At 72.3% G+C, this 112,105-nt stretch carries 107 protein-coding genes and 2 pseudogenes (2 of these 109 only partly in view); 56 read left to right on the top strand and 53 right to left on the bottom strand.

All coding sequences use genetic code 11. The features are described 5' to 3' along the window. Nucleotides 1–232: the beginning of a D-inositol-3-phosphate glycosyltransferase gene (gene mshA / locus ABGB11_RS24110; protein ID WP_347636201.1), read on the bottom strand. The gene continues 1,091 nt to the left of window position 1, outside the view; 232 of the gene's 1,323 nt are visible here — the first part of the coding sequence; it begins with the start codon at nt 230–232; its stop codon lies beyond the left edge, outside the window. Between the two features lie 134 nt (nt 233–366). Here mshA and ABGB11_RS24105 point away from each other — a divergent pair, with 134 nt between their 5' ends. After that, nucleotides 367–1,125: an SDR family NAD(P)-dependent oxidoreductase gene (locus ABGB11_RS24105; protein ID WP_347636199.1), complete on the top strand. Its 759-nt coding sequence runs from the start codon at nt 367–369 to the stop codon at nt 1,123–1,125. On the opposite strand, the gene ABGB11_RS24100 is transcribed toward ABGB11_RS24105, so the two are convergent. After that, the gene (locus ABGB11_RS24100; protein WP_347636198.1) at nt 1,113–1,934 is read right to left on the bottom strand and encodes a class I SAM-dependent methyltransferase; all 822 of its coding nucleotides are present in this window, start codon (nt 1,932–1,934) and stop codon (nt 1,113–1,115) included. The two genes, ABGB11_RS24105 and ABGB11_RS24100, sit on opposite strands and share 13 nt — an antisense overlap. A 169-nt stretch (nt 1,935–2,103) precedes the next feature. Here ABGB11_RS24100 and ABGB11_RS24095 point away from each other — a divergent pair, with 169 nt between their 5' ends. Together ABGB11_RS24095 and ABGB11_RS24090 are read left to right on the top strand one after the other, a co-directional pair. Then, complete coding sequence (locus tag ABGB11_RS24095; protein ID WP_347636197.1) at nt 2,104–3,702, top strand: AMP-binding protein; 1,599 nt, start codon at nt 2,104–2,106, stop codon at nt 3,700–3,702. 55 nt (nt 3,703–3,757) lie between these two features. Next, nucleotides 3,758–4,582, top strand: a complete 825-nt coding sequence (locus ABGB11_RS24090) for a TIGR03084 family metal-binding protein (protein ID WP_347636195.1) — start codon at nt 3,758–3,760, stop codon at nt 4,580–4,582. Here ABGB11_RS24090 and ABGB11_RS24085 read toward each other — a convergent pair. Next, complete coding sequence (locus ABGB11_RS24085) at nt 4,533–5,045, bottom strand: O-acetyl-ADP-ribose deacetylase (protein WP_347636194.1); 513 nt, start codon at nt 5,043–5,045, stop codon at nt 4,533–4,535. The two genes, ABGB11_RS24090 and ABGB11_RS24085, sit on opposite strands and share 50 nt — an antisense overlap. A gap of 251 nt (nt 5,046–5,296) precedes the next feature. Here ABGB11_RS24085 and ABGB11_RS24080 point away from each other — a divergent pair, with 251 nt between their 5' ends. Continuing rightward, nucleotides 5,297–6,151: an NAD(P)-dependent oxidoreductase gene (locus ABGB11_RS24080; RefSeq protein WP_347636192.1), complete on the top strand. Its 855-nt coding sequence runs from the start codon at nt 5,297–5,299 to the stop codon at nt 6,149–6,151. Between the two features lie 36 nt (nt 6,152–6,187). Here the strand turns inward: ABGB11_RS24080 and ABGB11_RS24075 are convergent, their stop codons facing one another. Continuing rightward, nucleotides 6,188–6,949 (bottom strand): class III extradiol ring-cleavage dioxygenase, encoded by a 762-nt coding sequence (locus ABGB11_RS24075; protein ID WP_347636191.1) that lies wholly within the window; start codon nt 6,947–6,949, stop codon nt 6,188–6,190. Nucleotides 6,950–7,041: 92 nt separating this feature from the next. On the opposite strand from ABGB11_RS24075, the gene ABGB11_RS24070 reads away from it, so the two are divergent. Next, the gene (locus tag ABGB11_RS24070; RefSeq protein WP_347636189.1) at nt 7,042–7,530 is read left to right on the top strand and encodes a MarR family transcriptional regulator; all 489 of its coding nucleotides are present in this window, start codon (nt 7,042–7,044) and stop codon (nt 7,528–7,530) included. 2 nt (nt 7,531–7,532) lie between these two features. Here the strand turns inward: ABGB11_RS24070 and ABGB11_RS24065 are convergent, their stop codons facing one another. Both ABGB11_RS24065 and ABGB11_RS24060 read right to left on the bottom strand, forming a co-directional pair. Beyond that, nucleotides 7,533–8,633, bottom strand: coding sequence for a winged helix DNA-binding domain-containing protein (locus ABGB11_RS24065; RefSeq protein ID WP_347636188.1), 1,101 nt, complete (start codon nt 8,631–8,633; stop codon nt 7,533–7,535). After that, entirely contained in the window at nt 8,623–9,261 is a 639-nt protein-coding gene (locus ABGB11_RS24060) for a TetR/AcrR family transcriptional regulator (RefSeq protein ID WP_347636186.1), read from the bottom strand. The genes ABGB11_RS24065 and ABGB11_RS24060 overlap by 11 nt, the downstream gene beginning before the upstream one ends. Before the next feature lie 163 nt (nt 9,262–9,424). Here ABGB11_RS24060 and ABGB11_RS24055 point away from each other — a divergent pair, with 163 nt between their 5' ends. The 3 genes from ABGB11_RS24055 to ABGB11_RS24045 are packed head-to-tail and all read left to right on the top strand — an operon-like array spanning nt 9,425 to nt 11,788. Next, nucleotides 9,425–10,234 (top strand): methyltransferase domain-containing protein, encoded by an 810-nt coding sequence (locus ABGB11_RS24055; RefSeq protein ID WP_347636185.1) that lies wholly within the window; start codon nt 9,425–9,427, stop codon nt 10,232–10,234. Then, entirely contained in the window at nt 10,231–11,154 is a 924-nt protein-coding gene (locus ABGB11_RS24050; RefSeq protein ID WP_347636183.1) for a saccharopine dehydrogenase NADP-binding domain-containing protein, read from the top strand. Before ABGB11_RS24055 ends, ABGB11_RS24050 begins: the two co-directional genes overlap by 4 nt. Beyond that, a complete protein-coding gene (locus ABGB11_RS24045; RefSeq protein ID WP_347636181.1) occupies nt 11,144–11,788 on the top strand; it encodes a helix-turn-helix domain-containing protein in 645 nt (214 codons plus the stop codon). The genes ABGB11_RS24050 and ABGB11_RS24045 overlap by 11 nt, the downstream gene beginning before the upstream one ends. Here the strand turns inward: ABGB11_RS24045 and trpS are convergent. Then, entirely contained in the window at nt 11,785–12,834 is a 1,050-nt protein-coding gene (trpS, locus tag ABGB11_RS24040) for a tryptophan--tRNA ligase (protein ID WP_347636180.1), read from the bottom strand. The two genes, ABGB11_RS24045 and trpS, sit on opposite strands and share 4 nt — an antisense overlap. A gap of 228 nt (nt 12,835–13,062) precedes the next feature. On the opposite strand from trpS, the gene ABGB11_RS24035 reads away from it, so the two are divergent. From ABGB11_RS24035 to ABGB11_RS24025, 3 genes are all read left to right on the top strand, one after another. Next, entirely contained in the window at nt 13,063–13,551 is a 489-nt protein-coding gene (locus ABGB11_RS24035; protein ID WP_347636179.1) for a MarR family winged helix-turn-helix transcriptional regulator, read from the top strand. A gap of 72 nt (nt 13,552–13,623) precedes the next feature. Next, nucleotides 13,624–15,069, top strand: a complete 1,446-nt coding sequence (locus ABGB11_RS24030) for an MFS transporter (RefSeq protein ID WP_347636177.1) — start codon at nt 13,624–13,626, stop codon at nt 15,067–15,069. Between the two features lie 19 nt (nt 15,070–15,088). Continuing rightward, nucleotides 15,089–15,565, top strand: coding sequence for a TIGR03618 family F420-dependent PPOX class oxidoreductase (locus ABGB11_RS24025; protein ID WP_347636176.1), 477 nt, complete (start codon nt 15,089–15,091; stop codon nt 15,563–15,565). A 4-nt stretch (nt 15,566–15,569) separates the two neighbouring features. Here ABGB11_RS24025 and ABGB11_RS24020 read toward each other — a convergent pair whose 3' ends face one another. From ABGB11_RS24020 to ABGB11_RS24005, 4 genes are read right to left on the bottom strand one after another with little or no spacing between them, the layout of a single operon-like run. Beyond that, the gene (locus ABGB11_RS24020; RefSeq protein WP_347636175.1) at nt 15,570–16,478 is read right to left on the bottom strand and encodes a M56 family metallopeptidase; all 909 of its coding nucleotides are present in this window, start codon (nt 16,476–16,478) and stop codon (nt 15,570–15,572) included. After that, nucleotides 16,475–16,858 (bottom strand): BlaI/MecI/CopY family transcriptional regulator, encoded by a 384-nt coding sequence (locus tag ABGB11_RS24015; protein ID WP_347636173.1) that lies wholly within the window; start codon nt 16,856–16,858, stop codon nt 16,475–16,477. Before ABGB11_RS24015 ends, ABGB11_RS24020 begins: the two co-directional genes overlap by 4 nt. 38 nt (nt 16,859–16,896) lie before the next feature. Beyond that, the gene (locus ABGB11_RS24010; RefSeq protein ID WP_347636172.1) at nt 16,897–17,568 is read right to left on the bottom strand and encodes a response regulator transcription factor; all 672 of its coding nucleotides are present in this window, start codon (nt 17,566–17,568) and stop codon (nt 16,897–16,899) included. Beyond that, nucleotides 17,565–18,686: a histidine kinase gene (locus tag ABGB11_RS24005; RefSeq protein ID WP_347636170.1), complete on the bottom strand. Its 1,122-nt coding sequence runs from the start codon at nt 18,684–18,686 to the stop codon at nt 17,565–17,567. Before ABGB11_RS24005 ends, ABGB11_RS24010 begins: the two co-directional genes overlap by 4 nt. Before the next feature lie 24 nt (nt 18,687–18,710). On the opposite strand from ABGB11_RS24005, the gene ABGB11_RS24000 reads away from it, so the two are divergent. Next, nucleotides 18,711–19,832, top strand: coding sequence for a glycosyltransferase 87 family protein (locus tag ABGB11_RS24000; RefSeq protein WP_347636169.1), 1,122 nt, complete (start codon nt 18,711–18,713; stop codon nt 19,830–19,832). A 16-nt stretch (nt 19,833–19,848) separates the two neighbouring features. On the opposite strand, the pseudogene ABGB11_RS23995 reads toward ABGB11_RS24000, so the two are convergent. Then, nucleotides 19,849–20,061 (bottom strand): annotated as a pseudogene (locus ABGB11_RS23995) (nitroreductase family protein); the annotation flags it as partial. 54 nt (nt 20,062–20,115) lie between these two features. Continuing rightward, a complete protein-coding gene (locus ABGB11_RS23990) occupies nt 20,116–21,405 on the bottom strand; it encodes a hypothetical protein (RefSeq protein WP_347636167.1) in 1,290 nt (429 codons plus the stop codon). A 204-nt stretch (nt 21,406–21,609) separates the two neighbouring features. Here ABGB11_RS23990 and ABGB11_RS23985 point away from each other — a divergent pair, with 204 nt between their 5' ends. Beyond that, the gene (locus ABGB11_RS23985) at nt 21,610–21,765 is read left to right on the top strand and encodes a hypothetical protein (protein ID WP_347636166.1); all 156 of its coding nucleotides are present in this window, start codon (nt 21,610–21,612) and stop codon (nt 21,763–21,765) included. 45 nt (nt 21,766–21,810) lie between these two features. Here ABGB11_RS23985 and ABGB11_RS23980 read toward each other — a convergent pair whose 3' ends face one another. Further along, nucleotides 21,811–22,251 carry a VOC family protein gene (locus tag ABGB11_RS23980; RefSeq protein WP_347636165.1) on the bottom strand — a complete coding sequence of 147 codons (441 nt, stop codon included), beginning with the start codon at nt 22,249–22,251 and terminating at the stop codon, nt 21,811–21,813. A 341-nt stretch (nt 22,252–22,592) separates the two neighbouring features. On the opposite strand from ABGB11_RS23980, the gene ABGB11_RS23975 reads away from it, so the two are divergent. Next, the gene (locus tag ABGB11_RS23975; RefSeq protein ID WP_347636164.1) at nt 22,593–23,162 is read left to right on the top strand and encodes a hypothetical protein; all 570 of its coding nucleotides are present in this window, start codon (nt 22,593–22,595) and stop codon (nt 23,160–23,162) included. A gap of 276 nt (nt 23,163–23,438) precedes the next feature. Here ABGB11_RS23975 and ABGB11_RS23970 read toward each other — a convergent pair whose 3' ends face one another. Next, the gene (locus tag ABGB11_RS23970; protein WP_347636162.1) at nt 23,439–23,867 is read right to left on the bottom strand and encodes an organic hydroperoxide resistance protein; all 429 of its coding nucleotides are present in this window, start codon (nt 23,865–23,867) and stop codon (nt 23,439–23,441) included. A gap of 93 nt (nt 23,868–23,960) precedes the next feature. On the opposite strand from ABGB11_RS23970, the gene ABGB11_RS23965 reads away from it, so the two are divergent. From ABGB11_RS23965 to ABGB11_RS23945, 5 genes are all read left to right on the top strand, one after another. Then, nucleotides 23,961–24,887 (top strand): LLM class flavin-dependent oxidoreductase, encoded by a 927-nt coding sequence (locus tag ABGB11_RS23965; protein ID WP_347636161.1) that lies wholly within the window; start codon nt 23,961–23,963, stop codon nt 24,885–24,887. Further along, complete coding sequence (locus tag ABGB11_RS23960; protein WP_347636160.1) at nt 24,884–25,573, top strand: alpha/beta hydrolase; 690 nt, start codon at nt 24,884–24,886, stop codon at nt 25,571–25,573. The genes ABGB11_RS23965 and ABGB11_RS23960 overlap by 4 nt, the downstream gene beginning before the upstream one ends. A gap of 4 nt (nt 25,574–25,577) precedes the next feature. Continuing rightward, entirely contained in the window at nt 25,578–26,255 is a 678-nt protein-coding gene (locus ABGB11_RS23955) for a winged helix-turn-helix transcriptional regulator (protein ID WP_347636159.1), read from the top strand. 306 nt (nt 26,256–26,561) lie between these two features. After that, a complete protein-coding gene (locus tag ABGB11_RS23950) occupies nt 26,562–26,801 on the top strand; it encodes a ribbon-helix-helix domain-containing protein (RefSeq protein ID WP_347636158.1) in 240 nt (79 codons plus the stop codon). Then, on the top strand, nt 26,798–27,187 hold the full coding sequence (locus ABGB11_RS23945; RefSeq protein ID WP_347636157.1) for a hypothetical protein: 390 nt from the start codon (nt 26,798–26,800) through the stop codon (nt 27,185–27,187). Before ABGB11_RS23950 ends, ABGB11_RS23945 begins: the two co-directional genes overlap by 4 nt. 21 nt (nt 27,188–27,208) lie before the next feature. Here the strand turns inward: ABGB11_RS23945 and pcrA are convergent, their stop codons facing one another. Continuing rightward, nucleotides 27,209–29,491: a DNA helicase PcrA gene (gene pcrA, locus ABGB11_RS23940; RefSeq protein ID WP_347636156.1), complete on the bottom strand. Its 2,283-nt coding sequence runs from the start codon at nt 29,489–29,491 to the stop codon at nt 27,209–27,211. A gap of 291 nt (nt 29,492–29,782) precedes the next feature. On the opposite strand from pcrA, the gene ABGB11_RS23935 reads away from it, so the two are divergent. Beyond that, nucleotides 29,783–31,234: a hypothetical protein gene (locus tag ABGB11_RS23935; RefSeq protein ID WP_347636155.1), complete on the top strand. Its 1,452-nt coding sequence runs from the start codon at nt 29,783–29,785 to the stop codon at nt 31,232–31,234. Nucleotides 31,235–31,282: 48 nt separating this feature from the next. Here the strand turns inward: ABGB11_RS23935 and ABGB11_RS23930 are convergent, their stop codons facing one another. From ABGB11_RS23930 to dhaK, 3 genes are read right to left on the bottom strand one after another with little or no spacing between them, the layout of a single operon-like run. Further along, entirely contained in the window at nt 31,283–31,669 is a 387-nt protein-coding gene (locus ABGB11_RS23930) for a phosphoenolpyruvate--protein phosphotransferase (RefSeq protein ID WP_347636154.1), read from the bottom strand. Between the two features lies 1 nt (nt 31,670). Continuing rightward, nucleotides 31,671–32,297 carry a dihydroxyacetone kinase subunit DhaL gene (gene dhaL / locus ABGB11_RS23925; RefSeq protein WP_347636153.1) on the bottom strand — a complete coding sequence of 209 codons (627 nt, stop codon included), beginning with the start codon at nt 32,295–32,297 and terminating at the stop codon, nt 31,671–31,673. Then, complete coding sequence (gene dhaK / locus ABGB11_RS23920) at nt 32,294–33,289, bottom strand: dihydroxyacetone kinase subunit DhaK (RefSeq protein WP_347636152.1); 996 nt, start codon at nt 33,287–33,289, stop codon at nt 32,294–32,296. Before dhaK ends, dhaL begins: the two co-directional genes overlap by 4 nt. A 100-nt stretch (nt 33,290–33,389) precedes the next feature. Between dhaK and ABGB11_RS23915 the strand changes: the two genes are divergently transcribed. The 4 genes from ABGB11_RS23915 (at nt 33,390) to ABGB11_RS23900 (ending at nt 36,674) form a co-directional block, all read left to right on the top strand. Further along, nucleotides 33,390–34,355 carry a nucleoside hydrolase gene (locus ABGB11_RS23915; protein ID WP_347636150.1) on the top strand — a complete coding sequence of 322 codons (966 nt, stop codon included), beginning with the start codon at nt 33,390–33,392 and terminating at the stop codon, nt 34,353–34,355. Between the two features lie 94 nt (nt 34,356–34,449). Next, nucleotides 34,450–35,133, top strand: coding sequence for a PIG-L deacetylase family protein (locus ABGB11_RS23910; RefSeq protein ID WP_347636236.1), 684 nt, complete (start codon nt 34,450–34,452; stop codon nt 35,131–35,133). 113 nt (nt 35,134–35,246) lie between these two features. Next, complete coding sequence (locus ABGB11_RS23905) at nt 35,247–35,702, top strand: SRPBCC family protein (RefSeq protein ID WP_347636149.1); 456 nt, start codon at nt 35,247–35,249, stop codon at nt 35,700–35,702. Between the two features lie 51 nt (nt 35,703–35,753). Then, nucleotides 35,754–36,674 (top strand): serine hydrolase, encoded by a 921-nt coding sequence (locus ABGB11_RS23900; RefSeq protein ID WP_347636148.1) that lies wholly within the window; start codon nt 35,754–35,756, stop codon nt 36,672–36,674. A 67-nt stretch (nt 36,675–36,741) separates the two neighbouring features. Here the strand turns inward: ABGB11_RS23900 and ABGB11_RS23895 are convergent, their stop codons facing one another. The 3 genes from ABGB11_RS23895 to ABGB11_RS23885 all read right to left on the bottom strand — a co-directional run bounded on the left by ABGB11_RS23895 (nt 36,742) and on the right by ABGB11_RS23885 (nt 39,466). Next, a complete protein-coding gene (locus ABGB11_RS23895) occupies nt 36,742–37,497 on the bottom strand; it encodes a DUF4190 domain-containing protein (RefSeq protein WP_347636146.1) in 756 nt (251 codons plus the stop codon). Nucleotides 37,498–37,640: 143 nt separating this feature from the next. Next, complete coding sequence (locus ABGB11_RS23890) at nt 37,641–38,282, bottom strand: response regulator transcription factor (RefSeq protein WP_347636145.1); 642 nt, start codon at nt 38,280–38,282, stop codon at nt 37,641–37,643. Then, nucleotides 38,279–39,466, bottom strand: a complete 1,188-nt coding sequence (locus ABGB11_RS23885) for a PspC domain-containing protein (RefSeq protein ID WP_347636144.1) — start codon at nt 39,464–39,466, stop codon at nt 38,279–38,281. Before ABGB11_RS23885 ends, ABGB11_RS23890 begins: the two co-directional genes overlap by 4 nt. A gap of 150 nt (nt 39,467–39,616) precedes the next feature. Here ABGB11_RS23885 and ABGB11_RS23880 point away from each other — a divergent pair, with 150 nt between their 5' ends. The 5 genes from ABGB11_RS23880 to ABGB11_RS23860 all read left to right on the top strand — a co-directional run bounded on the left by ABGB11_RS23880 (nt 39,617) and on the right by ABGB11_RS23860 (nt 44,432). Beyond that, nucleotides 39,617–40,894, top strand: a complete 1,278-nt coding sequence (locus ABGB11_RS23880) for a PspC domain-containing protein (protein ID WP_347636142.1) — start codon at nt 39,617–39,619, stop codon at nt 40,892–40,894. Continuing rightward, nucleotides 40,887–41,111 carry a hypothetical protein gene (locus tag ABGB11_RS23875; RefSeq protein ID WP_347636141.1) on the top strand — a complete coding sequence of 75 codons (225 nt, stop codon included), beginning with the start codon at nt 40,887–40,889 and terminating at the stop codon, nt 41,109–41,111. Before ABGB11_RS23880 ends, ABGB11_RS23875 begins: the two co-directional genes overlap by 8 nt. A 101-nt stretch (nt 41,112–41,212) precedes the next feature. Further along, on the top strand, nt 41,213–41,908 hold the full coding sequence (locus ABGB11_RS23870) for a TetR/AcrR family transcriptional regulator (RefSeq protein ID WP_347636139.1): 696 nt from the start codon (nt 41,213–41,215) through the stop codon (nt 41,906–41,908). A gap of 168 nt (nt 41,909–42,076) precedes the next feature. After that, nucleotides 42,077–43,951, top strand: a complete 1,875-nt coding sequence (locus tag ABGB11_RS23865) for a hypothetical protein (protein ID WP_347636138.1) — start codon at nt 42,077–42,079, stop codon at nt 43,949–43,951. A gap of 67 nt (nt 43,952–44,018) precedes the next feature. Then, nucleotides 44,019–44,432: a hypothetical protein gene (locus ABGB11_RS23860; RefSeq protein ID WP_347636137.1), complete on the top strand. Its 414-nt coding sequence runs from the start codon at nt 44,019–44,021 to the stop codon at nt 44,430–44,432. Here the strand turns inward: ABGB11_RS23860 and ABGB11_RS23855 are convergent. Beyond that, nucleotides 44,383–44,817: a cysteine dioxygenase gene (locus tag ABGB11_RS23855; RefSeq protein WP_347636136.1), complete on the bottom strand. Its 435-nt coding sequence runs from the start codon at nt 44,815–44,817 to the stop codon at nt 44,383–44,385. The two genes, ABGB11_RS23860 and ABGB11_RS23855, sit on opposite strands and share 50 nt — an antisense overlap. A 292-nt stretch (nt 44,818–45,109) precedes the next feature. Here ABGB11_RS23855 and ABGB11_RS23850 point away from each other — a divergent pair. The 9 genes and pseudogenes from ABGB11_RS23850 to ABGB11_RS23810 all read left to right on the top strand — a co-directional run. Then, a pseudogene (locus ABGB11_RS23850) lies at nt 45,110–45,229 on the top strand (alkaline phosphatase D family protein); the annotation flags it as partial. 45 nt (nt 45,230–45,274) lie between these two features. Next, nucleotides 45,275–45,421 (top strand): hypothetical protein, encoded by a 147-nt coding sequence (locus tag ABGB11_RS23845; RefSeq protein ID WP_347636134.1) that lies wholly within the window; start codon nt 45,275–45,277, stop codon nt 45,419–45,421. A gap of 348 nt (nt 45,422–45,769) precedes the next feature. After that, nucleotides 45,770–45,895 (top strand): hypothetical protein, encoded by a 126-nt coding sequence (locus tag ABGB11_RS23840; protein WP_347636133.1) that lies wholly within the window; start codon nt 45,770–45,772, stop codon nt 45,893–45,895. After that, complete coding sequence (locus ABGB11_RS23835) at nt 45,892–46,599, top strand: peptidoglycan-binding protein (RefSeq protein WP_347636131.1); 708 nt, start codon at nt 45,892–45,894, stop codon at nt 46,597–46,599. Before ABGB11_RS23840 ends, ABGB11_RS23835 begins: the two co-directional genes overlap by 4 nt. Nucleotides 46,600–46,784: 185 nt before the next feature. After that, nucleotides 46,785–47,276: a (2Fe-2S)-binding protein gene (locus ABGB11_RS23830; protein ID WP_347636130.1), complete on the top strand. Its 492-nt coding sequence runs from the start codon at nt 46,785–46,787 to the stop codon at nt 47,274–47,276. Next, nucleotides 47,273–49,672 (top strand): xanthine dehydrogenase family protein molybdopterin-binding subunit, encoded by a 2,400-nt coding sequence (locus ABGB11_RS23825; RefSeq protein ID WP_347636128.1) that lies wholly within the window; start codon nt 47,273–47,275, stop codon nt 49,670–49,672. Before ABGB11_RS23830 ends, ABGB11_RS23825 begins: the two co-directional genes overlap by 4 nt. Further along, on the top strand, nt 49,669–50,523 hold the full coding sequence (locus ABGB11_RS23820; protein WP_347636127.1) for a xanthine dehydrogenase family protein subunit M: 855 nt from the start codon (nt 49,669–49,671) through the stop codon (nt 50,521–50,523). The genes ABGB11_RS23825 and ABGB11_RS23820 overlap by 4 nt, the downstream gene beginning before the upstream one ends. Before the next feature lie 165 nt (nt 50,524–50,688). Beyond that, a complete protein-coding gene (locus ABGB11_RS23815; protein ID WP_347636125.1) occupies nt 50,689–51,489 on the top strand; it encodes an SRPBCC family protein in 801 nt (266 codons plus the stop codon). A 111-nt stretch (nt 51,490–51,600) separates the two neighbouring features. Next, entirely contained in the window at nt 51,601–52,302 is a 702-nt protein-coding gene (locus ABGB11_RS23810) for a class I SAM-dependent methyltransferase (RefSeq protein WP_347636124.1), read from the top strand. Nucleotides 52,303–52,327: 25 nt separating this feature from the next. Here ABGB11_RS23810 and ABGB11_RS23805 read toward each other — a convergent pair whose 3' ends face one another. The 3 genes from ABGB11_RS23805 to ABGB11_RS23795 all read right to left on the bottom strand — a co-directional run bounded on the left by ABGB11_RS23805 (nt 52,328) and on the right by ABGB11_RS23795 (nt 60,966). Continuing rightward, on the bottom strand, nt 52,328–55,864 hold the full coding sequence (locus ABGB11_RS23805; RefSeq protein ID WP_347636123.1) for a CDP-glycerol glycerophosphotransferase family protein: 3,537 nt from the start codon (nt 55,862–55,864) through the stop codon (nt 52,328–52,330). 40 nt (nt 55,865–55,904) lie between these two features. Continuing rightward, nucleotides 55,905–59,345, bottom strand: a complete 3,441-nt coding sequence (locus ABGB11_RS23800; protein ID WP_347636121.1) for a CDP-glycerol glycerophosphotransferase family protein — start codon at nt 59,343–59,345, stop codon at nt 55,905–55,907. A 148-nt stretch (nt 59,346–59,493) separates the two neighbouring features. Then, nucleotides 59,494–60,966, bottom strand: a complete 1,473-nt coding sequence (locus ABGB11_RS23795; protein WP_347636119.1) for a carotenoid oxygenase family protein — start codon at nt 60,964–60,966, stop codon at nt 59,494–59,496. 71 nt (nt 60,967–61,037) lie between these two features. Between ABGB11_RS23795 and ABGB11_RS23790 the strand changes: the two genes are divergently transcribed. Further along, nucleotides 61,038–61,679, top strand: coding sequence for a TetR family transcriptional regulator (locus ABGB11_RS23790; RefSeq protein WP_347636118.1), 642 nt, complete (start codon nt 61,038–61,040; stop codon nt 61,677–61,679). A 5-nt stretch (nt 61,680–61,684) separates the two neighbouring features. Here ABGB11_RS23790 and ABGB11_RS23785 read toward each other — a convergent pair whose 3' ends face one another. Next, a complete protein-coding gene (locus ABGB11_RS23785) occupies nt 61,685–62,188 on the bottom strand; it encodes a hypothetical protein (protein ID WP_347636117.1) in 504 nt (167 codons plus the stop codon). A gap of 138 nt (nt 62,189–62,326) precedes the next feature. Beyond that, a complete protein-coding gene (gene guaA / locus ABGB11_RS23780; protein WP_347636116.1) occupies nt 62,327–63,940 on the bottom strand; it encodes a glutamine-hydrolyzing GMP synthase in 1,614 nt (537 codons plus the stop codon). A 225-nt stretch (nt 63,941–64,165) separates the two neighbouring features. Here guaA and ABGB11_RS23775 point away from each other — a divergent pair, with 225 nt between their 5' ends. Further along, complete coding sequence (locus ABGB11_RS23775) at nt 64,166–65,119, top strand: zinc metalloprotease (protein ID WP_347636114.1); 954 nt, start codon at nt 64,166–64,168, stop codon at nt 65,117–65,119. Here the strand turns inward: ABGB11_RS23775 and ABGB11_RS23770 are convergent. Continuing rightward, nucleotides 65,107–65,835 carry a DNA alkylation repair protein gene (locus ABGB11_RS23770; protein WP_347636113.1) on the bottom strand — a complete coding sequence of 243 codons (729 nt, stop codon included), beginning with the start codon at nt 65,833–65,835 and terminating at the stop codon, nt 65,107–65,109. The genes ABGB11_RS23775 and ABGB11_RS23770 overlap by 13 nt on opposite strands. Before the next feature lie 170 nt (nt 65,836–66,005). Here ABGB11_RS23770 and ABGB11_RS23765 point away from each other — a divergent pair, with 170 nt between their 5' ends. Beyond that, nucleotides 66,006–66,899: a zinc metalloprotease gene (locus ABGB11_RS23765; RefSeq protein WP_347636112.1), complete on the top strand. Its 894-nt coding sequence runs from the start codon at nt 66,006–66,008 to the stop codon at nt 66,897–66,899. A 52-nt stretch (nt 66,900–66,951) separates the two neighbouring features. Here ABGB11_RS23765 and ABGB11_RS23760 read toward each other — a convergent pair whose 3' ends face one another. Genes ABGB11_RS23760 through ABGB11_RS23750 form a run of 3 tightly spaced genes read right to left on the bottom strand, consistent with a single transcriptional unit; the run spans nt 66,952 to nt 70,631 of the window. Continuing rightward, a complete protein-coding gene (locus tag ABGB11_RS23760; RefSeq protein WP_347636110.1) occupies nt 66,952–67,236 on the bottom strand; it encodes a hypothetical protein in 285 nt (94 codons plus the stop codon). A 53-nt stretch (nt 67,237–67,289) separates the two neighbouring features. After that, a complete protein-coding gene (locus ABGB11_RS23755) occupies nt 67,290–69,041 on the bottom strand; it encodes a GMC family oxidoreductase (RefSeq protein ID WP_347636109.1) in 1,752 nt (583 codons plus the stop codon). Between the two features lie 9 nt (nt 69,042–69,050). After that, the gene (locus ABGB11_RS23750; RefSeq protein ID WP_347636107.1) at nt 69,051–70,631 is read right to left on the bottom strand and encodes a succinic semialdehyde dehydrogenase; all 1,581 of its coding nucleotides are present in this window, start codon (nt 70,629–70,631) and stop codon (nt 69,051–69,053) included. A gap of 252 nt (nt 70,632–70,883) precedes the next feature. Between ABGB11_RS23750 and ABGB11_RS23745 the strand changes: the two genes are divergently transcribed. Beyond that, nucleotides 70,884–71,513, top strand: a complete 630-nt coding sequence (locus tag ABGB11_RS23745; protein ID WP_347636106.1) for a helix-turn-helix domain-containing protein — start codon at nt 70,884–70,886, stop codon at nt 71,511–71,513. Between the two features lie 299 nt (nt 71,514–71,812). Here the strand turns inward: ABGB11_RS23745 and ABGB11_RS23740 are convergent, their stop codons facing one another. Beyond that, nucleotides 71,813–72,427, bottom strand: coding sequence for a TetR/AcrR family transcriptional regulator (locus ABGB11_RS23740; RefSeq protein WP_347636105.1), 615 nt, complete (start codon nt 72,425–72,427; stop codon nt 71,813–71,815). A gap of 63 nt (nt 72,428–72,490) precedes the next feature. Between ABGB11_RS23740 and ABGB11_RS23735 the strand changes: the two genes are divergently transcribed. Both ABGB11_RS23735 and ABGB11_RS23730 read left to right on the top strand, forming a co-directional pair. Next, nucleotides 72,491–73,483, top strand: a complete 993-nt coding sequence (locus tag ABGB11_RS23735) for an ATP-binding cassette domain-containing protein (RefSeq protein ID WP_347636104.1) — start codon at nt 72,491–72,493, stop codon at nt 73,481–73,483. Next, entirely contained in the window at nt 73,480–74,301 is an 822-nt protein-coding gene (locus ABGB11_RS23730) for an ABC transporter permease (RefSeq protein WP_347636103.1), read from the top strand. Before ABGB11_RS23735 ends, ABGB11_RS23730 begins: the two co-directional genes overlap by 4 nt. A gap of 10 nt (nt 74,302–74,311) precedes the next feature. Here ABGB11_RS23730 and ABGB11_RS23725 read toward each other — a convergent pair whose 3' ends face one another. From ABGB11_RS23725 to guaB, 3 genes are all read right to left on the bottom strand, one after another. Next, a complete protein-coding gene (locus ABGB11_RS23725; RefSeq protein WP_347636102.1) occupies nt 74,312–76,051 on the bottom strand; it encodes a glycerol-3-phosphate dehydrogenase/oxidase in 1,740 nt (579 codons plus the stop codon). 98 nt (nt 76,052–76,149) lie between these two features. Beyond that, entirely contained in the window at nt 76,150–77,265 is a 1,116-nt protein-coding gene (locus ABGB11_RS23720) for a GuaB3 family IMP dehydrogenase-related protein (RefSeq protein WP_347636235.1), read from the bottom strand. Between the two features lie 257 nt (nt 77,266–77,522). Further along, entirely contained in the window at nt 77,523–79,013 is a 1,491-nt protein-coding gene (gene guaB, locus ABGB11_RS23715) for an IMP dehydrogenase (RefSeq protein WP_347636101.1), read from the bottom strand. Nucleotides 79,014–79,255: 242 nt separating this feature from the next. On the opposite strand from guaB, the gene ABGB11_RS23710 reads away from it, so the two are divergent. Further along, nucleotides 79,256–79,645, top strand: a complete 390-nt coding sequence (locus ABGB11_RS23710) for a DUF5319 domain-containing protein (RefSeq protein ID WP_347636100.1) — start codon at nt 79,256–79,258, stop codon at nt 79,643–79,645. 63 nt (nt 79,646–79,708) lie between these two features. Here ABGB11_RS23710 and ABGB11_RS23705 read toward each other — a convergent pair whose 3' ends face one another. From ABGB11_RS23705 to groES, 4 genes are all read right to left on the bottom strand, one after another. After that, nucleotides 79,709–80,536 carry a hypothetical protein gene (locus ABGB11_RS23705; protein ID WP_347636099.1) on the bottom strand — a complete coding sequence of 276 codons (828 nt, stop codon included), beginning with the start codon at nt 80,534–80,536 and terminating at the stop codon, nt 79,709–79,711. Continuing rightward, nucleotides 80,533–81,216: a sigma-70 family RNA polymerase sigma factor gene (locus ABGB11_RS23700; RefSeq protein ID WP_347636098.1), complete on the bottom strand. Its 684-nt coding sequence runs from the start codon at nt 81,214–81,216 to the stop codon at nt 80,533–80,535. Before ABGB11_RS23700 ends, ABGB11_RS23705 begins: the two co-directional genes overlap by 4 nt. A 224-nt stretch (nt 81,217–81,440) precedes the next feature. After that, complete coding sequence (gene groL, locus ABGB11_RS23695; RefSeq protein ID WP_347636097.1) at nt 81,441–83,069, bottom strand: chaperonin GroEL; 1,629 nt, start codon at nt 83,067–83,069, stop codon at nt 81,441–81,443. 84 nt (nt 83,070–83,153) lie between these two features. Then, nucleotides 83,154–83,465, bottom strand: a complete 312-nt coding sequence (gene groES / locus ABGB11_RS23690; protein WP_200871711.1) for a co-chaperone GroES — start codon at nt 83,463–83,465, stop codon at nt 83,154–83,156. A gap of 233 nt (nt 83,466–83,698) precedes the next feature. Between groES and ABGB11_RS23685 the strand changes: the two genes are divergently transcribed. The 3 genes from ABGB11_RS23685 (at nt 83,699) to ABGB11_RS23675 (ending at nt 88,412) form a co-directional block, all read left to right on the top strand. Further along, nucleotides 83,699–84,919, top strand: a complete 1,221-nt coding sequence (locus ABGB11_RS23685; protein WP_347636095.1) for an SAM-dependent methyltransferase — start codon at nt 83,699–83,701, stop codon at nt 84,917–84,919. Nucleotides 84,920–85,588: 669 nt separating this feature from the next. Further along, nucleotides 85,589–87,238 carry a hypothetical protein gene (locus tag ABGB11_RS23680; RefSeq protein ID WP_347636094.1) on the top strand — a complete coding sequence of 550 codons (1,650 nt, stop codon included), beginning with the start codon at nt 85,589–85,591 and terminating at the stop codon, nt 87,236–87,238. Between the two features lie 241 nt (nt 87,239–87,479). Beyond that, nucleotides 87,480–88,412: an aminoglycoside phosphotransferase family protein gene (locus tag ABGB11_RS23675; protein WP_347636093.1), complete on the top strand. Its 933-nt coding sequence runs from the start codon at nt 87,480–87,482 to the stop codon at nt 88,410–88,412. A gap of 19 nt (nt 88,413–88,431) precedes the next feature. Here ABGB11_RS23675 and tsaD read toward each other — a convergent pair whose 3' ends face one another. The 8 genes from tsaD to ABGB11_RS23635 all read right to left on the bottom strand — a co-directional run bounded on the left by tsaD (nt 88,432) and on the right by ABGB11_RS23635 (nt 95,761). After that, entirely contained in the window at nt 88,432–89,466 is a 1,035-nt protein-coding gene (tsaD, locus tag ABGB11_RS23670; RefSeq protein WP_347636091.1) for a tRNA (adenosine(37)-N6)-threonylcarbamoyltransferase complex transferase subunit TsaD, read from the bottom strand. Between the two features lie 43 nt (nt 89,467–89,509). Continuing rightward, nucleotides 89,510–89,977, bottom strand: a complete 468-nt coding sequence (gene rimI, locus ABGB11_RS23665) for a ribosomal protein S18-alanine N-acetyltransferase (RefSeq protein ID WP_347636233.1) — start codon at nt 89,975–89,977, stop codon at nt 89,510–89,512. 20 nt (nt 89,978–89,997) lie between these two features. After that, the gene (gene tsaB, locus ABGB11_RS23660) at nt 89,998–90,678 is read right to left on the bottom strand and encodes a tRNA (adenosine(37)-N6)-threonylcarbamoyltransferase complex dimerization subunit type 1 TsaB (RefSeq protein WP_347636090.1); all 681 of its coding nucleotides are present in this window, start codon (nt 90,676–90,678) and stop codon (nt 89,998–90,000) included. Between the two features lie 35 nt (nt 90,679–90,713). Next, a complete protein-coding gene (locus ABGB11_RS23655; RefSeq protein ID WP_347636088.1) occupies nt 90,714–91,409 on the bottom strand; it encodes a hypothetical protein in 696 nt (231 codons plus the stop codon). Between the two features lie 498 nt (nt 91,410–91,907). Next, on the bottom strand, nt 91,908–92,339 hold the full coding sequence (tsaE, locus tag ABGB11_RS23650; RefSeq protein WP_347636232.1) for a tRNA (adenosine(37)-N6)-threonylcarbamoyltransferase complex ATPase subunit type 1 TsaE: 432 nt from the start codon (nt 92,337–92,339) through the stop codon (nt 91,908–91,910). A 35-nt stretch (nt 92,340–92,374) separates the two neighbouring features. Then, on the bottom strand, nt 92,375–93,451 hold the full coding sequence (locus ABGB11_RS23645) for an alpha/beta hydrolase (RefSeq protein ID WP_347636087.1): 1,077 nt from the start codon (nt 93,449–93,451) through the stop codon (nt 92,375–92,377). Between the two features lie 11 nt (nt 93,452–93,462). Next, nucleotides 93,463–94,587: an alanine racemase gene (gene alr, locus ABGB11_RS23640; protein ID WP_347636086.1), complete on the bottom strand. Its 1,125-nt coding sequence runs from the start codon at nt 94,585–94,587 to the stop codon at nt 93,463–93,465. Between the two features lie 145 nt (nt 94,588–94,732). Next, nucleotides 94,733–95,761, bottom strand: coding sequence for a zinc-dependent alcohol dehydrogenase family protein (locus ABGB11_RS23635; RefSeq protein WP_347636085.1), 1,029 nt, complete (start codon nt 95,759–95,761; stop codon nt 94,733–94,735). A 150-nt stretch (nt 95,762–95,911) separates the two neighbouring features. Here ABGB11_RS23635 and ABGB11_RS23630 point away from each other — a divergent pair, with 150 nt between their 5' ends. Further along, a complete protein-coding gene (locus ABGB11_RS23630; RefSeq protein ID WP_347636084.1) occupies nt 95,912–96,787 on the top strand; it encodes a helix-turn-helix transcriptional regulator in 876 nt (291 codons plus the stop codon). Nucleotides 96,788–96,828: 41 nt separating this feature from the next. Here ABGB11_RS23630 and ABGB11_RS23625 read toward each other — a convergent pair whose 3' ends face one another. Then, the gene (locus ABGB11_RS23625; RefSeq protein WP_347636083.1) at nt 96,829–98,337 is read right to left on the bottom strand and encodes an NAD(P)H-hydrate dehydratase; all 1,509 of its coding nucleotides are present in this window, start codon (nt 98,335–98,337) and stop codon (nt 96,829–96,831) included. Nucleotides 98,338–98,563: 226 nt separating this feature from the next. Here ABGB11_RS23625 and ABGB11_RS23620 point away from each other — a divergent pair, with 226 nt between their 5' ends. The 3 genes from ABGB11_RS23620 to ABGB11_RS23610 all read left to right on the top strand — a co-directional run bounded on the left by ABGB11_RS23620 (nt 98,564) and on the right by ABGB11_RS23610 (nt 100,153). Beyond that, nucleotides 98,564–99,424: a helix-turn-helix transcriptional regulator gene (locus ABGB11_RS23620; protein ID WP_250360023.1), complete on the top strand. Its 861-nt coding sequence runs from the start codon at nt 98,564–98,566 to the stop codon at nt 99,422–99,424. Beyond that, nucleotides 99,315–99,686: a DUF397 domain-containing protein gene (locus ABGB11_RS23615; RefSeq protein WP_347636081.1), complete on the top strand. Its 372-nt coding sequence runs from the start codon at nt 99,315–99,317 to the stop codon at nt 99,684–99,686. Before ABGB11_RS23620 ends, ABGB11_RS23615 begins: the two co-directional genes overlap by 110 nt. Nucleotides 99,687–99,946: 260 nt before the next feature. After that, the gene (locus tag ABGB11_RS23610) at nt 99,947–100,153 is read left to right on the top strand and encodes a DUF397 domain-containing protein (RefSeq protein WP_347636080.1); all 207 of its coding nucleotides are present in this window, start codon (nt 99,947–99,949) and stop codon (nt 100,151–100,153) included. Between the two features lie 160 nt (nt 100,154–100,313). On the opposite strand, the gene ABGB11_RS23605 is transcribed toward ABGB11_RS23610, so the two are convergent. From ABGB11_RS23605 to glmS, 3 genes are all read right to left on the bottom strand, one after another. Further along, nucleotides 100,314–101,282 (bottom strand): hypothetical protein, encoded by a 969-nt coding sequence (locus ABGB11_RS23605; RefSeq protein WP_347636078.1) that lies wholly within the window; start codon nt 101,280–101,282, stop codon nt 100,314–100,316. Nucleotides 101,283–101,287: 5 nt separating this feature from the next. Then, a complete protein-coding gene (locus tag ABGB11_RS23600; protein ID WP_347636077.1) occupies nt 101,288–102,232 on the bottom strand; it encodes an ABC transporter ATP-binding protein in 945 nt (314 codons plus the stop codon). Nucleotides 102,233–102,356: 124 nt separating this feature from the next. Then, on the bottom strand, nt 102,357–104,201 hold the full coding sequence (gene glmS / locus ABGB11_RS23595) for a glutamine--fructose-6-phosphate transaminase (isomerizing) (RefSeq protein WP_347636076.1): 1,845 nt from the start codon (nt 104,199–104,201) through the stop codon (nt 102,357–102,359). A 124-nt stretch (nt 104,202–104,325) separates the two neighbouring features. On the opposite strand from glmS, the gene coaA reads away from it, so the two are divergent. Continuing rightward, nucleotides 104,326–105,267, top strand: a complete 942-nt coding sequence (gene coaA / locus ABGB11_RS23590; protein ID WP_347636074.1) for a type I pantothenate kinase — start codon at nt 104,326–104,328, stop codon at nt 105,265–105,267. Between the two features lie 16 nt (nt 105,268–105,283). On the opposite strand, the gene ABGB11_RS23585 is transcribed toward coaA, so the two are convergent. Next, a complete protein-coding gene (locus tag ABGB11_RS23585) occupies nt 105,284–106,654 on the bottom strand; it encodes an alkaline phosphatase PhoX (RefSeq protein ID WP_347636073.1) in 1,371 nt (456 codons plus the stop codon). Nucleotides 106,655–106,845: 191 nt separating this feature from the next. Between ABGB11_RS23585 and ABGB11_RS23580 the strand changes: the two genes are divergently transcribed. The 3 genes from ABGB11_RS23580 to ABGB11_RS23570 form a co-directional block, all read left to right on the top strand. After that, entirely contained in the window at nt 106,846–109,050 is a 2,205-nt protein-coding gene (locus ABGB11_RS23580) for a DUF4132 domain-containing protein (RefSeq protein WP_347636072.1), read from the top strand. Nucleotides 109,051–109,139: 89 nt separating this feature from the next. Then, nucleotides 109,140–111,296: an MMPL family transporter gene (locus ABGB11_RS23575; RefSeq protein WP_347636070.1), complete on the top strand. Its 2,157-nt coding sequence runs from the start codon at nt 109,140–109,142 to the stop codon at nt 111,294–111,296. Nucleotides 111,297–111,301: 5 nt separating this feature from the next. Then, nucleotides 111,302–112,105: the 5' portion of a sensor histidine kinase gene (locus tag ABGB11_RS23570; protein ID WP_347636069.1), read on the top strand. Its footprint extends 372 nt past the window's final position; 804 of the gene's 1,176 nt are visible here — the first part of the coding sequence; its start codon is at nt 111,302–111,304; the stop codon falls past the right edge of the window.

Raw genomic sequence — 112,105 nt, 5'->3', positions numbered from 1 at the left:
ACGGCCCGGCGACGACGTTGCGGACGAGGACGCCGGGGGCGAGCTCGACGACGGGGGGCAGGGCCCGGGACGTGGCCCGGGTGAAGATGTCGACCTCGATACCGCGCGCGGCGAGCCGTTTGGCCACCTCGACGATGTAGACGTTCATGCCACCCGCATCACCGGTTCCTGGCTGGTCGAGGGGGGAAGTATGAACACTGACCGTCGCAACCCGGTTGATACGACGCGACACCGGACACCACCTCCGGTAGTGCAACCTATCCACCGCGTGGGGTGTTCCCTCCGCATGGGGGCCAACCGTGACCGGCCGCCGGAGTGACCGACCTCACCGCTCACGGGCGCGCCGGGACCTGGGAGGCTTGGCGCATGCGTAAGACCGCGATAGTGACCGGAGCAAGCAGCGGGATCGGGGCCGCCACGGCCCGGCGGCTGGCGGCGGAGGGGTTCAACGTCGTGCTCGCCGCGCGGCGCCGGGACCGCCTCGACGCCCTCGCCAAGGAGATCACCGAGACCGTGCCCGGGGCGGGCGCGGTGGCACCGGTGACGCTGGACGTGACGTCGCAGGAGTCGGTGGACGCGCTCGCGGCGGCGGTCGGCACGTGCCACGTCCTGGTCAACAACGCCGGCGGAGCGCTCGGCATGGACACCGTCGCGACGGCCGACCTGGCCGAGTGGCAGGCGATGTACGACACGAACGTCCTCGGCCTCGTGCGGGTGACCAAGGCGATCCTGCCGAAGCTGATCGAGAGCGGCGCGGGGCACGTCGTCAACATCACCTCGATCGCGGCGCACATCCCCTACGAGGGGGGCGGCGGGTACAACGCGGCCAAGCACGCCGCCTACGCGGTCAACGACGTGATGCGGCTCGAACTGGTCGCCGAGCCCGTCCGGATCACCGAGGTGTCGCCGGGGCTGGTGAAGACGGAGGAGTTCTCGCTGGTCCGGTTCCACGGCGACGAGGAGAAGGCCGCCAAGCCGTACGAGGGCGTGCCCGAGCCGCTGGTCGCCGGCGACATCGCGGACTGCGTCGCGTGGGCCGTCACCCGTCCGCCGCACGTGAACATCGACCGGATCGACGTCCAGCCGCGCGTGCAGGCCGCCCCGTACAAGCTTCACCGGGAGTGAGGCGCGACCGCCTCCCACGGAAGCGTGACCTCACCCAGGCGCCATCGGTTCCGGCCACCGTACGGAGGGCGCGCCAGGACGGGATGGGTCCGCGCCAGCAGTGACACAGCCTCGACCCAGCGCGCGCGGGGGCCGAACGCGGAATGCGGCGCGGCGGTCGCCCAGCACCGGTCGAACACGGTCAGGAACTCGTGGACGGGCTCGCCCGGCACGTTGCGGTGGATCAGCGTCTTCGGCAGCCGCTCGGCCAGGACCGACGGGCGGTCGAGGGTGGGCAGGTGGGCGGCGAACGTGACCGTCCGCGGGCCGTCCCCGGTCAGCGTCACCCAGACCGCGCGGCGCCCGATCTCGTCGCACGTCCCCTCGACCAGGACGCCGGACGGGGCCAGCCGCGCACGCAGGTCGTCCCATGCCTGCCAGGCCGCCGGCTCGTCGTACTGGCGGAGGACGTTGAAAGCCCTGACCAGGACGGGCGGGCGCGGCACCGGCAGCTCGAAACCGCCGCGGGTGAACGACAGCCCGTCGCGCGGCCCGGCCTGCGCGAGGAAGGCCACCCCGGCGGCGACCCGCGCGGGCTCGATCTCGATGCCGACGACCTCCAGGCGCGGCGCGACCGCGCGGAGCCGCGCGTGCAGTTCGAGGGTGGTGACGGGGGACGCGCCGTAGCCGAGGTCGACGGCCAGCGGGCGGGCGTCCGACCGCAGGGCGCGGGCCTGGGTGGCGGCGATCCAGCGGTCGATCCGGCGCAGCCGGTTGGGGGCGGTGGTGCCGCGGGTCACCTCCCCCCGCGGCCTGGGGACTGGGGGCACGCGGCAATTGTGTCCTGTCCAGGCTTATGCCTTGGACGCCTCCGCTGTGCGCGCTTCCGACCCCTGTCCGCCGACCCCCGCTGAACATGATTCGGTAATCCGTCGGTTACGGTGCTGCGCAGCCGCCCCCCGACGCCGCCCACCCGACGCCGTCCCCCGAGGAGTGCCGATGCTCGATCTGGCGACCCTGCACGAGGCCATCGCCGCCGCGATCCCCGACCGCGAGTGCCTGGTGTGGCGCGACCGCCGGATGACCTGGCGCGAGGTCGCCGACCGGACGCGCCGGCTGGCGAGCGTCCTGCACGCCCGCGGCCTCGGGCTGACCGGCACCGCGTCCGGCCCGTCGGAATCACCCCACGACCACCTCGCCCTCTACCTGCACAACGGGCCCGAATACCTGGAGGGGCTGGTCGGCGCGCACAGGGCCCGCGTCGCCCCGTTCAACGTCAATTACCGGTACGTCGACGACGAGCTCGCCCACCTGTTCGCCGACGCTCGCCCGGCCGCCGTGCTCTACCACGCGCGGTTCGCGGACGCCATCGGCCGGGTGGTCGGGCGGCTCGGCGTCCGGCCGCTGCTCCTCCAGGTGGCGGACGGGTCCGGCGCCGCCCTCCTGCCCGGCGCGCTCGACTACGAGGAGGCCCTGGCCAAGGCGACGCCCGACCCGCTCCCGGTGCGGCCCGGCGCCGACGACCTGCACATCCTCTACACCGGCGGCACGACCGGGATGCCGAAGGGCGTGCTGTGGCGCATCGGCGACCTGATGCTCGGGCCGCTCGGCCTGCGGCGCCGCGACGGGGGCCCGCTCACCGATCTCGGCGAGGCCGTCGAGCGGGCCGTCCGGAGCGACGTCCGGGTGCTGGTCGGACCGCCGCTCATGCACGGCGCGGGCACCTGGTCGGCGCTCGGCGGCTGGTGCGGCGGCGCGTGCGTGGTGCTCCCCGACCGGGTGGACGGCCTGGACGCGGCAGACCTGATGGCCACGGCCGAGCGCGAGCGGGCCACCCGGATGCCGCTGGTCGGCGACGCGTTCGCCCGCCCGATCGCCGCGGCCCTGGAGGCCCGCCCGCACGACCTGCGCGCGCTGCGGACGTTCGTCAACTCGGCCGCCGCCATCAGCCCCGCCGTGAAGGAGCGCATCCTGGAGCTCCTGCCGCAGGCGCGCATCGTGGACGTCCTCGGCTCGTCCGAGAGCGGCTTCCAGGTCACCCGCAGCGGCGCGTCCGCGCGGACGTTCGCGATGGCGGCGGGCACGGCCGTGCTCAGCGCCGACCGGTCCCGGCGGCTCGCGCCCGGCGAGGACGAGCTGGGCTGGCTGGCCAAGGGCGGCTCCATCCCGCTCGGCTACCTCGGCGACCCGGAGAAGACCGCCGCCACCTTCCTGACCGTGGACGGCGAGCGCCTCGTCGTGCCGGGCGACCGGGCGCGCCTCCTCGCGGACGGCACCGTCGAGGTGCGCGGGCGGGAGGCCACGACGATCAACACCGGCGGGGAGAAGGTGTTCGCCGAGGAGGTCGAGGGCGTCCTGCGCGGCCTGCCCGGCGTCGCGGACGCCCTGGTCCTCGGCCGGTTCAGCGAGCGCTGGGGCGCCGAGATCGTCGCGGTGCTCTCCCCTGCCGGCGCCCCGCCGGACGAGGAGCTGCGCGCGGGCTGCGCCGCGCACCTCGCCCGCTACAAGATTCCGAAGGCGTTCGTGCGGACCGACGCCGGCCTGCGCCTGCCCAACGGCAAGGCCGACTACGCCGCCGCGCGGGCGCTCCTCGACTGAACCGGATTCTGCCGGGCCCTGTACGCGGCGGTCCGCGGTGGTGGATCCTGGCGTGATGCCGGACCTGCACAGCCTGCTCGCCGACCTCGCCGCCGAGGGCGACTCGCTCGACGCCCTGGTCTCGCCGCTGCCCGCCGCGCGCTGGGCCGATCCGACCCCGGCCGAGGGCTGGACGATCGCGCACCAGATCGCGCACCTCGCCTGGACCGACAACCAGGCCCTCGTCGCGGCCGCCGAGCCCGAGGCGTTCCCCAAGATCATCGAGGAGGCCCTCGCGAACCCGGAGGGCTTCGTCGAGGACGGCGCCCGCGAAGGCGCCGCCCATCCCCCGGAGGATCTCCTCGCCCGCTGGCGCGACGGGCGCCGCCGCATGGTGGACGCCCTCGCCGCCCTCCCGCCGGGCACGCGGCTGCCCTGGTTCGGCCCGCCGATGGGCGTCGCGTCCATGGCCACCGCTCGGCTCATGGAGACCTGGGCGCACGGCGAGGACGTCGCCGACGCGCTCGGCGTGCGCCGCGAGCCCACGCACCGCCTGCGGCACGTCGCGCACATCGGCGTCCGCACCCGCGACTTCTCGTTCCGCAACCGCGGCATGGAGCCGCCCGCCGAGGAGTTCCGCGTCGTCCTGCGCGGACCGGACGGCGAGGAGTGGACGTGGGGCCCGCCGGACGCCCGCCAGTCCGTCACCGGTCCGGCGCTCGACTTCTGCCACGCCGTCACCCAGCGCCGCCACCGCGACGACCTCGACCTCGACGTCACCGGACCGGACGCCGACCGCTGGCTGGACGTCGCGCAGGCCTTCGCCGGCCCGCCGGGAACCGGCCGCGCGCCTACGGCTCTCCCACGGCTCGCTCGAACGCCTCGTACGCGTCCGCGGTGAACAGGACGAAGCGGGCGTCGGTCACCTTGGTCGGCGTGGTCCGGACGGTGCCGACCGCGATCCGGGCGGCGTCGGCCACCGGCCACCCGTAGATGCCCGCCGACACGGCCGGGAACGCGATCGACTCCACGCCCAGCTCGTCGGCGACGCGCAGGGACTCGCGGTAGCAGGAGACGAGCTGGTGAGAGCGGTCCTCGGTGGAGGAGTAGACGGGGCCGACGGTGTGGATGACCCAGTCGGCCGGGAGACGTCCCGCCGTCGTCGCGACGGCCTGGCCGGTCGGCAGCCCGCCGCCGTACTGCGACGCCCGGAGCCTGCGGCACTCGTCCAGGATCTCGGGACCCCCCATGCGGTGGATCGCACCGTCCACCCCGCCGCCCCCCAGCAGCGACGAGTTGGCCGCGTTCACCACCGCGCCGACCTCCTGCTCGGTGATGTCGCCCCGGACGAGAGTGATCTTCATCTGCGCCGTTCCTCCAGAGTGGCCGAACCCCATCAGAAGAGAAGAATTCTCTCCCGGGGAGGACGCGAAACGCGTTCGGGCGCTTCCCGGCGGTACGCTCATGGCGGACGAGACTCCGGGGTGGGTCGGCTCGTCCGATGTCGTCCGGCCGGACGCAGGGGGGTGTCCATGCGGAACGCCGGGCGTGACCAGTGCATACAGACACCAGAGCAGACGATGCGCGAGGGCGCGACAGTCGCGGAGGTACCCCCTTGAAGATTCTCCTCGCCGGAGCGACCGGAGTCGTCGGTCGCCGGCTGATCCCGCTGCTCGTCCAGGCGGGCCATGAGGTCGCAGGGACGACGCGCCGGTCCGAACGCGCCGGCATGCTGCGCGATCTCGGCGCGTCGCCGGTCGTCCTGGACGTTCTGAACACCGCCGACGTGCGCGCCGCCGTGGCGGCCATCGACCCGGACGCGGTGATCCACCAGCTCACCGACCTCGCCGACGAGGATTTCGAGGCCAACTCGCATCTGCGGATCGCGGGCACCCGGAACCTCGTCGACGCCGCCAAGGCCGCGGGCGTCGAGACGATGGTCGCGCAGAGCATCGCCTGGCTGTACGTCCCGGGCGACGCGCCCGCCGTGGAGACCGACCCGCTCGACGCGAGCCTGCCCCCGTACGAGGGCATCGCGGCGCTGGAGGGCGCGGTCGCGCAGATGCCGCGCGGCGTCGTGCTGCGCTACGGCGCGCTCTACGGCCCGGGCACCTGGTACGCGCCTGACGGGGCGATCGCCGAGCGCGTGCGCGCGGGCAGCCTGCGCCTCGCGCCGTCCTGGACGTCGTTCGTGCACGCCGACGACGCGGCCTCGGCCGCGCTCGCGGCGCTCGACTGGCCCGCCGGAGCCGTCAACGTCGTCGACGACGAGCCGGCGACCACGGCGGACTGGCTGCCCGTCTACAGCGCGGCGCTCGGCGCGCCGACGCCGGGCAACGCGGGGCGGCACGCGGCGGCGACGGGCCGCGCGGTCTCCAACGCCAGGGCGCTGAGCCTCGGGTGGAAGCCGCGGGTCGCGTCGTGGCGCACCGGTTTCGCGCAGATGGACTCGGCGGTCCGGGCCGACTGACCGCCCGGCCGCGGGGGAACGTTCCGGCCGGTCCGGTCAGCCGAACTGGAACGAGCGCTTGGACAGGCCGAGCCAGTAGCCGTCGATGACCGACCGCCGCTCCGACGGCGTGTCCGCGTCGGCGCCGAGCGCCATGAACAGCGGCGCGAAGTGCTCGGTCCGCGGGTGCGCGAGGCGCGCCGCGGGGGCCTTGGCGCGGAAGTCGAGCAGGGCGTCGACGTCGCCGCCCGTCACGGCCCGCTCCGCCCACTCGTCGAACTCCGCCGACCACGCCGGAGGCTCGGCGTCGAAGTCCGGCCGCATCTCGCGCAGGTTGTGCGTGGTGAACCCGCTCCCGATGATCAGTACGCCCCGATCGCGCAGCGGCGCGAGGCCGCGCCCGATCTCGAAGAGGCGCTCCGGGTCCAGCGTGGGCATCGACATCTGAAGCACGGGGACGTCGGCGTCGGGATACATCTCCACGAGCGGGACGTACGCGCCGTGGTCCAGCCCGCGCTCCTCGTCCTGGTGCACGCCGGGCAGGAGCCTGCGGACGTCCTCGGCCAGGCCCGGGGCGCCGGGCGCGTCGTACCGGACGGTGTAGTACCGCTCCGGGAAGCCCCAGAAGTCGTACACGAGCGGCATCTGCCGGGTCGCGCCGACGCTGAGCGGCGCCTCCTCCCAGTGCGCCGACACCATGAGGACCGCCTCCGGCCTCGGCAGGCCGGCCGACCAGCGGGACAGCTCGCCGGGCCACCGCGGGTCGTCGGCGAGCGGCGGCGCGCCGTGGCTGAGGTACAGGACCGGCATCCGGGCCATCGCGATCACCCCTTGTACTTGAGTTCTCAACTATATCCGATATGGTTGAAACTTCAAGTCTTGAGGATTCAAGCGTTGGGTAGACTGGCGGCATGACGGAGACGACCGGGACACGGTGGCTCGACGATGACGAGCAGGAGACCTGGCGCGCCTTCCTGTGGACGTCCAGGCTGCTGAACGAGGCCCTGGACCGCCAGCTCCAGCGCGACTCGGGCCTGCCGCACACCTACTACATGATCTTGGCGATGCTGTCGGAGGCACCCGGGCGCGCGCTGACGATGACCGATCTGGCGGAGGTCGTCTACTCGTCGCCGAGCCGCCTGTCCCACGCCGTCAACCGGCTGGAGGAGGCGGGCTGGGTCGAGCGGTGCAAGCACGACTCCGACCGCCGCACCACGATCTGCCGGCTGACCGACGCGGGCTTCGCCGTGCTCGCCGAGGCGGCGCCGGGCCATGTCGCCGAGGTCAGGCGGCACCTGTTCGACCCGCTGAGCCGCGAGCAGATGCTCCAGTTCCGCGAGGCGCTGCGCGCCCTGCTGGCCTCCCTCGATCCGGACCGCGAGGCGCCCTGCGCCCGCTAGGTCTACGACGGGGCGGCGAACTCGACGCGGTGCGCCTTCGCCTCCGGGTGCGCGGCGGTGAGGAGGCGCATACCCTCCTCTTCCAGGGCGGTGCGGTCCCGCTTCGGGATCGGGGCGAACGGGTCGATGCGCACCCTCGCCTCGCCGCGCTTCTTCTCCATCGTCCACTTGCCGTGGACGAAACCGTCGACCAGGAACGTCGCGCGGATGATGCCGTTGACGGTGAAGACGCGCCTGCGCTGCTCCTCGGTGATGATCCGCGCCCGGTCGGCGTGCGACAGCAGCAGGTTGTCGAAGTCGGGGACGAGCCGCACGGGCGCCGGCGTCTCCGGATCCGGACGCGGTGCCTCGGGCAGGTCGTACAGCGTCCGCCCCTCCTCGTCCTGGAACGTGACGAGCTTGGGCAGCAGCCGCTCCACCACCTCACCGAGGCGGGTCAGGCCCGACCAGTGCTGGACGTCCCGGACGCTCGCCGGCCCGAACACCCCCAGGTAGCGCAGCACGAGGTCGTCCACGGACGGGACGGGGGCCGCCGGCCCCAGCCATGCCTCCAGCGTCGTGTGCCGGGCGACCCCGGTGGCGCCCCAGATGCCGCGCGGCGGTACCTGCACCAGCGGCAGGCTGCATCGGACGGCCCAGGCGAGCAGTGCCGCGTCGGCGTCCGGCCACCGTTCGGCGAGCAGGGTGCGCAGTTCCTTGTCGGTGCGCGGCTCCTCCTCCAGCCGCTCGCGGGCCCAGGCCACGACGGCGTCGAGGTCGACGTCGCCGAGGTCGGCCCGGCGGTTCTTCAGATGATTGTCGAGGATCACCTGGGTGAGCGGCCGAAGGGCCAGGGCGTCGCGGGCACTGACGAGGTGGAGCGTGCCGCGCATCAGCACGATCCGCAGCGCCCGGCGGTCGCTCATCAGCGGCGTGACCTCGTCGAACGCGTAGTCGGCGAGCCTGCTCCACAACCCGATGTGCGGCGGGTTGGGGGCCTGCGACTGGAGGCCCACGAGGTGCTCGATGGCGTCCAGGGCGGGCATGGCGTGCCGTTCGAGCAGCAGTTGCCTGGCCAGCAGCGCCCGGTTCAGCGCTCTGCGTCCGAGCGTTTCAGCCGCCATAACGACCCCGCAGCTCCTGCCAGGTGGGGGCCGGGCCCGGGAGTTCCTGCCGGTCCGTCAGGTACAGGGCGTCCAGCATGAGGGCCAGGTAGCGGTGCTGGAGCCGGTTCATCCGCTCGTCGTCGCCGATCCGGATGCCGTGCAGGTACTCCAGCATGACCGAGATGTCGCCGACCTCGATCTCGGGCCGCAGCGCGCCCGCCTCCTTCGTGCGCTCCAGCAGGCGCGTCGTGGCGAGATGGATCTCCTGGCCCTTGCGGCTCATGGCCTCGGTGACGGGGAACGAGCCCGCGAGCCGCATGGTGAGGGAGCCGGCGCCGATGTCCAGGCAGCGGCGCATGAAGCCGGCGAACGCCTCCCACGGGTCGCCGTCGTCGTCGAGGGCCCGCTCCACCTCGGCGAGGTAGCGGTCCATCCCGTCGTCGGCGAGCTTCTGGAGGAGGTCCTCCTTGCTCTTGTACCGGCGGTAGAGGGCGCTGATCCCCACCCCGGCGTGCTCGGCCACCGCGGAGATCGGCGCGCCCGGGTCGGCGGTGAACACCGCCCGGGCCGCCTCCCGGATCAGCTCGTCGTTGCGTGCCGCCTGCGCCTTGCGCCCGCTCATCGGCGCCCGTGCCGTGCTCTCCATGCCCTCATAGTAAGGGAACGAACAATTCCGTTCTATATCGGCCGGGTCGTGGGCTTACCGCGTCCTTCGTCGCCGCGCTGACCTGACCCTTCTTGACAAACGGCCCGCGTTCCACGCAGTATGAACGCATGTTCATGAACGTGCGTTCATATAGGAGTGGGGCATGAAGGTCGTCAACACGCACCAGGCCGAGGCGTGGAACGGGTACGAGGGCGAGCACTGGGCCGACCGGTACGACCGGTACGACGCCATGAACGGCGGGTTCAACGGGCACCTGCTGGACGCCGCCGCGATCGGGGCGCGCGACCGCGTGCTCGACCTCGGCTGCGGGAACGGGCAGGTCACCCGGCTCGCCGCGAACCGCGCCCGGCTGGGCGGCGCGACGGGCGTCGACCTGTCCGGGCCGATGCTCGACCGCGCCCGCTCCCTCGCCGCGAAGGAGGGCGTCGCGAACGTGGCGTTCGAGCAGGGCGACGCGCAGGTGTACCCGTTCGCCGACGCCGCGTTCGACGTCGCGATCAGCCGGTTCGGCGTCATGTTCTTCGCCGACCCGGTCGCCGCGTTCGGCAACGTCCGGCGGGCGCTGCGCGAGGGCGGGCGGCTGGCGTTCCTGGTGATGTCGCCGCTCGGCGAGACCGACCTCGCGTCGGTCTTCGCCGCGCTGCCCGCCCGCGACGAGCCCGCCGTCGGGCACGACGGGCCGCTGTCGCTGTCGGACCCCGCCCGCGTCCGCGAGGTCCTGGAGGGCGCCGGGTTCACGGGCGTGACCACGCGGAAGGTGGAGGCCGAGCAGGTCTGGGGGCGGGACGCGCAGGACGCGGCGGAGTTCTTCGCCGGCTGGGGCCCGATCCGCTACAACTACGGCGCGGGCGAGGAGATCCGCACGGCGGTCGCGGAGGCCATGCGCCCGTTCGAGCGCGACGGCGCCGTCCGGCTGCGCAGCACCGCCTGGCTCGTGACGGCCCGCCGATGAGACGCGTCGTCGTCCTCGGCGGGTACGGGGCCGTCGGCCGGGAGGTCGTGGCGGGCCTGCGCGGGCACGTGCCGGAGATCGTCGTCGCCGGGCGCGACCGCGCCAAGGCGCGCACGGTGGACGGCGCGATCCCCATGCGCTTCGACCTGCGCGCCGACGACCCCGGCGGCATCGACGCCGACGCGGTCGTCATGTGCGCGGAGACGGGCAACGTGCGGGTCGCCGAGGCGTGCCTGGCGCGCGGCGTCCACTACGTCGACGTCTCCGCGTCGCACTGGATACTCGCCGGGATCGAGACGCTGGACGACCTCGCGGCCGAGCGGAACGCTACCGCGGTGCTGAGCGTGGGGCTCGCGCCCGGCGTCACGAACCTGCTGGCCAGCGAGTTCTGCGCCGCGGACGTCGACATCGGCGTGCTGATCGGATCCGGGGAGCGGCACGGGCCGTCCGCCGTCGAATGGACGCTCGGCTCGCTCGGCGAGCTGGGCGAGTCGTGGCGGATGCGGTTTCCCGCACCCTACGGCGTCCGGACGGTGCACCGCTTCCCGTTCTCCGACCAGTACACGCTGCCGGGCCGCGTCCGGACGGGTCTCGCCCTGGACTCCCGCGTCCTGACCGCCGCCCTCCCCCGGCTCGCCCGGTTCCGTGACCTGCGTCTAGTGCGGGCGGCGTTCAGCCGGGTCCACGTCGGCGGGGACGGGTTCGCGGTGGCGGCCGCGTCCGGCGGGACCGTCCGGGCGTTCGCGGGACGGCGGCAGAGCCGGGCGACGGGCCTGGCGACCGCGCTGGTCGTCCGGCGGCTGGAGGGGATGCCGCCCGGCGTCCGGCACATCGAGGACGCCGTCGGCGAGGACTTCCTGCCCGAGCTGGCCGCGCACGGGTTCGAGCTGACTCAATACGATGCGGGTGATGTCACCTAGAAAAGCGGCGGCGCTGGGCGGCGGCAGGTCCCTGCGCGAGCACCTGATCGCCACGGCCCGGCGGATGATGGCCGAGCGCGGGGCGGCGGGGCTGACCGTCCGCGCGATCGCCCGCGAGGCGGGCGTCGCCGACGGCGTCCTGTACAACCACTTCTCCGACAAGGAGGAGCTCCTCGCGCACGCGCTGCGGGCGCACGCGGAGGCGGTCGAGGGGCCGCTGCCTCCGCTGCCCGAGCCCGGCACCGGGACGGTCGAGGAGAACCTGCGCGCGTACGTCGAGCACGGGCTCCTCCTGCACGACGGGCTGCTGCCCGTGCTGGCCGGGCTGGTCGCCCAGCCGGACGTGCTCGCCCGGTTCGCGGAGCTGAGCGGCGGCAGCGGCGAGTGGAACCGGCGGCTGGCCGCCTACCTGCGCGCCGAGCGCGACCTCGGCCGCCTCGCCCCGGACGCCCGGGTGGAGGCGGCCACCTCGATGATCGTCGGCGCGTGTCACGAGCCGGTGCTGTCGGTCCTGTTCCGGGGCCGGGGGATCGTCCGGCCGGTGTCCCTGGACACCGTGGACGATCTCGTCGCGACCGTGCTGCGCGGCCTGGCCACGCGCCAGGACGCCCCGCACCAGGACGCCCCGCTCTAGGAGGACATGGCGGCCCGGACCTCCTCCAGCGTGCGGTCCGCGATCTCGTTGGCGCGCTCGTCGCCCGCCGCGAGGACGCCGCGCAGGTAGGCCCGGTCGGCGGCGAACTCGGCGCGGCGGGCGCGCATCGGGCGCAGGAACTCGTTCACCGAGTCGGTCACGACCTTCTTCAGCGCCGCCGCCCCGCCGCCGCCGATCTCCTCGGCCACCCGGTGCGGGTCGCGGTCCTGGCACAGCGCGGCGAGCAGCACGAGGTTGGACACCTGCGGCCGGGTCTCCGGCTCGTAGGTGATGTTCCGGTCGTCGTCGGTCACGGCCCTCCTGATCAGCCGGGCGGTCTCGTCCTCGCCGGCCGAGAGGGCGATGGCGTTGCCCCGGCTCTTGCTCATCTTCTGGCCGTCCATGCCGAGCAGGCCCGGCGCGGCCGACAGCAGCGCGTCCGGCACCGGGAAGACCGGGCCGTAGCGCTCGTTGAACCGGCGCGCGATGGTGCGGGTGATCTCCTGGTGCGGCAGCTGGTCCTTGCCGACCGGGACGAGGTTCGCCTTGCAGGACAGGATGTCGGCGGCCTGGTGGACGGGATAGGTGAGCATCAGCCCGCTGACCGACGCCTGCCGGGACGCCGCGATCTCGTCCTTCACCGTCGGGTTGCGGCTCAGTTCCGAGACCGACACCAGCGACAGGAACGGCAGCATGAGCTGGTTCAGCGCGGGGACGGCGCTGTGCCTGAACATCGTGCCGGTGGACGGGTCGAACCCGGCGGCCAGATGGTCGGCGACCAGGCCCTCGATGTACTCCGACAGGTGCTCGGCGACGTCCCGGTCGGTGAGCACCTGGTAGTCGGGGACGAGCACGATCAGCTCCACGCCGGCGCGCTGGAGCCGCACGCGGTTGGCGAGGGTGCCGAAGTAGTGGCCGAGATGCAGCGGGCCGGTGGGCCGGTCGCCGGTCAGGATGCGGAACGATCCGGGGTCGTCCGCGATGCGTTCTTCCAGCTCGCGGCTCCGCGCTTCGGCGATGCGCAGGCTGTCGGGGATGGTCTCCATGGGGTCTCTCCTCGTCGGTTCCGGCCGTCTCACCGGGCCGGCCCGCGGCTTCGAGGAAAGAGAAAGGGCCGTCCGGCGGACGGCCCGTGGCGTGCGTGGATGTCGGCCGTCCTACTAGGACGGCCACCAGCCCAGACACACGGTGCGGTTCATGGGAGAAGCATAGCCCACCTGATACGACTGCCTCTAGATAATCTGGAACGAAACCATCGTGGGTAGGCTGGGCGCATGACGTCGATGGCCCCCGCGCGCTCGCAGACGGACCTGTCCTTCCTCCTCGACCACACCAGCCACGTCCTGCGCACCCGGATGACGGCGGCGCTCGCCGAGATCGGGCTGACGCCGCGCATGCACTGCGTCCTGGTGCACGCGCTGGAGGAGGAGCGCACCCAGATCCAGCTCGCCGAGATCGGCGACATGGACAAGACGACGATGGTCGTCACGGTGGACGCCCTGGAGAAGGCGGGCCTCGCCGAGCGCCGGCCGTCGTCCACGGACCGGAGGGCCCGCGTCATCGCGGTCACCGAGGAGGGCGCCCGGGTGGCGGCCCGCAGCCAGGAGATCGTCGACGGCGTCCACGAGGCCGCCCTCGGCTCGCTGCCCGAGGACCAGCGCGACGCCCTCGTCCGGGCGCTGACCTCCCTGGCCGGCGGGCATCTCGCGACGCCGTCGGAGGGCCCCGCGGCGGTGCGCCGGGCACGCGAGCGGACGAAGTAAATCCGTCAGAGATAGTCCGCAACGAAACTATCTGCTACGGTCTCTCCTGTGTCCCTGAGACAGGAGATGACCATGTCCGCACCGCTTCGCTCCCGGTGGGCCGCGCTCGGCGTGCTGTCCGCCACCATGCTGATGACGATCCTGGACGGCAGCATCGTCACGGTGGCGACCCCCGCCATCCAGGAGGACCTCGGCTTCTCCCCCGCCGAGCTCAGCTGGATCATGAACGCCTACCTGATCCCGCTCGGCGGCCTGCTGCTCCTCGCCGGGCGGCTCGGCGACCTCGCCGGCCGCCGCACGCTGTTCCTCGCCGGGAACGCGGTGTTCACCGCGGCGTCCGTGCTGGCGGGCGCGGCCACGACGTCCGGCCTGCTGATCGCCGCCCGGTTCCTGCAGGGGGTCGGCAGCGCCCTGGCCTCCGCGGTCGTGCTCGGCATCATCGTGACGCTGTTCACCGACCCCCGGGAGCGGGCCAAGGCCATCGGGATCTTCAGCTTCACCGGCGCCGCCGGCGCGTCCATCGGGCAGGTGCTCGGCGGCGTGCTCACCGACGCGCTGAGCTGGCACTGGATCTTCCTGATCAACCTGCCGATCGGCGTCGCCACGATCCTGCTGGCCCTGCCGGCCCTGCCCCGCGACCGCGGCATCGGCCTGAAGGCGGGCGCGGACGTGTGGGGCGCGCTGCTCGTCACGTCCGGGCTGATGCTCGGCATCTACACGGTCGTCAAGGTCGAGCGGTCCGGCTGGATCTCCGCCCACACGCTGGGCCTCGGCGCGGTGTCGCTGCTCCTGCTCGCCGGTTTCGCCGTCCGGCAGTCCCGCGCCGCGACCCCTCTGATGCCGCTGCGCATCCTGCGCTCCCGCAACGTCTCCGGCGCGTACGCCGTGCAGCTTCTCACCCTGTCGGCGATGTTCTCGTTCCAGGTGATCGTCGCCCTGTACATGCAGCGGGTCCTCGGCTACAGCGCGCTCGACACCGGCCTCGCGATGCTGCCCGCGGCGGTCATGATCGGGGCGGTGTCGCTGTTCGTCTCCGCGCGGCTGGCGAACCGGTTCGGCGACCGGGCCGTGCTGGTGGCAGGGCTGGTCCTGCTGATCGGCGCGATGGCGTGGCTGACGACCGTCCCGGTGGACGCGGACTACGTGACCGATCTCCTGCCGGTGTTCCTGCTGGTCGCCGGGGCCGGGCTCGTCCTGCCGTCGCTGACCTCGCTCGGCATGTCCAGCGCCCGCCCCGATGACGCGGGGATCGCGTCCGGGCTGTTCAACACCGTCCAGCAGGTCGGGATGGCGGTCGGCGTCGCCGTGCTGACCACGCTCGCCGCGTCCCGCATCGAGGCCCTCCGCCTGGACGGGCGGGACGATGCCGCCGCGCTCACCGGCGGCTACCACCTGGCGTTCGGCATCTCGGCGGGCCTGCTGGCCGCCGCGCTCGCCGTCGCCCTGCTCGTCCTGCGCACCCCGAAGCCCCCGGTGGCCGCCACGGCGCCTGCCGAGAACGTTCCCACCAGCGCCTGACACCCGAAGGAGCCTCACGATGACCGAGACGAAGAAGTACGGCCCCGGCCAGGGGCCCGGCCCGAAGCCCATCACCGAGGACGACCTGGTCCGCCTGCTCGGCGAGCAGCAGTTCGCCGTCCTGGCCACCACCAAGAGGAACGGCCACCCGCACCTGTCGACCGTCGTCTACACGTGGGACCCGGACGAGCGCGTCGCCCGGATCTCCACGACGGCGGAGCGGGCGAAGGTCAAGCAGCTCCGCAACGACCCGCGCGCCGCGCTGCACGCGTCGAGCGCCGACCATATGGCGTTCGCCGTCGCCGAAGGCACCGCCGAGCTGTCCGGCGTGAGCGAGACGCCCGGTGACGCGGCCGGGCGCGAGCTGCTCGCGATGACGCCCGGGTTCGGCGACCCGGCCGACGAACAGGCGTTCCTGGAGCAGATGGTGAAGGACCGCCGGCTGGTGATCCGCCTCCGCGCCTCCCGCCTCTACGGGACGGTCATCGGGGACTGACCCATCAGTGGGGCAGGACGAGCAGGACGAGAGGGAGGCCGGCGATGACCGGGACGGCGACGGTGGCGGCGACGCGGGTCCGGCGGGACAGCGGCTGCGGCTCCAGCAGCCGGTTCACCCGCGCCATCACCGGGATGTCGCTGCGGGACGCGACGCCGAGCGTGCCGGACGGGGCGTTCGCCGGGCGGGCGGCGGCGAACCGCAGCAGCGCGGTCGCCAGCTCGCGCGGCGGGCGGCCGTGCCGGGCCCGGTCGTCGGCGGCCATCTCGATCAGCAGCTCCACCGCGTCCAGGCACCGCCCGACCAGCCGGAACTGCGGGAACACCTGCCGCAGCGACGCGAACGGCAGCAGCACCAGGTCGTGCCGCTCGCGGGCGTGGGCGCGCTCGTGCGCGAGGACCGCGGCCAGCTCGCCGTCGTCCAGCAGCTCCAGCGTCCCGGCGCTGACGACGACCTTGGAGGAGCGGACCCCCGGCACGCAGTACGCGGCGGCGCCGGGGTGGTCGAGGACGAGGGTGCCGGGGACGGACGAGTCGCGGCGCGACACGAGGGCGAGCAGCGCCCGGTGCCGCCGCCGGGCCCGCATGACCCGGGCCACCGCGAACATCAGCATGACCAGCAGCACGCCGGTGAGGCTGATCGCGCTGAGCAGCGCCGCGACCTGCACGGCGTTGAGCCGGGCGGCCTGGTCGTCGTACAGGCCGGGCAGCCCGCCGAGCACGCCCTTGCCGTACGGGAGCAGGGCGAGACCGAGCAGCGCGCCGATCGTGGCGACGCCCCAGCACAGCCCGAGGGCCTGCCAGAGCGCGATCCCGATGCGCGGTGTCCGCCACGTCCACCGGGCCCGGGACAGCAGGTGCGCCCCGCCGACGGTCCCCAGTGAGATCAATGCGAGCAGGGCGGTGCCGGTCATGCCGGATGTTCCTTGCGCGTGAGGCCCGCGAGGGTCTCCCGGATGACGTCGATCTCGTCCCGCGAGACCGACCGGACGAAGTGGGCGAGCGCGGCGTCCCGGTCGCCGGTCTCGTTGAGGGCGCCCAGCATCAGCTCGGTGACGTACATCTCCCGGCTGGCGACCGGGCGGTAGCGCCAGGCGCGGCCGTCGCGCTCCCGTTCCAGGAAGCCCTTCTTGGCGAGCCGGTCCAGGACGGTCATGACGGTGGTGTGCGCGAGGTCGCGGTCGCCGGCGAGCGCACGGCTGACGTCACGGGCGGTCGCCGCCTCGTGGCCGGCGTCCTCACGCGCCCAGAGGACCTCCATGACCGTGCGTTCGAGCTCTCCCAGACCCTTCACGCATTCCAGATTATCCGACCCTCCCGGCACCGACCACGTCAGGTAGTACTACCGCCCGTAGGCGGCCTGACCAGGCCCAGTTCGTAGGCGGCGATGACGAGCTGGACGCGGTCGCGGGCGCCGAGCTTGGCCAGCAGCCGCGCGACGTGCGCCTTCGCGGTCGCCACGCTGATGTACAGCTCCTCGGCGATCTCCGCGTTGGACATGCCGCGCCCGACGAGCGTCAGGACCTCGCGTTCCCGGTCGGTGACGCCGTCGGCCCGCCTCGGCTCCGGGGCCGGTTCCGATCTCGGCTCGGGGCGGGCGGCGAACTCCGCGATCAGCCTCCGGGTGACGCTCGGCGCGATCAGCGCGTCCCCGTTCGCGACGACGCGGATCGCCGCGAGGATCTCCTCCAGTGCCATGTCCTTGACGAGGAAGCCGGCGGCGCCCGCGCGCAGCGAGCCGTAGACGTACTCGTCGTCGTCGAACGTGGTCAGCATCAGGACGTGGGCGGTGGTGATCCTGCGGGTGGCCTCGATGCCGTCCATGCCGGGCATGCGGATGTCCATCACGACGACGTCCGGCGCCGCCCGCTCGGCGAGCGCGACCGCCTCGGCGCCCGTCCCGGCCTCGCCCACGATCTCCATGTCCGGGGTGTCGGCGACCAGGACGCGCAGGCCGGCCCGGATCAGCGGCTGGTCGTCGGCCAGCACGACGCGGATCGTCATGCCGCCGCCGGGGCGGGGATGACCGCCGCGACCCGGAAGCCGCCCTCCGGGCGCGGTCCGGCGCTGAACTCGCCGCGCAGCAGGGCGGCCCGCTCGCGCATCCCGGTGATGCCGTACCCGGTGCCGACCACGCCGCCGTCCCCGTCGTCCTCGACCTCGATCGCGAGTTCTCCCTCCCGGTAGCCGATCGTCACCCGGCAGCGGTCGGTGCCCGCGTGCCGGACGACGTTCGTCACCGCCTCCTGGACGATCCGGTACGCCGACAGGTCGACGTCCGGCGGGAGCGGCCTCGGCTCGCCCTCGGTCCGGAGGTCGAGGGTGACGCCGGCGTCGCTCGCGGCCTCGGCCAGCCGGGCGAGGTCGCCGAGGCCGGGGGCCGGGCCGAGCGGTGCCGCCCCGGGATCGTCCCTGCGGAGCGCGGTGAGCATCCGCCGCAGCCCGGACAGGGTGTCGCGACTGGTGGCCTCGATGGCGTTGAGCGCGTTGCGGGCCTCGGCGGGCTGGGTGTCGATGACCCGCCCGCCCACGCCCGCCTGGATCGCGATGATGCCGATGCTGTGCGCGACCATGTCGTGCAGCTCCCGCGCGATCCGCAGCCGCTCGGCGGCGACCGCCTGCGCGGTGGCCTGCTCGTGCAGGGTCAGGGCGTGGGCGCGCCGCACGCCGGCCATGGTCCCCGTCAGCCAGGTGACGGCCATCCCGAGGACGACGGCGATGAGGAGGACGTCGGTGATCGACACGAACGCGGACAGGGACAGGACCTGCACGGTGAGGGTCACTACCGCCACGCCGATGGACACCCACTGCGAGCGGGTCGCCGCGATGTAGCAGACCGCCAGGTCTGTGAGCAGGATCTGCAGGCCGGCGACGCCCCCGTTCTGCACCTCCAGCAGGCCGAGGGTCCAGGTGCACAGCAGGATCGCGTGGGCCGGCAGCGGATGCAGCGTCAGCAGTTTCGCCGGCAGGAAGGTGAGCGTGACACAGACGAGGATCTCCGGGTAGCCCTGCGATCCGCTCCCCAGCACCACATAGACGACGCCCGGGTACAGGACGGCCCCGGACCACAGCAGCACCGTCCACGCGACGTGGCGCACCCGGCTCAGCGGAAGGGCGGACATGCGCCGATCGTAATCCTGGGAATCGTGGTCTTCTCCGCCGCCTACGACTCGCTGGATTTCCGTATCTACTGGCTGGGCGGGGAGGCCGTGACGGACGGCACGCGCCTGTACCGTGAGCAGCTCGCCGACCATTGGTTCACCAACACGCCTTTCATGGCCGCATTGTTCACTCCCCTTGCCGGGCTGCCGCTCCTTTTCGCGCGAATGCTGTGGCAACTGGCAGCCCTGGCGGCGTTCGTACGGGCGTGCGCGGTGACGGGGAAACTGGCCGGCCGCCGAGTGTCTCTCACGCTCGCGGCCGCCGCCGGGCTGCTGCTCGAACCGGTGTGGCACTCGTTCTTCCTCGGGCAGGTGAATCTGTTCCTGCTCGCTCTCGTCCTCGCGGACATGCATCGCGTCGCCCTTGGCCGCCCCGCCGGGATCGGCATCGGTATCGCGACCGCCGTGAAGCTGACACCGGCCGTCTTCGTCGTCCTTCTCCTGCTGACACGACGCACGAAGGACGCCGTCACGGCCACCGCGACCTTCGCCGTCTGCACCTTGCTCGCCTACGCCATCGCACCCGAGGCGTCCCGCCTCTATTGGCTGCACACCTTCTACGACACGTCCCGCGTGGGCGTCCCTTACATCAGCAACCAATCCCCTTATGGCGCGCTGACCCGCATATTGCGAGGGACGGCCGAGGTCGGCGACTGGTACACGGCCGTCCCGCTGACGATCGGCGTCCTCGGGCTGCTGCTCGCGGCCGCGTGGGCCCGGCGGGGCGACTGGCTGAGCGCCACGGCGGTGACGGGCGTGACCGGCCTTCTGGTCTCCCCCATCTCGTGGGCGCACCATTGGGTCTGGGTCGTCCCCGCGCTGGCCGTACTCCTCCGCGACAATGGCCGCAGGGCCGCCATCTGCGGTTACGTCCTCTTCGTGCTCTCACCGCTCTGGTGGACGCCTCACAACGGCGACCCACGCCAATACGGTCTCCATTTCCTGACCCCGGTCGCCAACTGCTACCTGCTGGCCGGTGTGGTGTTCCTGGCTCACATGGCCGTCCGGCTCCGGGGCACCAGCGGTCATGGTGAACGGCCGCGTCCAGGGGACGCCGGTGACGCCAGCCGTGCCGTTCGAGATCCGGGGTGGGTTCGAGATGGGTGACCGGGCCGGCGCACAGCCACGCGACCGGGCGGATGCCCTCAGGGATGCCGAGCAGGCGGCGGAGGAACGGCTCCCGGTAGAAGGAGACCCAGCCGACGCCGAGCCCTTCGGCGGTGGCGGCGAGCCAGAGGTTCTGGATGGCCAGGCAGACCGAGTACAGCCCGGCATCGGCGATGGCGTGCCTGCCGAGGACCGCCGGGCCGCCGCGTTCCGGGTCGTAGGTGACCACGATCGACAGGCCGGCCTCCAGCACCCCGTCGGTCTTACCGGGGGCGACCGCTCCTCAGAAGGCGACCACCTTGGGGTAGTGACGGATGAAGTCCGCCCGGGTGATGTCCGCCTCGGACGCGTCGATCGCGATGGCGATGTAGCCGCGGCTCGCGTGCAGGGACCAGTCATCGCCCGCGTCGCGATAGGCGCTGAAGGCGGCGGCGAACTCCTCCGCCGTCCCGATGACGGCGTCGGACAGGTACGCGGCCGAGCCCTCGGCGGAGAGCGGTGAGGCGCCCAGCCTGCCGACCGATCCGAGCACGCCCGTCTCCGCGGCGGCCGAGAAGAAGCCCGCGAGTTCGTCGGCGCTCGCGGCGTCGGGGGCGATGAGGTGCACCCCGGACGCCCTGTTCGGCTCGTCGTCCTTGTCCCGCGACCAGAGCGCGTAGTACACGCTCAGCATGTACAGGACGGCGATCCTGTCCCGGCCCGCCAGGTGCCGGATGAGCATGGTCCTGCCGTCCGACAGCGCGAATCCGGCGGCGACCTGCTTGTCGCCGACCTCCAGGTCGAAGACCCTCCGCATCGCCTCGGCGGCCAGGCTGAACGCTTCGACCTGCTGGTCGGAGTGCTTGCGCGGCTTGAGCTTCTGCTCCTGCGGCGCGTACGAGACGGAGACCAGCGGTGCCTGCGCGAGCGCCACCCCACCGACCGCCATCAGGTCCATCAGCCGCTCGACCAAGAACGCCCTGCTGACGTCGAAGAGCGTGGTGACTCCGACCATGAGGCTTCCCCAGTCGTGCGTCACCCTGGCGATCTCGTGCTCGATGGGGACGTCGCGCCACGCGTGCATGACCGCGCCCTCGTGCCGGACGTCGACGCTCACGCGGTCCCCGTCGATCGACGCCGACAGGGCCGGAAGCGGAGGGAGCGGCCTCGACGGGAACTCCAGCTCGAACCCGAGCCGCACGAACGGCTCCAGGTTCGCGACCCGCCACCCGCCGTCGTCGCGCAGGAGGGCGTACTCGTACGAGGGGTTGACCAGGAAGAGGGGCAGCTCGCCGGGCGGCAGCCGGAAACAGCCCGCCCGCCACGTGACGTGGGGCCGCCCAGAGACCTGGAGTTCGGCGACCTGGAGTCCGTCCTCGACCCATCCAGGCTGGCGGCACCGCGGGTGGTGCAGCGACGCCGCCGCGAAAACGTCCTCCGACCGGACCTCCAGCGCGGGCTTCCCCCAGCGCCCGAGAGGCCGCCCGCACGTCTGGCAGTCGACCGGACGAAGGTTCACATCCAGCTCGGCCAGCGCGCGCGGGCCGAGCCGTTCCCGGGTCACCGGGTCGATCCGCATTCGGGGAGTCGCCATCGTTCAGCCTCGTCCGTGTCGGGGGCACCACTGACAGTGCTCAACGATCACAGGATTCGCCGTGGTTCACCACCCCTCGACGACCGCCATGCTCGCGGGCGCTACGGTTCGCCGCGCGGAGGCGAAGATCAGGACAGGATCTGGCCGCTACGCTGCCTAGCGTGGTCGTTGGCCGATGGAACGACGACCACAGAGGCGGAACATATGGAGCTCACCGGGGAGCGGGCCGATCTGCTCGCGATGCTGGCCAAGTACCGGCACTTCCTGCGGTTCACCACGCGTGACCTCGGCGACGAGCAGGCCGGGCTGCGGACGACGGCCAGCGAGCTGTGCCTGGGCGGCCTCATGAGCATGGGCTGAGCCACCGCGCGGCCGGCTCCCCCTCGCGGAGCCGGCCGTGGGGCTTCAGCCGAGTTCCTCGGCCAGCCCGACGACGATGTTCTCGGGGCCGCGGACGTAGCAGAGCAGGTAGACGTCCTCGTACCGCACGACCTCGCCGACGAGTTCGGCGCCGTGCGTCTTCAGGCGGGCGACCGTGTCCTCGATGTCGTCGACGGCGAACATGATGCGGCGAATGCCCAGCGTGTTCGCCGGAGCGTTCCCCGGCTCCGGCCTTATCGCCGCGGGCCGGTGGAAACGTGCCAGCTCGACGCGGCCGCGGCCGTCCGGGGTCCGGAGCATGGCGACGTCCTGCTCGACGTCTTCGAGGCCGATGACCCGTTCCGCCCAGCGCCCTTCGAGCGGCCCCTTCCCCTCGAGTTCCATGCCAAGCTCCGTGAAGAACGCGATGACGGCATCGAGGTCGTCCACGACGATGAGCACGTTGTCCATCCTCTTGAGCGCCATGCCCCGAGCCTACGGAGGCCCGCCGACAATTTCACGGCGGTCGAAGGGATCAGGTGGAAAGGCGGCGGGCCACGGCCGGGATCGAGGCCGGTCCCGGCGAGCCGACCCGCCGCGGCGACGGTCGCGGTCGCCGCGGAGGCGACGGCCGCGGCGGTCAGGCCGCTGACGATCAGCGGCTTACCCGACGGCTTTCGACACCACCACAGAAAGGATCTGGAGAAGGTGCCCGCACCACCCCCAACGCGGCGGGCGCCGGGTGGCAGCGCCATCGACTCTCTGCTTTGCTTTGATCACTTGTCGTTGAGCCGGACGCACGGGCTCACCGGGAACGGAGAAGAGCGGTGCGACGCTTCCAGCTGGCTCTGGGAATCTGCTTGCTCGTGGCGAGCGTGGTCGCCGCCGTGTTCAGCCTGAACAACGCCTACACGGCGGACAGCGCGGTGGACACCAGCGAACCCACGTGCGGGCATGAGGTCCAGGCTCCGGGCCAGGAATGCGTGACCTCCTACGGAGGAAGACCCGCTACCGGCGGCGGCGTCACCTATGAGGAAGCCAAGAAGAGCAAAGAAGACACTGCGATCTCCGGGGCATGGCTCTTCGGTGTCGAACTACTCGGCACGATCAGCATCGCCCTGTTCGCCGGGGCCACCGTGTGCATGGCGAGTGCGATCTGGTCCCGCGGGCTTCGCCTTCCGCTGCTCCTGGCAGGAGTGCTCATCCCAGCAGTCGCATACGGATTCGCGTTCTGGCCCGCCCAGCAACGCGTGCAAGAGGTCTCTCCCGTGTCGCCGGGCGCTCTCGGCTTCCTGCACTTCCCCTACCTCCCCATCGTCTTCGCCGTCGCCGCCGCGTTCATCACGGTCCAGGCCTGGCGCTTGACGGACGAGGTCATGACGGACGAGGTCATCTAGCAGCCCGCAGGCGGTTCGGCCGCGCCGAGAATCCCATGGCGCTCGCTGCGATCATGCGCCTGCCCCGGCGCCGGTGCCCGGCTGGCGGAGGGTTCTCGGGCACGTGCTCATGGCGCTCTGCATCGCGTCCTTCGTGGCGTTCTTCGTCTGGGCGTGTGATCTGGACCCCGGCGAAACAGATGCCCGGCACCGGGTCTGGCGACTGCCTGCCGTACGACTGAGTCCCAAGGGCGGGCGGGTCGCGGAGGGGCCGACCGCCCTTGGGGGCCGGGCGGGTTACAGGTCGATGCCGTTCACCTGGAGGGCGACGTCGATGTTCCCGCGGGTGGCGTTGGAGTAGGGGCAGGCCTGGTGTGCGGCCTTCACCAGGTCTGCGGCCTGCTCGGCGGTGACCGACGGGAGCGAGATCCGCAACCGGGCGCCCAGCTTGAACCGGCCGCCGCCGGCCGGGATGAGGGAGACGGACGCGTCGATCCGCGCGTCGTCGGCCTTGAGGTTCTCGCGCTGGCCGACCATCGCGAGGACCGTGCCGAAGCAGGCCGCGTAGCCGACCGCGAAGAGCTGCTCGGGGTTGGCGCCCTCGCCGTCCCCTCCGAGCTCCTTCGGCAGGCGCAGGTCGAGGTCGAGGCGCCCGTCGGACGTCCGGCCGCGACCGTTCCTGCCCCCGGTGACCTGCGCCTCGGCCGTGTAGATCGGTGCGGTCATCTGACCCTCCATCCTTTTGGTCCCTGAATCTCGCACTTCAAAAACAAGAAGTCAACGGTTATGGTCGTGGAACCACGATCATCCGGAGGCGAGATGGCGAGGCTGGAGATCGGCTACCTGCTGCCGACGAGAGAGCAAGACCTGCTGGGCGACCACGATTCCGGGCGGCTCGTCGCCCAGGCACGGAGGGCCGAGCAATCGGGGCTGGACTCGGTCTGGGCGGGCGACAGCCCCGTGACCAGGCCGCGCGCCGACCCGCTGATGCTGCTGGCGGCCGTGGCGCAGGCCACCGAGCGGATCACGCTCGGGACGGCGGTGCTGCTGCCGGCGCTCCGGCACCCGATCCTGCTGGCCCACCAGCTCGCCACGCTCGACCGCCTGTCGGGCGGGCGGGTGATCGCCGGTATGGGAGCCGGGTTCCCGATACCTGTCACCGAGGCCCAGTTCGCGGCGATCGGAGTCGGGTTCCGCGGCCGCGTCGGCCGGATGGAGGAGTCGATCGAGGCGATGCGGCGGCTCTGGACCGGGGACGCGGTCTCCTACCAGGGCCGGCACTTCGCGTTCTCGGACGTGCGGATCGTGCCGCCGCCGGTGCGTCCCGGAGGGCCGCCAATATGGCTGGCCGGGAGCGGCCCCTCGCTGCCGCGCGTGGCGCGCCTCGCCGACGGGTGGCTGCCCTACCCACCCGAGGCGGCCACGTACGCGAAGGAACGCGAACTGATCGGGCGCGCGACCCCGGCGCTCTACGCGACGCTCTGCCTGGACGACGACCCGGAGAAGGCCCGGCACCGGCTGCGGACGAGCATCGAGCGCTACTACGACGCGCCGCTGGAGTTCGTCGCGTCCATCCAGGCCTTGTTCGCCGGGACGGCCCGCCAGGCCGCCGACTGGCTGAGCGGCTACGTCGAGGCGGGCGCCCGCCACCTGGTGATCCGGCTGGCGACCGACGACCACGACACGGACCTGGAGCGGCTCGGCGACGAGGTCCTCCCCCTGCTGCGCGAGGAGGCGCACCGATGACCACGTTCGTTCTCGTTCATGGCGCGTGGCACGGTCCCTGGGCCTGGGAGCGGGTCGTCCCGCTGCTGCACGCCGCAGGGGCGCGCACGCTCACCCCCGTCCTCGAGGCCGGCGACGACCACGGCCTCCACGACCACGCCGAGGCCGTCGTCGCCGCGCTCGACACCGTCCACGACGAGGTCGTGCTGGTCGGGCACAGCTACGCGGGCCTGGTCGTGCGGGAGGCGGCCGACGCGCGCCCCGGCACGGTCGGCCACGTGGTCATGGTGGACGGGTGGGCGGGGCCCGACGGCGCCGGCATGTTCGACCTGGCCCCGGACACGTTCGTCGAGCTGGCCCGGACGGCGGCCGAGAAGCTCGGCGACGGGCGGCGGATCCCCGCCCCGCCGCCGGCCGCGTTCGGCATCACGGACCCCGGCGCGGCCGACCGGCTGGCCGCCCGCCTCCTCCCCCAGCCGCTCCGGTCGTTCACCGAGCGCACCCGCCTCAGCGGCGCCGTCGACCGGATCCCCGGGACGGCCGTCTACTGCAGGCCGCTGACCTACCCCTTCGACCATTTCGGCAAGGAGGTCGGATACCGGACGATCGCGCTGGACGGCCCCCACAACGTGATGATGACCGACCCGGAGCCGCTCACCCGCCTCCTCCTGAAGGTTCAGGAAGGGGAAGCGCGAAGTCTAGAGTGATGAAGTGGAACAGCGAACGTACAACCAGTACTGCGCGACCGCGCGCACTCTCGACATCGTCGGCGAGCGCTGGACGCTGCTGCTGGTCCGCGAGCTGCTGACCGGGCCGAAGCGGTTCGGCGACCTCGGGGCCAGCATGCGCGGCCTCGGCACCGGACTGCTGGCCGCCCGGCTCAAGCACCTGGAGCGCGAGGGCCTGGTGCGCAAGATCACGCTGCCGCCGCCCGCCCGCACCCCCGCGTACGCGCTCACCGAGGCCGGCGAGGACCTCGGCCCCGCCGTCATGGCGCTGGCCAGGTGGGGGATGACGTGGGCGATGGGCGAGCGGCGCGAGACCGAGACGTTCCACCCGGGCTGGACGGTGCTCGGCCTGCGCGCCTGCTTCGAGCCCGAGGGCGCCGCCGGGCTCCGCGCCGTGTACGAGTTCCGCGTCGGCGACGAGGTCTTCCACGCCCGGATCGACGACGGGACGATCGAGGCGCTGCACGGCCCCGCCCAGCACCCGGACGCCACGATCACGATCAGCGAGGAGGCGCTCGTCGCCCTGACCGGCACCTGCGGCACGTTCGCCGAGGCGATCCGGGACGGTTCGGCGTCGGCGTCCGGCGACCCCGAGGCCCTGCGGCGGCTCGCGGGGCTGTTCCGCCTGCCGGCCCCGGGCTCCCGCAAGCCCGCCGGCTGACCACCCCGGCCCGTCACGGCCGGCCCGCGCCCGGCACGTCGACCTGGACGGCGAGGATCCGGCCGCTGCCGGGTCGAAGCCGATGGTGTTGACGTAGACGTTGCCGCGCTCGTCGGCGACCTCGACCGGCCCCCGGCCGGTCAGCAGCGTCCGTACGGCCTCCATCGTCGTCCACCGTTCCTTCTCCGCCGGCGGTGTCCCACCCTCTGCACGAACGGCCACCGCCCGGATCGACACGCGCCGGGGAGAGATTTCCACCTCTCCGAGTACACACTGGAGGGCATCCGAGTGTGTATTCTGTGCCCCATGGCGAGAGTCAACATCACGCTCCCCGACGAGCTTGCCGCCACGTTGCAGGGGCTCGCCGAGGAGAAGAAGATCCCCTCGGTGTCCGGGTTCCTCGCGGACGGGGCGCGCCTCAAGCTGGCCTATCTGCGCGACGCCTCCACCATCGACGACCTCTTCGGCCCGCCCACCCCGGACGAGCAGGCCATGGTCGACCGTCTCGTCGAGGACGGCGCGCCGTCCCGCCGGGACGTCGCGTGATCACCGGTCACGTCTTCGACGCGACCGCCCTCCTGGACCTCGCGACCGGCAAGACCATCTACGTCCGCGCCCGGCTCCGCGCGTCCATCGCCCAGCACGCCACGATCGTCATCCCCGCGACCGCGCTCGCGCGGGCGTGGCAGCTCGTCCCCGACCACGGCCGCGCCGTCCTCGAACGGCTGCCCGGCATGCAGGTCGTCCACGTCGACGACCTCGACGACGTGATCGCCCAGCAGACCGGGCTGCTCGTCACCACGATCCCGAACCTCGGCATGGACGCCGCCCAGGCCGCGTGGTCGGCCCGCTGGCGCCGCTGGCCGCTGATCACCGCCGAGCCGGACGTCTACAAGTCCGTCCCCGGCGTTCGCGTGGAGCAGATCCCCTAGCGAGACGGGCCGCGCGGGACGTCAGAGCTTCTCGATGGTGGCGAACCGCAGGACGAGCGTCCGGACGCCGTACTCGCCGCCGAAGTCGACGCTGGCCTTCTCGCCCCGGTCGTAGACGGACACGACCGTGCCGAGGCCGAAGGCGTCGTGCGTGACCTTGTCGCCCGGGGCCAGCGACGGGACCGGACGGTTCCCCGGGGAGCGCGTCCCCGGGCGGGACGCCATCCGCTCCATCGCCGAACCGGACGTCGAGGACGCCTCGCGCTCCCACTCGACCAGCGTCTTCGGGATCTCGCCGAGGAAGCGGGACGGCGGGTTCACCTGCGGCGCGCCCCACGAGCTGCGCATCGTCGCCCGCGACAGGTAGAGGCGCTGCCGGGCGCGGGTGATGCCGACGTAGGCGAGCCGCCGCTCCTCTTCGAGCTCCTTGGGATTGCTCATGGCGCGCAGGTGCGGGAACACCCCGTCCTCCATGCCGGTGAGGAAGACCACCGGGAACTCGAGGCCCTTCGCGGTGTGCAGGGTCATCAGGGTGACGACGCCGTGGTCGGTCTCCTCCGGCTGCTCGCCCGGCGGGACGGGCCCGCCCTTCGCGCCGCCGGGGATGGAGTCGGCGTCGGCGACCAGGGCGACCTGCTCCAGGAACTCGGGCAGGCGGCCCTCGGCGGACTCGCCGTCGAGGCGCTCCTCGAACTCGCGGGCGACGGCCTCCAGCTCCTGGAGGTTCTCGACGCGGGTCTCGTCCTGCGGGTCCTTGGAGGCCTGGAGCTCGGCGAGGTAGCCGCTGGCCTTGAGGACCTCGGCGACCAGGTCGGCGGGGGTGAGGGTCTCGGCGGCGGCGCGCAGCTCGTCGAGCAGGGCGACGAACTCGCGGACGGCGTTGATCGAGCGGGTCGCCATGCCGGGGACGTCCTCGGGCACGCGCAGCGCCTGCCAGAACGAGATCCGCTCCCGGGACGCGTACGCCTCGACGCACGCCTCGGCCCGGTCGCCGATGCCGCGTTTCGGGACGTTCAGGATGCGGCGCAGGGAGACGGTGTCCTCGGGGTTGGCGAGGCAGCGCAGGTAGGCCAGCGCGTCGCGGATCTCCTTGCGCTCGTAGAACCGGACGCCGCCGACGACCTTGTACGGCAGCCCGACCCGGATGAACACTTCCTCGAAGACACGGGACTGCGCGTTGGTGCGGTAGAAGACGGCGACGTCGCCGGGGCGCGCGTCGCCCTCGTCGGTGAGCCGGTCGACCTCCCGGGCGACGAACGCGGCCTCGTCGTGCTCGTTGTCGGCCACATAGCCGGTGATCTTGTGGCCCTCGCCCTGGTCGGACCAGAGCTTCTTCGGCTTGCGGTCGGCGTTGCGCTCGATGACCGCGTTGGCCGCGGACAGGATCGTCTGCGTGGAGCGGTAGTTCTGCTCCAGCAGGATCGTCGTCGCATCCGGGTAGTCGCGCTCGAACTCCAGGATGTTGCGGATCGTGGCGCCGCGGAACGCGTAGATCGACTGGTCGGCGTCGCCGACCACGCACAGCTCGGCCGCGCCCGGCCCCTCGCCGTCGCCGCCCGCCGGGCCGCCCGAGATCGGGGCGGTCAGCTCCCGGACGAGCTCGTACTGCGCGTGGTTGGTGTCCTGGTACTCGTCGACCAGGACGTGCCGGAAGCGCCGCCGGTAGTGCTCGGCGGCCTCCGGGAACACCTGCAGCAGGTTGACCGTCATCATGATCAGGTCGTCGAAGTCCATGGCGCCGGCCTGCTGGAGCCGCGCCTGGTACATCTCGTACGCCTCGCCGAGCGTCTGCTCCATGTGCGTGGACGCGCGGTTCTTGAACGTCTCGTAGTCGATCAGCTCGTTCTTCAGGTTGGACACCTGGGCGCTGAACGACTTCGGCGGGTACCGCTTGGGGTCGAGGTCGAGCTCGCGGCAGACGAGCGCCATCAGCCGGTTGGCGTCGGCCTGGTCGTAGATCGAGAAGCTCGTGGGGAAGCCGAGGCGCTTGGCCTCGCGGCGCAGGATCCGGACGCACGCCGAGTGGAACGTCATCACCCACATCGCCCGCGACCGGGGCCCGACGAGCGCGTCGACGCGCTCCTTCATCTCGGCCGCGGCCTTGTTGGTGAAGGTGATCGCGAGGATCTGGCCGGGGTGCACGTCCCGCTCGCCGAGCAGGTGGGCGATGCGGTGGGTGAGCACCCGGGTCTTGCCCGAGCCGGCGCCCGCGACGATCAGCAGGGGGCCGCCGGAGTGCACGACGGCGTCGCGCTGCTGCGGGTTGAGGCCATCGAGCAAGGGGTGAGCTTCGGTCTTCGACATCACGTGCGAGTCTACGGCTCGGCGAAGACGTTTTCGGCGCGTCCGCCGACCCGGGGCGCCCGCCGGCCCGCGCGGCAGCATGTGGACAGACGGCAGTCCTTTTCGGGGCGTCCGGTTGACTCGATCTCCTGACCGGCGCAACTTGACGAGTACGGAGCGGGCACACCCCGCCGGACCGGCCCGGCCGGTCCGTGACCGGGACGCGAGGCCCCGTGTCGCGTCCCGGCATGCCCGCCCGCAGATGCGCGGTGTCAACAGGGACGCGCGCACCGTGAGGGGGAAGTGGCATCGATGACGATCCACCAGCATGACGTCCAGGGGCGGCGGGACGGCGGGACGGTCGCGGTCCCCGCGCAGTGGCCGGGCGCGACGGCGCAGCTCGCGCAGGGGGCGGCGGCCCCGCCCGTGCCGCGGCCGGTGCCGGTCCCGGTGCCGGCGCGCAGCGGGCACCGGTTCCTCGTCTACAAGCAGGACCCGTCGGTCACCGAGCTCGGCGCCCGGCCGGTGTTCGTCCCGACCGTGGTCCTGATCGGCCCGGCGGACGCCCGCGTCCGGACCGAGATGCCGGGCGTCACGCCGGTCGCGCGCAACGCCGGCGGCGACTTCGTGTTCGCCGCCGGCACTCCGCAGTTCGACTGCGCGCACACGTTCGCCGTCGTCCGGCGGACGATGGCGATGTACGAGCGGCACAACGGCGGCACCCCGCTCCCGTTCGCGTGGAACGTCGGCGGCAACACCGACCGCCTCACCGTGTTCCCCCACGCCGGCGAGGGCGCGAACGCGTTCTACAGCCGGACGGCGAAGGCGCTCAAGTTCCTGTCCTTCACTCCGGAGGGCCGGCAGCCGTCGGAGGTCGTCCACACGTGCCGGTCGCTCGACATCGTCGCGCACGAGACCGGCCACGCGATCCTGGACGGCCTCAAGCCGGGCTGGCTGTCGGCGGACAACCCGCCCCAGACGGGCGGGTTGCACGAGGCCTTCGGCGACATCACGGCGATCTTCCTGGCGCTGGCGGAGCCGGACCAGGCCGAGGCTCTCGTCGCGCTCACCAAGGCGAACCTGCACGACACGTCGTTCCTGCCGGAGCTGGCGGAGGAGTTCGGCCGGGCGCTCGGCAGGCCGTCCGGGCTCCGCGACGCCGACAACGACCTGAAGCTCAGCGAGGTCGGCAACGAGGTGCACGCCATCTCGCAGGTGTTCACCGGCGCGGTCTACGACGTGCTCGCCGACCTGTACACCTTCGAGTTGAGCCGGCAGCGGCGCACCAAGGACCCGGCGATCGTGCTGATCGAGACGGCGTCCGCGCTGTGCCGGCTGGTTTTCGAGGCGTTCGTCGCCGCGCCCGGCACCGGCGCCCGGTACGTCGACGTCGCGAACACCATGCTGCGGATATCGGCGAACCGCGGCGATCCGGCGATCTACCGGACGTTCATCCGCAACCGGTTCGCCGTCCGGGAGATCACGACGGCGGTGACGCCGCTGCGCGACCTGATGAGCGGGCGGGTGCCGATGACCGAGGCCGGCTACACCGGGGACGGGCAGGACGTCACGGAGGTCGAGCCGCACGACGAGCACTCGGCGAGCCTGCGGGCCGGCCAGGACCGGTCGCGCTGCTGCGGCACCATGCAGATGCCCGAGTACCAGGTCATCGCGGCGGAGAAGCTGGCCAGGCGCGGCTCCCTGACGGACGAGGACATCCTCCGGGAGGAGCTCGACGAGCTGCGCCGGGTGTTCGGCACGTAGCCGGACCGCCGTGGCGGGCCGACCCCTGCGGCCCGCCACGGCCGCCGCTCAGCCGGTCTTGCGGTGGTCGCGGGCGGCCTCGGCGGCCATGTGCACGGCGACGAGGTCCGCGCCCGTCGCGGCCATGGACGCGGCGGCGACCGCCCCCTCGACGAGCGGGGCGTCCGCGAGGAGCACGTCATCGCGGTCGGCGTCCTCGATGAACATCGTGGCGGTCAGCACGGAGCTGCCGAGGTCGGGGATCAGCACGACGCCGTCACCGCCGTCCGCGGCGCCGACGGCGTGCTCGACGAGGTCGATGCTGGTGCCGAGGCGCCCCTCGGTGTCGCCGCCGGCGGGCTCCACGACGGCCTTGCCGATGCCCATCGCCCGCGCCACCTCGACGGCGCCCTCCGCGAGCGTCGGGCTGTGGGAGACGATCACGATCCCGACCACGTCACTCCTCCCCGGCCACGTCGGCCAGCGCGCGGAGCAGCAGGGCCGTGGAGGACGCGCCGGGGTCGAGGTGCCCCTCGCTGCGCGCGCCCAGATAGCTGGCGCGGCCCTTGCGGGCCCGCATCGGAACCGTGCCGTCCGCGCCCTTGGCCGCGGCGTCCGCGGCGGCGCGCACGCAGGCGGCCAGGCCGGAGCCCTCGGCGAGCGCGGCGTCGTAGGCCGCGACGGCGGGCGCGAGCGCGTCCACCATCGTCTTGTCGCCCTCGACGGCCTTGCCGAGGTCCTGGACGCCCTCCAGCGCGGCCTGCAGCGCGGTGCCCAGCGCGGCGGCGTCGACCTCCTCGGCGGCGCCCAGCACCTTCCCCGCGCGGCGCAGCGCCGTCCCGTACAGCGGACCGGACGCGCCGCCGGTCTTCGACACGATGGCGCGCCCGGCCGCGATCAGCACCTTGGCCGGCGTGGTGGGGTCGTCCGGCAGCGCCTCGACGGCGGCGCGGAAGCCGCGGTCCAGGTTGTGGCCGTGGTCGCCGTCGCCGATGGCGGCGTCCAGCCGGGTCAGCCGGTCGGCGTCGGCGGACACCAGCTCGGCCGCGTGCCTTACCCAGGTGGCGATCTCCTCGGCGTTCACCGGCCCCACCGCAGCCCGGGGGTCTCGACCGGGGCGTCCCAGAGCCGGACCAGATCCGGCGTCACCCGGCACACGCTGATCATGCAGCCGGCCATCTCCAGGCTGGTGACGTACGGCCCGACCAGGCGGCGGACGACCGTCGCGCCGTGCCCCTCCAGCCACTCGGCGGCGGCGGCGTAGGCCACGTACTGCTCGATCAGCGGGGTGCCGCCCATCCCGTTCACCAGCACGAGCACCTCGGACCCGGACAGCGGCATGTCGGCGTCGATCGCGCTCAGCGACGCGTCCACGATCTCGGTGGCCGTGCCGACCCTGGCGCGCTCGCGGCCGGGCTCGCCGTGGATGCCGATGCCGAGCTCCATCTCGTCCTCGCCCAGCTCGAACGTGGGCGACCCGGCGGCCGGGACGGTGCACGACGACAGCGCGACGCCGAACGACCGGCTCCGCTCGTCGACCTCCCGCGCGACCGCCGCGACGTCCGCGAGCGCGCCGCCCTCCTCGGCGCGCGCGCCGGCGATCTTCTCGGCGAAGAGGGTGGCGCCGGTGCCGCGCCGCCCGGCGGTGAACGTGCTGTCCTCGACCGCGACGTCGTCGTCGACGATGACGGAGGTGACCTCGATGTCCTCGTCCTCGGCCAGCTCGGCGGCCATCTGGAAGTTCATGACGTCGCCGGTGTAGTTCTTCACCAGGTGCAGCACCCCGGCGCCGCCGCTCACCGCCATCGTCGCCGCGATGATCTGGTCGGGCACCGGCGAGGTGAACACCTCGCCGCAGCACGCGGCGTCCAGCATCCCGTACCCGACGAAGCCGGCGTGCAGCGGCTCGTGGCCGGAGCCGCCGCCCGACACCAGAGCGACCTTGCCCGTGCGGGGCGCGTCCCCCCGCACGACGGTGCCGTTCCCCGGATCGACCGTCAGCTCGGGATGCGCTGCGGCCAGGCCGCGCAGCGCGTCGGAGACCACGTCCGCCGGAGCGTTGATGAGTTTGCGCATGTCTCTGCTCTACCCCGGTGGGACGCCGCATCCCAGGCCCAATCGTCGATCTTGCGTATATCGGATGGCCGGGCGCTTCCCCGCGGCATAGGTTTCACCCGTGAACAGAGCACCACGAATCCTCTACGACTGCGACACCGGCATCGACGACGCGATGACGCTGCTGTACCTGGCCTCGCTGGTCCGGGCGGGCGAGGCGGAGCTGGCGGGGGTCGGAACGGTCCACGGCAACATCGACCCGCTGACCGGCGCGCTGAACACGCTGCGGGTCCTGGAGGCCGCGGGCGTCAAGGCGGGCGAGCAGGGCGTGCCGGTCGCGGTGGGCGCCGCCCGGCCGATGGCGCAGGACGTCCACTACGCGCTGGACTGGCACGGCACCGACGGCCTCGGCGACACGCACCTGCCCGCGCCGGCCGGGCGCCCGGTCGCCGAGCCGGCCGCGGCGCAGATCGTCCGGATGGCGCGCGAGGCGCCGGGCGAGCTGACGCTGCTGGCGACCGGCCCGCTGACCAACCTCGGCGCCGCGCTGCTGCTGGACGACGCACTCCCGTCGCTGATCCGCGAGGTGGTGGTCATGGGCGGCGCGTTCGACCACCCGGGCAACATCACCACGCACGCCGAGGCGAACATCTGGCACGACCCGGAGGCCGCCGACCTGGTGTTCGCGGCGGACTGGCCGGTCGTGCTGGTGCCGCTGGACGCGACCCACCCGACCGCCGTCCACGACGACTGGCTGGACCGGCTCGCCGCCCACGGCACCTCCGTCACCCGCTTCGCCGCGAGCATCCTGGAGTTCTACGCCGAGGCCTACACGCCGACCCTCAGGCGGCGCGGCGCGGTCATCCACGACGCGCTCGCCGCGATGCTGGTCGTCGACCCGGACCTCGGCGAGTACGCGCACCGCCCCGTCCGGGTGGAGCTGCGGGGCGAGCTGACCCGCGGCACGACGGTGTGGGACGCGCGCTCCGTGCCCGCCGAGGACGCCCGCCGCCCGGTCAAGATCGCGGTCGGCGGCGACGTGGAGGCGTTCAAGGAGAGACTCCTGGCCGCGCTGACCTCCTTCTGATCATCAGGGTTGCCGGGAAACCGTTCGCCGACCTTATTGTTGAAAGGTGACCAGCGTTCTGGACGACGGCGAAGTAGAGCGGATCCTGGCCGTGATGGCGCATCCCGACGACGTCGACTTCGGCGTCGCCGGGACGGTCGCCGGCTGGACCGACCGGGGCATCGAGGTCGTGTACCTCATGGTCACCGACGGCGACGCCGGCGGCTTCGACGACGGGATCACCCGCGCGGAGATGGCCGCGCTGCGCCGCGAGGAGCAGCGCGCGGCGGCCAAGTGCGTCGGGGTCGGCGACGTCCGGTTCCTCGGCCACCCGGACGGGCGGGTCGAGGCGACGCTGGACCTGCGCCGCGACATCGCCCGGGTGATCAGGCAGGTGCGGCCGGACCGGGTGGTGATGCCGAGCCCGGAGCGCAACTACGAGCGGATCTACCCGAGCCACCCCGACCACCGGGCGGTCGGCTCCGCCGCGCTGGACGCCGTCTACCCCGACGCCCGCAACCCGTACGCGTTCCCGGAGCTGCTCGCCGACGAGGGGCTGGAGGCGTGGACGGTCCGCGAGGTGTGGATGAGCGGCGGTCCCGTCGTGAACCACTACGTCGACATCACCCCCCGGTTCGAGCGGAAGCTGAACGCGCTGCGGGCGCATGCCAGCCAGACGGCGCACATGGGCGACGGGCTGGCGGAGATGCTGCGCGGCTGGCTGGGCGCCAACGCCGCGGCGGCGGGCCTTCCCGAGGGCGCCCTGGCGGAGTCCTTCCATGTCATCGACACCGCATGACGGAGCCCTGCACACTCCTAAATACGGTCACGCATCAAATATGACTCTTTACAGGCCGTAATTAGCCCCAGATCGGGCATGTACCCCCATGTGTCACAACACGGGGGGTCATCATGCCGCAGGAGATCGAGGCCACCGCCACTTCCTCCGCAGCACCGGAAGTGATCTTCAAGCATCTGTGCGTGGCCGAGGCGTGGGACGACTGGGGCGGGTTCTGGACGCGCGTGCGGCGGGAGTCCGCCGGCGCGGAGCACCCGAACGGGCTCGGTGCCGTCCGGTACGTCCGGTCCTGGCGCGAGGAGGTCGTGGCCTGGGATCCGCCGCGGCACTACGGGTACATCGCGCAGGCCGGGCCGCCGCCCCGCCGCCTGCGCGCCGACATCACGCTGGAGCCGCACGTCGGGGGGACGCTGATCCGCTGGCGCGGCGAGGTCGACGGGTTCCCGGGCACCCGGCCGTTCACCCGCGCCGTCCTGCGCCGCCGGCTGGACGCCTACGCGCGCCGGGTGGCGCGGCACGCCGAGCGCTGCGAGCCGGGCTGCGCCGCCCGCCTGCCCGGCGCCATCTGACGCACCGGTTCATCCGGTCACACGGAATGTCGCACGCATTCGGGGGGATCGATGCGACGTCACCTCATCGCGCTCGCCCTGGCGGCGGCGGGCGCCACCGGAGCGGGGGCCGCCACCTACCTGGCCGTGACGGACGGGCAGAGCCGCAGGAGCGGTGTCACCGTCAACGCGTCCGAGTCCATCAAGAAGAGGCCCGCCGGTGAACGGACCACCGCGGCGAAGGTGACGACACGCCCGTTCAACGCGGCGGCGCTGCGCCGGGCGGTCCGCGCCTACTTCGAGAAGCGCCCCGGCGAGGCCGGGATCATGGCGACGGACCTGCGGACCGGCCTGTCCTTCGGCGAGAACGAGAAGCAGCGCTTCGTCTCGGCCAGCGTCATGAAGGTCGACATCCTGGCGAGCCTCCTCCTGCAGCGGCAGCGCGCCCGGGGCAGGCTGTCGGACGGCCAGCGCCATCTGGCCGAGCGGATGATCCGGGAGAGCGACAACGCCGCCGCGGACGCCCTGTACTCCGCGGCCGGCGGCGGGGCCGGCGTCAGGAAGGCGAACGCGGCGTTCGGCCTGAAGCACACCAAGCCGTTCCCCGGCGCGGGGTCGTGGGGGTCGTCCTGGACGAGCCCCGCCGACCAGGTGCGGCTGCTCGGGCACCTGGCGTCGGACCGGAGCGCGCTGAAGGCGTCCGGACGCCGGTACATCCTGGGCCTGATGGGCTCGGTGATGGAGGAGCAGGCGTGGGGCGTCAGCGCCGCGGCCCGTCCGGGCGAGAAGGTGGCGCTCAAGAACGGCTGGACGCCCGTGCACCGCCAGGGGCACGGGTGGGCGGTCAACAGCGTCGGGCGGATCACCGGGGCCGACCACGACTTCCTCATCGCGGTGTGCAGCGGCGGCAGCCCGACCATGGGGTCGGGCGTGTCGACGGTCGAGCACGTCGCCGGCATGGTCGTCGACACGATGCGGGCGTCGCACGCGTGAGACCGGCGCCCGGCGGCGGATCCCCAGACCGGGCGGCGGGCCGGCCGCCCAGCACGTGCCGGGATCGTCAGCGGGCCAGTGGCCGGGTGAGCTTCTTGCCCTCGGCGGCTGCCACGGCGACGCAGGTGACGGTCCGGTCGCCCGACTTCCAGGAGTCCGCGGTCGGGTAGTAGTAGGAGTTCGCGAGGCTTCCCGCGGCGGGGTCGCGGCGGAGCCGCGCCTGCGTGCGCGCCTTGCAGCCGGTGGAGGCGAGCTGCTGGAGCTGCGACTCCGGCGGCATCGTGAAGCCCTTGAGGCGGAACACCGCCGTCACCTCGCCGTCGTGCGGCTGGGTGCACGGGACGATCTTGACGCTCTCCACCTCGACCGGCTCGCTGGTCGCGCTGCCGGTGGTCGCGCCAGCGTCGTCGTTGATGCAGTTGCCGACCCGCATCTTCTGGGCGTCGACCTTCTCGGGCTTGGTCTGGGTGACCTTGGGAGAGGCTCCGCCCGTGTCGTCACCGGAGCCGCCGCTGCCGCGCAGCACGAACCCGGCGATGCCGGCGACGATCCACAGGGAGGACAGGATGATGCCGGCGATCGCGAGCCCCCGGCCCTTGCCGCCGTTCTTGCCGATCTGGTTGAGCGAGATGACCCCGAGGATGATGCCGAGCACGCCGAGGCAGCCGAGAAGCCCCGTGACGAACGCGGCGATCGCCATGCCGTTGGTCTTGTCGGCCTTGGAGCCGTAAGGGGAGCCGTAGCCGGGTTCCACCGGCATGGGCGGGGGCGGATAGGGAGCGTCGGGGCCCGGCTGCCCGGGCCCGGGGGGAGGGTAGGTCATGGGGAGCGACTGTCCCATATCGGACGGTATCGATGATCAGCCTGGGGCGGTTTCCGGCGTTACGATTTGCTCACAGTTAAGGTGAAAACGTTTACCTCTGACCATGGCGTGGGCAAAGGTATTCGCCCCGCGCGCTCCGCCGGCTAGACGAGGCGGCGCGCGGCGGCCCAGCGGGACAGCTCGTGCCGGTTCGACAGCTGGAGCTTCCGCAGGACGCTGCTCACGTGCGTCTCCACCGTCTTGACGGAGATGAACAGCTCCTTGGCGATCTCCTTGTAGGCGTAGCCGCGGGCGATCAGCCGCAGCACGTCCCGCTCCCGCTGGGTGATCTGGTCGAGCTCGGGATCCACCGCGGGGACGTCCGTGGCGGCGAACGCGTCCAGCACGAACCCGGCGAGGCGCGGCGAGAACACCGCGTCGCCCTCGGCCACCCGGCCGATCGCGTCCGTCAGCTCCGGCCCGGAGATCGTCTTGGTGACGTAGCCGCGCGCCCCGCCCCGCACGACGCCGATCACGTCCTCCGCCGCGTCCGACACCGACAGCGCGAGGAACTTGGAGCCGACGGCGCCGTGCAGCCGCCGCAGCACCTCGATGCCCCCGCCGCCCGGCAGGTGGACGTCCAGCAGCACCACGTCCGGCTGCGTCGCACGGATCACCGAGACCGCCTCGTCGACGTCGCCGGCCTCGCCCACGATCTCGACGCCGCCGCCCAGCTCCGCCTTCACGCCGGTCCGGAACATCTGGTGGTCGTCGACCAGCACGACCCTCTTCAGCACGTCGCTCATGCTCTCCTAATCTCCAACCGCACTTCAGTGCCCTCACCAGGGGAGGTACGGACGGTCGCCTTGCCGCCGTTGCGCTCCATACGTCCGATGATGGACCCCCGGACGCCCATCCGGTCCTCCGGGACCTGGTCGAGGTCGAAGCCCTTGCCCCGGTCGCGGACGAAGATGGCGATCTCGTCGCCCTCGACCTCCGCGTACACCGACACCGACGACGCCTCGGCGTACTTGGCCGCGTTCACCATCGCCTCCCGGGCGGCCTGCAGCGCGGCGCCGAGCCGCTCGTCCAGCGCCGTGTCGCCCACGCAGACGACCTCGATCGGCACGCCGTGGTCGTCCTCGACCTCGCCCGCCGTCTCCCGGATCGCGGCGGCGAACGTCCGGTCGGGGTCGGCGCGCGGCTGGTAGAGCCACGTCCGCAGCGTGCGCTCCTGGGAGCGGGCGAGCCGCTGCACCTCGCGGGTGTCGTGCGCGTTCCGCTGGATGAGCGTCAGGGTGTGCAGCACCGAGTCGTGGATGTGCGCGGCGAGCTCGGCGCGCTCCTGGGACCGGATGCGCTCGTGCCGCTCGGCGTCCAGATCCTGCCAGAGCCGCACCACCCACGGCGTCACGATCACCGCGACCCCGGTGAGGATGATCAGCATGGCGATGACGACCGACCGCGCCTGGTCGGCGTCCACGTTCTGCGCCACGAACCCGCCGATGCCGCCGACGACGAGCAGCAGCCCGAGCAGGCTGCGCAGCCACCGCTCGCGCAGCGGGAGCGTCCAGCGCTGCCGCTGGTCGCGGTCGGCCTGCTGCCACAGGATCGCGGCACCGACCCCGCCGACGACGAACGGCCACAGCGCCCACCGGGCGACCGCGGCGCCCCACGGCAGCGCGGCGAGGCCGAGCGCGACCGCCGTGTAGGCGAGCAGCTGGCCCCAGTCGCGGCCCCGCCGCCCGGCCGGCCGCTCCGCCCCCTCCGCGGCCGGCACCAGGATCCAGAACGCGGCGTACGCGGCGACGCCGAGACCGCTCGCCATCGTCAGCAGCACGAACGCGGCCCGGACGAGGAACACGTCCACGCCGAGGTGCGCGGCCAGGCCGCGGCACACCCCGGCCACCAGCCGGCCCTCCGCGGCCCGCTCCAGCCGGGGCGGCGCGACCGGCGTCGCGCCCGGCCGCTCGGCCGTCTCTTGGCTCACCGCCGTCCTCCCCTGGGGTTCTCCCACGTCATCGATCGTCACACGCCCCGGCGCGAACCGCATCAGGGGACCACCCCGGACCCGTCTCAGGGTCCGAATCAGGGACGTCCCCGATACCCCCGGGCGGGCGGGGCGCGCGACCATGGCGGCATGGGCGAGGAAGAGACGGTCCAGAGCGAAGCGGTCCAGCAGAAGGCGGACGCGGGCTACCGGCGGCTGACGCGCGACACCGACCGGCGGCTGCTGGCCGGCGTGTGCAGCGGCCTCGGCCGCTACACCGGCATCGACCCCGTCGTGTTCCGGGTGGGGTTCGCGATCCTCGCCCTCGCGCACGGGCAGGGCGTCTTCCTCTACATCGCGGCGGCGCTGCTGATGCCGGCGAGCCCGCAGGAGTCGTCGCTCGCCGAGCAGCTCCTCAAGCGCTGGTTCGACGCGCAGGGCGTCCTGTCGATCCTCGGGGGCCTGCTCGGCGTCGGCGTCGTGCTCAGCCTGACCAGCGGCGTCTCCACCGACTCGATCGCGATGCTGGTCGTGTTCGGGCTGGTGCTGCTCGTCGCGCGCTCGCGGGGCGTGGACCTCGTCTCCGCGGCGCGGGCCGTCCCGGAGCGGGTCACCGGGCACACGCCGGAGCCGTCCGCGTCCTGGGTGCGGCAGGGCGGCGCGGGCGTCTCCCTCGGCAAGGACGAGCCGCGTCCCGCCGAGGCGGGCGGGCTGCCGGAGGGCATGATCGACCTCGCCGCGTACTCGGCCGCGTGGGAGGAGCCCGAGCCGGTCCGGCCCGCGGCGCCGGCGCGGGAGCGGGAGCGGGACTGCGGCGGGCGCTCGCCGGTCGCGACGATCACGCTGCTGGCCGCGATGGCCGCGGGCGCGGCGATGATCCCGGTCGCGCAGGCGTACACGGCGCCCGACTCGTGGCTGATCGTCATGGCGCCCGCGCTGGCCGTCATCGGCTGCGGCCTCGTCCTCGGCGGCTGGTTCCGGACCCGCGGCCTCGCGGCGGCCGGCACCGTGCTGACCCTCGCCATGCTGACCACGGCGGTGGCGGGCGACGCCCCGCGCAACGCCGAGTACGGGGACGTCCAGTGGCGCCCCACCGACCCCGCCCAGACGAACCAGGTCTACAAGGTCGGCGTCGGCCAGGGCGATCTCGACCTGACCGCCCTCCCGCTCGCCGCCGGGCAGCGGGTCGAGATCGAGGCGCGGATCGGGGTCGGCGGGCTGACCGTCACGCTTCCGCCCGCGGCCCGCGTCCTGCTGGACGCGAAGATCGCGGTCGGCGACCTGAGCGTCGGCCGGCGGACGACGAGCGGGCCCAACGCCAGGGACGTCCGGACCCTCGAACCGGAGAGCGGGTCGAGCGGGAACCCGCCGGTGATCGTGCTGCGGATCCGCGGCAAGTTCGGAGATGTGGACGTGAACCGTGGCTGAGCGCGACGTGGCGAAGAAGAAGAGGTTCCGGTTCGATCCGGCGGGGCCCGTGACGGGGCTGTTCTTCCTCCTGCTCGCCGCACTGTTCCTCGTGGACGGCCTGTCGGACGAGGACGTCCTGCCCGCGACGACGCTGATCCCCGTGGTGCTGATCGGCCTCGGGCTCGTCGGGACCGTCCGGGTGCTGACCCGGTCGCGCCGCCGCGACCTGCGCTGACGCGCGGGCGCCCGGCCCGTCCCGCCCGCCGGTGGCCCTTTCCCGGACGCCGGGGACGCCGAGTAGTGTGATCTCGACGGCAGGTGACGGAACGAGGTCGGATGTCGGGGGAGGCCGGGAACCCGGAGGGGTGCGCGGACGTGCTGCCCGGATCCCGCTCCGCGCTCGACCCCGGCCGCGCCATCAAGCCCGGGCGGCACGGCCTGTCCCCCGAGACCGTCGCCGGCATCCAGCGCGAGCGCCTGATCGACGCGTTCGTCCAGGTCGTGTCCGAGCGCGGGTACGCCCACACCACGATCAGCAGCGTGACCGAGGGCGCGGGCGTCACCAAGAAGACGTTCTACGCGCACTTCACCGACCTGGACGACTGCTTCCTGGCCGCCTACCAGCGCGGCATGGACATCCTGCTCGGCCGCATGACGGAGGCCCACCGGTCCGCGCCGTCCTGGCCGGACGGGATCCACGCGGCCCTGCGCACGCTGCTCGCCGTCCTCGCCCGCGAGCCGCGGTTCGCGCGGGCGTCGCTGGTGGAGGTGAATGCGGCCGGCCCGCAGGTCCGGCGGGCGCGCATCGACAACCTCGCACGGTTCCGCGCCTTCTTCACCGATCCGTCGCTGCCGCCCGTCCCGGTCGAGGTGGTGGACGCGGTCGTCGGCGGCGTGTACAGCGCGATCCACGTCCGGATGGAGACGGGCGAGACGGAGGAGCTGCCGGCGCTGCTGGCGCCGCTCACCTACTTCGCGCTGCTCCCCTTCGCCGGCCGCGAGACCGCGTCCGCATATCTCGACTCGGCCTGACCGGCGCCTCCGGGCGCCGGGACCCCCGCCGCGGCCCGCCGGTTGACGTCCTGACCGGGAACGGCCCGAGATCATCCGGCGTCTTGACGTGAAAAACCTACGGGTTTCTAGTGACGGTGGAGTGTGTCTCGGACTCGGGGTTCCACGGTTCCCAAGGAGGCGATGGCGATGCGCCATCGACGCAGGAAAGCCATCTCCCTCGCCGCTGCGCTGGCGCTCGCCGCGGGCGCCCTGACCGCCGTCCCCGGCGTCGCCGCCGCCGCGGGCCCGGTCGCGCAGATCGCCCTTCCCGTCCCGGACGTCGTGCCGTCCGGCCTCGCCGCCGGCCCCGGCGGGACCGTCTGGTACGCCGCCAACAGCGGCGGCATCGGACGCGTCGACGCCGCCGGCAAGGTCACCGAGTACGCCGTCGGGGCCAACTCCAGGGACCTGCTCGGCATCCCCGACGCGATGGCCGCCGCCCCGGACGGGTCGCTCTGGTTCACCGACCTGTCCGCCAGCGTCCCGCGGGTCGGCCGCGTCGACCCGGCCACCGGCGCGTCCACCCTCTACGAGCTGCCCACCACCGGCACCGTCGGCTTCCGGAACGCCCAGGTCACCGGCATCACCGCCGGACCGGACGGCGCCATGTGGTTCACCGGCCGCTCCTCCGGCTCCATCGGGCGCATCGAGGCGTCCGGCACCGTCACCGCCTACGCCACGGGACTCGTCCCCGTCGAGATCACCACCGGCCCCGACCGGGCCCTCTGGTTCACCACCAACGGCGGCACGATCGGCCGCCTCGACCCCGCCACCGGCGAGGTCGCGTCCTACCCGACGCCGAACGGCCGCAACGGCAGCCCCGTCATGGGCGGCATCGTCACCGGACCCGACGGCGACCTCTGGTTCACCGAGCCCGGCGCCGGCAAGGTCGGCCGCATCGACCCCGCCACCCACGCGGTCACCGAGTACGCCACCCCCCTCGCCGACTCCATGCCGAGCGGCATCACCGCCGGCCCGGACGGCAGGCTCTGGATCACCGAGATGGCGGCCAGCAACATCGCGAGCGTCGACCCGCTGTCCGGCGCGATGCGCGAGTACCCGCTGCCGGCGACGCTGTCCGCCCCCGCCCGGATCATCAGCGGACCCGGCGGGCACCTGTGGTTCACCGAGCCCGGACGCGGCCTGATCGGCCACCTCGACCCGGCCGCGCCGCCCGCCGGGACCCGCAACCCCGCCGTCCCGCCGACCAGGGCCGGCAGCGCGCCCAACGGCGCGGCCCGCTTCATGAACCAGTGCCCGGCCGGGCAGATCTGCCAGACCCAGGCCACCACCGGCGGCAGCGTGAAGATCGGCTCCTTCGAGCAGGAGCTGCCCGCCGGCGCCATCCGCATCACCGGCTACATCGGCGAACCGGACGAGACCGGTGACCTCGTGCTGAAGCCCCCGGTCGCGGGACGGCAGCTGGAGTCCGCACCGGTCGAGGTCCCGGGCGGGCTGATCGGCCGGCTACCCCTGGTCGGCCCGATCCTCGGCAAGACCCCCGCGGCCCTGTGGGACGTCAACCGGCTGACCGTCACCCAGTCGCTCGCCGGCCCGATCCACGTCTCGCTCTCCGGCGGCCTCGGCGCCAAGGCGTCCCTGAACGTCCACCTCAACAACCAGCTGCTCGGCGCGACCTGCGCCATCGGCCCCATCGAGGCCGACCTCGCGCCCGCGTTCCGGACCGGCGGCCTCGCCATCAACCCGGCCCTGTCGTGGGGCGCCGCGCAGATCGCCATCGACGCGCCCGTCGCCGTCCCGGCCGCCAAGGGCTGCGGCCCGTTCGGGATCCTCGACGGCGTCATCAACCAGATGATGGGCCTGCCGTCCCCCGCGTCCGAGAACTCGATGACCCTGACCGGGATCATCAGCCTCGCCGCCGGGATCAACCCCTCCAACACCCCCGAGACCGCGCCGCCCGCCCCGGCGGCCGAACTCCTCCGGAAGGCCCGCACCCCCGTCGCGCCCGGCGCCCTCCCGGCCGCCCCGCGCAAGACCACCGTCCGGGTCGCCCCGCGCTGACCCCTCGCACCCGCGCGGCGGGCCCGGCCCCCGGGGCCCGCCGCGCGCCCTACCTCCTGGAGGACCCATGCGCGCGGCGGTGCTCGCGCTGCCCCTGGTGCTCGCGGTCTCGCCGGCCGGATGCAGCGGCTCCGAACCGCCCGCGGCCTCCTCGCCCGCGCCGGCGACGGCCTCGGCCCGTCCGACACCGCCGGTGCTGAACGGCGTGCGGCCCGGCGCCGAGAAGAAGTCGTCGCTGGACGGCAACTGGACGGCGGGCTCCGGCTCCCGCCGGGTGGCGCTCTTCCTCTACCGGGGCGCCGCCGCCCTGAACGCGCCCGGCTTCTGCACCGGGACCGTCGACGCCTCCGGCCGGATCAAGCTGACCTGCGCGAACGGCTCCCGCGACCGGCTCATCGGCCATGCCGAGCTGCGCTCGGGAAAGCTCGTGGTCAGCTGGACGGGAGGTCGCCGGGACGTGCTCCACCGGCGTGCAGGCTGACCGCGAACGCCGGCCCCGGATTCGTCAGCGCGAGCGGCCCGCCGTGCACCCGCACCCGGTTGGCCCGCAGCGCCCGCTCGGTGACGCCCCGCCCGGTCATGGTCACCGCCGCCAGCTCGCCCGCGACCAGCGTGCTGACCTGGCCGTGCACCGTCCCGCCGTGGCCGGGCGGCCAGGTGGTCAGCCACGCCTCGCCGTCGAGCGGCACATGCACCGGCCCCGCGGCGTCGAAGCGGACGAGCCCCCACCACTCCCCCGGGCGTCCGGCCAGGTCGCGGACGCGGGCGGCGAGCTGCCCGACGGTCGGCGGGCGGACGGTGGACGCGCGGCCGTGCGGATCGTCCTGGCCACGCATGGTGAGATCGGGAACCACGGAAAGGTCCACGGGAAGACAGTCCTTCGTGTACGTGTGTCGGCCGGAATGAACTGAGGTCAGCGACAACACGAAGGACACAGCGCGCTGGCCACGCGGCGCAGGGCCACGGGGCTGTCGGTCGACACGCGCTCGGTCACGGAGACAAGAAGACACTCCGTAACCGACCCTTGTCAAGCCGATCACCCTAAGTCCACCGGACATCCGCCCGGCGCGCCGCGACCGCCCCGGCCTGACCCGCGCGTCAACCCCGACCTCGGCGGCTCCCGCATCTTCACAGCCGTGAAAGTCGGCCGTCGCCCAGACGCTCGCCGAATTCCGCGACCAATTCCGCTACAACCTGGAGGACGTCGGTTTCCGTGCGTTCAACGCACGCGTCCCCATGCTCTACCAGTGGGACGACCACGAAACCGTGAACAACTGATATCCCGGCGAAATCCTCGACCTCCCGCAGTACACCGAGAAACGGGTGACATATAACCCGGCGAATTCCTACGGCCCCCTGCTGGACGTCTTCATGCTCGACATGCGGACGCACAAGAACCCGAATGACGCGAACACCTCACCCACGCAGCCGACCGAGGGCCACCGGTTCTTCGGCAGGCTCAGCGGCTGAGGATCAGGTACGCGATCCAGGTGAGGACCAGGGTCACGAGCATCGATCCGAGGCATCCCAGCCTGGACGAGGAGAAGAGGAACATACGGCGGGCTCTACCCCCCAACCGCCGGAAATCGCCTGCGCACCCCCCTTGGGCCCCCTCCTCGTCCGGCGTCTTACCTGGTGGAGAGGGTGTCGGGGTCCAAGGGTGTGTTTTAGGGCGAAAACCGGAGAAGTAAGGGGTGAGCCCATTACGGTCGGTTGGGAGCCGCCCACGGAACGGAAGGGAAGGGACGGCGAAGGCCGACGCTCCTGGAGGAGCACATGACCCCCCAAAGCAGAACAGACGCGACAGAAGCCACTCATATGGACGAAGTGGACGTCCACCCCGACGTCCACCGGGCCACCGAACCCGACGAGGAGCAGGTCCTCCGGGAGCTCTACGGCGAGCCCGACGCCGACGGGATCTTCCGCGGGGAGGGTTCCGGATGAGCGCCGCAGGAATGATCGCCGAGGCCCGCAAGTCGCTCGGCATGTCGGGCCGCCCGAACACCATCACCAAGGAGTACGCGTCCCGGCACGGGGACGAGTTCCTCCGCGCGTCCTGGTGCGACATGGCCATCACCTACTGGGCCCGCCACAGCGGGAACGCCGGCGCGGTCCTGCCCGGCGGCGACCGCGCCTACACGGTCTGGCACGCCGAAGATTTCAAGAAGGCCGGACGGTGGCACAGCGGGACGACCGCCAACGTCAACCAGGCCAAGCCCGGCGACATCGTGTTCTTCGACTGGGGCGCCACCAACAGCATCGGCGCCATCGACCACGTCGGCGTCGTCGAGAAGGTCCTCGGCGGCGGGCGGCTCCAGACCATCGAGGGCAACACCGGCGACGCGGTGAAGCGCCGCGTCCGGGACTCCGGTGTCATCGCCGGTTACGGAAGGCCCGCCTACGGCGGGGGCAACTGGACGGAGGACATGGTGAAGAAGCTCCCCGAGCTGAGCAAGGGCGACACCGGCGAGCACGTCGAGAGCGTGCAGGGGCTGCTGATGGCCCGCAGCCACCCCGAGGTGAGCATGACCGGCAAGTTCGACGACGCCACGGAGCAGGCCGTGAAGGCGGTCCAGCGGTGGGGAGGCGTCGAGGACGACGGCATCGTCGGCGCCAAGACCTGGCCTGTTCTACTCCGCGTCCACTAGCGCCCATCAGTGCCCCAGACATCGGTAAACAAACCGCGTCTGGGGCTAGTACGGGATTCAACAGCGGAATAGGTTCGTAGGGTCGCCTTCCACGGAGGTGGCCCCGATGACGTGGCCGGATTCGCGCGCCCCGCCCAGGGGACGTCTCTCCAAGTCCACCCCGAGACGTCCCTGGGAGAAAACGCATGCCACGTATCCGTGTAGAGGTCGACGGAGCGACGTACGAGGACGACGTCGAACCGCGCCTCCTTCTCGTCCAGTACCTGCGCGAACGGCTGGGAAAGGTCGGAACCCCGGTCGGGTGCGACACCAGCAATTGCGGAGCCTGCACCGTCCTGATGGACGGGCTGAGCGTCAAGAGCTGCTCCGTCTTCGCCGTCCAGGCCGACGGCCGTGACGTGACGACCGTCGAGGGCCTCGGCGTCGACGGCACGCCGCACCCGATGCAGCGGGCCTTCCACGAGGAGCACGCGCTCCAGTGCGGCTACTGCACGCCCGGCATGATCATGGCGTCGCTCGACCTGCTGCGGGAGAACCCCGACCCGTCCGAGGAGGAGGTCCGGGAGGGCCTCGAAGGCAATCTGTGCAGGTGCACCGGCTACCAGAACATCGTCAAGGCCGTCCGGAGCGCGGCGAGCGAGATGCGCGAGCCGGGCCGGCAGGAGGTGACGCCGTGACCGTGCAGGAGGTAGGCAGCCCGCGCAAGCGGTCGGAGGACGCCCGGCTCATCACCGGCCGGACGCGGTGGACCGACAACATGACCCCGGCGGGGACGCTGCACGTGGCGTTCCTGCGCAGCCCGTACGCGCACGCCCGGATCACCGGTGTGGACACCGGCCCGGCGAAGGAGCGTCCCGGCGTGGTCGGGGTGTTCAGCGGGCGCGACTTCGCCGACGAGCAGGGGTCGCTGCCCTGCGCGTGGGTCGTGACGGAGGACATGAAGCTGCCGGACCACCCGCCGATGGCGGTGGACGAGGTCCGGTACGTCGGTGAGCCCGTGGCGTGCGTCGTGGCCCGGGACAGGGCCGCGGCCGTCGATGCCCTTGAGGAGATCGACGTCGACTACGAGCCGCTGCCCGCCGTGGTGGACATGGAGGAGGCGATCGCCGACGGCGCCGATCTGGTGCACGGCGACCTCGGCACGAACAAGTCCTACACGTGGGTGTTCGAGAACGGGGACCTCGACGCCGCGATGAGGGACGCGCCGGTCGTCATCGAGCGCCGCTACGTCCAGCAGAGGCTGATCCCGACGGCGATGGAGCCGCGGTCGGTCCTGTGCGTGCCGGAGAGCGACGAGTTCACGCTGTACTCGGCCACGCAGATCCCGCACGTCCTGCGGCTGATGCTGGCCACGGTCACCGGGATCCCCGAGCACCGGCTCCGGGTCGTCGCACCGGACGTCGGCGGCGGCTTCGGCTCCAAGCTCCAGGTGTACGGGGAGGAGGTCCTGGCGCTGCTGCTGGCGCGCAGGCTCGGCCGTCCCGTCAAGTGGACCGAGACGCGCAGCGAAGGCAACATGACCGTCCACCACGGGCGCGACCAGATCCAGCGGATCACGCTCGCGGCGGAGCAGGACGGCCGGATCCGCGGCCTGAAGGTGGACCTGCTGGCCGACATGGGCGCCTACCTGATGCTGGTCACTCCCGGCATCCCGCTGCTGGGCGCGTTCATGTACAACGGCATCTACAAGATGGACGCGCTGTCGTTCACCTGCACGGGGGTCTTCACGACGAAGACGCCCACCGACGCCTACAGGGGCGCGGGTCGTCCGGAGGCCACGTACGCCATCGAGCGGGTGATGGACGAGCTGGCCGTCGAGCTGGGGCTCGACCCCATCGAGGTGCGGCGCCGCAACTGGATCGAGCACGAGGAGTTCCCGTACGAGACGATCGCGGGTCTCACGTACGACTCGGGCAACTACGAGGCGGCGACGGAGAAGGCGCTGGAGCTGTTCGAGTACGACAAGCTGCGTGCCGAGCAGGCGGACCGGCGGGAACGCCAGGATCCGGTGCAGTTGGGCATCGGGGTGTCCACGTTCACGGAGATGTGCGGTCTCGCTCCGTCCCGCGTGCTGGGCTCGCTGTCGTACGGCGCCGGCGGCTGGGAGCACGCCGCCGTCCGTGTGCTGGCGTCGGGCAAGGTCGAGGTGGTCACCGGGTCGTCCGCGCACGGGCAGGGCCACGAGACGGCGTGGGCGCAGATCACCGCCGACCGGCTGGGCGTGCCGTTCGAGGACGTGAAGGTCCTGCACGGCGACACGGCGATATCCCACAAGGGGATGGACACCTACGGTTCGCGTTCGCTGGCCGTGGGTGGTGTCGCGCTGTTCTCGGCCTGCGAGAAGGTCGTCGACAAGGCCAAGAAGGTGGCCGCGCACCTGCTGGAGGCGTCCGAGCAGGACCTGGAGTTCAGCGGCGGGCGGTTCAGCGTCCGCGGCGTCCAGGAGGAGGGCAGGACGCTGCAGGAGGTCGCGATGGCCGCGTTCGCCGCGCACGACCTGCCCGACGGCATCGAACCCTCGCTGGACTCCGACGCCACGTTCGACCCGGACAACTTCTCCTTCCCGCACGGCACGCACCTGTGCGCGGCCGAGGTCGACACCGAGACCGGGATGGTGAAGCTCCGCAAGTACGTGGCGGTGGACGACGTCGGCAAGGTCGTCAACCCGCTGATCGTGGAGGGGCAGGTGCACGGCGGTCTCGCGCAGGGCATCGCGCAGGCGCTCTACGAGGAGGCCGTGTACGACGCGGAGGGCAACCTCACGACGACGACCATGGCCGACTACCTGGTCCCGTCGGCGGCCGACCTGCCGACGTTCACGACGGACCGGACGGAGACGCCGGCGACGTCCAACCCGATGGGCGTGAAGGGCGTCGGCGAGGCGGGCACGATCGCCTCGACGCCGGCGGTCGTCAACGCGATCGTGGACGCGCTGCGGCCGTTCGGCGTGCACGACGTGCCGATGCCGTGCTCGCCGGAACGCGTGTGGCGCGCGATGCGCGCGGAGGAGAAGCCCGCCGCCGCCGAACCCGGCGCGGGCGGCGGTCTCGGTTCGGCCGGAGGTGACCAGTGATCCCCGCGACGTTCGACTATGTCCGTCCCGCCTCGGTGGACGACGCCTGCCGGGCGCTCGCCGACGCGGGCGAGGACGCGAAGGTGCTGGCCGGCGGGCAGAGCCTGATGCCGCTGCTGCGGCTGCGGCTCGCCTACCCGGACGCGCTGATCGACCTGGACCGGGTGGACGGGCTCCGGGAGATCCGCGACGAGGGCGATTCGGTCGTCATCGGCGCGATGGCGACGCACCACCAGGTGATCCGCGACCCGCTGGTGCGCGAGCACGCGCCGCTGATCGCGCGGGCGACGGAGACGGTCGCCGACCCGGCCGTCCGGCACCGCGGGACGTTCGGGGGGTCGCTGGCCCACGCCGACCCGGCGGCCGACCTTCCCGCGGTCGCGCTGGCGCTGGACGCGCTGCTCCTCGTCCGGTCCGTGCGCGGTGAACGGGAGATCCCGGCGTCGGAGTTCTTCGTCGACTGGATGACGTCGGCGATGGAGCCGGACGAGCTGCTCGTGGGCGTGCGCGTGCCGAAGATGGGCGCGGGCTGGGGCGTCCACTACGAGAAGTTCCACCGGACGGCGCAGGCGTGGGCGATCATCGGTGTCGCGTGCGCGGTCCGCCGCAACGGCGACGGGATCGAGGAGGCGCGCATCGGGTTGACCAACATGGGCCCGAAGCCGGTGCGGGCCGAGGCGGCCGAGGCCGCCGTCCGGGGACGGCCCGCGTCGGAGGACGCGTTCCGCACGGCCGCGGCGCAGGCGGCGGCCGGCACGGAACCGCCCACCGACCTGCACGGGTCGTCGGAGTACCGGGCGCATCTGGCGACGGTCCTCACGGCGCGGGCGCTCGCCGCCGCCGCGGGCTGACCGTCCGTACGGGCGCGGTCGTGGGGCCGGATCCCGCGGTTCGCGGGCGTCCGGCCGCATGGCCGGCGCGCCGCCGGGTACGGCTCGTCGGGGTCCCCCCTGGCGGCGCGGCGGGCGGCCACCGTAGGGTCGCGGCAGGGTCCGCGGACGATAAGGACATTGATCATGGAACTCGACCACGATTTCACCGTCCCCGTTCCGATCGATCAGGCCTGGCAGGTGCTGCTCGACGTGGAGCGCGTCGCGGCCTGCATGCCGGGGGCGACCCTCGACTCGGTCGAGGGCGAGGAGTTCGCCGGGCGGATGAAGGTGAAGGTCGGCGCGATGACCATCACCTACCGCGGCACCGCGCACATCGTCTCGGCGGACGAGTCCGCCCGCGTGGTGACGATGGAGGCTTCCGGCAAGGAGGCCCGCGGGTCCGGGACGGCGGCGGCGACCGTCCAGGCGAAGCTGCACGAGGAGGACGGCACGACACGCGTGACCGTCCACACGAAGCTGAACGTGACGGGACGGCCGGCGCAGTTCGGCCGCAACATCCTGTCGGAGGTCGGTTCCAAGGTCATCGACCGGTTCGCGACGGCGCTGGCAGCCGAGCTGGAGAGCTCGGGCGACGGCGGCGCGGCCGCGCCCGCCGAGGCTCCTGCGGAGGCTGCCGCCGAGGCGCCGGCGACGGCTGCCGAGAGCCCCGCCGAGGCCGCGAAGGCGGAGGCCGGGGCCGGGGCGGCGTCCGCGAAGCCGGAGGAGCCCGCGGAGAAGGCCGAGCCGGCCACAGAGCCGGCCAAAGCGGAGCCGGCCAAGGCGGCGCCCGCCCGGCCACCGCTCCACGTGGCGACCAAGGACGACGCGATCGACCTGCTGGAGGTCGCGGGTCCGTCGATCGCCAAGCGCGCGGTGCCGGCGCTCGGCGGCCTGATCGCGGTGCTGCTGGCGTTCCGTTTCCTGCGCCGGCGGAAGAAGGGCTGACCTCCGCGGAGACCGGCCGGTACCGGCCCCGGGTCAAACCGGGGTCAACGATCCGTGCGCGTCCGGCGGAGGTGGTGGCACGCGCCGCCGCCGATGCCGTCGGCTTGTCCTGTGGACACCATCGACCTTCAGCGGATCGCGCGGATCGAGGACGGCAACTGGTGGCACCGCGAGCGCCGCGAGATGCTGTCCGCGGAGCTGCTGCGGTTCAGCGTGCCCGGGGCGGGCGTCGACATCGGAGCCGGGTCGGGTTCCTGCTGCCGGATGCTGATGCGGCACGGCTGGCGGGCCGTCGCGGTCGACCTGGACCCGGAGGCCGTGGTGCTGGCCCGCGCGTCCGGCGTGGAGGCCTACGAGGGCGACGCGCGGTACCTGCCGCTCCCGCCGTGCGAGTACGACCTGGCGCTGGCGCTGGACGTCCTCGAACAGGTGGAGGACGACGCGCGGGCGGCCGCGGAGATCGTCCGGGTGCTGCGGCCGGGAGGGACCGCCCTCGTGTCCGTGCCGTGCGACATGGCCCTGTGGTCGGTGCACGACGTGACGCTCGGGCGGGTGCGCCGCTACACCCGCCGCGCGCTCGTCGAGCTGCTGGAGGGCGCCGGGCTCGTGCTGGAACGCGTGTGGAGCAGGGGCGTCCTGCATCGGCCGTTCCTGCGCCTGCTCAGGAACCGGACGGCACGAGGGGAGGACCTGGCTCCCCTGCACCCGCTCGCGAACGAGGCGTTGCGCCTGTCGGCCGCGCTGGAACGGCGGCTCCCGGTCGCGTCGTGGCCGGGCGCGTGGCTGTTCGCGCGGGGCCGCCGTCCGGGCTGAGACGGCGCTGCTGGGACGGCACCGCTCAGGAGGCTCCGAAGATGCGGTCGACCGTCCTGGACGCCGCCTGGCCGTCGTCGTGCGGGCAGTACTTCACGAAGAAGCGGTCGTAGGCGTCCGCGTAGTCCTGCTCGCTGTCGGGCGCGGCCTTGACCACCTCGGCCACCTGCGCGGATGTCCGCACGACCGGCCCGGGGGCTTCGGCTTCCAGGTCGATGTACATGCCGCGCAGGTGATCCCGGTACCACTCCAGGTCGTAGGTGTAGAGGACGATCGGGCGGCCCAGGACGGCGTAGTCGAACATCGCGGACGAGTAGTCCGTGACGAGCACGTCGGCCGCCATGTACAGCTCGGCCATGTCGGGGTAGCGGGACACGTCGATGGCGAAGCCGCCGGCCTCATCTATGGCGATGCGGTCCCGGTCGGTGACGTGGTGGTGGGTCCGCAGGAGAAGCACGTGGTCCTTGCCCAGGGCCTGCTGCATGGTCTCCACGTCCAGTTCCAGGGAGAACCCGCGCCTGCCGTCAGGGTGGCACCGGTCGTCCCGCCATGTCGGCGCGTACAGGACGACCTTCTTCCCTCGGGGGATGCCCAGGCGCTTGCGTATGCGCGTCCCGATGCGCTCCCACTCGGGTGTGCTGAGGATGTCGTTGCGGGGATATCCCGTCTCCAGGACCTCACCGTCGTACTTGAACGCACGCCGCATGACCTGGGTGGCGTACGGGCTGGGAGACAGCAGCAGGTCCCAACGCGGCACCTCCCGTTCCATCCAGTCCAGGCGCTCGGCGCGGTGGTACGGCATGTCCCGCAGGTCGTAGGCGAGGCGCTTCAGCGGAGTGCCGTGCCACGTCTGCACGTAGGTCTGGCCCTCCCGCTTGACGTACCAGGGCGGCATTCCCTGGTTGGTGACGATGTACCGGGCGCGCGCCAGGACGCGGTAGTGCTCGCGGCTTCCTGCCAGGACGGTCTGGGCCTTCCCGTCGACCGCGAACTGGCCGTCCTGGGAGACCCACACGCATTCCAGATCGGTGTCGCGGCGGTCGAGTTCCTCGTAGATGGCCTGCGGGCTGCAGCTGTACTGCGAGCCGTTGTAGCTGTCGAACACGGCGATGTCCGACAGGGGGCTCCGCAGGTAGACGGGATAGTCGCGCTGCTGGAGGAGCACCTGTGCGTGACCGCCCGCCTCGTCCTCCTCAAGGGCAGGGCGGCTTTCCAGGGTCAGGGCATCGATCTGGTGGACGCCGACCGCGAAGTCGTGCGTGCCGAGGCGCCGCGGACCGGGGAGGCCGGGGATGGCCTCACGCGCGACGACGACGGCCACCTCGCCGGGTTCCGTGCGCGCCAGGAGGTCCCAGGTGCCGCTGCTCAGCGGCAGGTCCGTCCCGAACACGCCCATCGTGGACGGCGTGACCGCCGCGGTGAAGCGGTCCTCCTCCCAGGTGACCGGGATGCGGTGCTCGTCGCCCGACCGGCGCCGCCGCAGGACGAAGTGGTCGGGACGGTTTCGAGCGTCGGTGAAGTCCCCGTTCAGCGCGAGCCGGCCGTTCTCGTCCCAGTCCGCGGCCGTGACGACCGGGCGGCGGCTTCGCTCCACACCGCGCAGGTTCCCGAAGGCGGTGCGGGTGAGGGCGAACTCCCGGCCGCGTCCCGCGCGGTCCGGGAGGGCGTACCGGGCGACCTTGACGTTGCTCGCGACGGCGAGCCTCAGCGGGCCTCCCTCGCCGGTCAGCCGGATGTCCCAGTCGATGGCGTCGCGCAGGTGCGCGCGGTAGGGCGCGGACCCGTTCTCGCCGGGCGGGACGGACCCGAGGAACTCCAGGGGCAGCCTCGCGGTGAAGTCGAACCCGGTACCCTCCGCCATGCGCAGGACGGCCGACTGCCGCAGCGTCACCTCGCCCCGGACCTCGGGCCCGCCGTGGCGGCGCTGCGCCACCATGGCGGCCCCGGCTCCGAGCGCGCGCCGCGTCCATCCGGTCAGCACGAGCGCGCCGTCCTCGCAGCGGATCCGGGTGACGACGGCCTTGGCGCGCTTGACGTGGACGACGAACACGTCGTCGTCACCGGCGGCCGGCTGGACGGCCACGTGCTCGTCCACCTGCCGGGCCGCCGTCCAGCGCACGGCCGGCGCCATCGCGGTCAGCCGCCGGGACGCCCGGCGCCCGGCCGTCGTCACCTCGGCGAACAGCTCGTAGGTGGCCGTCCGCCACTCGTCGCCGTCCAGCAGGTAGTCGGGCTCCACCCGCACGGTGAACCCGGACCAGTCGTAGGAGACGCTCGACTGGCCGGAGCGCGCCGTGACGTCCGGGCGGCGGCTCCGCTCCACGGGCAGCCTGATCTCCTTCCCGGTCCGCACATCGCGCATCCAGACGCGGATACGGGAGTCCGCCGCCGACGACACGTCCAGCCGGTCGAAGTGCGCGTGGCCTTCGACGATGAGCGTGTCGACGTCCCATTCGACGCGGTCGACGTCCGCCCACAGGGTGAGCTCGTCGGTGACGTCGTACACGTCCTCCGGGACGCCCCTCTCCACGTCGTCGAAGAAGGGGTAGCGGGCGTACCAGCGCGGGCGGAGGCGGCCCCGGGACACGAGCGGGACGTCCCGCGGCTGGTTCTCCTCGAAGCGCAGCACCTCCAGCAGCTCGGGGAGCATGCGCTCGCCGAGCAGGTGCGTCTCCAGCCTCCTGATCGCCTCCAGCCCGGCCGCGGGGGCACGACCGGCGTCGGCGACGACCTCGGCGCCCAGCTCGACCAGGCGTTCCCGCTCCTCCCACGTGGCGGCGGGGAGGGCGAGCATGAGTTCACGCACATCCAGGTCCAGGGCGTACGTGTCGTAGATGGGGAGGAGGTCCGGTGCGTGCTCGCGGACGAAATCCCGCACGTTCGCCAACGTCGCCATGCGCAGGGTGATGTCCGCCGGGTCGGGACGCAGCCGTGTGGCCGTCCCCGGACGGTCCCGCCAGAAGTAGACGGTCGCGTCGAGCACGTCCACAGCGGAGGCCAGTACCTGCGTCTGCACGGCGACGAGCGCGTCCTGGCCGTTTCCGAGCTCGAACCGGTGCGCGTCCCAGAACGAACGCCGGTAGACCTTGTTCCAGACCATCCTGTCTTGCAGCAGGGACGGGTGACCGGACACGTGCGTCGACTTCACCGTCTTCGCGTAGGCGTCGCCATGGAGCGGCGACTGCCACACCTGCTCCCCGTCCAGGCACATGACGTTTCCGCCGGCGAGGTCCGATCCGGTCACATCCAGCGTCCCGGCCAGCAGCTCGCAGGCATACGGCGGCAGCGCGTCCTCGCCGTCGGCGAACGCGAGGTAGCGGCCCTTCGCCTCCTCGACGCAGGCGTCGACGGCGGCCGTGCCGGGACCGGGCTGGACGAGCGTGAAACGGTCGTCGCGTGCGGCGAAGTCCTTGGCGAGGACCGTTCCGCCGTCGCCCGCCCCGTCCTCCACCATGAGCACCTCGATATCGCGCAGCGTCTGCGCGGCGAGCGACTCCAGGCACTCCGCCAGCCGGCCATCGGTGGTGTGGAAGGGGACGACGATGCTTACCTGCGGGGACACGAGCGGCTCCGTGGTGGGGTTCTCAGGGGTTGGTCGGTGGTCATCGGGGCGGCTGGAGGACCCGGTCGAGCACCCGGGCGGCGGCGCGGCCGTCGTCGTGGGGGCAGTACCGGGCGGCGAACGCGGCGCGGGCGTCCCGGTGCCCGGCCTCCAGGGCGGCCGGCTCGGCGAGCGCCTCGACGACCTCCTGCGTGGTCCGCAGCAGCGGGCCCGGGGCCTCCGCGTCGAAGTCGAAGTAGAAGCCGCGCACGTGGTCGCGGTAGCGCTCCAGGTCGTAGGTGAAGAACACCATCGGGCGGCCGGTGACGGCGAAGTCGAACATGGACGAGGAGTAGTCCGTGACCAGCACGTCGCTGACGAGGAACAGCTCGGAGATGTCGGGGTAGACGGAGACGTCCATGACGCAGTCGCCCGGCTTGAGCCTCGGCCGGTCGGTGACGAGGTAGTGCGTCCGCAGGAGCAGGATGTGGTCGCGGCCCAGCGCGGCCCTGAACCGGTCGATCTCGAACTCCAGGCGGAACGCGCGCTTGCCGACCGCGTGGTGGAAGTCGTCCCGCCATGTCGGCGCGTACAGGACGACCCGCTTGCCCTCCGGGATGCCGAGGCGCCGGCGCACCGCCGCGGCGATCTCCTCCCGGTGCGGGCTGCGCAGGATGTCGTTGCGCGGGTACCCGCTCTCGAAGACGTCCCCGTCGTAGTTGAACGCGCGCCGGAACAGCGGCACCGAGAACGCGTTCTGGGCGAGCAGGAGGTCCCAGCGGGAGACGTCGTAATCCATCCAGTCGATGCCCTCGGCCCGCTTGTAGGGCATCTTCTTGACGTCGTAGCCGAGCTTCTTCAACGGCGTCCCGTGCCAGCACTGCACGTACACCTGGTCTTCGCGTTTGGAGAACCACTCCTTCTGCGACCAGTTGCCGAAGATGTAGCGCGCGCGGGCGAGCGCCTCGTAGTGCTCGCGCGTACCTGCCAGGACGGTCCGGGCACCCGCCGGCTTACCGAACTGGCCGTTCTCGGTGATCCACACGCATTCCAGGTCGGTTTCGCGGCGTCGAAGCTCGTCGTAGATGCCGCGCGGGTTGCACGAGTACTGGCGTCCCCGGTAGGCGTCGAACACGGCGAGTTCACGGACGGGCAGGTTCAGATGGCGCCGGTAGTGCCCGGAACGTATCCGCGCCTGCGCGTAGGCTCCACGCTCGTCGTCGTCCAGGGCCGTCTCTACACGGAGCACCAGATGGTCGGTCTTCTGTGCCCGGACGGTGATCCGGTGGAGGCCCGCCTCGAACGGCTCGGGCACGTCGCGGAGGGTGTGCCGTCTGAGGACGACGGGTTGTTCCTGGCCGCCGACGACGGCGAGGACGTCCCAGGTACCGGCGACCAGGGGCCGGGACAGGCCGAGCACCGGCATGCGCGCGGGCGAGAACTTCGCCGTGAAACGCTCGCCCTCCCAGGCCAGGGGAACGACGTGCTCCTCGCATGACCGTTTCCGGCGGAGCGTCAGGGAGTCCGGCCGTCCGACACGGTCCACGCAGGTGCCCGCCAGGTGCAGGGCCCCGTCGGGCGACCAGAACACCTCGTCGACGGCGAGGACGCGCCCGCGGACGACGATCCGCAGCGTGCTGCGCCGCGTCCTGGCGATCTCAACCTCCCCGCCGGGGACCGGGAACGCCGTGCCCGCCGGATGCTCCTCCAGGTACGGCCGGACCCCGTCCGGCAGGAACACCTCCCAGTCGCCCTGCCGCCGCGCCAGCCCCGCGACCGGCAGCCTCGCCCGGAAACCGCCGCCCGACGGGTCGACCGGGCCGGTCACCGTGGCCCGCCCCGCCCTCGGGGTGGCGGTGATCCGCGGCTCGCCGTCCAGCGGGGCGCGGCTCCAGCCGTCCAGCCACAGCTCACCGCCCTCCAGATGGCAGCCGACGACCGCCGCCGGCGTGGGCCGGACCTGGACCACGAACCGGTTCCGCGCGGCGACGCCCTGGACGAGCACGCCCGGTGCGCACTCCCGGTCGTCCGGCCACTGCCGCCCGGTGAGCCGCGGGTTGGAGAACGTGGACCGGCGGCGCAGGCCGCGGTTGACGATCTCCACGCACGGGACCCAGTCGACCTCCCGCCAGCGCCCGAACATCTTCAGCGCGGACGGGTCGATCTCCGCGACGAACCCGGACCAGTCGTAGGACACCGCCGACTGCCGCGACCGGGCGGTCGCGTCCGGCCGCCGGACCCGCCTGACCGGCACGCGCATGATGCCCCGCTTGTTCGCCGCCACCAGCCACAGCCGGATGCGCGACCCGTCCTCGGTGGAGGAGTCCAGGTGCCGGATGTAGGCGTGGCCCTCGATGCGCAGCCGCCCGTCCACCCACGTGGCCCCGTCGATCGCCGCCACCGGCTCCAGCTCGTCGGTCACGTCGTACAGGTGCGACGGGATGGCCCGCTCCTCGTCCTCGAAGAACGGGAACTCCGCATACCAGCGGTGCCGCAGGCCGCGCCGCACCCTCGGCGCGTCCGCGGTCTTGCGCAGGTGCACGAAGCGCAGGACCTCCAGCAGTTCCGGAAGCATCCCCCGGCACAGCAGGTGCAGTTGCAGGCGCGTCATCGCCGGCTGGCGCTTCAGGACGCGGGGGCTGATGGTTCCCGCCAGCTCCGCGCCCATGGCGACGAGTTCCTCGCGGTGCTCGACATGCGTCCTGGGGAGCGCCTCGAACAGGACGCGAAGCTCGATCGGGACGAGGGCGTGCTCGTCATAGGCGTTCAGAAGCTGCGGCGCGTAGGCGGCGAGACCATCCTGGACGGCCTGCGCCGACCGCATCCGCTGGCTGATGTTGTCCCAGTCGTAGCGGTCCTCCGTGATGGATCCGGGCCGCTTGCGCCAGTAGTAGACCGTCTCGCTGAGGACGTCCACGGACCGTGCCAGGGCGTGCGCGCGCGCCGTGACAGGAGGGTCCTCGTAGAAGCCCGGGGGGAATTCCAGGCTTGAGCTGGTCCAGAACTCACGCCGGTAGACCTTGTTCCACGGCGTACGGTCCCGCATGAGTATCGGCATGGACGACACGTGCGTCCTCGAACGCGACTCGCTGAAGACGCCTTCGTGTAGGACCGACTGCCACGTCTTGTCCTCGTCCATCCGCTGGACGTTCCCGGAGGCGAAGTCGGACCCCGTCCGCTCCAGCGACCCGACCAGCCGCGCGTAGGCCTCGCGGTCCACGACGTCGTCGGCATCGGCGAACGCCAGGTACTCCCCCTTCGCGTGCCGCACCCCGGCGTTGCGGGCGGGTCCGGGCCCCTCGTGCTCCCGGGCGACGAGGCGGAACCGCGGGTCGCGGGCGCACAGCTCCTTGGCGATCACCGCGCCGTTGTCGGTGGACCCGTCGTCCACCAGGATCACCTCGAGGTCACGCAGCGTCTGGCCGGCCAGCGATTCCAGGCATTCCCGGAAGTACTCCTCGGTGTTGTGGAACGGCACGACGACGCTGAGCTTCGGGGACATGGTGGGGCCTCCTCCTCGCCCCACAGAGCATGGTGACGTTACGCCATCACCTGAACACGCATCGCGATTGCCAGGCCGTCCCCTGACGCAGACTTGACCTCACCTGGCGGCCGTTGACCGGCGCATGAAGGTCGGGGAGCCGGGACGCTCAGGGAACCGGCAGCCGGTCCGGATGCGGGATCGGCGCCCCGGGATCGGCGACCCGGCGCGTGAACGTGCCGTGGAAGCCGAAGGGAAGATGGTGCTTCAGGTGAAGCACGGCGACGCTCTCCAGGTCTCGGGCGTCCAGGATGCTGAGCTGCGAGCGATGCTCTGCGGCGAGATAGACCACGGCCAGCAGCCACCCATCGTCCTCAGCGGAATCGGTCGTGCGCGGGACGAAGATGGGTTCTCCCACGAACGTGTGCGGGCCCATCCCGTGTACCTCGGTCTTGCCCGTGTCGTTGTCGACCTTCAGAACGCTGTCGTACTCGCCGCTGTCTCCGGTGCGTCCCGTCATGTAGGTGTAGCGGTGGCGGCGCGTGGACCGCCGCCAGTCGTACTGCGGGAACTCGCCGGGCTGCTCGGACAGCTGCGTCTCGATCACCCGTCCGGTGGGGGTGATCCGGTACCGCATGAGCCTGCTGGGCGGCAGGTCGGTGAAGCGCGTCCGGAACTCGGACAGGTCACGCCTGACCGCGTCGAAGTCCTCCAGCAGCACCAGGTCGACGACGGTGTCGCTTCCGTCCTCGAACGCGTTCGCGACGTGGACGTGGACGAGCGCCTCATGCTCGACGATCCGCGCGGGGCCGCCGTTGCGCGGCACGAGCACAAAGCGCGTCCCCTTCTCCGGACGGTGCTGGATCGCGTCGAAGACGGGCGCGCCGCTCAGCATGGTGCGCAGGTCGAACATGTACGGGTCCAGGACGAACACCATGTGCCGGGTCGTGAGCGCCACATCGTGGTTCCACGGCATGTTCAGCATCCGGACCTTGGCGAGCCGCCGCATCCGGCCGCGCCGGTCGACCTTCCAGCAGTTCAGGGCGGGCAGCGGGGCGAGATCCTGGCCGAAGTTGAACATCTCGCCCGTCGCCGGATCCCACCTGGGGTGGGCGGAGAAGGCCTTGAGCGCGCCCCGCAGGCGTCCGCCGAAGTCGTACAGGCCGAGGGTCTCCAGGGTGTCGGGGTCGAGGCGGTGCGGAGGGCCGCCCTCCCACAGGGCGAGCAGCCGGTCGGCGTGCAGCGCCACGCCCGTGTTCGCGACGTTCGCGGGCCCCTTCCCCTTGGCGAAGTTGGCCCAGAAGCCGCCCGGGAGGGCCGTCCCCACGCCGGGGCTGCGCAGGTCACCGGAGACCAGGCCGTGCTTGAACTGGCCCGTCCGGACGTAGCGGTTGCGGAACCGCACCGACCGCCCGTCGAAGGCGAACTGCGAGACCATCCCGTCGCCGTCGAACAGGTGGTGCATCAGCGTCCGCCCGACCTCCCACTTCCCCGGGCCGATCCGGTACAGGGTGCCGGTCAGGCCGGCCGGGAGCGTCCCGTCGATCTCGTCGACGACGTAGTCGTGCTCGTGCATCAGGGGGGCGAAGATCTGCCCCATGTCCGGCGCGGCGGTGGGCAGGGACGGAGTGGGCAGGGACATGGCCGTCTCCAACTGGCTACACCTGTTTCCAGAAACGTAGATTCTGGAAACAGGTGTGTCAAGATTGTCGGGTGAGTCCCCGCCCCTACGGCGGCGTCACCGCCGACCGCCGCCGCGCCGACCGCCGCGCCGCCCTCCTGGAGGCCGCCCTCGACCTGCTCGGCACGGAGGGCGTCCAGGGCACGTCCCTACGCGCGGTCTGCGCGCGCGCCGGCCTCAACCCGCGTTACTTCTACGAGAGCTACACCGACCTGGACGCGCTGCTCACCGACGTCCACGACCGGATCGTGACCGAGGTCGCCGACGCCGCCGCCCGGGGAGCGGCCGCCGCCGGACCGGACGCCGGCCTGCGCACCACCGTCCGCTCCGCCGCGATGGCCGCCCTGGACCTGGGGCGCGCCGACCCGCGCAAGGTCCGCGTCGTCCTCATCGAAGCGGCCGCCAGCCCCGTCCTGCGCGCGCGCCGGCAGGCCGCCCGCCGCCGGTACACGCAGCTCGTCATCGACTACGCCCGGCAGTTCTACGACATCCCGCCCACCGCCGGGGCGCGCATGCACTTCGCCGCGACGATGCTGGTGGCCGGGTGGGGCGAGAACCTCGTCGCCTGGCTGGACGGCGAGTTCGACACCACCCCGTCCGCCCTGGCCGGCATGTTCGCCGACGCCGCCGAAGCCCTCGCCACCCACGCCGCCGGTCGCGCACGGCCGGACTGACGTCCTCAGCCGGAGGGGATCTCCCGGTTGGAGAAGTACGGCTTCTTGAAGGGAAGGTCCTCGGACAGCCAATGGCGCAGGGCACGGTACAGGCCGCTGTAGTGGCCTGCCTCGTACGCCGTGGGCGTCACCCACCAGCTCACGTCCACGTCGTACTTCGCCAGCTCTTCGGTCAGCGGCGTGCGCCGTCCCATGGGGTACAGGTAGCAGCAGCCGAGGTAGGCGCCGTCCACGTCGTACACGGCGTAGGCGAACGAGTCGCCCTCCCGGAACTCGCACTCGTGCCACACCAGGTCGACGAAATCGAACTCCTCGGTGACCCCTTCCTCCGGCCAGGAGCCGCCGCGGGTCCGGCGGATGATGTCGATGCTGGCGTTGATGCCGCGCACGTCATCGGCCAGATCGGCACGCGACAGCGCCCTGGCCACGATGTCGCCGTGGGTCAGCCGGGTGGGGACGGCGAAACCGGGCGGCACGGACAGTTTCTTGACGAGCTGACCGTAGTCCATGGCGTTCCTCCTCGGGCGGCGGACGGCGGGCCGGCGGTCACCGGCTCGTCGAGCGTGCCGCCGGCCGAGGGGGCGGGGCATCCGTGCCCGCACGGAACCGCCACGGAATCATCACTGGCCGGGCGGGCGGGACCGCCCCTACTCCCACTCGATGGTGCCCGGAGGCTTGGACGTGATGTCGAGCGTCACCCGATTGATCTCGCTGACCTCGTTGGTGATACGGGTGGAGATGCGGCGCAGCAGGTCGTACGGGAGCTTCGCCCAGTCGGCCGTCATCGCGTCCTCGCTGGTCACCGGGCGCAGGACGATCGGGTGCCCGTACGTCCGGCCGTCGCCCTGGACGCCCACGGACCGGACGTCGGCGAGCAGCACGACCGGGAACTGCCAGATGTCGCGGTCGAGTCCGGCGCGGGTGAGCTCCTCGCGGGCGATGGCGTCGGCGTCCCGCAGGATGTCCAGCCGCTCGCGGGTGACGGCGCCGATGATCCGGATCCCGAGGCCGGGGCCCGGGAACGGCTGCCGCCAGACGATCTCCGACGGCAGGCCGAGCTGCTCGCCGAGCGCGCGGACCTCGTCCTTGAACAGGGTGCGCAGCGGCTCCACCAGCTCGAACCGGAGGTCGTCGGGCAGGCCGCCCACGTTGTGGTGCGACTTGATGTTGGCCGCGCCGGTACCGCCGCCCGATTCGACCACGTCCGGGTAGAGGGTTCCCTGGACGAGGAACTCGACCGGCTCGGAGGCGTCCTCAGCACCCTTCTGGGAGGACGACCCCCCAGACCCCCCAGACCCCCCGTGAACGATCTCCCGGGCCGCTTCTTCGAAAACCCGGATGAACTCGCGGCCGATGATCTTGCGCTTCTCCTCCGGGTCGGTGACGCCGTCGAGGGCGGCGAGGAAGCGCTCCTGGGCGTCCACCACGTGCAGGTTCACCCCGGTGACCGCGACGAAGTCCTTCTCGACCTGCTCGGGCTCGCCCTTGCGCAGCAGGCCGTGGTCGACGAACACGCAGGTCAGCTGGTCGCCGATGGCGCGCTGGACGAGCGCGGCGGCGACGGCGGAGTCCACCCCGCCGGACAGCGCGCAGATGGCCCGCTTCCGCCCCACCCGCTCCCGGACGGCCTCGATCGACTCGTCCGCGATGTTCACCATCGTCCAGTTCGGGCGGCAGCCGGCGCCCTCGTACAGGAAGCGCCGCAGGATCTCCATGCCGTGCTCGGTGTGCAGGACCTCCGGGTGGAACTGGACGCCGAAGAAGCCGCGCTCCAGGTCCTCCATGCCGGCGACCGGCGTGACGTCGGTGCTCGCCGTCACCGTGAAGCCGGACGGCGCGCTGCTGACGAAGTCGCGGTGGGACATCCACACCGCCTGCTCGTGCGGCAGCCCCGCGAACAGCATGCCCGGGGACGCGACGGCGACGGTCGCGCCGCCGTACTCGGCGACGTCGGAGTTCTCGACCGTCCCGCCGAGGGCCTGCGCCATCACCTGGTGGCCGTAGCAGATCCCGAGCGTCGGGACGCCGAGGTCGAACAGCCCCTCCGGCGCGACCGGGGCGCCCTCGGCGTACACCGACGCCGGGCCGCCCGACAGGATGATCGCCTTCGGCCGCCGGGCGAGCATCTCCGCCGCCGGCATGGTGGACGGCACGATCTCGCTGTACACATGGCACTCGCGGACCCGCCGCGCGATCAGCTGCGCGTACTGCGCGCCGAAATCGACGACGAGGACGGTGTCAAAAGATTGGTCTGCGGCCACCAACTACGCCTTTCGCACGGCCGGAAGGGCCTCCCAGTCTAAGGGGCCGCTGCCTGCGCCGATGCGGCGCACCTCGCAGACCACCCTCACATGGTGCGATCAGCCGATAACGGTCGGCATCCATTTACCTTGAGCGCACGCATCGCAGGGCTTCGCTCTGATACCTGTTGATGACGCCTTGTATTCGTCCGCTTCCCGTCCGCAAGCGACCTCCCTAGGAGTGCCGTGAAGCTGCTCGCCGCCGCCGCTCTGCTCGCCGCCCTCGTTCCCGCGGCACCGACAGGAACCCCTGGGCCGGTCGGACCGACCCTGTCTATCGACCATGCGGACTGCGTGCACCCAGAGGCGAGGCTGCGGACGGGCGGGCACGGCGTGGAGCTCAACGAGCTGACGCCCACCGAGGCGGCCTCTGTCGAACGGGACCTCGACCAGGTTCTGGACGGTCTAGGGCTGGCGGCGGGCTCGGCCGGACGTCCAGACGGCACTACGGACCGTGCCGACCTGCAGCGCGCTGCTCAGCTCACGATTCCCGTCTACTTCCACGTGATTCATGACGGCGCGAAGGGCAACGTGTCCGCCGCGGCGGTCAAGCGCCAGATCAACACGCTGAACGCGTCGTACGGAGGACGCAACGGAGGTGCGAACACGCGCGTCTCCTTCCGGCTCCGCGGCATCAGCCGCAGCGACAACGCGGCCTGGTTCGGCGACCCGGAACGCTACGAAGGGACGTACAAGCCGAAGCTGCGCAGGGGCGGCAAGGGAACGCTGAACCTCTACAGCGCTTACATAGGCGGGGATCTACTCGGCTGGTCGACGTTCCCGTGGAAGTACAAGACCGACCCCAAGATGGACGGGGTCACGATCCACTACGCCAGCATGCCGGGCGGCTCCATCAAGCACTTCAACAAGGGCTTCAGCGCCACGCACGAGGTCGGGCATTGGCTGGGCCTGTACCACACGTTCCAGGACGGCTGCCGCGGCAAGGGCGACCGGGTCTCCGACACCCCGCCCGAGCGCGACCCCACCAACGGCTGCCCGACCGGTAAGGACACGTGCCCGGCCCCAGGGCGCGACCCGGTGCACAACTACATGGACTACGCCCACGACACGTGCATGACGTCGTTCACCGCCGGCCAGGGCTCCCGTATCCACAAGGTGTGGAGGGCCTACCGCGCCTGACCCTTGATCCGGGCCACGTCGGCGGGCGGCAGGTGGCGGACGGCCTCGCGCAGCGTCACGCCTGACATGGCTCCGGCGCGGGGCTCGACCCATGCGGTGACCCACGTCGCGTCCTTCTTCGACAGTTCGCGGAGGACCCACCCGATGGCCTTGCGGATGAAGAACTCCCGTTCGGCCATGAGCGCGTCCCCGAAGCGGTCGATCCTGCCCAGGTCCGGGTTTTCCTTCCGGATGCCTCGCAGCAGGGCCAGGATGGCCGTACGCCGTATCCACATGTAGGGGTCGGCCACCCAGGCGTCCAGTGCCGTCGCCAGGTCAGGGTGGCGGACGACCAGATCACCGACCACCTTCTCGGCGAGGTGGTCGACGTACACCCAGCTCGCCGAGTCGCGTATGAGCGCCTCGGCCATTCCGAGATCGCGCGGCTCCAGCAGGGCGGCCCTCTTCGCGAGGACCTCTATGGCCGCCACGCGCGCCTCATGGACGGGACGGCCCTCGTCGGTGACGGCCCAGAGTTCACGGGCGAGAGCGAGCAATTCCTCCCGTGTCGGCTGGGCCTTGACCGTCGACAGCGCGACTTTGCGCAGTGCCGGGACGGGCACGCCGATGTGGACGAAATCGCTCTTCAGGTAACGCTTCTCGTTCTCGGCCCGTGACGGGTCCGCCTGCGCCCGCAGTTCCGCGAGGACCCGCGCCGTCTCCCCCTCCACGTCCATGCGGGACACGCTACGCCGTCACGCCATGGCGCCGAGTTCAGCATTCCCCGTCCCTATTCGTCCAGGTTTGCTAAAGACGTGATGATTATTCGCATTCACCCTAGTTTCAGCGAAGACTCCGCTCCCCCAGCGCGCGCTCCCCCGCTCGCGCCGCACCCCCGAGGAGTTCCATGAAACGCGCCCGGATCGCCGCTGCCCTCGGTCTGGCAGCCGCCTTCACCGCGTACGCCCCCGCCGCCCCCGCCACCCTCGCCGCCCCGGCGGCCCCGTCCGCCGCCTGCGCGGACCAGCCCGCCCAGGCCCGCGTCCAAGCCGGAGCCCACGTCACGGAACGGAACCAGCCCGGAGCGGCCAAGGTCGCCGCGATGGAGAAGGACTTCCGGCAGCGCCTCGGCAAGCTCAAGAAGGCGAGAACCACCGCGGCCGTCACCGTCCGCGTGCACTTCCACGTCGTCTACGGCAGCGCGGGCAACGTGCCGGACGCGGTGCTGAACAACCAGCTCAACGTCCTCAACGACGCCTACGCCGGTAGCGGCGTCACGTTCACGCTCGCCGAGATCAAGCGCACGCAGAACGCGTCCTGGTTCTCCGACCCCGAGGGCTACGAGAGCCAGATGAAGAACGCCCTGCACGCGGGCAACGCCCAGGACCTCAACTTCTACACCGCCGACCTGGGGAGCAGCCTCCTGGGCTGGGCGACGTTCCCGAGCGACTACAGATCTCAGCCGTCGATGGACGGCGTGGTCGTCCACTACCAGAGCCTGCCGGGCGGCTCCCTGAGCAACTACAACGAGGGCGACACCGGTACCCACGAGGTCGGCCACTGGATGGGCCTGTACCACACCTTCCAGGGCGGTTGCAGCGGCCAGGGCGACCGCGTGTCCGACACTCCCGCCGAGCAGAGCCCCGCGTCGGGCTGCCCGACCGGCCGCGACACCTGCTCCACGGCAGGGGCCGACCCCATCCACAACTTCATGGACTACAGCTACGACGCCTGCATGTACGAGTTCACGCCCGGCCAGGCTGAGCGCATGCAGTCCCAGTGGGCGGCCTACCGCGCCTGACCTCCAGCGTCCGGCGCCGCAGCCCTCGCGCTGCGGCGCCGGACGTCGCCGCCTACGAGGCGGTGCAGTCGGCGACCCTCATGCCCCACGCCCGCATGAGGGCCGCAGGGGCCGGACGCGCGCACGGGTCGTAGGCGCCGTCCACCATGGTCACCTTCCAGCGTCCTTTGGGCGCCTGCCGGGTGAAGGCCGTCCCCGCGTCGGTGTTCTTGGTAGGGCTGTCGCGGTACCAGAGTGCGAGGACGGCGTAGTAGCGCCCGCCCACTCGTCCGTAGTGCGCGTTCCGCTTCTCCACTACGAGACGGCGGTAGTGCCCGGGGGGGATTTCTTTGCGCATCCCCGAACGCTAAAGCCCACCCTCCAGGGAGTCGAGTCGGGGAGGCCGCGATGTCAGGTGATGTCGACGATGGGCAGGCGCAGCGCCGCGGGCGCGTCGTCCGGGACGACCGGGTTCTTCGGAGGGACGGGCGCGAGGCGCCGGTAGGGGTCGCCCAGGGCAGGGCGGGGGTCGTCCTCCGCGCGGTTCGGCCAGAACGCCATCGCGCGCTCGGCCTGGGCGGTGATGGTCAGCGACGGGTTGACGCCGAGGTTGGCCGACACCGCGGAGCCGTCCACGATGTGCAGGCCCGGGTGCCCGTAGACGCGGTGGTAGGGGTCGATCACGCCCGACTCGGCGGAGTCGCCGATGGCGCAGCCGCCGAGGAAGTGCGCCGTCATCGGGACGTCGAACAGGTCGCCCCACGTCCCGCCGGCGATGCCGCCGATCTCCTCGGCGATCCGCCGCGTCGCCTCGTGCCCCTCGGGGATCCACGTCGGGTTCGGCTCGCCGTGCCCCGCGGACGCGCGGACGTCCCAGCCGAACGGGCCCCGCTTCGGGCTCAGCGTGATCGAGTTGTCGCGGGTCTGCATGACCAGCGCGATCACCGTCCGCTCCGACCAGTGCCGCACGTCGAGGAGCTGGACGAGGTCGCGCGGCCGGCGCACCGCCTCCCGGGCGAACTTCAGGATGCGGGGCCGGTGCCGCTCCCCCGGGCGGTCGCCGTCCACCAGCAGGGTCTGCAGGCCCGCGAGCAGGTTCGAGCCGCGGCCGTACCGGACGGGCTCGATGTGCGTGTCCGGCGCCGGGTGGAACGACGAGGTGATCGCGACGCCCTCGGAGAAGTCGGGCCCCGGCCGGCCGTTGCGGCGGCCCCCGCCGAGGATCGCCTCGGAGTTGGTGCGGGTCAGGGCGCCCAGCCGGTCCGACAGGCGCGGCAGCGCCCCGGTCGACTTGAGCGTGTGCAGGAGCTTCTGCGTCCCGTAGGTGCCGGCGGCGAAGACGACCTGCCCGGCGGTGAGGGTCTTGCGGTTCCGCCCGAACGAGCCGGTCCGCACGATCACGACCTCGTACCCGCCGCCGGGCAGGGGCCGCACCGAGGTGACGCGGCTGAGCGGCATGATCCGGGCGCCCGCCTTCTCGGCCAGGTACAGGTAGTTCTCCGTGAGCATGTTCTTCGCGCCGTGGCGGCAGCCCACCATGCACTCGCCGCACTCCAGGCAGCCGCGCCGGCGCGGGCCCACCCCGCCGAAGTACGGGTCGGCGCTCTCGATCCCGGCACCGCGCCCGAAGTGGACGCCGACGGGCGTGCGGACGAACGTGTCACCCTTGCCCATCCGGTCGGCGACCTTCTTCATGACCTCGTCGGCCGCCGTCGTCGTGGGGTTCCGGACGACGCCGAGCATGCGCTTCGCCTGCTCGTAGTAGGGCGCCAGCTCGTCCCGCCAGTCGGTGATGTGCCCCCACTGCCGGTCCCTGAAGAACGGCTCCGGCGGGACGTACAGCGTGTTGGCGTAGTTGAGCGACCCGCCGCCGACGCCCGCCCCCGCCAGCACCATCACCCGGCTCGACTTCGCGCCGCGGACGAGGTGCATCCGCTGGATGCCGGTCAGGCCGAGTGCCGGCGCCCACAGGTAGCGGGCGACGCGCCAGTTCGTCTTCGGCAGCTCCGGATACCGGGAGCCGGGCGCCCCGGACGGGTTCGTGTCGAAGCGGCGGCCCGCCTCGATCACCCCGACCTTGTAGCCCTTCTCGGTCAGGCGGAGCGCCGACACGCTGCCGCCGAACCCCGACCCGACGACGAGCACGTCGAAGTCATGCGTCACAGACGTTCCCTACTTGATCCGGAGCTTCTTCATGAGCTTGATGCCGGACGCCATCAGATCGGCGTACTTGGCGTAGCCGAGCGATCCCGGCGGCTCCAGGTCCATGAAGTGCTGGCTCGCGACCGTCTGCACCTCGGTGAACCTCAGCAGCCCTTCCGACCCGTGCCTGCGTCCCACACCGGACTGCTTCATCCCGCCCATCGGGGAGTCGTACGACGCGAACGCGGCGCCGTACCCGTCGTTGACGTTGACCGTCCCCGCGTGGATGCGCGACGCCAGGCGGCGGCCCTTCGCCGCGTTCTTCGTCCAGACCGAGGCGTTCAGCCCGTACGGCGTGTCGTTGGCGCGGGCGACGACCTCGTCCTCGTCCCGGTACTTGTAGACCGCGACGACGGGCCCGAACGTCTCGTTCGCGCACAGGTCCATCTCGCCGGTCACGTCCGTGAGGATGGTCGGCTCGTAGAACAGGGGCCCGATATCAGGACGGGCCTTCCCGCCCGCGAGAACGGTCGCGCCCTCCTTCACGGCCTGGTCGACGTGCCGCGTCACCGCGTCGAGCTGGCGCTGGAAGGTCAGCGAGCCCATCTCGACGTCGAAGTCGAGGCCCGTGCCGAGCTTCATGCCCGTGACCATCTCGGCGAACCGGGGGACGAACCGGTCGTAGATGTCCTCGTGCACGTACATCCGCTCGATGGAGATGCACAGCTGCCCGGCGTTGGTGAAGCACGCGCGGATCGCGCCCCGCGCGGTCCGCTCCACGTCGGCGTCCGCCATGACGATCATCGGGTTCTTCCCGCCGAGCTCCAGCGAGTAGCCGACCAGGCGCGGCGCGACCTTCTCGGCGATGGCCTTGCCGCCGCGCGTCGACCCGGTGAAGGACACGTAGTCGGCCTCGTCCAGCAGCGGGTCGCCGATCTCGGCCGGGTCCCCCACGACGATCTGCCACAGGTCGCGCGGCAGCCCGAGCGAGATCAGCAGGTCCAGCACCCACAGGCTGGACAGGCACGTCTGGGTGTCCGGCTTGTGGATCACCGCGTTGCCCGCCATCAGCGCGGGCGCGATGTCGCTGGCGCCGAGCGAGAACGGGTAGTTCCACGGCGCGATCAGCGCGACGACGCCCTTCGGGTGCCGCAGCTCCTGGACGCGCGTCGCGCCCGGCACCATCCCCTGCCGCCGCCGCGGCTTCAGCAGCTTCGGGGCCCGCCGCGCGTAGTACAGCGAGCACAGCGCGACGTCGAGGAACTCCTCCATGGCGTGCCGGCGCGCCTTGCCGGTCTCCAGCTGGATGATGTCGAGGATCTCCTCGCGCCGGTCCACCAGCGCGTCCGGCAGCCGCAGGAACGGCTTGGCCCGCTCCCCCGCCGGCCGCGCCGCCCACGCGAGCCGCGCCTTGCGGGCCCGCTCGTAGGCCTTGCGGACGTCGTCGGCACCGGAAAGCGGAACACTCGCAAGAGGTTCACCCGTGAACGGGCCAGGGATGGTCGCGGTTTCGGCGCCGTCCGAGGCGACGTGAGAGGCCAGCCGGTCGATCAGGGTCTGGGGGAGCTCGTGCTCTGCCGCGCCTTTGGCAGGGACCGTCGGGGATGCCATGGAGGCAGAGTATGACCAGCCGCCCACATCTGGCTACCCGCAAGTAACGCGCTACTCGGGGTGATTCGCCCCACCTTGCCGGTGATTTCCGCCCTGGCGGACAACTTCCCTCGAACGGACCGTTCCAAGCCAGGCAGAGTTGCGCAACTCAGGGACCGACCGCGCCCGACAGGTGTATTTCGAAGAGTAAGGAGAGAATCTCGGCGCGTGACCGCCGCCGGACGCGCCACCGCTGACGGAGGGGAACAGCACATGACCGACGAGCGACCCGAGGCGAAGGGCCCTCGGCCTCCACGGCCGTCCGGCGGCGGCCCCCGGCCACGCCGCGACAGGCGCGAGCAGACCCGCACCGCCCTGCTCACCGCCGCCGAGCGCCTCTGGGCCGAACGCGGCATCCACGGCGCCTCCCTGGACGACATCGCCGCGGCCGCCGGCCTCACCAAGGGCGCGGTCTACTCCAACTTCGCGGGCAAGACCGACCTCCTGCTCGCCTTGATGGAACGCATCACCAGCGACCGCACCCGCACCGACGTCTGCGAGGAACTCCACGCCGCCGCGCAGGACGCCGACCTCACCGGCCGCTCGTCCCGCCACGACACCGACGACGCTCCCCGCCGTCTGGCCCTGCTCTTGGTCGAGTTCTGGCTCTACGGCATGCGCGACTACGCCGCCGGCTGGCGCATCGCCGACTGGTACGCCGAACGCCGCGCCCAACTGGCCAGCGAGCTGGACCCGGCCGACGACGTGCCCCCCACCGACCGCGCCACCCTGACCATGGCCCTCGACTTCGGCCTGGCCTTCCAACACCTCCTGGACCCCACCCGAGTCCCCACCGACCTCTACAGAACCGGCAAGGCCCTCATGCAACGCCCTGCCCACTGATGCCGTCCCCAGGGAAGCCCCGCCTCAGAACCGAAATCGTCGCAGACACACCGAGCCCAGCTCTCGAACGCCCGAGCCCATACACGACGTCGCTGTTTCCGGCCGGCAGGTGATCTCTCGTCATTCCGTCGGGTCCCCCCGGGACCGGGGACCGGTCCCGGGGACGTTGCCGCTTGCTTGCGACAACCACACCGGGCCCCCTGCCACGCGTACGGAGTCCAGACCACTCACGGCGCCAGGCCACGTCCGACCAAGGCGTCACGGCGCGCGTAGCGACTCGGGCCGCGCCACCACGGCCGTCAACCTTGGGAGGGGCCGGGAGAAGCTCCGCAGAGGCGGAGGGCGCTTTCCAGGCACAAGGCCGCTGCCTCGTCGGCGGTGAGGCGGCCGTCGGCGATCTCCGCGGCGGCGGTGTGCTGGAGGCCGATGACGGCGGCGGCGAGCCACGAGGCCGGGAGCGAGCGGTCGAAGGCGCTCGCCTGCTGGCCTCGCTGGATGAGCCGTTCGAGTCGCGGGGGCACGACGTCGTGCGGATCGTTGACCTTGGGCCGCGGGACGCGGGTGAGGGTCGGGTCGAGTATGAGCGGGTGGCGGCGCAGGAACCGCCAGCCGGCGTCGAGGAACCCGGCCAGGGCGTCGGCGGGCGGGGCGGTGTCGAGTCCGGCGGCGTCCAGCAGGGCGGAGTACTCGGCCGCCGCGGTCTCGACGAGGGCGGCCACGAGGGCGTCGCGGGACGGGAAGTGCGCGTAGACGGTCTGGCGGGTGACGTTCGCCCTGGTGGCGACCTCTTCCATGCTGGCGTCGGGCCGTTCGCCGAGCACGACGCGGGCCGCGTCGAGGATGGCGTCGATGCTGCGCCGGGCGTCGGACCGCCGCGGTCGGGACGGCTTGGCGGCGTCGAGCGTGTCACTCACTCCAGCGATGCTATCCGCCGCACGAATCTTGACACGCTGTAAGAGATAGTTAAGTCTGACAGCATGTCAAAGAACAGCCCGGCCGAGGAACACCCGGCGATCGACGCGCGCGGACTGGTCAAGGTCTACGGGAAGACTCGGGCGCTGGACGGGATCGACCTCACGGTCCAGCGCGGGCAGGTGTTCGGGTTCCTCGGCCCCAACGGCGCGGGGAAGACCACCACGATCCGCATCCTGGCCACCCTGACCAGGCCCGACGCGGGCACCGCCCGCGTCCTCGGCCACGACCTGGTCGGCGACGCGGGCGCGCTGCGCGCCCGGGTGGCGGTGACCGGGCAGTTCGCCGCGCTGGACGTGGACTTGACCGGATACGAGAACCTGAGCGTTCTCGGCCGCCTCCACGGCCTGTCCCGCACGGCCGCCAGGCGGCGCGCCGACGACCTGCTCGCCGCCTTCGACCTCACCGGCGCGGCCGGACGTCCGGTGGCCGGCTACTCGGGCGGGATGCGGCGCCGGCTCGACATCGCGGCCGGCCTGATCGTGACCCCCGACCTGCTGTTCCTCGACGAGCCGACCACCGGGCTCGACCCGCGCAGCCGCACCCGGGTATGGGCGCTGGTCCGCCGGATCGCCGCCGCCGGAACCACCGTGCTGCTCACCACCCAGTACCTGGAGGAGGCCGACCGGCTCGCCGAGCGGATCGCGGTGATCGACCACGGCCGGATCGTGGCCGAGGGCACCGGCGCCCAGCTCAAGGCCCGGGTCGGCTCCGGCACCCTGCACGTCCGTCTCCTGGACGGCGCGCAGCTTCCGCTGGCACGGCGGGTCCTGGCCGGCGCGCTGGACGGCACGCTCCGGCCCGCCGCCGACCCGCTCTCCCTCTCCGTGCTGCTCACCGGGGCGGACACGGCCCGCCTGGTCGGGCACGCCATGACTCGGCTCGCCGAGGCCGATGTCGGGGTCGCCGAAGTCGCCGTCGGCCGGCCCAGCCTGGACGAGGCGTTCCTCGCCCTGACCGGCCGACCCACCACCGATCGCGAGGACGTGAACGCATGAGCACCGAGGAGACCTACCGGATCGAGGCTCTGCTCAGCGCGAGCCCGCCGCGCCGCCGGGCCGGGGCGCTCGCCGCGTCCGCGGTCTTCGGCCGCCGGGCCATGCTCAAGATCAAGCACGATCCCAAGCAGCTGGTGGACTCGATCGCCATCCCGATCCTGTTCACCGTGCTCTTCACGTACCTCTTCGGCGGCGCCATCAGCGGCTCGTCCGGCGAGTACCTCCAGGTCCTGCTGCCCGGCGTGCTCAGCATGAGCATCGCCGTCGTCACCATGTACGGCGGCGCCCGGCTCGCCCAGGACGTGACGACCGGCGCGTTCGACCGCTTCCGTTCGCTGTCGGTCTGGCGCGGCGCCTTCGTGCTCGGCGGCCTGTTCAGCGACGCCGTCCGCTACCTGTTCGCCTCCGCCATCGTGGTGGGCCTCGGGCTGGTCATGGGCTACCGTCCCGGCGGCGGCGCGGGAGGCGTGCTCGCCGCGGTGTCGCTGATCATCGCGTTCGGGCTCGCCCTCTCCTGCCTGTGGGCCGCGGTCGCCCTGCTCGTCCCGGACCCGGCCGTCGTCATCAGCATCGCCAACGCCGTGCTGATCCCGCTCTCGTTCGCCAGCAACATCTTCGTGGAGCCCGAGACGATGCCCGGCTGGCTCCGCGCCTTCGTCGACGTCAACCCGCTCAGCCATGTCGCGGCGGCGGCGCGGGCCCTGATGAACGGCACCGGCGGCGCCGGCGGCCCCGTCGCCTGGTCGCTCGCCGCGACCGCCGCCATCGCCGGCGTGTGCGCGCCGCTCGCGCTCTGCCTCTACGGCCGCCGGGACTGACCCGGGGCGGTCACGGGGTGGCGGTGGGGACGATGTCGGGGGCGCCTCGGCGGTGGGCGTCGGCCTCCTGGTCGTCTTCCTGGGTCTGGGAGGCTCGTTCCGCCTCGACGCGCTTGCGGTAGTACTCGATCTCGCGGTCGCGCTGCTTCTTGGACCAGCCGAGGACGGGGGCCAGGAGGTCGGCGGCCTCCTGGGCGACGCCGACGCCGCGGTCCCAGGTCTCGATGGAGATGCGGGTGCGGCGGGCCAGGACGTCGTTGAGGTGGCGGGCGCCCTCGTGGGTGGCGGCGTAGACGATCTCGGCGCGGAGGTAGTCGTCGGCGCCGGTGAGGGGCTTGGCGAGGTCGGGCTTGTCGGAGACCAGTTCGAGGAGGTCGTCGACGAGGGTGCCGTAGCGGCGCAGGAGGTGCTCGATGCGGGCCACGTGCAGGCCGGAGCGGGACGCGAGGCGGTGGCGGGCGTTCCACATGGCCTGGAAGCCGTCGCCGCCGACGAGCGGGACGCGGTCGGTGCACGACTCGGCGACCTTGCCGTCGAGGCCGTGGGCGACGGCGTCGATGGCGTCCTTGGCCATGACGCGGTACGTCGTGTACTTGCCGCCGGCGACGAGCACCAGGCCGGGGACGGGGTGCGCGACGACGTGCTCGCGGGAGAGCTTGGAGGTCTCCTCGGTCTCGCCGGTGAGGAGGGGGCGCAGGCCCGCGTAGACGCCCTCCACGTCGTCGTGGGACAGGGGCGTCGTGAGGACGGCGTTGACGTGGTCGAGGACGTAGTCGATGTCGGCCTTCGAGGCGGCCGGGTGGGCGCGGTCGAGGTCCCACGCGGTGTCGGTCGTGCCGATGATCCAGTGGCGGCCCCACGGGATCACGAACAGGACGGACTTCTCGGTGCGCAGGATGATCCCGGTCGAGGAGTGGATGCGGTCCTTCGGGACGACCAGGTGGATGCCCTTGGAGGCCTTCACGTGGATCTGGCCGCGCCCGCCGACGAGTTCCTGGATGTCGTCGGTCCACACGCCGGTGGCGTTGACGACCTGCTTCGCGCGGACCTCGCTGGTCGTGTTGCCCTCCAGGTCGCGGATGCGCAGGCCGGTGACGCGCTCCCCCTCGCGCAGGAACCCGAGGCACTGGGTGCGGGACGCGATCTGCGCGCCGTACTCCGCGGCCGTCCGCAGCGCCGTCATGACGAAGCGGGCGTCGTCGACCTGGGCGTCCCAGTACTGGATCGCGCCGACGAACGCGTCCTTGCGCAGGGATGGGGCGAGCCTCAGCGCGCCGCGCCGGGTGAGGTGCCGGTGGTGGGGGACGCCGCGGGAATTGCCCATCTGGAGCGACAGCAGGTCGTACAGGGCGACGCCGGCGCCGAAGTACGCGCGCTCCCACACGCGGTGCGTCGTCGGCAGGAGGAACGGGACGGGCCTCACCAGGTGCGGGGCGATCTGCTGGAGGAGCAGGCTGCGCTCGGTCAGCGCCTCCCGGACCAGGTCGAAGTTGTACTGCTCCAGGTACCGCAGCCCGCCGTGGATCAGCTTGGACGAGCGGGAGGACGTCCCGGACGCGAAGTCGCGGGCCTCGACCACCGCGACCGACAGCCCCCGGGTGGCCGCGTCGAGGGCCGCGCCCGCGCCGACGATGCCGGCCCCGACGACGACCACGTCGAACTCCTCCTGGGCCATGCGATCGAGCGCCGCCGCGCGCTCGGCAGGGCCGAGCCGGGAGCTTCCAAGGCCGGTCACCGGTGATGCCGTCATCGCGTTTCCCCCCAGAGCGGTTCGGTTTCCGAACGGTTCCTACCCAAGAGTAGGGACGGGTCCACCCCGGAAACGACCGATTCGGCGTGGGCTCGCTCTCAGTCGCTGGACCGGCGGGGGGCCACGACGACCTGTACCCGCTGGAACTCCTTCAACTCGGTGTAGCCGGACGTCGCCATCGCGCGGCGCAGCGCCCCGATGAGGTTCATGGAACCGTCGGCGACATGGGACGGGCCGTGCAGGATCTGCTCCATCGTCCCGATCGTGCCGAGCTCGATGCGGGTGCCGCGCGGGACGTCGCCGTGGTGGGCCTCGCTGCCCCAGTGGTAGCCGCGTCCGGGCGCCTCGGTGGAGCGCGCGAACGGCGAGCCGACCATGACGGCGTCGGACCCGCAGGCGAACGCCTTGGCGATGTCGCCGCTGTTCACCATGCCGCCGTCGGCGATCACGTGCACGTACCGGCCGCCGGACTCGTCCAGGTAGTCGCGCCGGGCGGCGGCCACGTCCGCGACCGCGGTGGCCATCGGCACGGCGACGCCGAGGACGGTCCGGGTGGTGTGCCCGGAGCCGCCGCCGAACCCGACCAGCACGCCGGCGGCGCCGGTGCGCATCAGGTGCAGCGCCGCGGTGTAGGTGGAGCAGCCGCCGACGATCACCGGGACGTCGAGGTCGTAGATGAACTGCTTGAGGTTCAGCGGCTCGGCGCGCCCGGACACGTGCTCGGCGGACACGGTCGTCCCGCGGATGACGAACAGGTCGACGCCCGCGTCGATCACGGCCTTGTGGAACTGGGCGGTGCGCTGCGGGGACAGCCGCGCCGCGACGGTGACGCCCGCCTCGCGGACCTCCTCGATCCGGCGGCCGATCAGCTCCTCCTTGATCGGCTCGGAGTAGATCTCCTGGAGCCGCTGGGTGGCGCGGACGTCGTCCAGCGAGGCGATCTCGGCGAGCAGCGGCTCGGGGTTCTCGTACCGCGTCCACAGGCCTTCGAGGTCGAGGACGGCGAGCCCGCCGAGCCGGCCGACGGCGATCGCGGTGGCGGGGCTGACGACGCTGTCCATCGGCGCCACGACCAGCGGCATCTCGAACCGGTAGGCGTCGATCTGCCAGGCGACGCTGACCTCCTCGGGATCGCGCGTCCGGCGGGACGGCACGATGCCGATGTCGTCGAAGGCGTACGCCCGGCGGCCGCTCTTGCCACGGCCGATCTCCACCTCAGCAGCCACTGCGCCCTTCCCTCACGTGTTCCGGTGTTCCCGCGGACGGCGGCAACAAGCCCCGGATGAGCTTACGTCAGCCCCGAGCACACGCGAGACACGCGCCGAGGGCGCGGGCCGCCGCTCCGATCCGGATCGGAGCGGGCTGGAGATGGACCACGCGCCGGCCACATCCCCCGCAGAAGTGGCCGGCGCGTTCTCGGTGGTTATGACGCGCCCCACCCCGAAAAGGTTCGGACCAACCTCGAAGGTGGTCAGCGGCCCTGGTAGTTGGGGGCCTCGACGGTCATCTGGATGTCGTGGGGGTGGCTCTCGCGGAGGCCGGCGGCGCTGATGCGCATGAGCTGGCCGCGCTCCTGGAGCTCGGGGATGGTGCGGGTGCCCGCGTACCACATGGACTGGTGGAGGCCGCCGACGAGCTGGTGCGCGACGTTGGCGAGGGGGCCGCGGTAGGGGACCTGGCCCTCGACGCCCTCGGGGATCAGCTTCTCCTCGGCGGTGACGTCGCCCTGCGCGTAGCGGTCCTTGGAGTAGGAGGCGCCGCGCTCGCGGTTGCGCATCGCGCCGAGCGAGCCCATGCCGCGGTACGACTTGTACTGCTTGCCGTGGACGAAGATCAGCTCGCCCGGGGACTCCTCGACGCCGGCGAGCAGGCTGCCGAGCATGACCGTGTCGGCGCCCGCGACGAGGGCCTTGGCGATGTCGCCGGAATACTGCAGGCCGCCGTCCCCGATCACCGGGACGCCGGCCTCGCGGGCCGCGCGGCACGCCTCCAGGATGGCGGTGATCTGCGGGACGCCGACGCCGGCGACGATGCGGGTGGTGCAGATCGAGCCCGGTCCGACGCCGACCTTGATCGCGTCGGCGCCCGCGTCCACCAGCACCTTGGCGCCCGCCTGGGTGGCGACGTTGCCGCCGACGACCTGGACGGACGCGTTGCCCTTGATCGCGGCGATGGTGTCGGCGACGCCCTTGGAGTGTCCGTGCGCCGTGTCGACGATGATCACGTCCGTGCCCGCCTCGATGAGGGCGCGGGCGCGGTGGATCGCGTCGTCGCCGACGCCGACCGCGGCGGCGACGAGCAGGCGGCCGTCGGCGTCCTTGGTGGAGTCGGGGTACTGCTCGCTCTTGGTGAAGTCCTTGGTGGTGATGAGGCCCTTGAGGCGTCCGTCGCCGTCGACGAGCGGGAGCTTCTCCACCTTGTTGCCCGCCAGCAGCCGGAACGCCTCGTCCCGCGACACGCCCACCGGGGCGGTGACCAGCGGCATCGGCGTCATGACCTCGCGGACCGGACGGGACAGGTCCGACTCGAAGCGCATGTCGCGGTTCGTCACGATGCCGACCAGGACGCCGCGGACGTCGGTGACGGGCACGCCGGAGATCCGGTAGTGGGCGCAGAGCTCCTCGACGTCGGCGAGGGTGGCGTCCGGCAGGCACGTCACCGGCTTGGTGATCATGCCGGACTCGGACCGCTTGACCCGGTCGGCCTCCTCGGCCTGCTCGTCGATCGCCATGTTGCGGTGCAGCACGCCGATGCCGCCCTGCCGCGCCATCGCGATGGCCGTCCGGGACTCGGTGACGGTGTCCATCGCCGCCGACACGAGCGGGATCCGCAGCGAGATCTCGCGGGTGAGCCGGGTGGTGGTGTCGGCCTCGCCGGGCTGCAGGTCGGAGTAGCCCGGGAGCAGGAGGACGTCGTCGAAGGTCAGGCCCTGCGGGAGGATCTTGTCGGCGGCGGGGTTCATGACAACCTTCCCGTGGTGGTCGCGGCATCGGGCCAGGTCACGCGGGACCCGGTCTCCATGGTAGGGGCTGGGCCCCCGCCCGGACGGGGTGTTGCGCACGGCGGTCACGTGGTCTTGATGACACTTCGCAACAACACGGATGGTCCTGTCATTCCCGACTTTCATCCACACAGCGTGACCGTTCGCACACGGAGAAGACCGGGGGGTGCACCTCATGGCCGGTCCCGCAGTAGCGTGGGGGTGTGCACGACGACGCACCGCTCGACCCGTTCGCCGGCGATCCCGAGGATCCGGCGGCGGCGCTCGGCGACCTCGGTGACGACACCGCTCCGCTCAGCGTGACGGAGCGGGAGGACGTGCTGGCCGACCTCGCCGACCTGGAGGTCTTCCGGGCGCTGCTGGAGCCGCTCGGCGTGCGCGGCCTCACCGTCGACTGCGGCGACTGCGGCAAGCTCCACTACATCGACTGGGACCTGCTGCACGGCAACCTGCGCCACCTGCTGGACGAGGGCCTGCCGCGCGTGCACGAACCCGCGCTGTCCCCCGATCCCGTCGACTACGTGAGCTGGGAGTACGCCCGCGGCTACGTCGACGGCGTGATCGACAGCGAAGAGGGCCGCGACGAGAACTGACCCCCGGGCGGTCGAGCCGTTCGCGGCGGTGAGCAGGCGGCGGCCATCGTCGACCGGTCCTCGTCAGTCGTCGGGGGGCCGGCCCTCGCGTGGGCGGAGGGTGCGTTTCCCGTCTTCCCCGCGCAGGTCCACGATGCGGCGGCGCGGGCGGTCGTCGGCCGGGCCGTCGGGACGCGCGGACGGGGCGGAGTTCACCATCGGGGCGGGTGACTCGGGACGCTCCGGAGGCTCGGGCCGGCGGCGCGCGACCGGGTCGAGGCGGCGCTTGAAGCGGTCGATCTTCTTGCGCTCCTGACCTCCGGGCGCGGTGGCGCCCGGCTCCGGGGCCGAGCGGACGGGCGGCCGCACATGTCCGTGCGTCGCGGTGTCGGTGTCGGTGTCGGTCCCGGCCCGGGGCACGTCCGGCGCGCCGGCCGCGCTGGGCACCGGGGACGCGGCGGTCTGGTCGGCGACGCCGCCGCCCGCCGCGGCGACACCGCTGCTGGCGAGGACGGCGCCGGCCACCCCGAGGGCGACGATCGTGCGCGGCCCGCGGCGGCGGGGTCCGGGCCCCTGCGGCGCGGGCGGCGCGGGCGGCGCCGTGCCGGGGCCGGCGGCGGAGTCCGGGTCGTCCACGTCGGTGATCAGCGCGTGCAGCAGCCGCACCGCCGGGTCGTGGTCGTCGGCCGGCGGGCGGGGAGCGGAGCCCTCCGGCGCCGGACCGGAGCGGGCCGTCCGGTCGCGCCGCCGTGCCAGCGACTCGATCAGGGCGTCGGTGCGGCGCACCGCGCCGAGGTCCTCGGGAGGCGCGGCGGGCGGGCCGCCGGGCGAGGACGGCGCGTCGCCGGAATGCGAAGGCTCGGCCGGATTCGGGCCGCCCCGGACGCCGGTGAGGGGGCCGCGCTCCGTCAAGCGATCGACTCCTCTCTGGCCATCGCCCGGAGCCGGGCCAGGGCCCGGTGCTGGGCGACCCGGACGGCGCCCGCGGACATGCCCAGCACGTTGCCGGTCTCCTCCGCCGACAGGCCCGCGACGACCCGCAGCAGCACGAGCTCGCGCTGGTGCTCGGGCAGCCGCGTGAGCAGGTCGCGGGCGCGCTGGGCCTCGATGTAGCGCACCACCGTCTCCTCGGGCCCCGGCCGGTCGTCGGGGCCGTCCGGCAGGTCCTCGGTGGGGACGGCCGCGCGCACCGCGCTGCGCAGCGCGTCGGCGATCTTGTGCGCGGCGATGCCGAAGACGAAGGAGGCGAACGGGCGGCCCATGTCGCGGTAGCGGGGCAGCGCCGACAGGACGGCGATGCAGACCTCCTGGGCCACGTCGTCGGCGATGTGGTACTGCCCGGAGACCCGCCCGAGCCGGGCCCGGCAGTACCGGACGATCATGGGCCGCACCTCGGCGATGAGGACCTCGATGGCCCCCGGGTCGCCCTGGACGGCGCGGTTCGTCAGCTCCTTGAGGTCGCCGTCGCCCGCGTCCGCGGCGCGCAGCGCCCGCGTTCCGCGCACGCCGTCGCGGGGCGGTGGCGGGGCCGGCCCTCCCGAGGGTTCGGCAGCGCGCGCGGTCATGGTCCCGGCGTAGCATCCCTCGGTCACGTCAAGCATGATGCCCAGCACCCCCGGGCGTGTCTCCACTGTCCTCTACAACGGAATGGTCACAGTGCGGGATCGAACCTGGGGATACTACGCAACGTTTCCGCGCGACTCCCGAGTGTCGCGGTTCTGGGAGGGGTCGGGGAACGAACAAGACCCCCGCCCGGACGGACGGGGGTCTTGCGCGAACATTTCGGACGGGACGCGCCCCTCCGGGTGAGCCGACCTCAGTGGCCGTGACCGTGGCCGTGGCCGTGGCCGCCGCCGGCGCCCTCCTCGGGCTCCTCCGGCTTGTCGACCACGAGCGCCTCGGTGGTGAGCAGCATGCCCGCGATCGAGGCGGCGTTGGTGACCGCGGAGCGGGTGACCTTCACCGGGTCGATGACGCCCTGGGCGATCAGGTCGCCGTACTCGCCGGTCGCGGCGTTGTAGCCCTGGCCGGCCTGCAGCGCCTGCACCTTGGAGACGACGACGTAGCCCTCCTGGCCGGCGTTCTCGGAGATCCAGCGGAGCGGCTCGTTCAGCGCGCGGCGGACCGCCTCTGCGCCGGTGGCCTCGTCGCCGGACAGGCCGAGGGAGTCGAAGCCCTCCTTGCCGACGTGCACCAGCGCGCTGCCGCCGCCGGAGACGATGCCCTCCTCGATCGCCGCGCGGGTCGCCGAGATGGCGTCCTCCAGGCGGTGCTTCTTCTCCTTCAGCTCCACCTCGGTGGCGGCGCCGACGCGCAGCACGCAGACGCCGCCGGCCAGCTTGGCCAGGCGCTCCTGCAGCTTCTCGCGGTCCCAGTCGGAGTCGCTGTTCTCGATCTCGACCTTGATCTGGTTGACCCGCGCGTTGATCTCGTCCGCGGAGCCCTCGCCGTCGACGATGGTGGTGGCGTCCTTGGTGACGGTGATCCGGCGGGCGCGGCCGAGGTCCTCCAGCCCGATGGAGTCGAGCTTGAGGCCGATGGCCTCGCTGACGACCTGGCCGCCGGTCAGGGTGGCCATGTCGCCGAGCATCGCCTTGCGGCGGTCGCCGAAGCCCGGCGCCTTCACCGCGACGGAGGTGAACGTGCCGCGGATCTTGTTGGCGACCAGCAGCGCGAGGGCCTCGCCCTCGACGTCCTCGGCCACCACGAGCAGCGGCTTCTTGGTCTGCGCGACCTTCTCGGCCAGCGGCAGGAACTCCTGCACGTTGGAGATCTTGCCGTCCACGATGAGCACGTAGGCGTCCTCCAGGACGGCCTCCATGCGCTCGTGGTCGGTGACCATGTGCGGCGACAGGTAGCCCTTGTCGAACTGGAGGCCCTCGGTGAACTCCAGTTCGAGGCCCATGGTGTGGGCCTCCTCGACGGTGATGACGCCGTCCTTGCCGACCTTGTCGAACGCCTCGGCGATGAGCTCGCCGATCTGCGGGTCCTGCGCGGAGATGGTGGCGACGTGGGCGATCTCGCCCTTCTCGCCGACCTCGCGGGCCGACTTGCGCAGCTGGTCGGAGACGTACTGGGCGGCCGCGTCGATGCCGCGCTTGAGGGCGAGCGGCGACGCGCCGGCCGCCACGTTGCGGGTGCCCTCGCGGACCAGCGCCTGCGCGAGGACGGTCGCCGTGGTGGTGCCGTCACCCGCGATGTCGTTGGTCTTGGTCGCCACTTCCTTGGCGAGCTGGGCCCCGAGGTTCTCGTAGGGGTCCTCCAGCTCCACCTCGCGGGCGATGGTGACGCCGTCGTTGGTGATCGTCGGCGCGCCGAACTTCTTGTCGATGACGACGTTGCGGCCGCGCGGGCCGATCGTCACCTTGACGGCGTCCGCGAGAGCGTTGACGCCGCGCTCAAGAGCCCGGCGAGCGTCCTCCTCGAACTCCAGGATCTTCGCCATGCGGATACTCCTCTTTACGCGATCCGCCCCGGCAGGCCCGCCGAAGGCGGCGCCGACCGGGGCGGGTGCATCACGTCTCGGTGATTACTTCTCGATGACCGCGAGCACGTCGCGGGCCGAGAGGACGAGGTACTCCTCGTTGTTGTACTTGACCTCGGTGCCGCCGTACTTGCTGTAGAGCACGACCTCGCCGACCTTGACGTCGACCGGGACGCGCTCGCCCTTGTCGTCGACGCGACCCGGGCCAACGGCAAGGACGGTGCCCTCCTGGGGCTTCTCCTTGGCGGTGTCCGGAATCACCAGGCCCGACGCGGTGGTGGTCTCGGCCTCAAGCGGCTGGACGACGATGCGGTCCTCAAGCGGCTTGAGAACAACCTTGGTGGCGGTCGTCACGATCTGACCTCCCCTTCGATTGGTCCTCGGCCGGCCACGGATGACCGGCCAGCACATGTGACAGAAGAGGCGACCCTGGACCGGCCTGCCGTCGCGGGTGCCAGACCGACCTTTGTCGCTGTGTTGGCACTCTCACTATGAGAGTGCCAGACATGGAGACTATTCCGTGCCCGTTGGCCCGTCAACACGGACACGGAGGCGCCGCACGCAGTTCACCGGGGGCTACCTTCCACTCTATGGACATCGCGTCGTTCCGGGCCCTGCGCACCCCCTCCGGGCAGGAGCTCCTCCGCGAGACGGCCGCGGCGGACCTGGGCGAGGGCGCACTCCTCGCCACCGCGTCCCGCTTGCGCGAACGGCACGATCCCGCGCTCGTCGCCGCCGCGCTGACGCAGGCGCGGCTGCGCGTGCGGGCGCGGGCCAAGTTCGGCGCGGACGCCGAGCGCATGTACTTCACCCAGGCAGGGCTGGAGCAGTCGACCCGCGCGAGCGTGGCGGCCTACAGGGCGGGACGGTTCGCAGACCGGCTCCACGGCGCGCGTGTCCTCGACATGGGATGCGGGATAGGGGCCGACCTCGTCGCCCGAGCGCACGCGGGGCTCGCCGGGGAGGGCGTGGAACTCGACCCGCTCACTGCCGAGGTGGCCCAGGCGAACGTGACCGCTCTCGGGCTGGACGGTCTTGCCTCCGTACGGGTGGGTGACGCGACCGAGGAGGACCCGTGCGAGTTCGGCGCGGTGTTCGCCGACCCTGGACGGCGGACCGCGCGAGGCCGGGTGTTCGATCCCCGCTCGTACGAGCCGCCGCTCGACGTCGTCCTCGACATGGCCGCCAAGACGCCGGCCGCCTGCGTGAAGGTCGCGCCCGGCATCCCCCATGAGGCCGTTCCGGACGGCGCTGAGGCCGAATGGGTCTCGGTCGGTGGTGACGTCAAGGAAGCGGCCTTGTGGCTGGGTGAGCTGGCCGGGGAGGTGGGGCGCCGTGCCACGCTGCTGTCGTCCGACCTCGATCCGGAGGTGTGGACGCTGACGCCGCAGGGGTTCGACGTTCCGGACGTGCGTGCGTGGGGCCGTTACCTGTACGAGCCTGACGGAGCCGTGATCCGCGCCCATCTGGTCGGCGAGGTGGCGGAGCTGGTCGGCGGCGGCCTGGCCGATCCGAACATCGCGTACATCACGTCCGATGAGCTGCGTCCGACTCCGTTCGCCTCCGCCTACGCGATGGAGGACGTGCTGCCGTTCTCGGTGAAGCGGCTGCGCGCGGAGCTGCGGCGGCGCGAGATCGGGGTGCTGACCGTGAAGAAGCGCGGCTCGGCCGTGGACGTCGACCGGCTCCGGCGCGACCTCGGCTTCGGCGGGCGGCGCGCCGGACGCGGCGCGAAGGAGCTGACCCTGGTGGTCACGCGCGTCGGCGGCGACCCGGTCGCGCTGCTCGCCCACCCGGTCACGGCCGCCTGACCCGCGTCGCGGCCGCCTGACCCGCGTCGCGGGCGTCTGACCCGCCCGGACGGGCGCCCGGACGGCAACCCTGCCCAAAGATCTTCCCCGCGGCGGGCAACACCAAGGGGGGCCGCGCGACGCGCCATGGCCGTGCAAATCATCGGCGCTTTCCGGCATTGCGTTCACCACCGGGATTACGGGCGCCCGGCAAGCGCCGCCGGAGCCCGGGAAAACGGCCCGGCGAGATCAACCGGCCGGAAAACACCAAGGCAGGTTCAGCGGCCGGGACTCCGCGGGCCCCAATGCGTCCCCGAAATGCCCCGCGGCGCGTTCCGCGGCATCACGCCGTCCGCACACGCATCGCCCGGCCGTAGTGGACCGGAGGTTCGGGAACTGCCGATGTTGGACGAGATGTACGGACAGAACGCCGGACGCCGCGGCCATCCCCGCCGTCCACCGGACGGCACCCATCACCACGATCACCGCAAGAGCCGTGAAGCAGGAAATCCCTCGCCCGCCCGACTATTCCGCGCTATTCACCCCAGCCGGATAACAGGCGCATTCCGCAGAACTCATAATCTTCTCTGCTACCCGTTTTAGCAGTGCTCTACACGCACTACAGTGGCCACTCCAGAGATTCATTTGCCGTGCGTCATTTCGTCGCGCCGGCACACGAAGGAGCATCGGGTGGAAACGAATCACAACTTCCTGCAGACGGGGGGTCAACCGGTCTCGGATCGGATGCGGGAGTTGCTCGCCCGTGCGGCGCAGGACCACGTCTATGAACAGCGCTCACAGGGTCAGGTCCTGGACGAGATTCGCCAGCGGCTGGAAGGCATGGAGTGGCTGCTCCGCGAGGTCCGCGAGCGGGAGCTCAGCGGGCTGACCGGGCAGATCGAGAGCGTCCGCGGGCAGGTCGACGAACTGTCCGGCAAGCCCCCGGAATGGGCCGAAGGCCTGGCCGAGCACATCGACGCGTTCGGCGAGCGGGTCAAGCCCGTCGCCGAGCTGCCCGCGCTGTGGGCCGACGTCGGCGTCGTCGCCGAGAACGTCGACGAGGGCCTGACCCGCATCCAGGCCGTCCTCGACTCCGCGCAGCAGATCACCGACGCCACGCAGCAGGCGTCGCAGCGCATGGACGAGATGACCAAGCGGCTGGACAAGCTCCAGGGCAGCATGGAGGCCGCGTCCGTCCGCTTCAACCGGCTCGACAAGTCGCTGGCCGAGCTCGGCCACCGGTCCGAGCGGCTGGAGCATTCGATCAACGGGGTCACGGCGCGGGTCGACCAGGCGCTCGGCGAGATGGCCGAGCGGATGGAGCAGGGCCTGGAGGCCGTCAACGGCCGGGTCGAGGGCGTCGGCGGGCGGCTCGACGGCCTGGACGGACGGCTGGACGGCGTCGACGGCCGGCTCGAGGGCGTGTCCGGCAAGCTGGACGGCATGGACGGCCGCTTCGAGAGCCTCGACGGCCGCATCGACGGGGTGGGCGAGCGGATCGCCCGGCTGCCCGCCACGCTGGAGATCGCCGAGCTGCACCGGCTGCTGACCGAGGTCGCGCAGCGCCCGGCGGCCGAGTACGGCGACCGCTTCGACGCGCTGGAGAAGCACCTCGCCGAGGCCGTCGACCCGCTGATCGAGGAGCTGCGCGCCCGCCCGGACCGCGACGAGGTCAAGGCCACCATGTCGCAGATCGCCGAGACCGCCTACAGCGACGTCGCCAGGCGGATGGACGAGTTCTCCCGCCGGTTCGAGAACGTCCACGACGACGTCCGCAAGCGCATCGAGAACATCCACGAGGAGGTCACCAAGCGGGTCGACGTCGCGCTGGAGGAGTTCACCACCCAGGTCGCCATCGTCTCCCGCCGCGTCGAGTCGGTGCACGCCGACGTCACCAAGCAGGTCGAGGCCGTGCACACCGACGTGGGGCGGCAGCTCAGCGGCGTCCACGACGACGTCGGCAAGCGGATCGGCGACATCCACGAGGACGTCACCCGGCAGGTCGGCACCATCCACGAGGACGTCGCCAAGCAGGTCGGCAACATGCAGGAGGACGTCGCCCGGCAGGTCGGCGGCGTCCACGCGGAGTTCGCGCGGCGGGTGGAGAGCATGCAGGACGAGGCCGGGCGGCGCGCCGACGCCGCGCAGGCCGAGTTCGCCAAGCGCTTCTCCCACGTCCAGGACGAGGTCGGCCGCAAGGTGGACGGCGTCCACGACGAGGTCTCCAAGCAGGTCAACGCGGTCCACGAGGACGTGCTGAAGCGGCTGTCCACCCTGGAGGAGACGATGCTCGCCCTGGCCGAGGCGCTGCTGCGTCCCCGCCGGGAGGCCAAGGACTGACCTGACCGCACGGGCCCGGGGGCAGGCCCCGGGCCCGCGCCGAGACGGCGGCCGGGTGGGGCCGGCGCGGGCCCCACCCGGCCGCATTCGGATACTCAACGGAATCCGTGGTGTTTGTCCGGCTAAGGGGTGCGGCGACCGGAGCTCTTTCCTCAAGCGCCCCCGATGACGTGCATTTTGTTACGTTCCGTCTTCGCAAAATCACTCCCAATACCCTTCGGAATCCGTTTTGATGGATCAGGTGACCCACACACCGGCTCCCTGCCTGCAGACCGGCGCCCCGCCCGCCTCCACCACCCTGCGCTGGGTGGAGGAGTGCCTCGGCAAGGGCGCCGAGGTCCGCATGGTGCGGCCCCTCGCCGGCGGCGGCACCCACGCCAACCACGCCCTCCTCGTCGAGACCCGCTCCGGCGAGGCGCACCGCCTCGTCCTGCGCCGCTGGACGTCCCGTGCTCCCGCGCCCGCGCGCCGCAGCTACGGCGAGACCGAGTTCTCCCCCGAGCGCGAGATCGCCGCGCTGGCCCTGCTCGCCGGCTGCGAGATCCCCACCCCGGCGCTGGTCGCCGCCGACCCCGCGGGCGCCTACTGCGACGTCCCCGCCCTGCTCATCACCCGGCTGAAGGGCCACCCGCCGCGCCCGTCGCCCGACGACCTGCCCGAATACCTCATCCAGCTGGCCGCCGCCCTGCTGTCGGTGCACGCGCTGAACGGCGCGTCCACCATGCCGCCGTACGTGCCGCACAACCGGCTCGACGTGCGGGTCCCGCCCGAGCACGCGCTGCGCCCCGGCCTGTGGGAGCGCGCCTTCGAGGTCGCCGAGCGCCCCGCCCCCGAGGCGCCCGTCCGGTTCATCCACCGCGACTACCACGCCGACAACACGCTGTGGTCGTTCGGCAAGCTCACCGGCGTCGTCGACTGGTCGGACGCCTCGTCCGGCCCCGTCGCCGTCGACATCGCCCGCATGCGCCGCGGCCTGGCCCTGCGCTACGGCACCGGCGTCGCCGACCACTTCCTCGCCACGTTCGACCAGGTCTCCGGCGGCCACCGGCACGACCCGTACTGGGACGTCCGCAGCGTCCTCGACCTCCTCCCCGAGGACGACGACCGCACCATCGACGAGGCCCACGTCCCCCTCTACGAGGACTACCTGGCGAGACTGCTCGCGGAGTGCTAGCCCGCAGACGCTCCCCCGGTCAGCACCTGATGGTTTCGACGGGGAGGCTGGAGTCGGCCGGCAGGCCCAGCGCGGACGGGGGCGCGCCGGCGGCGGCCAGCTCGGAGCCCAGCGCGGCGACCATCGCGCCGTTGTCGGTGCACAGCTTCGGGCGCGGCACGCGCAGCCGCACGCCCGCCGCCTCGCAGCGCTCCGCGGCGAGGGCGCGCAGCCGCGAGTTGGCCGCGACACCGCCGCCGATCAGCAGGTCGCCGACGCCGTTGTCCTTGCAGACCTGGAGCGCCTTGCGCGTCAGCACGTCCACGACGGCCTCCTGGAAGGACGCCGCCACGTCCGCGACCGGGACCGGCTCGCCCGCGCGCTCCCGCGCCTCCACCCAGCGGGCCACGGCCGTCTTCAGGCCGGAGAACGAGAAGTCGTAGGTGCCGTCGTCGTACTTGCCGCGGGGGAACGCGATCGCGGCCGGGTCGCCGTCGCGGGCCATGCGGTCGATCACGGGCCCGCCCGGGAAACCGAGGTCGAGGACCCGCGCGACCTTGTCGAACGCCTCCCCCGCCGCGTCGTCCACGGTGCCGCCGAGGGACCGGACGTCGCCCGCCACGTCCGGCACCAGCAGCAGGGACGAGTGCCCGCCCGACACCAGCAGCGCCACGCACGGCTTCGGCAGCGGGCCGTGTTCGAGCTGGTCGACGCACACGTGCGCGGCGAGGTGGTTGACGCCGTAGAGCGGCTTGCCGAGCGACAGCGCGTACGCCTTGGCGGCGGCGACGCCCACCATCAGCGCGCCCGGCAGGCCCGGCCCGGCCGTCACCGCGAACGCGTCCACGTCGGTGAACGCCACGCCCGCCTCGGCCAGCGCCCGCTCGACCGTCGGTCCCATCGCCTCCAGATGCGCGCGGGACGCGACCTCGGGCACGACGCCGCCGAACCGGGCGTGCTGGTCGACGCTGGAGGCGATCGCGTCCGCCAGCAGCGTGTGGCCCCGCACGATCCCGACCCCCGTCTCGTCGCACGAGGTCTCGATCCCGAGCACGAGCGGCTCGTCCCGAATCACGTTGACTCTCCCTGTGTCGAGTTCCTGCAACGGTCCCCGCGGGTCACTCGGGTCTGGTGAAGCCGATGGGCGGGCGGTCGCGGAGTGTCCGGCACATGACGATCGCGTCCGTGCCCGACGGCTGGTAGTAGCGCTTGCGGACGCCGACCCGGGTGAAGCCGAACCGCTCGTAGAGGCGGTGGGCGGCGTCGTTGTCGGCGCGGACCTCCAGGAACACCGACTCGGCGCGGCGCCGGACGGCCTCGTCGAGCAGTTCGGTGAGCAGCGCGGCGCCGATGCCGTGCTTGCGCCGGTCCGCGCGGACCCCGATGGTCTGCACGTCGGCCTGCCCGCCCGCGGCGGCGAGGCCCGCGTAGCCGACGATCTCGCCGCCGGGGTCGGCCGCGACGACGTAGTGGCGGGTGCGGGGCTGGTCGGCGAGCTCCCCGGCGAGCATCTCCTCGCTCCAGGCGTTCTCGGGGAAGAGCACGCGGTCCAGCCGGTGGACGGCCGGCAGGTCGTCGCCGGTCATGGGCCGCAGGACGACACCGCTCACGCCGGCGTCACCTTCTTGCGCGGGCCCGGCTCCCTCGCGTCCGGCCGGCGCAGATAGAGGGGCTCGGGCGGCAGCAGCGGCGGCACCTTCTCGCCCGCGAGCCGTGCGATCGCCAGCTCGGCGAGGGCGCCGGCGGTCGGCAGCAGCGGCTCGTGCCCGGAACCGCCGAGGACGTCCGGATAGAGGGCGGCGCCCTCGCCGACCACGGGCAGCCCGTGGGGCGCACCGTCCAGGACGTCCGGCGGGGGCCCGACGGCGGGCTCGGTCGCGCGGGCGCGGGCCCGGTGGTACCGCGCCCAGTAGACCTCCTTGCGGCGGGCGTCCGTCGCGACGGCGAACGGCTCGTCCCGCCCGGTGGCCCAGGCGATGGCGTCCAGCGTGCAGACGCCGTGCACCGGGATGCTCAGCGCCTCGCCCATCGCGCGGGCGGTGACGAGCCCGACGCGCAGGCCGGTGTACGGGCCGGGCCCGACCCCGACGGCGATCGCGCTGAGGTCGCCCGACGCGGCCCCGGCCTCCGCCATCACCTCCGCGATGGAGGGGATGAGCAGCTCGGTGTGGCGCCGCGGGTCGACGTCCTCGGCCAGGCCGCGCGGCACCGCGCCCTCACCCGGGGTCCACTCGTAGAGCGCCACGGTGATCGCGGCGGTCGCGGTGTCGAAAGCCAAGACCAGCACGGGTTGTAAGCCTACCGGTCAGGAGCGCGGGATGGTCAGCCCTGGTTCAGGGCCGTCACCACGGCCTTGGCGACCTCGGTGGCGCCGCCGGTGGCGTCGCGGGACGGCAGCGGGTCGCCCTTGTTGGAGCCCGAGTAGTGGATGGTGACGAGGACGTTCCCGAGCCGGACGTTGCCGACGGCCTCGCCGGAGCCCTGCTTGTCGTCGACGCTGTAGACGATGTAGCCCTCGTCACCGATGCCTTCCAGCCGGATCTTGTCCCGGAGCTTCTGGCCGGCCAGCAGCGCCTTGCCGGACTCGTCGGCGGTCCGCTCGGTGGTGAAGGTCTTGCGGGCCGCGTCCGTCGGGGACTGGTCGGCGGCGCCGGCGATGGCGCGGAGCTCGATGGTGAGCTGCCGCTTCCGGTCGCCCGCGTAGGCGCCCCAGACGCACTGGTTCTGCTGGTCGTCGCCCTGGTAGTTGTCGGCGACGTTCCGCTCGGAGTTGGGCGCCAGCTTGTTGATCAGGTCGTCGCCGATGATCGTGCAGGAGTCGGGGACGGCGGCGCGCTCGCCCTTGGCCGTCGGCGTGGTATCCGAGGCGCCGCTGCCGACGACCTGCCCGCTGCCCTTCTCGCCGCTCGCGCCGACCCCGCTCAGGATGACGACCGCGGCCAGCACGCAGACGCCGATGCCCGCGACGGCGCCGCCGACGATGACGGCCCAGCGCCGTCCGGCACGGCGGTCGCGCACCACCCGATGGCTGCCGGTGCGATACCCGCCGCTACCGGACCGGTATCCGCCGCTGTCCGTCCGGTATCCGCCACTGCTGGTGCGGTAGCCGCCACTATCGGTGCGGTATCCGCCGCTCTCTGTGTCGTATCCGCCGCTCTCACCGGGATAGGCGCCGCTGTCGGACGGATAGCCGCCGCTACCGGTCCCATAGGGCCCGGTCTCCCTCTGGTAGGGCCCGCTACCCGAACGCCCCGACGAGTACCGTCCGTACTCGTCGCCGCCCGCGCCGTACCCACCGCCGTCCCGCCGGTAACCGCCGCCAGACTCGTGGCCACCGCCCGAACCGCGGTAGCTGTCGCGGTGACTACCGCTGCGATGGCTACCACTCACCGGTTCCCACTCCCGTTGGAAATCGATAGGTCGCGAAGGTGAGGTTCGTTCGGCAAAGAGTACGACATGTAGCCGTAAAGTGGTCCATCCAGACCGGCAAAAAGCGAAGAAGTTATCGGACGGTCGTCATCCAGGGCGGAGTTCCAGGTCGGACCAGCGATGACCGACCCCGACGATCCTTACTTCGCGTTCCTCGCCGGGGCCGTCGCCGCGCGAAATGATCACTTCCAGCCGGTCCTCGGCAAGGCCCTCGGCCAGCCCTTCTCCCCATTCCACGATCGTCACCGATTCGGCCACGGACGCGTCCAGATCAAGATCGTCCAGTTCGGCGAATCCGCCGAGCCGATAGGCGTCCACATGGACCAGCGCGGGCCCGCCCGCCAGCGACGGGTGCACCCGCGCGATGACGAAGGTCGGCGACGTGATCGGCCCGCGCACCTTCAGGCCCTCGCCGATGCCCTGCGTCAGCGTCGTCTTGCCCGCGCCGAGGTGACCGGTCATCACGAGCAGGTCGCCCGCGCGCAGCTGACCGGCGAGCCGCAGGCCCAGGTCGCGCATGTCCTCCGCGGTCGGGACGGTGATGGTGAAGGCCCTCACGCGCTGCGCTCCTCCGCGTACTCGGGGCGGACCCGGTCGATCAGCCGGCGCAGGCCCCCGGTCACCACGCCCGGGTACTCCAGCGGCAGCACGTGCCCGGCCTGCTCCACCTCGACCAGCTCCGCCTCCGGCATCGCCTCGGCGATGCGCCGGCCGTGCGCGGCCGGGGTCAGCCGGTCGCGCCCGCCGACCAGCACCAGCGCCGGCACCCGGCCGAGGACGTCCAGGCAGCCGGCCTTGTCGTGCGCGATCAGCGCCGGGTAGAACTCCGCGATCACGTCGATCGGCGTCGCCCTGATCATCTGCTCCAGGAAGTCGACCACGGACGGGCTGACGTACTTGTCGGCGAACGCCATCTTCCGCGTCACGACGAACGCCAGGTCGGCGCCGAGGCCGCGGGCCTTCTCCACCAGCTCGGCGCGGCGGCCGAGGCCGCGCAGCGTCCGCGGGGCGAGCGGCCGGACGGCCTTGGCCAGCACCATCGGGAGCCCCAGCGTCATCTCCGCCAGGTCCCCGCAGGAGGTGTTCACCAGCGCGACGCCCACCACCCGCTCGTCGAACATCTCCCGGTGCCGGTCCGCGAACGCCATGATCGACATTCCGCCCATGGAGTGCCCGGCCAGGACGACCGGGACGTCCGGGCCGACCGTCGCCTCCAGCACGGCGCGCAGGTCGTCCCCGGTCTGCTCGATCGTCGCGTTCGCGAGATCGCTGCGTCCGGAACGGCCGTGGCTGCGCTGGTCCCAGAACACCGTCCGCAGCGATCCCTGCAGGTCGCGCCGCTGGTAGTGCCACGAATCCTGGTTGAGGGCGTAGCCGTGGCTGAACACGACCGCGAGATCGGCGTCCTCGGGGCCCTCCACCTCGACGTGCAGCGGCACGCCGTCGTCGGCCAGGACGGTCGTCGCCCGGCCGCGCAGCTCGCCGAACGGTTCGCCGGCGTCCGGATCCGGCCGCAGCCGCACCCGCCCGACGGCGAGGTGCCGCAGCCCGACGGCCGCGCCCACGCCCGCCGCGCCGACACCCGCCACGACACCGGCGATGCCGATCCTGCGCCTGCTCTTGCTGTCCATGCACGCGCTCCCTACAGCGCCCCTCCCGGGTACGCCCTCGGTACCCGGGATCCGATGCGGGTGACGATCTCATAGGAGATCGTGCCCAGCGCGTCCGCCCACTCCTGCGCGGTCGGCTCGCCCCGGTCGCCCGGCCCGAACAGGACGATCTCGTCCCCCGCGGCGAGCGCGTCGTCGCCGAGGTCGATGACGAACTGATCCATGCAGACCCGCCCGGCGATCCTCCTGCGGCGCCCGCCCGCGAGCACTTCGAGAACGTTCGACCCGTGCCGGGGGATTCCGTCGCCGTACCCGGCCGGGACCACCGCCAGCGTGGTCTCCCGCTCGGTGCGGTAGGTGTGGCCGTACGACACGCCGCTGCCCGCCGGAACCCGCTTGACCAGCGCCGCGTCCGCCACCAGCGTCATCGCGGGACGCAGCCCGAACGTGCCGAGGGACGGCGCCGGCGTCAGCCCGTAGGTCGCGATCCCCGGGCGGACGAGGTCGAACCGCGCCTCCGGCAGCGTGAGCGTCGCCGCCGAGTTCGCCAGGTGCCGCACCTCGAACCGCGCGCCCGCCTTCTCCGCGTGCGCCACCATGTCGGTGAACGCGGAGAGCTGCGCGGCGATCGACGGGTGGCCCGGCTCGTCCGCGCAGGCGAAGTGCGACATGGCCCCGACGACCCGCACGTGGCCCGCGGCCTCCGCCTTCAGCGCCGCGCCGACCAGCGCTTCCCAGTCGCCGCCCCGGGCGCCGCCGCGCGCCATGCCGGTGTCGGCCTTGAGATGCACGCGCGCCGGACGCCCCGCGGCCTCGGCCGCCCGGACCACCTCGTCCAGGAGCCAGACCGCCCCCACGGTCAGGTCCACGTCCCGTGCCACGGCCTCCGCGTAGGGCTCGCCGGGAACGCCCACGCACACCAGCGTCCGGACGGTGATGCCCTCGTCGCGGAGCCGCAGCGCCTCCGCCAGCTTCGCGACGCCGAGCCACGAGGCGCCCCCGGCGAGCGCCGCGCGGGCCGCCTCGGCCAGCCCGTGCCCGTACGCCTCGGCCTTCACCATGGCCATCACCTCGGCGCCCCGCGCGCGCTCGCGCAGCAGCCCGACGTTGCCGCCGATGGCAGCGACCTCGACCCGCGCCTCCACAGGAACCCTCATGAACACCAAGTGTGCCGCCCCCACGGCCGTGCCCGGAGCATCATCGCCCAGCTCACGGCCAGGACACCCGCCAACCGAACACTCTTCGTCCATTAAGACGCAAACGTCCGTTCCTGGGTTCGACCCGCGGGCCGGACCGCCGCCGTCAGTCCCCGGGACGCAGGAGGACCTTGATGGCGCGGCGCTCGTCCATCGCCTTGTAGGCCTCGGCCGCGTCCTCCAGAGGAAGCTCCAGGTCGAAGACCCGGCCGGGGTCGATGGCGCGGTCCGAGATCAGCCGGATGAGCTCGGGCAGGAACCGGCGCACGGGCGCCGGCCCGCCGTGCAGGTGCACGCCGGTGTAGAACAGCTCGTCCCCCGGAATCTGGACGTCGTGAGCCATGCCGACATAGCCGACGTGCCCTCCGGCCCGGGTGGAGCGGATGGCCTGCATCATCGACTCCTGGGTGCCGACCGCCTCGATCACGCTGTGCGCGCCGAGCCCGCCGGTGAGGTCCTTGATCCGCGCGACGCCCTCGTCCCCGCGCTCGGTGATCACGTCGGTGGCCCCGAACTCCAGGGCGAGCTTCTGCCGGTCGGCGTGCCGGCTGAAGATCGCGATCCGCTCGGCGCCCAGCCGCCGGGCCGCGAGGACGCCGAGCAGGCCGACCGCGCCGTCCCCGACGACCGCCACCGTCCGGCCCGGCCCCGCCTCGGCGGCGACGGCGGCGAACCAGCCGGTGCCGAGGACGTCCGAGGCGGTCAGCAGCGACGGGACCAGATCAGCGTCGGGCGTGCCGGGCACGGCGACCAGGGTGCCGTCGGCCAGCGGGATCCGGGCGTACTCGGCCTGCGTGCCGGACGCCCCGACCAGCTGGGCGTTGACGCAGCGGGACTGGTAGCCGGCCCGGCAGATCTCGCAGGTGTTGTCGGAGGCGAAGAACGACCCGACCACGAACTCGCCGGGCCGGACGTTCCGCACCTCGTCGCCGACCTGCTCGACCACGCCGACGTACTCGTGGCCCATCGGCCGGTCGTGGACCGGCCCGTTCGCACCCCGGTAGGGCCACAGGTCCGACCCGCACACGCACGCCGCCGCCACCCGGATGATCGCGTCGGTCGGCTCGATGATCCGCGGGTCCTCGCGGTCCCGCACCTCCACCTCGCCGGGAGCGTGCAACACCACACCACGCATGACTCTCACTCCTTCTCAGGTTCCGCGCCCGCTTCCGTGCCGCGAGCGCACCACCATCAGAAGGCACCCACCCGATCGGGTGGAAGGCACTGCTGAAGGGTGTACCGGCAGGGCACCCCTTCCCGGCGCGGACCCGCCTAGCCTGGAGGCGTGGACCATCGCAGCCAGATCCGCGAGTTCCTGACCTCGCGCCGCGGCAGGATCACCCCGCGGGACGCCGGGCTGCCGTCCCACGGCACCCGCCGGGTCCCGGGGCTGCGGCGCGCCGAGGTCGCCCAGCTCGCCGGCATCAGCGTGGAGTACTACTCGCGGCTGGAGCGCGGCGACCTGTCCGGCGTCTCCGACCAGGTGCTGGACGCCCTGGCCCGCGCCCTGCGGCTCGGCGACGAGGACCGCACCCACCTGGAGGACCTCGCCCGCGCCGCCGGCCCGGCCCCGCGCCGCGGGCGCCGGGACGCCTCGACGACGGTCCGGCCCGCGGTGCAGCGGCTCCTGGACTCCCTGACCGGCCCGGCGTTCGTCAAGAACGGCCGCAGCGACATGCTGGCCACCAACGCCCTCGGCCGCGCCCTCTACGCGCCCGTGATCGACTCCGCCCGCGGCGCCGTCCCGAACCTCGCCCGCTTCACCTTCCTCGACCCCCGCTCCCGCGAGTTCTGGGGCGACTGGGACGGCTCCGCCGGCACCACCGTCGCCCTCCTCCAGGCCCAGGCCGGCCGCGACCCCTTCGACAAGGCCCTCACCGAGCTCATCGGCGAGCTGTCCACCCGCAGCCAGGACTTCCGCACCCGCTGGGCCCGCCACGACGTCCGCCTGCACCACCACGGCGCCAAGCCCTTCCACCACCCGGTCGTCGGCGATCTCCGGCTCGCCTACGAGTCCCTGGACCTCATCGCGGACGGCCTCACCCTCATCGCCTACACCGCCGAACCCGGCAGCGACTCCGAGGACAAGCTCCGCCTCCTGGCCAGCTGGACCACCCCCGACACGCACTCCGGCCCGTCCCGAGCCACCGACCCCACCTGACAGCTGCCGCAGGGGCCGCGATCGCACGCGGGGACGGCGGGTCAGGCGTCCCCAGGCGCCTGACCCGGCACCGCCGCCACAGGCAGGGACAGGGTTCGGAAGGCGTCAGGGAGGGCGGTGATGACGTCTTCGGCGCTGATCGGGGATTCGAGGCCGGGGGTGGGGGCGGAGGCCAGCCGGGCGGCCAGGCCGTGCAGGTAGGCGCCGGCGGCGGCCGCGTCGAGGGCGGGCATTCCGCCGGCCAGCAGCGCTCCGATCAGGCCGGACAGGACGTCGCCCGTTCCGGCGGTGGCCAGGCGGGGCGTGCCGGTGGGGTTGACGCGGACGGGGCGGTCCTCCTCGGCGACCAGGGTGGTGGAGCCCTTGAGCAGGACGGTCGCGGAGAGTTCGGCGGCGGCGCGGCGGACGTGGTCGAGGCGGGCGGCCTCGATGTCGTCGCGGGTGGCGGCGATGAGCCGGGACAGCTCGCCCGCGTGCGGGGTGAGGACGGTCGGCGCGGCGCGGCGCAGCAGGTCGCGGCGGCGGGACAGGACCGTCAGGCCGTCGGCGTCCACCAGCGCGGGCAGGTCGGTGGTGAGGACGGCCTCCACGAGCGACTCGGCGGCGGCGCCGGTGCCGAGGCCGGGGCCGACGACCCAGGCCTGGACGCGCCCGATGCGCTCCAGCACCTTGGCACGGCCGGGTTCGATGACGGTGGTCACGACCTCGGGCCAGCGGTGCCGGACGAGTTCCACCGGGTGCCGGACCGAGGCGAAGCGGACCATTCCGGCACCGCCGCGGACGGCGCCGCCCGCGCTGAGGACGGCCGCCCCGGTGAACTCCTCGCCGCCGGCGAGGATGCCGACGACGCCGCGGCGGTACTTGTCGGACTCGGGACCGGGTTCGGGTGGCTGGACGTCCACCGGGCGGGCCGCGACGACGTCCGGGTCGGGCAGGTCGGGGCCGAGCCCGATGTCGACCAGTTCGACCACACCGCAGTAGGACGCGCCCGGGTCGATCAGCAGCCCCGGCTTGTGCGTGCCGAAGGTGACCGTGAGGTCGGCGTGGACGGCGGTGCCCGCGACGCGCCCGCTGCCGGCGTCCACGCCGCTCGGGACGTCGCACGCGACGACGATCCCCGCGGACTCGGAGGCGAGCGCGGCGTAGGTGGCGTGGGGTTCGCGCAGGCCGCCGCTCCCGCCGATGCCGGTCAGCCCGTCGATGATCAGGTCGGCGCCGGCGATCGCGGCCTCCTGGCCGCCGTCGAGCAGGCGGCCGCCGGCGGCGCGCAGGGCGGCCAGCCCGGCCTCGTGGATCGTGGAGCCGGCCTGGACGGCGTGCACGCGGGCGCCGCGCCGCGCGAGGCGGGCCCCGGCGTAGAGGGCGTCGCCGCCGTTGTCGCCGCCGCCGATGAGGAGGACGACGCGGGACCCGTACACGGCGGGCAGCACGCGCGCGCAGACCGATGCCAGGCCCGCGGCGGCGCGCTGCATCAGCGTGCCCTCCGGAAGACGGGCCATGAGGGCGCGCTCCGCCGCCCGGACCTTGCCGACCTCGTGCGCGTACCTCATCCGCGGCTCCCCAAGTCGATCACACACTCAGCGTGCCACGAGCGGCGGGTTTCCAACCCTGCCCCGTTCTCAATTGCACCTTACGGTGCAACTTTCGGTGTCATGTGCGCATACGAATCATCGGCCGTAGAATCTTCTGCATCCGGTCCGATGTGTTCGCGCCGCGACCCCCCGGTGCGGCAGAATGCGCCAAGATCAGTCCGCCGGGACTGGAGAGGCCCGAGCCATGAGCACTTCCCGCGGTCCCTCCGTCCGGCAGCGGCGGCTGGCCGCCGAGCTCCGGAGGCTGCGCGAACGCAGGGGCCTCACCGGAGACGAGGTCGCCGAACGGCTCGCCTGGTCCACCGCCAAGGTCAGCCGGATCGAGAACGCGCGGACCGGCGCGAAGATCGGCGACGTGCGGCGCCTGCTCGACCTCTACGAGGTGGACGGCGCGCGGCGCGACGACCTGATCTCGCTGGCGCACGACGCCGCGCAGCGGGGCTGGTGGGAGGACTACCGCGACCTGCCGAGCCCCCTCGCCGACTTCATCGCCCTTGAGGCCGAGGCCACCGCACTCAGGGAATGGGGCAGCACCGTCTTTCCGGGGCTGCTGCAGACGGAGAACTACGCGCGCCATGTGATCGGCGGCTGGAGCGACCTCGCCACCCTGCCGCCGCAGGAACTGGAACGCCGCGTGGACGTCCGAATGCGGCGCCGCGAACTGCTGGACGGACCGTCCCCGCTGGAACTGTCGGCGGTTCTCGACGAGGCGGTTCTGCTGCGCCGGATCGGTGACCACAAGGTGATGCGCGAGCAGCTCGAACATCTGTGCCGGATGACCGAGCGGCCGAACGTGACGGTACAGATCCTGCCGTTGGGGATCGCACACTCGGTGTTGGCCGAATCGTTTATCCTTCTGGAATTCTCACCGGTGCATGACATCGTATTTCCTGATATCGTGCACACCGAATCCCTGACAATCAGCCACCTCGCGGATGAGGCTGTTACCTATATGTACCGGCTCGCCTATTCAAGCCTGGCAGGCCAGGCACTGGACACCGAGGAATCACGGCGGCGGATCGCCGAGGCCAAGGACGCATGGTGACGGGTCCGCTGAGTGGCTCAAACCTTGTGAAAGGCACCGAGTGTCCCCTTTCGCCACTCCTGCTCCACAATGGAGGAGAAGCGCCCACTGCGGGGCGAGCAACACGTGCGTAGAAGTCGCCACATTGGCTGATTCGTCCCATTCCATTGGGGCGCGGGACGCCAAGCACGGCACGCAGAGCCCGGTCCTGTCGTTCTCCCAGGGAGAGTGGCGGGACTTCCTCCAGCGAACCAAGAAGGGCGAATTCGATTTGGGCCGATGAGAGGGCGCTGATGCGCTTCTGAGCCCTTGGCCGGCGCCTCACGAGGGCGCCCCGGGGGCCACGCCGTACGGGCCGGGTCCACGACCGACCCGGCTCGACGAGCCTCCCACCGGCAACTCTGGAACCACCTCGGCACGCCTGTCCCACGGGTACCGCGCTACCCGGAGGTGATCAGGCGTTTTTTGCGATCTTGTTACCGTGTGCTTGAACACGGCAGCGCCGCCGCGAATCCAAGGCACCGTTCGACGCAGGGAGCCGTCATGAGTTTCCGTGGGACACCGCCCGCCCGATGGAGAAAGAGCACCCGATGCGGCGCCAGCAACGGCTGCGTCGAGGTCGCACGGCTCGACGCCGACGCCATATCCGTGCGTGACACCGAGGACGCGGCGACGATCCTCGCGTTCGGCACCGCGGAATGGCGCAGATTCACCGACGAGGTCAAGCGCGGCCGTTTCGACCGCCCCTGAAAGAATCTCTGCAACTTACACGGCGACTGAGAATTTCAGCGAATACGAGAATTGCATCCGGCGGCAAGGAACGTGTGATGTTCCGGTGCACGCTGAATGTTTTCGCGCCGGACGTGCCCGGCACTTGCGTATTTTGATGAGGTGATCATAGGGGTGTTATTCACGCCACGCGGACGCCGCGGGGAATGCGGTGGACGGGGGTGCGCAGCCGGGACGCGGTGATCGACACGGCGCCCGCGGCGAGGGCCAGGTCGAAGGCGAGGCCCCAGGGCCACACGGCGCCCGCTTCTTCCGAGCCGCTCTCGTCGTAGTCCCGCCCCTCGCGGACGTCGCGGACGCTGCGGCTGAGCCCGCCCAGGGGGTCGTCCGACGCCGACCGCGTCATCACCTGGTCGCCGACGACGTACCTCTTCTCCGGCAGCCGCGGCGCGGCGTCGGCGAGCACGACGACCGGGTTCGGCGACAGCAGCCACCAGACGCGGTCGCTGTGCTCGACGCTGTAGCCGCCGTAGGGGCCGGGCCGGTGCTCCGCCGTCAACTGGAGGGCGATCGTGTACACCAGCGGCGTCCCGGCGAGCAGGGCGAACACCGTGAGGTAGGACATCAGCACCGAGGTGATGCTGCGGGCGAGCAGCGCCGACCACGCCTGCGAGACGGCGCACACCACGCCGATGAGCAGGCCGGTGACGGTGAGGACGACCACGAGCCGTATCGCCCCGATCGAACCCTCGATCACCGGGAGCAGCAGGATCGGCAGCGTCAGGAGCAGGGTGACCAGGCCGGTCCCCCACGCGGCGGCGAGCTTGCCGAGCGCGATGTCGCCGGGCGTGAGCCGGGTGACCTGGAGCGTGGCGAGCGTCCCCCGCTCCCGGTCGCCGTTGATCGACTGGCCGCTGAGCGCCGGGGTGACGAGCAGCATCAGCACCAGCACCCCGAGCAGGACGCCGCCGAACATCGGGATCCCCGCGTCGTCGTCGGCGGAGGAGTCCACCTCCAGCGCGAGCCGGAACAGCAGGCCGAACCCGTTGACGGTCAGGAACCAGGCGGCGAGGAGGACCTTCCAGCGGCCGGTGCGCAGCCGCGTCCTGAGCTCCTGCCGTGCCACCAGGCCGATTCCGCGTGCGGTCATGCCGGTCACCTCCGGTTCTCGGTCATCGCCAGGTAGGCCGATTCGAGCGCGCTGCCGGCCGGGGCGAGCCCGCTGACGGGCACCCCGGCCCGGACGAGCTCGGCCAGCAGGACCGCGGCCTCGGCCTCGGTGAGCGGGCCGACCTCGGCGCCGCCCGGCAGCCCGGTGCTCTCCAGCGGCGGCAGCCCGTCGACCCCGCCGGCCAGCGCCGTCTCCAGCGGCTCGGGGTCGAGCGCGCGGATCCGCCACCGGACGCGGGTGGACGCGGCGGCGAGCTCCGCCATCGCGTGGTCGCCGACCGTCCGGCCGTGGTCGACGAGGACGACGCGGTCGGCGATCTCCTCCAGCTCGCTGAGGATGTGGCTGGACACCAGCACCGCCACCCCGTCGGCGGCCAGGGAGCGCAGCAGGTCGCGCAGCTCGACGCGCGAGCGCGGGTCGAGGCCGGACGCGGGCTCGTCCAGCAGCAGGACGCGGGGCCGGTTCACGAGCGCCCGCGCCATCCCGAGCCGCTGCTTCTGCCCGCGCGACAGGGCGTGGACGGGCTGCCCGAGGTGGTCTTCCAGGTGGACGAGGTTGAGCAGCGCCCTGATCCGGCGCGGGCGCTCCTGCTTCGGCAGCCCGTAGGCCTCGGCGAAGAACGCGAGGTACTCGTCCACCGTGAGCTGGTCGTACACGCCGAAGGTGTCCGGCATCCAGCCGAGCGCGTCGCGGGCCGCGGCGGGGTGGGTGAGCGCGTCATGCCCGGCGATCCGCACCGTGCCCGCGTCGGGCGCGAGCAGGGTCGCGAGGATCAGCAGCAGCGTCGTCTTCCCCGCGCCGTTGGCCCCGACGAGCGCCGTGACCTGGCCGTACGGGACGGCGATGTCCAGCCCGCGCAGCGCCTCGACCGGGCCGAAGCGGCGCGCCACGCCGCGCGCCACGATCCCCAGATCGCCGTCTCCTGCCACCCGTCACCTCCGGACGCCGCGCCGGCCCTTCGGGGCATGCGGGGATCGTCCCCGCGGGGACCGGGCCGGTCCCGATGCCCGGTGAGACGCGGCGTGGCGCCCGCGGGTTCCGGGGAACGCCCGGCTACTCGACGGTGACGGACTTGGCGAGGTTGCGCGGCTGGTCGACGTCATGCCCCTTCGCGGTGGCCAGCTCGCACGCGAACACCTGGAGCGGCACGGTCGTGACCAGCGGCTGCAGCAGCGTCGGGACGGCCGGGACGGCGATCAGCGTGTCGGCGTACGGCTCGACCGACGCGTCGCCCTCCTCGGCGATCACGATGGTCCGGGCGCCGCGGGCCCGGATCTCCTGGATGTTGGACACGATCTTGTCGTGCAGGACGTCCCGCGCACGCGGCGGCACGACGACCACGACGGGCAGGTCCTTCTCGATGAGCGCGATCGGGCCGTGCTTCAGCTCCCCGGCGGCGAAGCCCTCGGCGTGCATGTACGCCAGCTCCTTGAGCTTCAGCGCGCCCTCCAGGGCGACCGGGAAGCCGACGTGGCGACCGAGGAACAGCACGCACCGCTCCCCCGCGAGCGACCGGGCCAGCTCGCGCACCGGCTCCATGGTCTCCAGGACCTTCTCCACCTTCTCCGGCATCCGCTCCAGGAGCTGGATCATCGCGAACACCTCGTCCCCCCACTTGGTGCCGCGCACCTGCGCGAGGTAGAGGGCGATGAGGTAGACGGCGACGAGCTGGGTGAGGAACGCCTTGGTGGACGCGACCGCGATCTCCGGGCCGGCGTGCGTGTAGAGGACGCCGTCGCACTCGCGGGGCAGCGTGGAGCCGTTGACGTTGCAGATGCCGAGCAGCTTGGCCTTCTGCTCGCGGGCGTGCCGGACGGCCATCAGCGCGTCCATCGTCTCGCCCGACTGGGAGATCGCGATGACCAGCGTCGCCGGGGACAGGATCGGGTCGCGGTAGCGGAACTCGCTGGCCAGCTCCACCTCGCAGGGCAGCCCGGCCCAGTGCTCGATCGCGTACTTGGCGATCAGCCCCGCGTGGTAGGACGTCCCGCAGGCCACGATGATGATCTTGTCGACCTCGCGCAGCTCCCGGTCGGGGATGCGCATCTCGTCCAGGCGCAGGCGCCCGTCGGTGCCGATCCGGCCGAGCAGCGTGTCGGCGACGGCGCGCGGCTGCTCGGCGATCTCCTTGAGCATGAAGTAGTCGAAGCCGCCCTTCTCCGCGGCCGACACGTCCCAGTCGACGTGGTACTCCTTCACCTCGGCGGGGCGCCCCTCGAAGTCGGTGACGCGCACCCCGCCGGCGCGCAGCTCGACGACCTGGTCCTGGCCGAGCTCGATCGCGCTGCGGGTGTGCGCGATGAACGCGGCGACGTCGCTGGCGAGGAAGTTCTCCCCGTCCCCGACCCCGACGACGAGCGGCGAGTTGCGGCGCGCCCCCACGACCAGGTCGGGGTCGCCGGTGTGCACGGCGACCAGCGTGAACGCGCCCTCCAGCCGGCCGCAGACGCGGCGCATCGCCGCGGCGAGGTCGCCGCCCGCCTTCAGCTCGTCCTCCAGCAGGTGCGCGACGGCCTCGGTGTCGGTGTCGGACACCAGGCCGTGCCCGCCCTCCTCCAGCTCGGCGCGCAGCTCGGCGAAGTTCTCGATGATGCCGTTGTGGATCACCGCGACGGAGCCGGTGCAGTCGACGTGCGGGTGCGCGTTGCGGTCGTTCGGCGGGCCGTGCGTCGCCCACCGGGTGTGCCCCATGCCGAGCGTGCCCGCGGGCGGCGGCTCCTCTTCGAGGGCGCCGCGCAGGTTCACGAGCTTGCCCGCGCGCTTGGCCGTCGCCAGCTTCCCGTCGGCCAGCACGGCCACCCCGGCCGAGTCGTAGCCGCGGTACTCCAGCCGCGCCAGCCCCTCGACGACGACGTCGAGCGCCGACCGGCCGCCTACGTACCCCACGATTCCGCACATGGCGGCAACTCTATTCGGTGTCCCGCGCGGGGACCCACCTGCAAGGGGCGTAGACGCCTGCCACTAACGTGTACGCCCGGTGAAAACTCGGTGACCGGCTGACCAGCCCGGTTACTGTTCAGGCATGACGAGCGGATGGGACAGCGTGCCGAGCCCCTACGTGGAACTCTCCCGGGACGACTGGCGCGGCCTGCGAGAGAACACGCCCCTGCCGCTCACGCCCGGTGAGCTGGACGCCCTGCGCGGCCTGCGCGACCCGATCGACATCACCGAGGTCGAGGAGGTGTACCTGCCGCTGTCCCGGCTGCTGAACCTGTTCTTCCAGTCGGACGGGCGGCTCCGCGACACCGTCAGCGAGTTCCTCGGCGGCGAGGTGCGGCCCACCCCGTTCATCATCGGCGTGGCGGGCAGCGTCGCGGTCGGCAAGTCGACGACGTCCCGCCTGCTGCGGACGCTCCTCGCGCGCTGGCCGGACCATCCGAGCGTGGAGCTGGTCACCACCGACAGCTTCCTGTACCCGAACGCCGTGCTGTCCGAGCGCGGGATCATGGACCGCAAGGGCTTCCCGGAGTCCTACGACCGGCGCGCCCTCGTCCGGTTCGTGTCCGAGGTCAAGGCGGGCGCCGAGGAGGCGTCGATCCCGGTGTACTCGCACCTGGAGTACGACATCGTCCCGGACGCGAAGCAGACCGTCCGGCGGCCCGACATCCTCATCGTCGAGGGCCTGAACGTGCTGCAGGCACCGCCCGCCGGCGCCCTAGGCGTGTCGGACTTCTTCGACTTCTCCATCTATGTGGATGCGCGGGTCGAGGACATCCGGCAGTGGTACATCGACCGGCTCTTCGCGCTGCGCCGCACCGCGTTCACCGACCCGCGCTCCTACTTCCACAAGTACGCGCACGACCTGGACGAGGACGAGACCGCCGCGTTCGCGCAGCGCGTGTGGCGGGACGTCAACGAGATCAACCTCGTCTCCAACATCCTGCCGACACGCGCCCGCGCGACCCTCGTCCTGCACAAGGACCGCGACCACGCCGTCCAGCGCGTCCGGCTGCGCAGGATCTGATTTCTCGACGACCCGGCTACCGGCTCCAGGGGCCGGTGATGGCGAAGGTGGTGCCCGGGTCGTAGACGTTGACGAACATCGTCCGGTTGTCGGGCGCGAACGTGACGCCGGCGAACTCGCCCCACTCGGGCTCGCTCTCGGTGCCGACGTTCTGCCGGTTCCGGGCCATCGGGTAGACCGTGCGCTTGCGCGACACGCCGTAGACGTGCTGGGCGCCGCCGCCGTCCTCGCAGACCATCAGGCCGCCCTGCGGCGCCAGGCAGATGTTGTCGGGCGACTCGCCGGGCTTCTGCACGTCGCTGTCCGGGCCGAACACGATCACCAGGGTGAGGCGGCGGTGCCGCGGCTCGTACGACCACACCTGCCCGAAGTGGTCGGCGCGCGACCCCTCGGCCGTCTTCGCGAAGCTCGACACGAAGTAGACGCGGTCGCCGCCCCAGTAGCAGCCCTCCAGCTTCTGGGCGTGCGTGACGCCGCCCTTCCCGAAGTCCTGGAAGCGGATCGCCGTCTCCTTGGCCAGCGGGTCGGGGACCTTTTTCCACTCGACGTTCCGGAACACCGTGCCGGGTTCCTGGACGACCGACAGGTCGGGGACGTCGGGGACGCACAGCGCCTCCAGCCGGCCGCCGGCGCGCAGGCTGCCGAACCCTCCGCGCGGCTTCTTCGGCAGGAACCGGTAGAACAGCCCGAACGGCTTCTCGAACGCGTCCTCGGTCTCGTAGACGGTGCCGTCGCGCGGGTCGACGGCGATCGCCTCGTGCTGGAACCGTCCCATCGCGGTCAGCGGCTCGGGGACGGTCCGCTCCTGCCGGTAGGGGTCGACCTCGAAGATGAAGCCGTGGTCCTTGGTGTAGTCGCCGGTTCCGGCCTTGTCCTCGGTCTCCTCGCAGGTCAGCCAGGTGTGCCACGGGGTGGGGCCGCCCGCGCAGTTGACGGCCGTCCCGGCGATCGCGACGCGCTCGGTGTGCACGCGCCCGGCGTGGTCGACCTCCAGTGCGGTGCAGCCGCCGAGCCCGGCGGGGTCATAGGTGACGCCCTTGACCGGCGGCACGCGGTTCTCGGCGTCGGGACGGTTCTCGTGGTTGCGGACGAGCCACGTGCGGCCCCCGCGTCCGGGGAAGGCGGCCATGCCGTCGCAGTGACTCGGCACGGGCCCCTCTCCGGAGCGCAGCGGCTCACCCTCCCGGGACAGGACGGTGTAGCGGAACCCGCGCGGCAGGTCGAGCACGCCTTTCGGATCGGGCACGAGCGGCCCGTACCCGTCGCGGACGCCGGTCGGCGCGGCGGACGCGTCCCCGGCGAACAGGTGCTCGACGGCGCCGGCGAAGGCGATCCCCGCCCCGACGGCACCGGTGCCCGCCAGGAGCTGGCGGCGCGAGACTGACATGGGCACACTCCCTGGGTCTGGAACGATCAAAGACCTCCCAGGCCGTTGTAACACGGGTCTCACCGAACCGGGTATGGCACACATGCACAGTCCGTGCAGGTGGTCGTCAAGAAGCGGTGTGGGCGGCCGGAACTTCGAGGTCCGCGGCGGCGTCGGACGATCAAGAAACCCCTGCCCTGAAAACCGGAGCGATGACCGAGAACCCCCGCATCGAAGACGCCCCCGAAAGCGCGCTGCCGGACCTGCTCGTGGAACCGCCCTGGGTCCGCGCGCCGAGGAGCGCGGAGCCGGCCGTCCTTAAGCTCAAGGCGCCCAAGGAACCGACCACGATGCGCTGGCCGGACGGCCTGCGCGAGAAGTGGCTGGACGCCCCCTATGACCAGCGGCGCGTCGAGCGGCTCCCGGACGGCACCGACTGGGACCAGGTGGCCGAGGACTTCGCCACCGGCCGGGTGGAGGAGCACGAGAAGCGCCGGGTGACGGCCCTGGCCATGGGCCTGATCATGCAGGGTCCCCTGGAACTCGGTGAGAGGCTGCTCGCGGATGAGCGGTACTGGCCCCTGTTCTTCCAGCCTGGCCTCTACCACTCCGTGCGCGGGGCCGCCGCGCGGCACGGGATGGCGGCCTATCCCCTGCTCATGCACATCGCGAAGAACAAGCCGGTCTTCTACGGGCTCGACCCGTTCCTGGACGCCGACGTCGCCCAGATCATGATCAAGCATTTCGATGTCTTCCCCAACCGGGATCAGGCGGCGGCGTGGTTCGAGATCCATGGGGAGGCCGCGGCGCGGCTAGCCGTCCCGGACGCGCTGCGCAAGCCGGGCCCCAAGCGTCAGCGCGCCGAGGCCGCCCTGCGCCTCGTCGCCCGCCACCACGGTGACGACGCCGTCCGCGAGGCGGCGCGGTTCTACGGGGACGAGGCCGTCGAGGCGATCTCCGCGCTGCGCACCGATCCGCTCGACATGTACCCGGACCCGCTGCCGGACGTTCCGGAAGGGTTCGATCCCGAGCGGTTGCCGCGGATCCTGCTGCGCGACCGGCGGCGCGCGCTCCCCGCATCCGCGACCCGGCATCTCATCACGATGCTGTCCATCTCCGATGTGTGGAAGCCCTATCCGGGCGTTCCGCAGGTCGTCGAGCATCTCGACCCCGCCTCGCTGGCCGAGTTCGTCTGGGCGCTCTACCTGGCCGACCGGGACCCGAAGCGATGGGCGTCCCCGGGCGTCCAGTACGCCCTGATCAACCTGGGTGACGACACCACCGCCGAGCGGCTCGCCCCGATCGTCGCCCGGTGGTCCAAGGCCTACGTGTGGGACGCTGGAGGATCGAGCGCGCTCAGCCTGTTCACCCGGCTCGGCACCGACACCGCGCTGCGGCATCTTCACCGGCTGGCGCGCAAGGCGAAGGACCCCGCGCGGATCCAGCGGTTCGCGCAGAGCGGCCTCGACCGCATCGCCGAGGAGCGCGGGCTCACCTCCGAGCAGCTCGCGGACCGGCTCGTTCCCGATCTCGGCCTGGACGCCGGCGGCACGATGACCCTGGACTACGGGCCGCGCCGGTTCGTGGTCGGGTTCGACGAGCAGCTCAAGCCGTTCGTGACCGACCAGGACGGCAAGCCCCGAAAGACGCTGCCCAAGCCCGGTGTCAAGGACGACCAGACCCTGGCACCGGCCGCCTACAAGCGCTTCGCCGACCTCAAAAAGGAAGCCCGCACGGTCGCCGCCGACCAGATCAAGCGCCTGGAACGCGCGATGGTGACCCGCCGCTCCTGGACACCGGAAGAGTTCGGCGCCCTCCTCGTCGAGCATCCGCTGATGGGCCACATCACCCGCCGTCTGGTGTGGGCTGCCGGGGACACGGCGTTCCGCGTAGCTGAGGACGGCACGCTCGCCGACGTCCACGACGACGAGTACACCCTGCCGCCGGACGCCGCCGTCACCCTCCCCCACCCGGTCCTGCTCGACGAGAAGACCGTCGCGGCCTGGGCTTCGGTCTTCGCCGACTACGAGATCCTCCAGCCGTTCGAGCAGCTCAGGCGCCCCGTCCACCTGCTGGAGGACGGCGAACGCGACGGCACCCGCCTGACACGCTTCGAGGGCCGCACCGCCCACTTCGGCCGATTCCTCGGCATGACCTCCCGCGGCTGGGAACTCGGCGACAAAGAGACCGGCGGATTCCGCCGCCAGGTCAACCTGATGACACCAGACGGCCGGCACGTCATGGTGGCCATCGATCCCGGCATCCGCGTCCTATCCCCAGAGGAGTACGCCGAACAGACCATCCAACGCGTAATGCTCATGACCGGCCGCTACTCCGGCACGGGGCACCCGTTCGGTGCGCTCGACCCCGTCACCGCGTCCGAAATCATCGCCGAGCTCACCCGCGTCACCGGCTGAGGCGGGCCTGCCGTCCACCGATCGGTGGACGGCAGGTTCAACCGGTCGAACCTCATGCGGGACGGGTGCTCGCGGCGAGCATTTTCCGCATGACGAATCTCACCGTACGCATGGCCCGGTGGAGCGCCGGGCACCCCTGGCGCGGGATCGCCGCCTGGTTCCTGTTCGTCGCCCTGTGCCTCGGGATCGGGATCGCGGCCGGCGGGCACGCCGCCACGACCGAGGACTACCGGATCGGCGAGGCCGGGCGGGCGGAGGCGATGGCCGCCGAGGGCGGGCTGTCGCAGCAGCCCGTCGAGCACGTACTGATCACCGGCACCGGCGCGGCGGCCGGCGCCGCGGCGCGGGACGCCGCCGCGCGGATGGAGCGGCTCCCCGAGGTCGCGTCGGTGTCGGCGCCCGTCCGGTCGAGGGACGGCTCCGCGCTCCGCGTCGACGTGACGATGAAGGGCCCCGAACTCCAGGGCAAGGACCACATCGAACCCTTGCACGCCCAGACGGCCGCCGTCCGGGCCGCGCATCCGGGCGTGCGGGTCGAGGAGACGGGCGGCCCGTCCATCAGCAAGGGGGTCGGCGAGCTGCGCGACGACGACCTCGCCCGCACCGAGGTGATCGCGCTGCCGATCACGCTGGTCACGCTGCTGGTGGTGTTCGGCTCGTTCGCGGTCGCGGTCGTGCCGGTGGTGCTCGCGCTGACCTCGATCGCGGCGGCGATCGGCCTGTCGATGCTCGCCTCGCACGTGTTCCCGGACGCCGGGGTCGGCGCCAGCGTGATCCTGCTGATCGGCATGGCGGTCGGCGTCGACTACACGCTCTTCTACCTCAAGAGGGAACGGGAGGAGCGGGCGGGCTCGGCCGGCCGGCTGAGCGCGCGGGCCACCGTGGAGATCGCGGCGGCGACGTCCGGGCGCGCTGTGGTGGTGTCCGGGCTGGCGGTCGCGGTCTCCAGCGCGACCCTGTACCTCGCGGACGACGTGATCTTCTCTTCGATCGCGACCGCCGCGATCGTCGTCACGCTGGTCGCCGTCGTCAGCTCGCTGACCGTCCTGCCCGCGGTGCTGGCGAAGCTCGGCGGATGGGCGGAGCGGCGGGCCGCGCGGCGCGGGAAGGCGCCGAAGGCGCCGCGGACCGGAGGCGGCCGGATCACCAGGGCGATGCTCCGTCCCACGGGCAGGCACCCCGTCGCGACCCTGGCGGTGTCCGTCCTGGCCATGCTGGCGCTGGCCGCACCGCTGCTCAACCTCGACCTGACCGACATGGGACGGGACAGCCACCCGCGCCAGATCCCCGCCATGCAGGTCTACGACCGGCTGAACGCGGCGTTCCCCGAGCTGAAGGCCACGCACCGGATCGTCGTCAAGGCCGACGCCGGGCGCGCGCCCGAGGTGACCGCCGCCCTGCGCGACCTGGCCGGGCGCGCGAAGACCGACCCGCTGCTCGCCGGCACGTCCGAGATGCACGCCTCGCCTGACGGACGGATCCACGTCCTCGAACTCGCGGTGCCGCACCACGTCAGCACCGAGGAGGCACAGCGGTCCCTGGACCGGGTCCGCGGCGGGTACGTGCCCGCGACCGTCGGGAAGCCCGGCATGGAGGCCGCGGTGACCGGGGACGTGGCCCGCTACGCCGACTACCCCGAGCACCAGAAGAGCAAGCTGCCGTTCGTCATCGGGGCGCTGCTGCTCGTCACGTTCGCGATGACCGTGTGGGCGTTCCGCTCGGTCGTCCTCGGCCTGGTCGGCGTCCTGCTCAACCTGCTGTCGGCCGGGGCCTCGCTCGGCGTGCTCGTCGTGGTGTTCCAGGGGACGTGGGCGGAAGGGCTCCTCGGCTTCACCTCCACCGGATCCGTCGGCTCCCGCGTCCCGCTGTTCCTTTTCGTGATCCTGTTCGGGCTGTCGATGGACTACCAGGTGTTCGTGATCAGCCGGATCCGCGAGGGGGCGCGGCACGGCGTCCCGACGCGGCAGGCCGTGCTGGACGGGGTCGGCGGCTCGGCGAGCGTGGTGACCAGCGCCGCGTTCGTGATGGTGACGGTGTTCGCGAGCTTCGTCTTCGTCCACATCATGGAGCTGAAGCAGATGGGCTTCGCGCTCGCGGTCGCCGTGCTGCTGGACGCCGCCGTCATCCGCATCATGATCCTCCCGGCGCTGATGCTGCTGCTCGGCGACCGGTGCTGGTGGCCGTCGCGGGCCGCGCGCCCGGCGGTGGTGGGGGCGGCCGAGCCCGCACGGCAGAACGTAGGCTGACCGGCATGGCGCGGCCCGGTGAACGTCCCCAGGTGCGGGCGCTGCGCAGGTGGTACGCCGCCGCCTGGGTGGTGTTCGGGCTCGTCCCGCCCGCGCTGGCGGTGTGGGACCAGCCGGATTCCACCAGGTCCGCCACGCTGTCGCTGCTGTCGGTGATCGGGCTCTGCTACCCGATCACCGAGACGTTCCCGGGGAATCCGGCGCTCCGCCGGTTCACGTTCCTTGGCGTGCTCGTCGCGGGGATCGGCGCCGTCGCCTACCTCATGGACGGCGCCGCGTCCCTGCTCATCGTCTCGCTCCCGCACTTCTGGATCCTCGCCGGAAGCCCGCGGCGCGCGGTCGTCCTCAGCGGCGCCGCGGCGGCGGCCGCGGTCGCCGGCGACGCGGTCCGGTCGGCGCCGGACGGTGCGGAGCTCAGCGGCAACTCCGTCGCCGCGCTCATCGGCTACGCGGCCGGGGTGCTGTTCGGGCTGTGGATGCACCGGGTCGTGGGGCAGCACGACGCGCGCGCCCGGCTCCTCGCCGCCGACCTGGAGGACGCCGAGCGGCGGCTCGCCGAGGCGCAGCGCCGGCAGGGCGCCGCCGACGAGCGCGAACGGCTCGCCCGCGAGATCCACGACACGCTCGCGCAGGGGTTCGCGTCCATCGTCGTCCTTGCGGAGGCGGCCCGGACCGGCCTTCGCGCCGACCCGGACCGCAGCGACCAGCAGCTCGCGTCGATCGAGCAGACCGCCCGGGAGAACCTCGCCGAGGCGCGCGTCCTCGTCGGGTCGGCGTCGGCGGGCAGCGTCGCCCCGGCGTCCGTCGCC

The organism is Actinomadura sp. B10D3 (genome assembly GCF_039871695.1).
In the GTDB taxonomy this organism is placed as follows: domain Bacteria; phylum Actinomycetota; class Actinomycetes; order Streptosporangiales; family Streptosporangiaceae; genus Spirillospora; species Spirillospora madurae.
The sequence above is the reverse complement of the archived record's forward strand: the minus strand, read 5'-3'. Positions and strand labels throughout refer to the sequence as shown.

Coding starts and splice junctions, on each gene's coding strand:
- ABGB11_RS24105 (WP_347636199.1), top strand. CDS start 367: ATGCGTAAGACCGCGATAGTGACCGGAGCAAGCAGCGGGATCGGGGCC.
- ABGB11_RS24095 (WP_347636197.1), top strand. CDS start 2,104: ATGCTCGATCTGGCGACCCTGCACGAGGCCATCGCCGCCGCGATCCCC.
- ABGB11_RS24090 (WP_347636195.1), top strand. CDS start 3,758: ATGCCGGACCTGCACAGCCTGCTCGCCGACCTCGCCGCCGAGGGCGAC.
- ABGB11_RS24085 (WP_347636194.1), bottom strand. CDS start 5,045: ATGAAGATCACTCTCGTCCGGGGCGACATCACCGAGCAGGAGGTCGGC.
- ABGB11_RS24075 (WP_347636191.1), bottom strand. CDS start 6,949: ATGGCCCGGATGCCGGTCCTGTACCTCAGCCACGGCGCGCCGCCGCTC.
- ABGB11_RS24070 (WP_347636189.1), top strand. CDS start 7,042: ATGACGGAGACGACCGGGACACGGTGGCTCGACGATGACGAGCAGGAG.
- ABGB11_RS24065 (WP_347636188.1), bottom strand. CDS start 8,633: ATGGCGGCTGAAACGCTCGGACGCAGAGCGCTGAACCGGGCGCTGCTG.
- ABGB11_RS24060 (WP_347636186.1), bottom strand. CDS start 9,261: ATGGAGAGCACGGCACGGGCGCCGATGAGCGGGCGCAAGGCGCAGGCG.
- ABGB11_RS24055 (WP_347636185.1), top strand. CDS start 9,425: ATGAAGGTCGTCAACACGCACCAGGCCGAGGCGTGGAACGGGTACGAG.
- ABGB11_RS24050 (WP_347636183.1), top strand. CDS start 10,231: ATGAGACGCGTCGTCGTCCTCGGCGGGTACGGGGCCGTCGGCCGGGAG.
- ABGB11_RS24045 (WP_347636181.1), top strand. CDS start 11,144: ATGTCACCTAGAAAAGCGGCGGCGCTGGGCGGCGGCAGGTCCCTGCGC.
- trpS (WP_347636180.1), bottom strand. CDS start 12,834: ATGGAGACCATCCCCGACAGCCTGCGCATCGCCGAAGCGCGGAGCCGC.
- ABGB11_RS24035 (WP_347636179.1), top strand. CDS start 13,063: ATGACGTCGATGGCCCCCGCGCGCTCGCAGACGGACCTGTCCTTCCTC.
- ABGB11_RS24030 (WP_347636177.1), top strand. CDS start 13,624: ATGTCCGCACCGCTTCGCTCCCGGTGGGCCGCGCTCGGCGTGCTGTCC.
- ABGB11_RS24025 (WP_347636176.1), top strand. CDS start 15,089: ATGACCGAGACGAAGAAGTACGGCCCCGGCCAGGGGCCCGGCCCGAAG.
- ABGB11_RS24020 (WP_347636175.1), bottom strand. CDS start 16,478: ATGACCGGCACCGCCCTGCTCGCATTGATCTCACTGGGGACCGTCGGC.
- ABGB11_RS24010 (WP_347636172.1), bottom strand. CDS start 17,568: ATGACGATCCGCGTCGTGCTGGCCGACGACCAGCCGCTGATCCGGGCC.
- ABGB11_RS24005 (WP_347636170.1), bottom strand. CDS start 18,686: ATGTCCGCCCTTCCGCTGAGCCGGGTGCGCCACGTCGCGTGGACGGTG.
- ABGB11_RS23990 (WP_347636167.1), bottom strand. CDS start 21,405: ATGGCGACTCCCCGAATGCGGATCGACCCGGTGACCCGGGAACGGCTC.
- ABGB11_RS23985 (WP_347636166.1), top strand. CDS start 21,610: ATGGAGCTCACCGGGGAGCGGGCCGATCTGCTCGCGATGCTGGCCAAG.
- ABGB11_RS23980 (WP_347636165.1), bottom strand. CDS start 22,251: ATGGCGCTCAAGAGGATGGACAACGTGCTCATCGTCGTGGACGACCTC.
- ABGB11_RS23970 (WP_347636162.1), bottom strand. CDS start 23,867: ATGACCGCACCGATCTACACGGCCGAGGCGCAGGTCACCGGGGGCAGG.
- ABGB11_RS23965 (WP_347636161.1), top strand. CDS start 23,961: ATGGCGAGGCTGGAGATCGGCTACCTGCTGCCGACGAGAGAGCAAGAC.
- ABGB11_RS23960 (WP_347636160.1), top strand. CDS start 24,884: ATGACCACGTTCGTTCTCGTTCATGGCGCGTGGCACGGTCCCTGGGCC.
- ABGB11_RS23950 (WP_347636158.1), top strand. CDS start 26,562: ATGGCGAGAGTCAACATCACGCTCCCCGACGAGCTTGCCGCCACGTTG.
- pcrA (WP_347636156.1), bottom strand. CDS start 29,491: ATGTCGAAGACCGAAGCTCACCCCTTGCTCGATGGCCTCAACCCGCAG.
- ABGB11_RS23935 (WP_347636155.1), top strand. CDS start 29,783: ATGACGATCCACCAGCATGACGTCCAGGGGCGGCGGGACGGCGGGACG.
- dhaK (WP_347636152.1), bottom strand. CDS start 33,289: ATGCGCAAACTCATCAACGCTCCGGCGGACGTGGTCTCCGACGCGCTG.
- ABGB11_RS23910 (WP_347636236.1), top strand. CDS start 34,450: ATGGCGCATCCCGACGACGTCGACTTCGGCGTCGCCGGGACGGTCGCC.
- ABGB11_RS23905 (WP_347636149.1), top strand. CDS start 35,247: ATGCCGCAGGAGATCGAGGCCACCGCCACTTCCTCCGCAGCACCGGAA.
- ABGB11_RS23900 (WP_347636148.1), top strand. CDS start 35,754: ATGCGACGTCACCTCATCGCGCTCGCCCTGGCGGCGGCGGGCGCCACC.
- ABGB11_RS23895 (WP_347636146.1), bottom strand. CDS start 37,497: ATGACCTACCCTCCCCCCGGGCCCGGGCAGCCGGGCCCCGACGCTCCC.
- ABGB11_RS23890 (WP_347636145.1), bottom strand. CDS start 38,282: ATGAGCGACGTGCTGAAGAGGGTCGTGCTGGTCGACGACCACCAGATG.
- ABGB11_RS23880 (WP_347636142.1), top strand. CDS start 39,617: ATGGGCGAGGAAGAGACGGTCCAGAGCGAAGCGGTCCAGCAGAAGGCG.
- ABGB11_RS23870 (WP_347636139.1), top strand. CDS start 41,213: ATGTCGGGGGAGGCCGGGAACCCGGAGGGGTGCGCGGACGTGCTGCCC.
- ABGB11_RS23865 (WP_347636138.1), top strand. CDS start 42,077: ATGCGCCATCGACGCAGGAAAGCCATCTCCCTCGCCGCTGCGCTGGCG.
- ABGB11_RS23860 (WP_347636137.1), top strand. CDS start 44,019: ATGCGCGCGGCGGTGCTCGCGCTGCCCCTGGTGCTCGCGGTCTCGCCG.
- ABGB11_RS23840 (WP_347636133.1), top strand. CDS start 45,770: ATGGACGAAGTGGACGTCCACCCCGACGTCCACCGGGCCACCGAACCC.
- ABGB11_RS23835 (WP_347636131.1), top strand. CDS start 45,892: ATGAGCGCCGCAGGAATGATCGCCGAGGCCCGCAAGTCGCTCGGCATG.
- ABGB11_RS23830 (WP_347636130.1), top strand. CDS start 46,785: ATGCCACGTATCCGTGTAGAGGTCGACGGAGCGACGTACGAGGACGAC.
- ABGB11_RS23815 (WP_347636125.1), top strand. CDS start 50,689: ATGGAACTCGACCACGATTTCACCGTCCCCGTTCCGATCGATCAGGCC.
- ABGB11_RS23800 (WP_347636121.1), bottom strand. CDS start 59,345: ATGTCCCCGAAGCTCAGCGTCGTCGTGCCGTTCCACAACACCGAGGAG.
- ABGB11_RS23795 (WP_347636119.1), bottom strand. CDS start 60,966: ATGTCCCTGCCCACTCCGTCCCTGCCCACCGCCGCGCCGGACATGGGG.
- ABGB11_RS23785 (WP_347636117.1), bottom strand. CDS start 62,188: ATGGACTACGGTCAGCTCGTCAAGAAACTGTCCGTGCCGCCCGGTTTC.
- ABGB11_RS23770 (WP_347636113.1), bottom strand. CDS start 65,835: ATGGACGTGGAGGGGGAGACGGCGCGGGTCCTCGCGGAACTGCGGGCG.
- ABGB11_RS23765 (WP_347636112.1), top strand. CDS start 66,006: ATGAAACGCGCCCGGATCGCCGCTGCCCTCGGTCTGGCAGCCGCCTTC.
- ABGB11_RS23760 (WP_347636110.1), bottom strand. CDS start 67,236: ATGCGCAAAGAAATCCCCCCCGGGCACTACCGCCGTCTCGTAGTGGAG.
- ABGB11_RS23750 (WP_347636107.1), bottom strand. CDS start 70,631: ATGGCATCCCCGACGGTCCCTGCCAAAGGCGCGGCAGAGCACGAGCTC.
- ABGB11_RS23745 (WP_347636106.1), top strand. CDS start 70,884: ATGACCGACGAGCGACCCGAGGCGAAGGGCCCTCGGCCTCCACGGCCG.
- ABGB11_RS23735 (WP_347636104.1), top strand. CDS start 72,491: ATGTCAAAGAACAGCCCGGCCGAGGAACACCCGGCGATCGACGCGCGC.
- ABGB11_RS23730 (WP_347636103.1), top strand. CDS start 73,480: ATGAGCACCGAGGAGACCTACCGGATCGAGGCTCTGCTCAGCGCGAGC.
- ABGB11_RS23725 (WP_347636102.1), bottom strand. CDS start 76,051: ATGACGGCATCACCGGTGACCGGCCTTGGAAGCTCCCGGCTCGGCCCT.
- guaB (WP_347636101.1), bottom strand. CDS start 79,013: ATGAACCCCGCCGCCGACAAGATCCTCCCGCAGGGCCTGACCTTCGAC.
- groL (WP_347636097.1), bottom strand. CDS start 83,069: ATGGCGAAGATCCTGGAGTTCGAGGAGGACGCTCGCCGGGCTCTTGAG.
- ABGB11_RS23685 (WP_347636095.1), top strand. CDS start 83,699: ATGGACATCGCGTCGTTCCGGGCCCTGCGCACCCCCTCCGGGCAGGAG.
- rimI (WP_347636233.1), bottom strand. CDS start 89,977: ATGACCGGCGACGACCTGCCGGCCGTCCACCGGCTGGACCGCGTGCTC.
- tsaE (WP_347636232.1), bottom strand. CDS start 92,339: ATGCGCGACCTGGGCCTGCGGCTCGCCGGTCAGCTGCGCGCGGGCGAC.
- ABGB11_RS23645 (WP_347636087.1), bottom strand. CDS start 93,451: ATGGACAGCAAGAGCAGGCGCAGGATCGGCATCGCCGGTGTCGTGGCG.
- alr (WP_347636086.1), bottom strand. CDS start 94,587: ATGAGGGTTCCTGTGGAGGCGCGGGTCGAGGTCGCTGCCATCGGCGGC.
- ABGB11_RS23635 (WP_347636085.1), bottom strand. CDS start 95,761: ATGCGTGGTGTGGTGTTGCACGCTCCCGGCGAGGTGGAGGTGCGGGAC.
- ABGB11_RS23625 (WP_347636083.1), bottom strand. CDS start 98,337: ATGAGGTACGCGCACGAGGTCGGCAAGGTCCGGGCGGCGGAGCGCGCC.
- ABGB11_RS23620 (WP_250360023.1), top strand. CDS start 98,564: ATGAGCACTTCCCGCGGTCCCTCCGTCCGGCAGCGGCGGCTGGCCGCC.
- ABGB11_RS23615 (WP_347636081.1), top strand. CDS start 99,315: ATGAGGCTGTTACCTATATGTACCGGCTCGCCTATTCAAGCCTGGCAG.
- ABGB11_RS23610 (WP_347636080.1), top strand. CDS start 99,947: ATGAGTTTCCGTGGGACACCGCCCGCCCGATGGAGAAAGAGCACCCGA.
- ABGB11_RS23605 (WP_347636078.1), bottom strand. CDS start 101,282: ATGACCGCACGCGGAATCGGCCTGGTGGCACGGCAGGAGCTCAGGACG.
- glmS (WP_347636076.1), bottom strand. CDS start 104,201: ATGTGCGGAATCGTGGGGTACGTAGGCGGCCGGTCGGCGCTCGACGTC.
- coaA (WP_347636074.1), top strand. CDS start 104,326: ATGACGAGCGGATGGGACAGCGTGCCGAGCCCCTACGTGGAACTCTCC.
- ABGB11_RS23585 (WP_347636073.1), bottom strand. CDS start 106,654: ATGTCAGTCTCGCGCCGCCAGCTCCTGGCGGGCACCGGTGCCGTCGGG.
- ABGB11_RS23580 (WP_347636072.1), top strand. CDS start 106,846: ATGACCGAGAACCCCCGCATCGAAGACGCCCCCGAAAGCGCGCTGCCG.
- ABGB11_RS23575 (WP_347636070.1), top strand. CDS start 109,140: ATGACGAATCTCACCGTACGCATGGCCCGGTGGAGCGCCGGGCACCCC.